Origin of the sequence: Allobosea sp. (genome assembly GCF_017308015.1) — a bacterium.
Classification (GTDB): domain Bacteria; phylum Pseudomonadota; class Alphaproteobacteria; order Rhizobiales; family Beijerinckiaceae; genus Allobosea.
In genome coordinates this window covers 1-110538 of record NZ_JAFKFW010000010.1, presented here as the reverse complement: position 1 = coordinate 110538, position 110538 = coordinate 1, and the positions used below count along the sequence as shown (strand labels likewise).

General features: G+C 66.4%; 116 protein-coding genes (1 of these 116 only partly in view). 57 read left to right on the top strand and 59 right to left on the bottom strand.

The window, feature by feature from the left end:
* From ruvA to J0I42_RS10935, 4 genes are all read left to right on the top strand, one after another.
* On the top strand, window positions 1-139 hold the final stretch of the coding sequence (gene ruvA, locus J0I42_RS10950) for a Holliday junction branch migration protein RuvA (protein WP_291654855.1). Its footprint begins 479 nt before the window's first position; 139 of the gene's 618 nt are visible here — the last part of the coding sequence; its start codon lies off the left edge, out of view; its stop codon occupies window positions 137-139.
* Complete coding sequence (locus J0I42_RS10945; protein WP_291654854.1) at window positions 136-627, top strand: GNAT family N-acetyltransferase; 492 nt, start codon at window positions 136-138, stop codon at window positions 625-627. Before ruvA ends, J0I42_RS10945 begins: the two co-directional genes overlap by 4 nt.
* 23 nt (window positions 628-650) lie before the next feature.
* The gene (ruvB, locus tag J0I42_RS10940; RefSeq protein ID WP_291654894.1) at window positions 651-1676 is read left to right on the top strand and encodes a Holliday junction branch migration DNA helicase RuvB; all 1026 of its coding nucleotides are present in this window, start codon (window positions 651-653) and stop codon (window positions 1674-1676) included.
* A gap of 96 nt (window positions 1677-1772) precedes the next feature.
* Window positions 1773-2285 carry a DUF3828 domain-containing protein gene (locus tag J0I42_RS10935; protein WP_291654853.1) on the top strand — a complete coding sequence of 171 codons (513 nt, stop codon included), beginning with the start codon at window positions 1773-1775 and terminating at the stop codon, window positions 2283-2285.
* Window positions 2286-2309: 24 nt separating this feature from the next.
* On the opposite strand, the gene J0I42_RS10930 is transcribed toward J0I42_RS10935, so the two are convergent.
* The gene (locus J0I42_RS10930; protein WP_291654852.1) at window positions 2310-2822 is read right to left on the bottom strand and encodes a hypothetical protein; all 513 of its coding nucleotides are present in this window, start codon (window positions 2820-2822) and stop codon (window positions 2310-2312) included.
* Window positions 2823-2949: 127 nt separating this feature from the next.
* Here J0I42_RS10930 and ybgC point away from each other — a divergent pair, with 127 nt between their 5' ends.
* From ybgC to J0I42_RS10915, 3 genes are all read left to right on the top strand, one after another.
* Window positions 2950-3354 carry a tol-pal system-associated acyl-CoA thioesterase gene (gene ybgC, locus J0I42_RS10925; RefSeq protein ID WP_291654851.1) on the top strand — a complete coding sequence of 135 codons (405 nt, stop codon included), beginning with the start codon at window positions 2950-2952 and terminating at the stop codon, window positions 3352-3354.
* A gap of 39 nt (window positions 3355-3393) precedes the next feature.
* Window positions 3394-4050 carry a TetR/AcrR family transcriptional regulator gene (locus J0I42_RS10920; protein ID WP_291654850.1) on the top strand — a complete coding sequence of 219 codons (657 nt, stop codon included), beginning with the start codon at window positions 3394-3396 and terminating at the stop codon, window positions 4048-4050.
* Between the two features lie 93 nt (window positions 4051-4143).
* Window positions 4144-4602, top strand: coding sequence for a DUF2852 domain-containing protein (locus J0I42_RS10915; protein WP_291654849.1), 459 nt, complete (start codon window positions 4144-4146; stop codon window positions 4600-4602).
* Window positions 4603-4734: 132 nt separating this feature from the next.
* Here J0I42_RS10915 and J0I42_RS10910 read toward each other — a convergent pair whose 3' ends face one another.
* Window positions 4735-5316, bottom strand: a complete 582-nt coding sequence (locus J0I42_RS10910; protein ID WP_291654848.1) for a hypothetical protein — start codon at window positions 5314-5316, stop codon at window positions 4735-4737.
* A 272-nt stretch (window positions 5317-5588) separates the two neighbouring features.
* Entirely contained in the window at window positions 5589-6125 is a 537-nt protein-coding gene (locus J0I42_RS10905; RefSeq protein WP_291654893.1) for an AAA family ATPase, read from the bottom strand.
* Between the two features lie 337 nt (window positions 6126-6462).
* Between J0I42_RS10905 and tolQ the strand changes: the two genes are divergently transcribed.
* From tolQ to tolB, 4 genes are read left to right on the top strand one after another with little or no spacing between them, the layout of a single operon-like run.
* Window positions 6463-7173: a protein TolQ gene (gene tolQ / locus J0I42_RS10900; protein ID WP_291654847.1), complete on the top strand. Its 711-nt coding sequence runs from the start codon at window positions 6463-6465 to the stop codon at window positions 7171-7173.
* 17 nt (window positions 7174-7190) lie between these two features.
* Entirely contained in the window at window positions 7191-7637 is a 447-nt protein-coding gene (locus J0I42_RS10895; RefSeq protein ID WP_465247675.1) for an ExbD/TolR family protein, read from the top strand.
* Between the two features lie 28 nt (window positions 7638-7665).
* Complete coding sequence (tolA, locus tag J0I42_RS10890; RefSeq protein ID WP_291654845.1) at window positions 7666-8868, top strand: cell envelope integrity protein TolA; 1203 nt, start codon at window positions 7666-7668, stop codon at window positions 8866-8868.
* 5 nt (window positions 8869-8873) lie between these two features.
* The gene (tolB, locus tag J0I42_RS10885; protein ID WP_291654844.1) at window positions 8874-10211 is read left to right on the top strand and encodes a Tol-Pal system beta propeller repeat protein TolB; all 1338 of its coding nucleotides are present in this window, start codon (window positions 8874-8876) and stop codon (window positions 10209-10211) included.
* Between the two features lie 78 nt (window positions 10212-10289).
* On the opposite strand, the gene J0I42_RS10880 is transcribed toward tolB, so the two are convergent.
* The 4 genes from J0I42_RS10880 to J0I42_RS10865 all read right to left on the bottom strand — a co-directional run bounded on the left by J0I42_RS10880 (window position 10290) and on the right by J0I42_RS10865 (window position 12238).
* Complete coding sequence (locus J0I42_RS10880) at window positions 10290-11090, bottom strand: aldolase (protein WP_291654843.1); 801 nt, start codon at window positions 11088-11090, stop codon at window positions 10290-10292.
* Between the two features lie 126 nt (window positions 11091-11216).
* Window positions 11217-11456 (bottom strand): hypothetical protein, encoded by a 240-nt coding sequence (locus tag J0I42_RS10875; RefSeq protein ID WP_291654842.1) that lies wholly within the window; start codon window positions 11454-11456, stop codon window positions 11217-11219.
* Between the two features lie 42 nt (window positions 11457-11498).
* Window positions 11499-11918: an SRPBCC family protein gene (locus J0I42_RS10870; RefSeq protein WP_291654841.1), complete on the bottom strand. Its 420-nt coding sequence runs from the start codon at window positions 11916-11918 to the stop codon at window positions 11499-11501.
* Window positions 11915-12238, bottom strand: coding sequence for an ArsR/SmtB family transcription factor (locus J0I42_RS10865; protein WP_291654840.1), 324 nt, complete (start codon window positions 12236-12238; stop codon window positions 11915-11917). The genes J0I42_RS10870 and J0I42_RS10865 overlap by 4 nt, the downstream gene beginning before the upstream one ends.
* Window positions 12239-12589: 351 nt before the next feature.
* Between J0I42_RS10865 and pal the strand changes: the two genes are divergently transcribed.
* Window positions 12590-13105, top strand: a complete 516-nt coding sequence (gene pal / locus J0I42_RS10860) for a peptidoglycan-associated lipoprotein Pal (protein ID WP_291654839.1) — start codon at window positions 12590-12592, stop codon at window positions 13103-13105.
* An 87-nt stretch (window positions 13106-13192) separates the two neighbouring features.
* Here pal and J0I42_RS10855 read toward each other — a convergent pair whose 3' ends face one another.
* Genes J0I42_RS10855 through J0I42_RS10845 form a run of 3 tightly spaced genes read right to left on the bottom strand, consistent with a single transcriptional unit; the run spans window position 13193 to window position 14406 of the window.
* Window positions 13193-13690: an AAA family ATPase gene (locus J0I42_RS10855; RefSeq protein WP_291654838.1), complete on the bottom strand. Its 498-nt coding sequence runs from the start codon at window positions 13688-13690 to the stop codon at window positions 13193-13195.
* 17 nt (window positions 13691-13707) lie between these two features.
* Window positions 13708-14076, bottom strand: a complete 369-nt coding sequence (locus J0I42_RS10850; RefSeq protein ID WP_291654837.1) for a cell division protein ZapA — start codon at window positions 14074-14076, stop codon at window positions 13708-13710.
* 18 nt (window positions 14077-14094) lie between these two features.
* Window positions 14095-14406: a DUF4164 family protein gene (locus J0I42_RS10845; protein ID WP_366509827.1), complete on the bottom strand. Its 312-nt coding sequence runs from the start codon at window positions 14404-14406 to the stop codon at window positions 14095-14097.
* A gap of 345 nt (window positions 14407-14751) precedes the next feature.
* On the opposite strand from J0I42_RS10845, the gene tkt reads away from it, so the two are divergent.
* From tkt to fba, 6 genes are all read left to right on the top strand, one after another.
* A complete protein-coding gene (tkt, locus tag J0I42_RS10840; RefSeq protein WP_291654836.1) occupies window positions 14752-16749 on the top strand; it encodes a transketolase in 1998 nt (665 codons plus the stop codon).
* Between the two features lie 126 nt (window positions 16750-16875).
* Complete coding sequence (gene gap, locus J0I42_RS10835) at window positions 16876-17886, top strand: type I glyceraldehyde-3-phosphate dehydrogenase (protein WP_291654835.1); 1011 nt, start codon at window positions 16876-16878, stop codon at window positions 17884-17886.
* Window positions 17887-18043: 157 nt separating this feature from the next.
* On the top strand, window positions 18044-18499 hold the full coding sequence (locus tag J0I42_RS10830) for a hypothetical protein (RefSeq protein WP_291654834.1): 456 nt from the start codon (window positions 18044-18046) through the stop codon (window positions 18497-18499).
* Window positions 18496-19689 carry a phosphoglycerate kinase gene (locus J0I42_RS10825; RefSeq protein ID WP_291654833.1) on the top strand — a complete coding sequence of 398 codons (1194 nt, stop codon included), beginning with the start codon at window positions 18496-18498 and terminating at the stop codon, window positions 19687-19689. The genes J0I42_RS10830 and J0I42_RS10825 overlap by 4 nt, the downstream gene beginning before the upstream one ends.
* Window positions 19690-19744: 55 nt before the next feature.
* Entirely contained in the window at window positions 19745-19990 is a 246-nt protein-coding gene (locus J0I42_RS10820; protein ID WP_291654832.1) for a hypothetical protein, read from the top strand.
* 91 nt (window positions 19991-20081) lie between these two features.
* A complete protein-coding gene (fba, locus tag J0I42_RS10815; RefSeq protein WP_265055983.1) occupies window positions 20082-21164 on the top strand; it encodes a class II fructose-bisphosphate aldolase in 1083 nt (360 codons plus the stop codon).
* Window positions 21165-21242: 78 nt separating this feature from the next.
* Here fba and J0I42_RS10810 read toward each other — a convergent pair whose 3' ends face one another.
* On the bottom strand, window positions 21243-23243 hold the full coding sequence (locus J0I42_RS10810; protein WP_465247674.1) for a PhoX family protein: 2001 nt from the start codon (window positions 23241-23243) through the stop codon (window positions 21243-21245).
* Between the two features lie 200 nt (window positions 23244-23443).
* On the opposite strand from J0I42_RS10810, the gene J0I42_RS10805 reads away from it, so the two are divergent.
* The 7 genes from J0I42_RS10805 (at window position 23444) to J0I42_RS10775 (ending at window position 29534) form a co-directional block, all read left to right on the top strand.
* Window positions 23444-24598, top strand: coding sequence for a benzoate/H(+) symporter BenE family transporter (locus tag J0I42_RS10805; protein WP_291654831.1), 1155 nt, complete (start codon window positions 23444-23446; stop codon window positions 24596-24598).
* The gene (locus tag J0I42_RS10800) at window positions 24595-25248 is read left to right on the top strand and encodes a thiamine phosphate synthase (RefSeq protein WP_291654830.1); all 654 of its coding nucleotides are present in this window, start codon (window positions 24595-24597) and stop codon (window positions 25246-25248) included. The genes J0I42_RS10805 and J0I42_RS10800 overlap by 4 nt, the downstream gene beginning before the upstream one ends.
* The gene (locus J0I42_RS10795; protein WP_291654829.1) at window positions 25245-26165 is read left to right on the top strand and encodes a tetratricopeptide repeat protein; all 921 of its coding nucleotides are present in this window, start codon (window positions 25245-25247) and stop codon (window positions 26163-26165) included. The genes J0I42_RS10800 and J0I42_RS10795 overlap by 4 nt, the downstream gene beginning before the upstream one ends.
* Window positions 26166-26258: 93 nt before the next feature.
* A complete protein-coding gene (locus tag J0I42_RS10790) occupies window positions 26259-27050 on the top strand; it encodes an inositol monophosphatase family protein (protein WP_291654828.1) in 792 nt (263 codons plus the stop codon).
* A 97-nt stretch (window positions 27051-27147) separates the two neighbouring features.
* Window positions 27148-28158 (top strand): flagellar motor protein MotA, encoded by a 1011-nt coding sequence (locus tag J0I42_RS10785; protein WP_291654827.1) that lies wholly within the window; start codon window positions 27148-27150, stop codon window positions 28156-28158.
* Window positions 28159-28187: 29 nt separating this feature from the next.
* Window positions 28188-29207 carry a peptidoglycan -binding protein gene (locus J0I42_RS10780; protein ID WP_291654826.1) on the top strand — a complete coding sequence of 340 codons (1020 nt, stop codon included), beginning with the start codon at window positions 28188-28190 and terminating at the stop codon, window positions 29205-29207.
* Window positions 29208-29210: 3 nt separating this feature from the next.
* Entirely contained in the window at window positions 29211-29534 is a 324-nt protein-coding gene (locus tag J0I42_RS10775) for a c-type cytochrome (RefSeq protein ID WP_291654825.1), read from the top strand.
* A gap of 6 nt (window positions 29535-29540) precedes the next feature.
* Here J0I42_RS10775 and J0I42_RS10770 read toward each other — a convergent pair whose 3' ends face one another.
* A complete protein-coding gene (locus J0I42_RS10770) occupies window positions 29541-31337 on the bottom strand; it encodes an ABC transporter transmembrane domain-containing protein (protein WP_465247673.1) in 1797 nt (598 codons plus the stop codon).
* A gap of 250 nt (window positions 31338-31587) precedes the next feature.
* Between J0I42_RS10770 and rpmE the strand changes: the two genes are divergently transcribed.
* Window positions 31588-31824, top strand: coding sequence for a 50S ribosomal protein L31 (rpmE, locus tag J0I42_RS10765; RefSeq protein ID WP_291654823.1), 237 nt, complete (start codon window positions 31588-31590; stop codon window positions 31822-31824).
* Between the two features lie 220 nt (window positions 31825-32044).
* Here rpmE and rcdA read toward each other — a convergent pair whose 3' ends face one another.
* A complete protein-coding gene (gene rcdA / locus J0I42_RS10760; protein ID WP_291654822.1) occupies window positions 32045-32575 on the bottom strand; it encodes a protease adaptor protein RcdA in 531 nt (176 codons plus the stop codon).
* 359 nt (window positions 32576-32934) lie between these two features.
* Window positions 32935-33135 (bottom strand): DUF1192 domain-containing protein, encoded by a 201-nt coding sequence (locus J0I42_RS10755; RefSeq protein ID WP_291654821.1) that lies wholly within the window; start codon window positions 33133-33135, stop codon window positions 32935-32937.
* Between the two features lie 90 nt (window positions 33136-33225).
* Between J0I42_RS10755 and J0I42_RS10750 the strand changes: the two genes are divergently transcribed.
* The 4 genes from J0I42_RS10750 (at window position 33226) to J0I42_RS10735 (ending at window position 36775) form a co-directional block, all read left to right on the top strand.
* The gene (locus J0I42_RS10750; protein WP_291654820.1) at window positions 33226-34224 is read left to right on the top strand and encodes an NAD(P)H-quinone oxidoreductase; all 999 of its coding nucleotides are present in this window, start codon (window positions 33226-33228) and stop codon (window positions 34222-34224) included.
* 196 nt (window positions 34225-34420) lie between these two features.
* Window positions 34421-34936, top strand: a complete 516-nt coding sequence (locus tag J0I42_RS10745; RefSeq protein WP_291654819.1) for a hypothetical protein — start codon at window positions 34421-34423, stop codon at window positions 34934-34936.
* 194 nt (window positions 34937-35130) lie between these two features.
* Window positions 35131-35859, top strand: a complete 729-nt coding sequence (locus tag J0I42_RS10740) for a DUF1013 domain-containing protein (protein WP_291654818.1) — start codon at window positions 35131-35133, stop codon at window positions 35857-35859.
* A 25-nt stretch (window positions 35860-35884) separates the two neighbouring features.
* Window positions 35885-36775, top strand: coding sequence for an MBL fold metallo-hydrolase (locus J0I42_RS10735; RefSeq protein WP_291654817.1), 891 nt, complete (start codon window positions 35885-35887; stop codon window positions 36773-36775).
* A 21-nt stretch (window positions 36776-36796) separates the two neighbouring features.
* On the opposite strand, the gene J0I42_RS10730 is transcribed toward J0I42_RS10735, so the two are convergent.
* Window positions 36797-38728: a propionyl-CoA synthetase gene (locus J0I42_RS10730; RefSeq protein WP_291654816.1), complete on the bottom strand. Its 1932-nt coding sequence runs from the start codon at window positions 38726-38728 to the stop codon at window positions 36797-36799.
* Between the two features lie 173 nt (window positions 38729-38901).
* Between J0I42_RS10730 and J0I42_RS10725 the strand changes: the two genes are divergently transcribed.
* Both J0I42_RS10725 and J0I42_RS10720 read left to right on the top strand, forming a co-directional pair.
* A complete protein-coding gene (locus J0I42_RS10725) occupies window positions 38902-39666 on the top strand; it encodes a sulfite exporter TauE/SafE family protein (protein WP_291654815.1) in 765 nt (254 codons plus the stop codon).
* 98 nt (window positions 39667-39764) lie between these two features.
* Window positions 39765-41393 carry an acyl-CoA synthetase gene (locus tag J0I42_RS10720; RefSeq protein WP_291654814.1) on the top strand — a complete coding sequence of 543 codons (1629 nt, stop codon included), beginning with the start codon at window positions 39765-39767 and terminating at the stop codon, window positions 41391-41393.
* A 141-nt stretch (window positions 41394-41534) separates the two neighbouring features.
* Here the strand turns inward: J0I42_RS10720 and J0I42_RS10715 are convergent, their stop codons facing one another.
* From J0I42_RS10715 to J0I42_RS10705, 3 genes are all read right to left on the bottom strand, one after another.
* Window positions 41535-42041 carry a YidB family protein gene (locus J0I42_RS10715; protein WP_291654813.1) on the bottom strand — a complete coding sequence of 169 codons (507 nt, stop codon included), beginning with the start codon at window positions 42039-42041 and terminating at the stop codon, window positions 41535-41537.
* A 34-nt stretch (window positions 42042-42075) separates the two neighbouring features.
* Window positions 42076-42336 (bottom strand): GlsB/YeaQ/YmgE family stress response membrane protein, encoded by a 261-nt coding sequence (locus J0I42_RS10710; protein ID WP_291654812.1) that lies wholly within the window; start codon window positions 42334-42336, stop codon window positions 42076-42078.
* A 179-nt stretch (window positions 42337-42515) separates the two neighbouring features.
* Window positions 42516-42704, bottom strand: a complete 189-nt coding sequence (locus J0I42_RS10705; protein WP_199091974.1) for a YdcH family protein — start codon at window positions 42702-42704, stop codon at window positions 42516-42518.
* A 228-nt stretch (window positions 42705-42932) separates the two neighbouring features.
* Here J0I42_RS10705 and J0I42_RS10700 point away from each other — a divergent pair, with 228 nt between their 5' ends.
* From J0I42_RS10700 to J0I42_RS10680, 5 genes are all read left to right on the top strand, one after another.
* Window positions 42933-43151 carry a YdcH family protein gene (locus J0I42_RS10700; RefSeq protein ID WP_047580734.1) on the top strand — a complete coding sequence of 73 codons (219 nt, stop codon included), beginning with the start codon at window positions 42933-42935 and terminating at the stop codon, window positions 43149-43151.
* A gap of 242 nt (window positions 43152-43393) precedes the next feature.
* Window positions 43394-43894, top strand: a complete 501-nt coding sequence (gene purE / locus J0I42_RS10695; RefSeq protein ID WP_291654811.1) for a 5-(carboxyamino)imidazole ribonucleotide mutase — start codon at window positions 43394-43396, stop codon at window positions 43892-43894.
* On the top strand, window positions 43891-44997 hold the full coding sequence (locus tag J0I42_RS10690; RefSeq protein ID WP_291654810.1) for a 5-(carboxyamino)imidazole ribonucleotide synthase: 1107 nt from the start codon (window positions 43891-43893) through the stop codon (window positions 44995-44997). The genes purE and J0I42_RS10690 overlap by 4 nt, the downstream gene beginning before the upstream one ends.
* Window positions 44998-45167: 170 nt before the next feature.
* Window positions 45168-45401 carry a 30S ribosomal protein S21 gene (gene rpsU, locus J0I42_RS10685; protein WP_047579559.1) on the top strand — a complete coding sequence of 78 codons (234 nt, stop codon included), beginning with the start codon at window positions 45168-45170 and terminating at the stop codon, window positions 45399-45401.
* A 243-nt stretch (window positions 45402-45644) separates the two neighbouring features.
* Window positions 45645-46493, top strand: coding sequence for a tetratricopeptide repeat protein (locus J0I42_RS10680; RefSeq protein ID WP_291654809.1), 849 nt, complete (start codon window positions 45645-45647; stop codon window positions 46491-46493).
* Between the two features lie 20 nt (window positions 46494-46513).
* On the opposite strand, the gene J0I42_RS10675 is transcribed toward J0I42_RS10680, so the two are convergent.
* The 5 genes from J0I42_RS10675 to J0I42_RS10655 form a co-directional block, all read right to left on the bottom strand.
* Complete coding sequence (locus tag J0I42_RS10675; protein WP_291654808.1) at window positions 46514-47383, bottom strand: alpha/beta hydrolase; 870 nt, start codon at window positions 47381-47383, stop codon at window positions 46514-46516.
* A gap of 82 nt (window positions 47384-47465) precedes the next feature.
* Window positions 47466-48872, bottom strand: coding sequence for an NAD(P)(+) transhydrogenase (Re/Si-specific) subunit beta (locus J0I42_RS10670; protein WP_291654807.1), 1407 nt, complete (start codon window positions 48870-48872; stop codon window positions 47466-47468).
* 5 nt (window positions 48873-48877) lie between these two features.
* Window positions 48878-49312 carry an NAD(P) transhydrogenase subunit alpha part 2 gene (locus J0I42_RS10665; RefSeq protein WP_291654806.1) on the bottom strand — a complete coding sequence of 145 codons (435 nt, stop codon included), beginning with the start codon at window positions 49310-49312 and terminating at the stop codon, window positions 48878-48880.
* Window positions 49313-49330: 18 nt separating this feature from the next.
* A complete protein-coding gene (locus tag J0I42_RS10660) occupies window positions 49331-50470 on the bottom strand; it encodes a Re/Si-specific NAD(P)(+) transhydrogenase subunit alpha (protein ID WP_291654805.1) in 1140 nt (379 codons plus the stop codon).
* A 37-nt stretch (window positions 50471-50507) separates the two neighbouring features.
* Entirely contained in the window at window positions 50508-50792 is a 285-nt protein-coding gene (locus tag J0I42_RS10655; protein WP_291654804.1) for an aa3-type cytochrome c oxidase subunit IV, read from the bottom strand.
* A 187-nt stretch (window positions 50793-50979) separates the two neighbouring features.
* Here J0I42_RS10655 and J0I42_RS10650 point away from each other — a divergent pair, with 187 nt between their 5' ends.
* Window positions 50980-51387: a hypothetical protein gene (locus J0I42_RS10650; protein ID WP_291654803.1), complete on the top strand. Its 408-nt coding sequence runs from the start codon at window positions 50980-50982 to the stop codon at window positions 51385-51387.
* Between the two features lie 28 nt (window positions 51388-51415).
* The gene (locus tag J0I42_RS10645) at window positions 51416-52057 is read left to right on the top strand and encodes a hypothetical protein (RefSeq protein ID WP_291654802.1); all 642 of its coding nucleotides are present in this window, start codon (window positions 51416-51418) and stop codon (window positions 52055-52057) included.
* A gap of 55 nt (window positions 52058-52112) precedes the next feature.
* Here J0I42_RS10645 and J0I42_RS10640 read toward each other — a convergent pair whose 3' ends face one another.
* The 3 genes from J0I42_RS10640 to J0I42_RS10630 form a co-directional block, all read right to left on the bottom strand.
* Window positions 52113-53477: an ABC1 kinase family protein gene (locus J0I42_RS10640; protein ID WP_291654801.1), complete on the bottom strand. Its 1365-nt coding sequence runs from the start codon at window positions 53475-53477 to the stop codon at window positions 52113-52115.
* Window positions 53478-53552: 75 nt separating this feature from the next.
* Window positions 53553-54782: a peptidase T gene (pepT, locus tag J0I42_RS10635; RefSeq protein WP_291654800.1), complete on the bottom strand. Its 1230-nt coding sequence runs from the start codon at window positions 54780-54782 to the stop codon at window positions 53553-53555.
* Window positions 54782-55675 carry a beta-keto acid cleavage family enzyme gene (locus J0I42_RS10630; protein ID WP_291654799.1) on the bottom strand — a complete coding sequence of 298 codons (894 nt, stop codon included), beginning with the start codon at window positions 55673-55675 and terminating at the stop codon, window positions 54782-54784. The genes pepT and J0I42_RS10630 overlap by 1 nt, the downstream gene beginning before the upstream one ends.
* 119 nt (window positions 55676-55794) lie before the next feature.
* On the opposite strand from J0I42_RS10630, the gene J0I42_RS10625 reads away from it, so the two are divergent.
* Window positions 55795-57420, top strand: coding sequence for an acyl-CoA synthetase (locus J0I42_RS10625; protein WP_291654798.1), 1626 nt, complete (start codon window positions 55795-55797; stop codon window positions 57418-57420).
* A gap of 12 nt (window positions 57421-57432) precedes the next feature.
* Here J0I42_RS10625 and J0I42_RS10620 read toward each other — a convergent pair whose 3' ends face one another.
* From J0I42_RS10620 to J0I42_RS10610, 3 genes are read right to left on the bottom strand one after another with little or no spacing between them, the layout of a single operon-like run.
* On the bottom strand, window positions 57433-58284 hold the full coding sequence (locus J0I42_RS10620; RefSeq protein WP_291654797.1) for a PCC domain-containing protein: 852 nt from the start codon (window positions 58282-58284) through the stop codon (window positions 57433-57435).
* The gene (locus tag J0I42_RS10615) at window positions 58281-59915 is read right to left on the bottom strand and encodes an acyl-CoA synthetase (protein ID WP_291654796.1); all 1635 of its coding nucleotides are present in this window, start codon (window positions 59913-59915) and stop codon (window positions 58281-58283) included. Before J0I42_RS10615 ends, J0I42_RS10620 begins: the two co-directional genes overlap by 4 nt.
* A complete protein-coding gene (locus J0I42_RS10610) occupies window positions 59912-60778 on the bottom strand; it encodes an IclR family transcriptional regulator (protein ID WP_291654795.1) in 867 nt (288 codons plus the stop codon). Before J0I42_RS10610 ends, J0I42_RS10615 begins: the two co-directional genes overlap by 4 nt.
* Window positions 60779-61033: 255 nt before the next feature.
* On the opposite strand from J0I42_RS10610, the gene J0I42_RS10605 reads away from it, so the two are divergent.
* From J0I42_RS10605 to iolB, 8 genes are all read left to right on the top strand, one after another.
* The gene (locus tag J0I42_RS10605; RefSeq protein WP_291654794.1) at window positions 61034-62902 is read left to right on the top strand and encodes a TRAP transporter large permease; all 1869 of its coding nucleotides are present in this window, start codon (window positions 61034-61036) and stop codon (window positions 62900-62902) included.
* Window positions 62903-62945: 43 nt separating this feature from the next.
* Entirely contained in the window at window positions 62946-63965 is a 1020-nt protein-coding gene (locus tag J0I42_RS10600) for a TRAP transporter substrate-binding protein (protein WP_291654793.1), read from the top strand.
* 104 nt (window positions 63966-64069) lie between these two features.
* Window positions 64070-64873: an SDR family NAD(P)-dependent oxidoreductase gene (locus tag J0I42_RS10595; RefSeq protein WP_291654792.1), complete on the top strand. Its 804-nt coding sequence runs from the start codon at window positions 64070-64072 to the stop codon at window positions 64871-64873.
* Window positions 64874-64970: 97 nt separating this feature from the next.
* Window positions 64971-65840, top strand: coding sequence for a MurR/RpiR family transcriptional regulator (locus J0I42_RS10590; RefSeq protein WP_291654791.1), 870 nt, complete (start codon window positions 64971-64973; stop codon window positions 65838-65840).
* Window positions 65841-65946: 106 nt separating this feature from the next.
* Window positions 65947-67881 carry a bifunctional 5-dehydro-2-deoxygluconokinase/5-dehydro-2-deoxyphosphogluconate aldolase gene (locus tag J0I42_RS10585; protein ID WP_291654790.1) on the top strand — a complete coding sequence of 645 codons (1935 nt, stop codon included), beginning with the start codon at window positions 65947-65949 and terminating at the stop codon, window positions 67879-67881.
* Between the two features lie 21 nt (window positions 67882-67902).
* The gene (iolD, locus tag J0I42_RS10580) at window positions 67903-69753 is read left to right on the top strand and encodes a 3D-(3,5/4)-trihydroxycyclohexane-1,2-dione acylhydrolase (decyclizing) (protein ID WP_291654789.1); all 1851 of its coding nucleotides are present in this window, start codon (window positions 67903-67905) and stop codon (window positions 69751-69753) included.
* A 31-nt stretch (window positions 69754-69784) separates the two neighbouring features.
* The gene (iolE, locus tag J0I42_RS10575) at window positions 69785-70669 is read left to right on the top strand and encodes a myo-inosose-2 dehydratase (RefSeq protein ID WP_291654788.1); all 885 of its coding nucleotides are present in this window, start codon (window positions 69785-69787) and stop codon (window positions 70667-70669) included.
* A gap of 73 nt (window positions 70670-70742) precedes the next feature.
* The gene (iolB, locus tag J0I42_RS10570) at window positions 70743-71540 is read left to right on the top strand and encodes a 5-deoxy-glucuronate isomerase (protein WP_291654787.1); all 798 of its coding nucleotides are present in this window, start codon (window positions 70743-70745) and stop codon (window positions 71538-71540) included.
* A 20-nt stretch (window positions 71541-71560) separates the two neighbouring features.
* Here iolB and J0I42_RS10565 read toward each other — a convergent pair whose 3' ends face one another.
* Window positions 71561-71869 carry a hypothetical protein gene (locus tag J0I42_RS10565; RefSeq protein WP_291654786.1) on the bottom strand — a complete coding sequence of 103 codons (309 nt, stop codon included), beginning with the start codon at window positions 71867-71869 and terminating at the stop codon, window positions 71561-71563.
* Window positions 71870-72125: 256 nt separating this feature from the next.
* On the opposite strand from J0I42_RS10565, the gene J0I42_RS10560 reads away from it, so the two are divergent.
* Window positions 72126-72422, top strand: a complete 297-nt coding sequence (locus J0I42_RS10560; RefSeq protein WP_291654785.1) for a hypothetical protein — start codon at window positions 72126-72128, stop codon at window positions 72420-72422.
* 119 nt (window positions 72423-72541) lie between these two features.
* Here J0I42_RS10560 and J0I42_RS10555 read toward each other — a convergent pair whose 3' ends face one another.
* Window positions 72542-73204 (bottom strand): hypothetical protein, encoded by a 663-nt coding sequence (locus J0I42_RS10555; protein WP_291654784.1) that lies wholly within the window; start codon window positions 73202-73204, stop codon window positions 72542-72544.
* A gap of 174 nt (window positions 73205-73378) precedes the next feature.
* Here J0I42_RS10555 and J0I42_RS10550 point away from each other — a divergent pair, with 174 nt between their 5' ends.
* Window positions 73379-73588, top strand: a complete 210-nt coding sequence (locus tag J0I42_RS10550) for a hypothetical protein (protein ID WP_291654783.1) — start codon at window positions 73379-73381, stop codon at window positions 73586-73588.
* 87 nt (window positions 73589-73675) lie between these two features.
* On the opposite strand, the gene J0I42_RS10545 is transcribed toward J0I42_RS10550, so the two are convergent.
* The gene (locus tag J0I42_RS10545) at window positions 73676-74005 is read right to left on the bottom strand and encodes a YkvA family protein (RefSeq protein ID WP_291654890.1); all 330 of its coding nucleotides are present in this window, start codon (window positions 74003-74005) and stop codon (window positions 73676-73678) included.
* Between the two features lie 188 nt (window positions 74006-74193).
* On the opposite strand from J0I42_RS10545, the gene J0I42_RS10540 reads away from it, so the two are divergent.
* Complete coding sequence (locus J0I42_RS10540) at window positions 74194-74514, top strand: polyhydroxyalkanoic acid system family protein (protein WP_291654782.1); 321 nt, start codon at window positions 74194-74196, stop codon at window positions 74512-74514.
* 101 nt (window positions 74515-74615) lie between these two features.
* Here J0I42_RS10540 and J0I42_RS10535 read toward each other — a convergent pair whose 3' ends face one another.
* The 3 genes from J0I42_RS10535 to J0I42_RS10525 form a co-directional block, all read right to left on the bottom strand.
* Complete coding sequence (locus J0I42_RS10535) at window positions 74616-75032, bottom strand: DUF3830 family protein (protein WP_291654781.1); 417 nt, start codon at window positions 75030-75032, stop codon at window positions 74616-74618.
* Between the two features lie 124 nt (window positions 75033-75156).
* Window positions 75157-76230, bottom strand: a complete 1074-nt coding sequence (locus J0I42_RS10530; RefSeq protein ID WP_291654780.1) for a patatin-like phospholipase family protein — start codon at window positions 76228-76230, stop codon at window positions 75157-75159.
* The gene (locus J0I42_RS10525; RefSeq protein WP_291654779.1) at window positions 76227-77012 is read right to left on the bottom strand and encodes a 3-hydroxybutyrate dehydrogenase; all 786 of its coding nucleotides are present in this window, start codon (window positions 77010-77012) and stop codon (window positions 76227-76229) included. Before J0I42_RS10525 ends, J0I42_RS10530 begins: the two co-directional genes overlap by 4 nt.
* 111 nt (window positions 77013-77123) lie before the next feature.
* Between J0I42_RS10525 and J0I42_RS10520 the strand changes: the two genes are divergently transcribed.
* The 3 genes from J0I42_RS10520 to J0I42_RS10510 all read left to right on the top strand — a co-directional run bounded on the left by J0I42_RS10520 (window position 77124) and on the right by J0I42_RS10510 (window position 81003).
* On the top strand, window positions 77124-77672 hold the full coding sequence (locus J0I42_RS10520) for a Fur family transcriptional regulator (protein WP_291654778.1): 549 nt from the start codon (window positions 77124-77126) through the stop codon (window positions 77670-77672).
* A gap of 13 nt (window positions 77673-77685) precedes the next feature.
* Window positions 77686-78960, top strand: a complete 1275-nt coding sequence (gene ispG, locus J0I42_RS10515; protein ID WP_291654777.1) for a flavodoxin-dependent (E)-4-hydroxy-3-methylbut-2-enyl-diphosphate synthase — start codon at window positions 77686-77688, stop codon at window positions 78958-78960.
* A gap of 78 nt (window positions 78961-79038) precedes the next feature.
* A complete protein-coding gene (locus tag J0I42_RS10510) occupies window positions 79039-81003 on the top strand; it encodes a potassium transporter Kup (RefSeq protein ID WP_291654776.1) in 1965 nt (654 codons plus the stop codon).
* A gap of 358 nt (window positions 81004-81361) precedes the next feature.
* Here the strand turns inward: J0I42_RS10510 and J0I42_RS10505 are convergent, their stop codons facing one another.
* The 5 genes from J0I42_RS10505 to J0I42_RS10485 all read right to left on the bottom strand — a co-directional run bounded on the left by J0I42_RS10505 (window position 81362) and on the right by J0I42_RS10485 (window position 86297).
* Window positions 81362-82285, bottom strand: a complete 924-nt coding sequence (locus J0I42_RS10505; RefSeq protein ID WP_291654775.1) for a DMT family transporter — start codon at window positions 82283-82285, stop codon at window positions 81362-81364.
* Between the two features lie 93 nt (window positions 82286-82378).
* Window positions 82379-82861, bottom strand: a complete 483-nt coding sequence (locus tag J0I42_RS10500) for a MarR family winged helix-turn-helix transcriptional regulator (protein ID WP_291654774.1) — start codon at window positions 82859-82861, stop codon at window positions 82379-82381.
* 102 nt (window positions 82862-82963) lie between these two features.
* The gene (locus tag J0I42_RS10495) at window positions 82964-83545 is read right to left on the bottom strand and encodes an NAD(P)H-dependent oxidoreductase (protein ID WP_291654773.1); all 582 of its coding nucleotides are present in this window, start codon (window positions 83543-83545) and stop codon (window positions 82964-82966) included.
* Window positions 83546-83550: 5 nt separating this feature from the next.
* Window positions 83551-84975, bottom strand: a complete 1425-nt coding sequence (locus J0I42_RS10490; protein ID WP_291654772.1) for an FAD-binding oxidoreductase — start codon at window positions 84973-84975, stop codon at window positions 83551-83553.
* Complete coding sequence (locus tag J0I42_RS10485) at window positions 84972-86297, bottom strand: cytosine deaminase (protein WP_291654771.1); 1326 nt, start codon at window positions 86295-86297, stop codon at window positions 84972-84974. The genes J0I42_RS10490 and J0I42_RS10485 overlap by 4 nt, the downstream gene beginning before the upstream one ends.
* 189 nt (window positions 86298-86486) lie before the next feature.
* On the opposite strand from J0I42_RS10485, the gene folD reads away from it, so the two are divergent.
* Complete coding sequence (gene folD / locus J0I42_RS10480; protein ID WP_291654770.1) at window positions 86487-87347, top strand: bifunctional methylenetetrahydrofolate dehydrogenase/methenyltetrahydrofolate cyclohydrolase FolD; 861 nt, start codon at window positions 86487-86489, stop codon at window positions 87345-87347.
* Window positions 87348-87488: 141 nt separating this feature from the next.
* Here the strand turns inward: folD and lpdA are convergent, their stop codons facing one another.
* From lpdA to J0I42_RS10430, 10 genes are all read right to left on the bottom strand, one after another.
* Window positions 87489-88895, bottom strand: coding sequence for a dihydrolipoyl dehydrogenase (lpdA, locus tag J0I42_RS10475; RefSeq protein ID WP_291654769.1), 1407 nt, complete (start codon window positions 88893-88895; stop codon window positions 87489-87491).
* A 37-nt stretch (window positions 88896-88932) separates the two neighbouring features.
* Entirely contained in the window at window positions 88933-89676 is a 744-nt protein-coding gene (locus J0I42_RS10470; protein WP_291654768.1) for an SDR family oxidoreductase, read from the bottom strand.
* Between the two features lie 16 nt (window positions 89677-89692).
* Window positions 89693-90916 (bottom strand): 2-oxoglutarate dehydrogenase complex dihydrolipoyllysine-residue succinyltransferase, encoded by a 1224-nt coding sequence (odhB, locus tag J0I42_RS10465; RefSeq protein ID WP_291654767.1) that lies wholly within the window; start codon window positions 90914-90916, stop codon window positions 89693-89695.
* Window positions 90917-91057: 141 nt separating this feature from the next.
* A complete protein-coding gene (locus tag J0I42_RS10460; protein WP_291654766.1) occupies window positions 91058-94015 on the bottom strand; it encodes a 2-oxoglutarate dehydrogenase E1 component in 2958 nt (985 codons plus the stop codon).
* Between the two features lie 155 nt (window positions 94016-94170).
* Window positions 94171-95055, bottom strand: a complete 885-nt coding sequence (gene sucD / locus J0I42_RS10455) for a succinate--CoA ligase subunit alpha (RefSeq protein ID WP_291654765.1) — start codon at window positions 95053-95055, stop codon at window positions 94171-94173.
* A gap of 9 nt (window positions 95056-95064) precedes the next feature.
* Window positions 95065-96261, bottom strand: coding sequence for an ADP-forming succinate--CoA ligase subunit beta (sucC, locus tag J0I42_RS10450; RefSeq protein WP_291654764.1), 1197 nt, complete (start codon window positions 96259-96261; stop codon window positions 95065-95067).
* An 80-nt stretch (window positions 96262-96341) separates the two neighbouring features.
* Window positions 96342-97304: a malate dehydrogenase gene (gene mdh / locus J0I42_RS10445; protein WP_291654763.1), complete on the bottom strand. Its 963-nt coding sequence runs from the start codon at window positions 97302-97304 to the stop codon at window positions 96342-96344.
* A gap of 312 nt (window positions 97305-97616) precedes the next feature.
* Window positions 97617-98216 carry a TetR/AcrR family transcriptional regulator gene (locus J0I42_RS10440; RefSeq protein WP_047577026.1) on the bottom strand — a complete coding sequence of 200 codons (600 nt, stop codon included), beginning with the start codon at window positions 98214-98216 and terminating at the stop codon, window positions 97617-97619.
* 2 nt (window positions 98217-98218) lie between these two features.
* Window positions 98219-99397: a cell division protein ZapE gene (zapE, locus tag J0I42_RS10435; protein ID WP_291654762.1), complete on the bottom strand. Its 1179-nt coding sequence runs from the start codon at window positions 99395-99397 to the stop codon at window positions 98219-98221.
* Window positions 99398-99491: 94 nt separating this feature from the next.
* Window positions 99492-100244, bottom strand: coding sequence for an amino acid ABC transporter ATP-binding protein (locus tag J0I42_RS10430; RefSeq protein ID WP_291654761.1), 753 nt, complete (start codon window positions 100242-100244; stop codon window positions 99492-99494).
* A 131-nt stretch (window positions 100245-100375) separates the two neighbouring features.
* Here J0I42_RS10430 and J0I42_RS10425 point away from each other — a divergent pair, with 131 nt between their 5' ends.
* Window positions 100376-100762: a SpoIIAA family protein gene (locus tag J0I42_RS10425; protein ID WP_291654760.1), complete on the top strand. Its 387-nt coding sequence runs from the start codon at window positions 100376-100378 to the stop codon at window positions 100760-100762.
* A gap of 3 nt (window positions 100763-100765) precedes the next feature.
* On the opposite strand, the gene phoB is transcribed toward J0I42_RS10425, so the two are convergent.
* The 7 genes from phoB to J0I42_RS10390 form a co-directional block, all read right to left on the bottom strand.
* The gene (gene phoB / locus J0I42_RS10420) at window positions 100766-101473 is read right to left on the bottom strand and encodes a phosphate regulon transcriptional regulator PhoB (protein ID WP_291654759.1); all 708 of its coding nucleotides are present in this window, start codon (window positions 101471-101473) and stop codon (window positions 100766-100768) included.
* Window positions 101474-101621: 148 nt separating this feature from the next.
* Window positions 101622-102341 carry a phosphate signaling complex protein PhoU gene (gene phoU / locus J0I42_RS10415; protein WP_291654758.1) on the bottom strand — a complete coding sequence of 240 codons (720 nt, stop codon included), beginning with the start codon at window positions 102339-102341 and terminating at the stop codon, window positions 101622-101624.
* A 26-nt stretch (window positions 102342-102367) separates the two neighbouring features.
* Window positions 102368-103174: a phosphate ABC transporter ATP-binding protein PstB gene (gene pstB, locus J0I42_RS10410; RefSeq protein ID WP_291654757.1), complete on the bottom strand. Its 807-nt coding sequence runs from the start codon at window positions 103172-103174 to the stop codon at window positions 102368-102370.
* A 41-nt stretch (window positions 103175-103215) separates the two neighbouring features.
* Window positions 103216-104100 (bottom strand): phosphate ABC transporter permease PstA, encoded by an 885-nt coding sequence (pstA, locus tag J0I42_RS10405; protein ID WP_291654756.1) that lies wholly within the window; start codon window positions 104098-104100, stop codon window positions 103216-103218.
* Between the two features lie 10 nt (window positions 104101-104110).
* Window positions 104111-105085 carry a phosphate ABC transporter permease subunit PstC gene (gene pstC / locus J0I42_RS10400; RefSeq protein ID WP_465247672.1) on the bottom strand — a complete coding sequence of 325 codons (975 nt, stop codon included), beginning with the start codon at window positions 105083-105085 and terminating at the stop codon, window positions 104111-104113.
* Window positions 105086-105252: 167 nt separating this feature from the next.
* The gene (pstS, locus tag J0I42_RS10395; RefSeq protein ID WP_291654755.1) at window positions 105253-106278 is read right to left on the bottom strand and encodes a phosphate ABC transporter substrate-binding protein PstS; all 1026 of its coding nucleotides are present in this window, start codon (window positions 106276-106278) and stop codon (window positions 105253-105255) included.
* Between the two features lie 114 nt (window positions 106279-106392).
* Complete coding sequence (locus J0I42_RS10390) at window positions 106393-107451, bottom strand: ATP-binding protein (protein ID WP_291654754.1); 1059 nt, start codon at window positions 107449-107451, stop codon at window positions 106393-106395.
* A 221-nt stretch (window positions 107452-107672) separates the two neighbouring features.
* On the opposite strand from J0I42_RS10390, the gene ppk2 reads away from it, so the two are divergent.
* The gene (ppk2, locus tag J0I42_RS10385; RefSeq protein WP_291654753.1) at window positions 107673-108626 is read left to right on the top strand and encodes a polyphosphate kinase 2; all 954 of its coding nucleotides are present in this window, start codon (window positions 107673-107675) and stop codon (window positions 108624-108626) included.
* A gap of 157 nt (window positions 108627-108783) precedes the next feature.
* Here ppk2 and J0I42_RS10380 read toward each other — a convergent pair whose 3' ends face one another.
* Together J0I42_RS10380 and J0I42_RS10375 are read right to left on the bottom strand one after the other, a co-directional pair.
* On the bottom strand, window positions 108784-109479 hold the full coding sequence (locus J0I42_RS10380; protein WP_465247671.1) for a GntR family transcriptional regulator: 696 nt from the start codon (window positions 109477-109479) through the stop codon (window positions 108784-108786).
* Between the two features lie 5 nt (window positions 109480-109484).
* Complete coding sequence (locus J0I42_RS10375; protein ID WP_291654751.1) at window positions 109485-110381, bottom strand: dihydrodipicolinate synthase family protein; 897 nt, start codon at window positions 110379-110381, stop codon at window positions 109485-109487.
* Between the last annotated feature and the right edge of the window lie 157 nt (window positions 110382-110538).

Here is a 110538-nt window from a genome sequence, read left to right as displayed (position 1 = left end):
CGCCGTGTCCGCGCTCGCCAATCTCGGCTATCCTCAGGCGCAGGCCGTGGCCGCGGTAGCGGCTGCCTCCAAGGCCGCCGGCGATGGTGCCGGCACAGCCCAGCTCATCAGGCTGGGCTTGAAGGAACTGGCGAAGTGAGCGAGCCGCCCGACGAGCTTGAACTGCGCATCGTCACCGACAAGACCGAGCTCTGCCGCATCATGCTGGCGAACTGGGGCTCGCACAGCATGATGATCGACCTTCACGTCTACGACATCGCTGAAATCGACGCGCTTGGCCTCTACGAACCGTCCGGAGCCACCGCCGCGCTCGCGAGCTGGACGCTCCGGGGCGACATTGCCTATCTCTGCGCACTCCATTCGCTGAAGCCCGGCGAAGGCGTCGCGGTCCGGATGCTCGATGCCGTGATGAACACCGCCCGGGCGGCAGGCGCGACGAAGCTCAAGGCGATGCTGACCAACGACAACATGCCCGGCATGACCTTCTACCAGCGCTGCGGCTTTCGCCTTTCGGGGCTTTATCTCGAGGCCATCGATGCCTATCGCTCGGTCGTGCCGGGCATCATCAAGACAGGGTACAAGGACATTCCGATCCACGACGCCATCGAGCTGGAGATCGCGCTGTGAGCGAACCCAAACGCTCCGGCCTGATGACGGCCGACAAGCGCGACGACGACAGCGAAACCTCGCTGCGGCCGCTCTCGCTCGCCGATTTCACCGGGCAGGCGGCGGCGCGCGCCAATCTCCAGGTCTTCATCAACGCTGCCAAAAGCCGAGGCGACGCGCTCGACCATGTCCTCTTCGTCGGCCCGCCCGGTCTCGGCAAGACGACGCTCGCGCAGATCGTGGCACGCGAACTCGGCGTCAATTTCCGCTCGACCTCCGGCCCGGTCATCGCGAAAGCCGGTGATCTCGCCGCCCAGCTCACCAATCTCGAAGAACGCGACGTGCTCTTCATCGACGAGATCCACCGCCTTAATCCGGCGGTCGAGGAAATCCTCTATCCCGCGATGGAGGACTACCAGCTCGACCTGATCATCGGCGAAGGCCCGGCCGCCCGCTCGGTCAAGATCGACCTGCCCAAGTTCACGCTCGTCGGCGCCACCACCCGTGCCGGCCTCCTGACCACGCCGCTGCGTGATCGCTTCGGCATCCCCGTCCGCCTGCAGTTCTACACGGTCGAGGAATTGCAGGGCATCGTCGCACGTGGCGCGCGCGTGCTCGGCGTGCCGATGTCCGACGACGGCGCCAACGAGATCGCCAGGCGCTCGCGCGGAACGCCGCGCATCGCCGGGCGCCTGCTGCGCCGCGTGCGCGACTTCGCCATCGTCGACGGCGATCCGATCGTCACCCGCAAGGTCGCCGACAAGGCGCTCTCCCTGCTCGACGTCGATGCCATCGGCCTCGACCAGATGGACCGACGCTACCTCACCACCGTCGCGGTCAATTTCGGCGGCGGCCCGGTCGGGATCGAGACCATCGCCGCATCGCTCTCCGAGCCGCGCGACGCGATCGAGGAGATCATCGAGCCCTTCCTGCTCCAGCAGGGCTTCATCCAGCGCACCCCGCGCGGACGCCTTCTCACGCCCCACGCCTTCCGCCACCTCGGCATGCCCGAGCCGTCGCGGGAGAGCGGGCAGTTCGGGCTGTTCGGAGATGGGGAGGACGGCGAATAGCGCGGCAAGCCGTCCCGCATATGAAGGATGCGCGCCTGCCCACCGCGCTTCATCGGTCGGGTATCGCCCTGGAGTTCGCCCATGCCGGCAAGTCGCATGATTTTATCAAGTGTTGTGGCCTTCGGCCTGATGGCAGCCGGCACCGGCCTCGCCGACGACAGTGTCCCTGCAGGCCCCGTTAAGGAGGCCTATGCCATCACGATGAGGACGCTTGCCGGCCGCGGCGAGCCACCCTGGCGCCCGCCGCATCGCGACAAGCTGATGAGCAGGAGCCTGGCCGCTCTCTTTGCCCGCGACGACCTTTATCAGGACGAGGCCGGCGAGACGGGGCATGTCGACGCCGATCCCTTCATCAACGGTCAGGACGGCGAGGTGAAGAAGCTGAACCTCGATACGCTCCCCGCCGCGGCTGGCAAGGCGACGGTACTGGCGAACTTCCGCAGCTTCGGTAAACCGGTCGTCGTCGAGTTCAGGATGCTGCGGGAAAGTGGCGGCTGGCGCATCGACGACATCGTCAACAGCTTCGAAGGCAAGGCTTATTCGATCCGGGACGCCCTGTCGCAGCCCTATGACTGCGGCTCCTTCATGGACAAGCCCTGCAAGCGCTGAGCGCCCGCAGGACTGTGTGTTGCATTAGGATTGACGCGCGACCTTCGAGCGCATCAGCGCAGGACGCGCACCCGCATCGTTCAGCGCCCCGGACTTCGCCCCCTTCGGATTCTCGACCGCCCGCATGCCTTTGCCCGCCGTGCGACTGGCAGGCCGTTCCGCGGCGCGCTGGCGCTGCCTGAGAGCGAGTGCTTTGCGCGCGAGGCTGCGCTGGCTCGGCAGCTTCGCTTTCTCTTCCCGCCGGGTGCGCTCGGCGCCGACGCGCTTCAGCGCAGCCGTCAGCGCATCGGCCTTGGCTTTGGTGCCGGTGTTGTCGGTTGCAGGTCTGGCGCCCTTCGGCTCCGCCTTGCCGCGCATTTCACGCCTCTGGCGCCGGGCGCCATCGCGCGCCTTGTCACGGCGCTCGCGCAGCTTGGCCGCGAGATCACGCAATTCATCATCCGGGAGAGCCCCGATCGCGCCGCGCCGGCTGCGGGCTACGAGATCGGCCTCGGCCTTGTCGAGCAGCCGCGCGGTCGCCTTGCTGGATTGCGCCATGAAAGATTCTCCCTTGCTGTGATCACGCCATCGGGAACGCATCTCCGGCGGCACGGTTCCGGCCTTTCCGAAGCTGCATCTGTTGGTCTATGGCAACAGCTACCGTTCGATACCGCTCCGGAGCGCCATGAGCAGGGTCCATCGCCTCGAAGTCCGCGTCTACTACGAGGACACCGATTTTTCCGGCGTCGTCTACCACGCCTCCTATCTGCGTTTCATGGAGCGCGGCCGCACGGAACTGATCCGCGCGCTCGGCATCGAGCAGCGCGAGCTCTTCGACGGCGAGACGGCGCTCGGCTTCGCCGTGCGCAAGATGACGATCGACTTCCTGCGGCCCGCCGTGATGGACGACCTGCTGACGGTCGAGACCGCTTGCATCGAGGCGCGCGGCGCCACCATGGACCTCGAACAGCGCGTGCTGCGCGGCGGGGAGGCCCTGATCACCGCCGCCGTCAGGGTCGCCTGTGTCGGCGGTGGCCGCGCCCGGCGCATCCCCGACGGCCTGCGCAAGCGGTTGATGCTGGAGGACTGACAGTCGACGCGGCCCTGCCCGCATGTTAGCGCTCCTTACATGAGCTGGAAGCGCGACCGCCCCGAGACACCCCGCGGCTATCACCATGGCAACCTCAAGGAGGAACTGGTTCGGGCTGCGCTCGGACTGATCGGGGAGAAGGGACCGAACGGCTTCACCTTCGCCGAAGCGGCGCGCATGGCCGGCGTCAGCCCCGCCGCGCCTTACCGCCATTTCCGCGACCGCGACGACCTCCTGGCCGATGTCGCCGCCCGCGGCTTTCAGGCCTTCGAGGCGGCGCTGTCCCGCGCCTGGGATCAGGGCCAGCCCGATCCCGAGACCGCCTTCCACCGGCTCGGTCGCGCCTATCTCGCCTTCGCCCATGACGAGCCGGCCTATTACTCCGCAATGTTCGAGGCCGGCGTGCCGCTCGATGCCAGCCCGGATTTGCGTGCCTCCGCCGACCGCGCTTTCGCCGGCCTGCGTCAGGCTTCCGAAGCCCTGATCGCGCAGCTCCCGCAAGGCAAACGCCCACCGGCCCTGATGATGGCCCTGCATGTCTGGGCAATGTCGCATGGCGTCGCCGCCCTGTTCGGCCGCGCCGATGGCGGACGTCGCCCGCTGCCCATGTCCGCCGCCGAGCTGCTGGAAGCCGGCATGCTGATCTATCTCCAGGGGCTCGGCATCGGCCGCAACGGCCCCTCCACGCCCGGCTGATTCTTTTCCGCAGGCCGCCTTCTTGACAAGCCGCAGGGTCGAGCGCATCTATGTAAATGTGATTTACATTCACGCTGGCCCAGTGAGGGAGCAATGCCGATCGTCGAGAAGCTGGACGAATATGGAAAGGGTGCCTGGATCGCCTTCGCGGTTCTCGGCTTCATCTTGTTCTGGCCGCTGGGTCTGGCGACCCTGGCCTTTATTTTCTGGAGTGGACGCATGGGTTGTGGATATGCCGGAGACCGGTACGAGCACCGGATGAGCCGTCTGCAGGGCAAGATGGACCGCCTGCGCGAGCGCATGGCCGGCCGCGAAGGCGGCTTTGGCGGGGGCTTCGGCGGCTGGGGCCGCGGCGGCCCCTCCAGCGGCAACCGCGCCTTCGACGAATATCGCGCGGAGACGCTGCGCCGGCTCGAGGATGAGCAGCGCGAATTCCACGATTTCCTGGGTCGCCTGCGCATGGCCCGCGACAAGGCCGAGTTCGATCAGTTCATGACCGAGCGCCGCAACAACCCGCCGGCCAATCCTCCGGCCCAGCCCGACGCGGCCTGACGCACCGGCTGCCGCCCGGCTTGGATCTAGCCCGCCCCGCAACCGCCGGGGCGGGCTTTCCGTTTCGGCTGCTGTCTGCGCGGGTCACCCTGGCCGCCCGCGAGCCGGGTTGCCAGGGTTCCGGTGATGCCCTTACCGCAGGGCGATATAGAAGGCCTCTTCGAAGGTGAGGTCGACCATGTCCCCGCGTTTGAACCGCCTCAACCGTTCCTTCACAGCCGGGTCGGCGACGGTAAGCGTGCGGGGCCCCAGCGGTCCCACATAGCTGACAGTGCTGTTGGCCGCATCGAAACGCTCGAAGCGCGCGGTCAGCGTCAGGGATCGCGTGACGAACCGCTCCGGAACGCCCTGGAAGGCTGGCGTGCTCGCCGCTTCGGTGTAGGTGATTCCGGGCCGGGAGCCACGCCGGCTCGGCCGAACCTCGACGACGACGCCTTCGACGCGGCTGATATCGACCATGTCGCCTTCGCGGACATTTTCGAGGTTGCCGAAGACAGGCGGAACATCGACGAGCCAAGTATGGCCGCGCTGCTCGACGATGACGGACCGATTGGGCCGGTCGACCGAGACGACCCGGACATTGAGGCGTTCGATATCGACGGGGCCGACCCCGGCGACGATCACGGTTTGGGTGGTGATCTCGGGGGTGGTGGCGCAACCCGCCACGCCTGCCGCGATTGAAATGGCGACGATCAGACCGATACGCTTCGACATGGGAAACCTCTCCGTTCAGAAAGCAACCCGTTTCACTTCTGCATCTTGATGCGGATGCTGGCCGCAACAGCAGTCGTAGAGCTTTTCGGAGAAGGTTTCAGCCAGTTTTTCGTCAGGAGAAGCCCCCGCCCGAACCATTGGTTCGATCAGCCAGGCCCGCCCCGGCCCCGGGCGGGCTTCTTCCGGTCCGGCCGCCGCTACGTGGCGCCGCAGCCCTAACGACGAGCGGATATCGCACCGCGCCGAACAGAGGCGTCTGTCGCCCGAGCTTGTCAACGCGACAGGTGGAAATCTCCGCTGCGGACGGCCTTGGCCACTGCGTCGAGAGTATCCTTACGGCTCTGCGCGGCGACCGGCAGGATGTGGCGCTCGAGGAGGCCGAGTGACGAGAACTGTCTGTGGAGTTCCGTGATCGTGCCGGGATCGGTCAGCGTGTCCCCGCCACGGTCGCGGCAGCGCCGGATGGCTTCGTCGAGAGCGGGACGGAGAACGACATAATGGATGGTCGCCTGGATGCGCCTGAAGGCGGCCAGGAACCACGGCCCTATGATGCCGTCGACAATGACGAAGTACCCGCCGCTTGCATAACCGGCGGCGGCCTGCGCCAGCACGTCGACGACGACAGCGTTCTGATCGTGCGCTTCCGGCAGATAGGGAGCGATCGCTCCGTTTTTGATGACGTGCCAGAAATCGTCGGAATGGAGATGCACCTTCGGGGAACCCGGTTCGCGGGCCAGCGCCTGAGCCGCGGTCGTTTTCCCGGAGCCTGGCGGTCCGGTCAGGATAAGGATCTCGCCCGTGAGGTTCATTGCACGCCACCCTCGCTCCGAACCGGCGCGAAACGGACGCCAGCATGACTTTGCCTGTCTGCGACTCGTTTCCGGAATGTCGCGGTCGCCCACGTATACCCGACATTAACCTTGCCGGATGCTTAACTCGGTCTGGAGCATGCGTTCCGTGGGAAACCCCGTTTCGGCCCATCTTTCGCCGGATTCACGCGCGATTGGAGGGATACGGCATTTCCCCGGATCGCGGATCGGGCGGCGGCGTGGGTCTCCCGCGACGCGAGCGGCGGGGTTTGGGCCGGGGCTGGCGCCTCGAAGCGTCCAGCATCGGCCGTACCGCCTGGGTGAGAAGGATGACAGGATGAACCCCGCCGACGTCGCGCAGGCCGCGCCGCAGATCGACATGTCGTTCTGGACGCTGTTCTGGCACGCCCATATCGTCGTCAAGCTGGTCATGATGGGCCTGCTCGGTGCCTCGGTCTGGTGCTGGTCGATCATCATCGACAAGACCCTGCTCTATCGGCGCACGCGCAAGGACATGGACGCCTTTGAGGAGGTGTTCTGGTCCGGCCGCTCGCTCGAGGAACTCTATCGCGACCTCGCCAGCAAGCCGGTCAATGACATGGCCGCCGTCTTCGTCGCGGCGATGCGCGAATGGAAGCGCTCCTTCGAGAATGGCGGCCGCTCCGTCGCCAGCCTGTCGCAGCGCATCGACAAGGTGCTCGACGTCACCATCCAGCGCGAAACCGAGCGGCTCGAATCGAAGCTTCTCGTACTCTCGACTATCGCCTCGGCCGCCCCCTTCATCGGCCTGTTCGGCACGGTCTGGGGCATCATGACCTCGTTCACCGCGATCGCGGTCTCCAAGAATTCCTCGCTCGCGGTCGTCGCGCCCGGCATCGCCGAGGCGCTCTTCGCCACGGCGATCGGCCTCTTCGCCGCGATCCCCGCGCTGATGGCCTACAACAAGCTCCAGGCCGAGGTCGCCAAGGCGCAGGGCCGGCTCGAGGCCTTCGCCGACGAGTTCTCCGCGATCCTGTCGCGGCAGATCGACGAACGCATGGCGGCGTGAGGGCCTGAGCGATGGGTATGTCAGCCGCTTCAGGCGCAAAGGGCGGTTCCGGCCGCCGGGGCCGGCGCGGGCGCCGTCACGGCGCCATCGCCGAGATCAACATGACGCCGTTCATCGACGTCATGCTGGTGTTGCTCATCATCTTCATGGTCGCCGCGCCGCTGATCGCGACCGGCGTCCCGCTCGACCTGCCGCAGACCGGCGCCAAGCCGATCAATGTCGACCAGAAGCCCTTGACCATCGCCATCGACAGCAAAGGCCAGATCTTCCTGCAGGACGAGCCGACGCTCGAGCCCGACCTCGTCGCCAGGCTCCAGGGCCTGGCGAAGCAGGGCTTCGACGAGCGCATCTATGTTCGCGGCGACAGGCAGGTGGATTACGGCCGCGTCGCCTCGGTGATGTCGACCATCACCGCCGCCGGCTTCAAGCGGGTCGCGCTCGTCACCGAGCCGGCGAGCCGCTGAGGATCGTGAGAGTAAGGACGTTAAGGGCGTGAAGCTTTCGACCTCCGAACCTGGCATGCTGGTGTCGGCGCTCGGCCACGTGACGTTCCTCGTCGCGGGGCTGCTGGCGTTCTCGTCGCCTGCGCCGCTGCCGGAGAACGAGGAGGCGATCGCCGTCGAGGTAGTCGATCCCAGCGCGTTGAACCAGGTGACGCGTGGCGAGCGCAGCGCCGAGAAGGTTCAGGCGCAGCCGACCCCGCGCGCCGAGCGTCAGTCCGAGATGGTCGAGCGCAAGGAGGCCGGCGAGGCCAAGGCCGATGCGCCGGCCCCGCCCTCGCGTCCGCCCGAGTTGAAGACTGCCGAGAACAACGCGACGACGCCCCCGCCGCCGGCCCGCCCGGTCGAGCAGCCGAAGCCCGAGGCCAAGCCGCCCGAGCCGGCCAAGCAGACCCCGCAGAAGAGCGAGGCCGCAGCCGCCCGCGAGGCCGAGCAGAAGCGCGAGGAACAGGCCAGGCTCGCCGAGGAGGCCGAACTCGCCTCCAAGGCGAAGAAGGCGGAGGAAGAAGCGAAGGCCGCAGCCAAGGCCAAGGCGGAAGCCGACGCCCAGGCCGCCAAGCGCGCCGCCGACGCGAAGGCCAAGGCCGAGGCGCTCGCCAAGGCAGAAGCCGAGAAGGCCGCGAAGGAAAAGGCCGAAGCTGCCGCCAAGGCGAAGGCCGAGCAGAAGGTGAAGCTCGCCGCCGAGGCCAAGGCCAAGCAGGAAGCCGAGGCCAAGGCGAAGAAGGAGGCGGAGGTCGCCAAGAACTTCAACGCGAACGACATCGCCAAGCTGCTGCAGTCCAAGGAGAAGGCGCAGTCGTCCGGCTCCTCGGCACCGCAGGTGAACCGCACCGCCTCGCTCGGCACCGAACGCGGCACCTCGCAGAAGCTCAGTCCTTCGCTGAGGTCTCAGCTCATCGGCATCATCCAGGAGCAACTCCTGAAGTGCTGGAACGTGCCGATCGCGCTCGCCAACGCCCATGGCAGCAGCAATGTCGTGCCGTCCGTGCGGATGAAGCTGAACACCGACGGCTCGCTCATCGGCCAGCCCGGCGTGATCAACTCCTCCGCGGATCCGCTCTTCCGGGTCGCTGCCGATTCGGCGCTGACCGCCACCCGCCGCTGCGCACCCTTGCGCATCCCGGCTCAATTCGCCTCCTATTACGACGACTGGCGCGATGTCGTCGTCAATTTCGACGCCAGGGACGTCATGTGACCCCGATGATCGACAACAGCCCCCTCACCTTCCTCGCGGCCACACCAACGCGCCGCCGGCTCCTCACGACCGCGGGCGCGGCGCTGCTCGTGCCCGCTGCCGCCAAGGCCGAGCTCGTCATCAACCTGACCGGCGGCGCCTTCCAGCCGATGCCGATCGCCATCGCCGATTTCGGTGGGGAAGGCGGGGTGCTCGTCTCCGGCGTCATCGCCAACAACCTGAAGCGCTGTGGCTACTTCACGCCGATCGACAAGGCCCGGCACCCCGAGAAGAACCCGCCCTTCGATGCCGCACCTCAGTTCCAGGCCTGGCAGGCGGCTGGCGTGCAGGCCCTCGTCACCGGCCGCGTCTCGCGCGAAGCCGGACGCATCCGGGCTGAGTTCCGGCTCTGGGACGTCGCGACCGGCACCCAGACGGACGGCCAGCAATATTTCACCGACCCCAGCAACAACCGCCGCGTCGGCCACATCATCTCGGATGCGATCTTCTCGAAGATCACCGGGCTCGGCGGCTTCTTCGACACACGCGTCGTCTTCGTGGATGAATCCGGCCCGAAGGAAACGCGCCGCAAGCGTCTCGCCATCATGGACCAGGACGGCGCCAACGTGCGCTACCTCACCAATGGCGATGTCTCGGTGGTGACGCCGCGCTATTCGCCTGTCTCGCAGGATGTCACCTTCATGACCCAGCGCCAGGGCGAGCAGCCGCGCGTACAGGTGCTGAACATCGAGACCGGCCAGCGCCAGATCGTCGGCAACTTCCCGGACATGAGCTCGAGCCCGCGCTTCGCGCCGAACGGCCAGCGCGTGGTGCTCTCTCTCCAGCAAGGCGGCAACGCCAATCTCTACGCCATCGACATCGGCTCGCGCTCGACCACGCGCCTGACCTCGACGGCCGCGATCGACACCTCGCCCTCCTATGCGCCCGACGGCTCGCGCATCGTCTTCGAGAGCGACCGCGGCGGTCAGCAGCAGCTTTACGTGATGCCCGCCGGCGGCGGCGAGGGCCAGCGCATCTCCTTCGGCCAGGGCCGCTATTCGCAGCCCTCATGGTCGCCGCGTGGGGACCTCATCGCCTTCACCCGCCAGGGCGGCGGCGGCTTCGCCATCGGCGTGATGCGGCCGGACGGCTCGGGCGAGCGCATCCTGACCGAGGGCTTCCACAACGAGGCCCCGAACTGGGCGCCGAACGGCCAGTACATCATGTTCTTTCGCGATCCCGGCGGCCAGTCCGGTGGCAAGCTCTACATGGTCGACATCACCGGCCGCGTCGAAGTGCCTGTGCCGACCCCGGCCTTCGCCTCCGACCCCACATGGTCGCCCTTGCTCAGCGGCCAGCGCTGAAGCGCGAGGCGTCGTCAGCAGACCTTTCAGGAAGCCGCCCGGCAATGTCGGGCGGCTTCCTGGCTTTTGCGCGCCCGCTCAATCGCGATAGACTGGCTCCTCCGTATCGAGCTGCCGACGAATCGAGGCCAGGTGCAGGCGCGCCGATTCCGGATCGCCCTCGCGCATCTGGCGATAGGCCGCTTCCGCGATCTCCGGCTTGACCGGCTTGACCTCTCGCCCCGTCGCGAGCGCCAGCGCCTGCACCTCGCAGGCCCGCTCCAGATAGTAGAGATCGTCCCAGGCCTCGGCGATATTCGGTCCGAGCACCATCACGCCGTGATGCTTCATGAAGACGATATCGGCATCGCCGATCGCGGCGGCGATCCGGTCGCCCTCGCGCTCGTCCAGTGCCAGCCCGTTATAGTCGCTGTCGACTGCTGTGCGACCATAGAACTTGAGTGCCGTCTGCCCGGCGAAGACCAGCGGCGCGCCCTCCGTCATCGAGAGCGCGGTCGCGTAGGGCATATGCGTGTGGAAGGCGACCTTGGCACGCGGGATGTTCTTGTGAATCCGGGCATGGATGTAGAAGGCGGTCGCCTCCGGCTGCCCCTCACCCGAGACGACATTGCCGTGGAAGTCGCAGATCAGGAGCTTCGAGGCCGTCAGCTCGCGGAAGGCCCAGCCATAGGGATTGACGATGAACAGGTCGTCATAGCCCGGCACCAGCGCCGAGAAGTGATTGCAGATACCCTCCTCGAAACCGTAGCGCGCCGCCATCCGGAACGTCGCGGCGAGATCGCGGCGCGCTTCCCAGACGATATCGGAATCGAGAGCGGGCTGGTTCGGGCCGCGAAGGGGCGTCACGCTCGCAGCGCCGGATTTGAGGGAATGGGCCATCGCGATCTCCGCTCGGGACAGGAAGGCAAACCGACGCAGGCATCGGATCGCAAGCCCACACGGTAGACCGGCGCGCGCGAAAGTTGCGCTGCAATTCCACGCCCCGTTTGCGCAATTCTTTCGCGCTCAGCCGGAAAGCTGGACGTTCGCTTCCGCCTGTCGCCGGGCGCGCCGCTTGGCGGCATAGGGCAACGCGAACAGATAGAGCCCGCTGAACAGCAGCAGGAAAAGCGGCAGCAAGGGCGAATAGACGATCCAGGCCGGCGGTTCGCCACGCGCCATCGCGATGAAGTTCGCGAGGACTGTCGCCGTGAAGATGATCGACAGCCAGCGATGGCCCTGTCGGATTGCGGTATTCCAGGTCAAGGAAAGCTCCTTTGATCACGGGGCAGGAGAAGAGGCGCCGCCTCAATCGGCACGCGCCGCAACCTCTTCCAGCTTGGCGAAGAACTGCTGCCAGCCGGCCTTGGCGCCACCGAAGGCCTGCTTCTGCTCCGGCCGGAAGCCGACCTGCTCCATGCGCAGATGCGTACCCTTCGCCGAAGGCGTGAGCGTGAAGGTCACCACGCTCTTCAGGGCATAGGCCGGATCGTCATGCGCGAAGTCCCAGCTATAGGAGAGCGACCTGTTCGGCTCGACCGCCAGCACCTCGCAATCGAGCACGCCGCCCCAGTCGCCGCGCAGGTTGAAGCGGTGGCCGACCGCCGGCACGAAGTCGTTCTTCATCAGCCATTCCGCGATCAGGTGAGATTGCGTCAGCGCCCGCCAGAGCTTTTCCGGCGGATGCGGCATCTCGCGCTCGACGATGACGGAGCGTGTTTCGGTCATTGGTCCATCCTCTTGAGCAGATCTTCGAGATCGTCGAACCGGTTTTCCCAGTATCCGGCCATGCGGTTCGTCCAGTCAGCCAAAGGCGCCAGCGCAGCGAGCTGCGCGCTGTAGTGCGTCTGGCGGCCCTGATGGCGGTCCCGCACCAGCCCGGCCTGCTTCAGCACGGCCAGATGCTTGGAGACGGCCGGTTGCGACACGCCAGCCTGCGCCGTCAGCGCCGCGACCGTCTGCTCGCCCTGGCTGCACAGGCGCTCGAAAATGCCCCGCCGGGTCGGATCGGCGAGCGTCTTGAAGAGCTGATCATGCGTATCGGACATCAAAAACCCATAACCGAATGGCTATGAATTATTCAATAACCACTCAGCTATGATTTCGTCAACCCGAGAGGCCGTATCTGTTGGCCGGGAAGCATGAGCGCCTTGATCGCCGGCGCCCGAGACCGCCGGCGGGGAGCATTTCCGTCAAGGCACCGGCTATCGCTGTGCCCGCGAAGCAACAGACGAGGCTGGAAGCGCTTTTTGCCATACTTGGTTAACCATAAGCCGCAATGCCGCCACTTCGCCCTGATTTGGCAAGGTCTCGTTTAGGTTGACGGTTCATTGATGAGGTATCGCGACGCCTCGTCGAAGCGCGCCGCCACATGAATTCGATTGCCCCGGAGTCCAGCCATGTTGACCACTCTCGTTCCCGGCAGCCGTGCCGTCCGTTTCGCCGCCGCCATCGCCGCCACGCTCGCGCTCGGCGCTTGCGCCAAGGACCAGAACGCGGATGCCTCGGGCTTCGGCGCCGGCGGTGCCGCGACGCCAGGCAGCGCACAGGACTTCGTCGTCAACGTGGGCGACCGCGTCTTCTTCGAGACCGACTCGACTGACCTGACCTCGACCGCCGTCGCGACCCTCGACAAGCAGGCCGGCTGGCTGCAGCGCTATCCGCGCTATACCTTCACCGTCGAAGGCCATGCCGACGAGCGCGGCACCCGCGAGTACAACTATTCGCTCGGCGCCCGCCGCGGCCAGACCGTGCGCGACTATCTGGCCTCGCGCGGCATCGCTGCCAACCGCATGCGCACCATCTCCTACGGCAAGGAGCGCCCGGTCGCGGTCTGCAACGACATCTCCTGCTGGTCGCAGAACCGCCGCTCGGTCACGGTGCTGGACGGCGCCGGCGGCGCCCCCGGCGTCTGATCTGATCGCAGAGATAAAAAGAAAGAGGCCCCGGATGACGACATCCGGGGCCTTTTTCATTCCGGCAAGCCACCTGGAGAGGATCGCTCAGGTCGTCATGAAGCTGCTGAGCCCGGTCTCCAGTTCGTCGAGCGTTCCTGCGAAGGAGCCGCGATCGCTATCGACAATCAGATCGCTGAAGCTGCGTTCGCCATAGCCTTCCGCCAGCATCACGCGGATGCGGTCATGCTCCTCGGTATCGAACACCCGCCCTCGGCCGGCATCGACAATGCGTTCATAGGAAGCACGAAGGCTGACGAAAATCGGCCGCACACCGGCATCGCCGAAATGGCGCCGGAAGAAGATCCAGTCACTGCAGCGGAGCGGGTAGGCCACGACCAGATTGGGGCGCTCGGCCAGCAGCGAGAAGCCCTCCCGTACGATCGACCGGCTGGTGCGCAGGATGGAACCGTACCAGGGCAAACCCGGGTCGGCATGGTCGTCGCCATCGATAAAGCTGCCGCCGATCCGCGCAGCCAGAGCCCGCCCCAGCGTCGTCTTGCCGGCGCCGATCGGTCCGCTCAGGAAAATCGCGTAACGTTGCACCGGCGGCCCGCCGGCACTCAGCCCACCGCGGTCGGGATCAGGCTGCGCGCCACGCCCTCGATCCGCTCGGCCGCCGCGACCAACGCTTCCGCCGCCCGGTCCTCGACCTCGCTGAGCCGCTCATCGGCGGCGCCGGCATTGCCCTGCGTCGCCGCGAGGTCGGCCTCCAGCTTCGCCAGCCGCTGCTTCAGTTCATGGACCTCGTCGGCCACCATCAGCGCCGCCATGACATGCAGGCGCATGTCGCCGATCTCGCCGAAGGCCTGCCGCATCTCGCCGATCTTCTCGTCATAGAACCGGGCGAGCCCTTCGAGATGGCCCTCCTCGCCCTCCCCGCAGGCCATGCGATAGGCCTTCCCGGAAATCATGACGTTGACTTGCGGCATTCGGTCTCCAGTTCCGCTTTAGCTTTCGCTTGCCTCGGGCTCCGACGGCTGCTGCGCCTCGACCCGCGCGATCACCGCGCCGACGACGTTCATCGCCCGCTCCAGCCGCTGGTCGACATCAGCCGCAGCCGTTTCGACCTGGCCGAGGCGTGCCATCGCGCCGTCGAGCTCGGCCGCCAGCCGCGCCCGGTCGTCCTGCATCAGGGCGAGTTCGGTTTCGAGATTGCCACGCCCACGCTCAGCCTCGACCCGCCGCCGCGCCGCCGCCTCCAACTGCCCCAGCGCCGTATCCAGTCGCGCCAGCGCATTGTCCAGCATCAGGCTCGCCACCGTCGCTCTCCTTTCAGATCGAAGCCGGCTCACACGATTCGTGTCTCAATTTACAGCAAAGCACCGGAAAACAGGAATCGCTCTCTCGGCCTGTAAACATGTCCTTGCAACGGCTTGCCGGGCGGGGCTGAGGCGCCATCTGCGGAAAACCAACCAAAAGCCGTGCCTGCGACCCCGAAAGCAGGGTTTCGCGAATTGACTCGCAGGGAGGGCCGGGCCTAATCCACCCCGTCCTTTCCGAGCCTGCCGCAAGCGGCGGCAACACTGCCTTCCCCCTCGCCGGCCCGCTGTCGCGCAGGCCGGCCCGGTCCTCCCGCCCGCCTGACGGAGCCCTGTGAGATCATCATGACCACCATCGATCGCGCCCAGCACGACAAGCTCGCCAATGCCATCCGCGGTCTGGCGATGGACGGCGTCGAGAAGGCCAAGTCCGGCCATCCCGGCCTGCCGATGGGCGCCGCCGACATCGCCGCCGTGCTGTTTACCCGCGTGATGAAGTATGACGCCGCCGATCCGCGCTGGCCGGACCGCGATCGCTTCGTGCTCTCCGCCGGCCATGGCTCGATGCTGCTCTACGCCCTGCTCTATCTCACCGGCGCGCCCGGCATGCAGCTCGACGACCTCAAGGCCTTCCGCCAGCTCGAATCGAAGACCCCCGGCCACCCCGAGAACTTCATGACCGCCGGCGTCGAGACCACCACCGGCCCGCTCGGCCAGGGGCTCGCCACCGCCGTTGGCATGGCGATGGCCGAGCGCATGCTCGCCGCCGAGTTCGGCAAGAAGGTCGTCGATCACCATACCTATGTGCTGGCTTCCGACGGCGACCTGATGGAGGGCATCAGCCAGGAGGCGATCGCGCTCGCCGGCCACCAGAAGCTCAACAAGCTGATCGTGCTCTGGGACGATAACGACATCTCGATCGACGGGCCGCTCTCGATCACCGACAATGTCGACCAGGTCGCGCGCTTCAAGGCCTGCGGTTGGCGCTCCGAGCGCGTCGACGGCCATGATCCCGAGGCGATCGAGGCCGCGATCAATCGCGCCCGGAAGTCGAACAAGCCCACCATGATCGCCTGCAAGACCGTGATCGGCTTCGGCGCGCCGAAGAAGGCCGGCACGTCCAAGGCCCATGGCGAGCCGCTCGGCGCCGAGGAGCTCGCCGCCGCCAAGAAGGCGCTGGGCATTACCGGCGGTCCCTTCGAGGTCCCTGCCGACGTGCTCAAGGCCTGGCGCGGCTTCGGCTCTGCCGGCGCCGCCGCCCACAAAGACTGGAACGAGCGCTTCGCCACCCTCTCCGAGCGCAAGCGCGGCGAGTTCGACCGCCGCCTCGCCCACACCGTTCCGGCCAAGCTCGACAAGGCGATCCTCGCCCACAAGAAGGCACTGATCGCCGCGCCGCAGGCCGTCGCGACCCGCAAGGCTTCGGAAATGGCGCTCGAAGCCATCACCCCGATCATGCCGGAGCTGGTGATGGGGTCGGCCGACCTGACTCCGTCCAACAACACCCGCACCAAGGCCGCCGAGGACTTCACCCCGAAGACCCCGAAGGGCCGCTATGTCCGCTACGGCATCCGCGAGCACGGCATGGCCGCCGCGATGAACGGCATCACGCTGCATGGCGGCTTCCGCACCGGCGGCGGTACCTTCCTGGTCTTCGCCGACTATGCCCGCCCCTCGATGCGGCTTGCCGCCCTGATGGGCCTGCCGGTCGTCTATGTCATGACCCATGACTCGATCGGCCTCGGCGAGGATGGTCCGACCCACCAGCCGGTCGAGCAGGTCGCCAGCTTGCGTGCCATGCCGAACATGCGCGTCTTCCGCCCCGCCGACACGATCGAGACCGCCGAGGCCTGGCAGGCCGCTCTGGAACGCACCGACGGCCCGACTGTCCTCGCGCTCTCCCGCCAGAACCTGCCACAGCTCCGCACCGACGCCTCGGCCCGGAACCGCTCGGCCACCGGCGCCTACGAACTGCTCGCGGCCGAGGGCGGCAAGGCCCAGATCTCGCTCTTCGCCTCGGGCTCCGAGGTCGAGCTCGCCGTCGCCGCGCGCAAGCTTCTCGCCGAGAAGGGCGTCCGCGCCCGCGTCGTTTCGGTGCCTTCGCTTGAGCTTCTGCTGCAGCAGGACGAGGCCACCCAGACGGCGATCATCGGCTCGGCTCCGGTCAAGATTGCGGTCGAAGCCGGCGTGCGCTTCGGCTGGGATGCCGTGATCGGCCATGACGGCGTCTTCATCGGCATGAACTCCTTCGGTGCCAGCGGCCCCTACAAGGAGGTCTACAAGCATTTCGGCATCACTGCGGAGGCGATCGTCGACGCCGCGATGAAGAAGCACAACGCCTGACGGTCTAATTGCCGCAGGCAGGGCTGATTTTCCCGAAAGACATCTTGCGTTCGGCCATTCTTTGGCCGAATTGCCCGCGTGGATAGCGACGGCATCGCCGGTTCGCTCGGCGAAGGAGAGGAAGACATGACGGTCAAGGTGGCGATCAACGGTTTCGGCCGCATCGGGCGCAACGTTCTGCGCGCGATCATCGAGTCGAAGCGCAAGGACATCGAGGTCGTGGCGATCAACGATCTCGGCCCGGTCGAGACCAATGCCCATCTCTTCCGCTTCGACTCCGTCCATGGCCGCTTCCCCGGCACGGTGACCGTCTCCGGCGACACGATCGATGTCGGCCGCGGCCCGATCAAGGTCACCGCGATCCGCGATCCCAAGGACCTGCCGCATAAGGCGCTCGGCGTCGACATCGCCTTCGAATGCACCGGCATCTTCACCACCCGCGACAAGGCCGCCGCTCATCTCGCGGCCGGCGCCAAGCGCGTGCTGGTCTCGGCTCCCTGCGACGGTGCGGACCTCACCGTCGTGTTCGGCGTCAACCATCACGAGCTGACCAGGGACCACGTCGTCGTCTCGAACGCCTCCTGCACCACGAACTGCCTCGCGCCGGTTGTGCGCGTGCTCCATGACAGCGTGGGCATCGACAAGGGCTTCATGACCACGATCCATGCGTACACCGGCGACCAGCCGACGCTGGACACGATGCACAAGGATCTCTACCGCGGCCGCGCCGCCGCGCTCTCGATGATCCCGACCTCGACCGGCGCCGCCAAGGCGATCGGTCTCGTCATTCCCGATCTGAAGGGCCGCCTCGACGGCACCTCGATCCGCGTTCCCACCCCGAACGTCTCGGTCGTCGACTTCAAGTTCATCTCGAAGCGCAAGACCACGGTCGAGAAGGTCAACGAGGCCATCGTCAAGGCGTCGAAGCGCGGCCCGCTCAAGGGCATCCTCGCCGTCACCGACCAGCCGAACGTCTCGATCGACTTCAACCACGATCCGGCGTCCTCGACCTTCGCCCTCGACCAGACCAAGGTCATGGACGACAAGTTCGTGCGCGTGCTGTCCTGGTACGACAACGAATGGGGCTTCTCGAACCGCATGAGCGACACCGCCGTCGCCATGGGCGCCCTGCTCTGATCCTTCGTATCGGACCGGAAAGTGGGCGCCATTTTTCGGGATAATCCGATGCGGTAACGAAGTGCTTCCTGTCCTCTCGCGAGGGCATGGCGCCTGACTGCGAGGCCGCGCTGCCAAGGCCCGGCCTCGTCCCACTTCTCCCAGCTACGGAGCGCCCATGGCCAAGATCGAGCCGACCGTCGTGACCCCGACGAATACCGAGCCGCCCGTCGCGTCGCCGCCCCCCGCATCCGGCCCGACCCTCGTGGCGGCGACGCCGGCCGCCGAGACCGTCGCTCCGGTCACCGAGCCGCGCAAGCTGGACCAGCTCTCCCGCATCGAGGAGAAGGCGGCCCGCATCGAGGAGAAATTTGCCCGCTACGAGGCCGTTCTGACGCGCGCCGAGGCCTCGCTGGAGCGCAGCGCGCACAAGGTCGACGCCGCGGCCGGCACGATGGATTTCGCCTCGATCCGCGGCGAGATCACCGCGCTTCGCAACCGCGTCGATGCGACGCCCCGCGCCGGCACGCTGTTCATCACAGCGATCGTCACCGCCGTCCTGACCGTGCTCCTGACCATCCTCGTGCTGAAATTCGGCGTGCCCGGCCTGTTCGGAGGCCTGCTGCCCCGATGACTGCCTTCCGTACCCTCGACGACGCCGCTGTCTCGGGCAAGCGCGTCCTTGTCCGCGTCGACCTCAACGTGCCCATGGAAGACGGCAAGGTCAGCGACACCACCCGCATCGACCGCATCCTGCCGACGATCCGCGAAATCGCCGACAAGGGCGGCAAGGTCGTGCTGCTCGCGCATTTCGGCCGTCCGAAGGGCCGGGACGACAAGAACAGCCTGCGGCAGGTCGTGCCGGCGCTGACCGAGGCGCTCGGCCGCCCGGTCACCTTCGTCGACGACTGCATTGGCGATGATGTCGCGAAGGCGCTCGTCGCCGCGAAGAACGGCGACGTTCTGCTGCTGGAGAACACCCGCTTCCACGCCGGCGACGAGAAGAACGACGCCGACTTCGTCAGGGCGCTCGCCGCCAATGGCGATCTCTATGTCAACGACGCCTTCTCTGCCGCCCACCGCGCCCACGCCTCGACTGAAGGCCTCGCCCATGTCCTGCCGGCCTATGCCGGTCGTACCATGCAGGCGGAGCTCGAAGCCCTCTCGGCCGGCCTCGACAATCCCGCCCGCCCGGTGATGGCGATCGTCGGCGGCGCCAAGGTCTCGACCAAGCTAGAATTGCTCGGCAACCTTGTGAAAAAGGTCGACGTCCTCGCCATCGGCGGCGGCATGGCCAACACCTTCCTCGCCGCGCGCGGGGTGAACATCGGCAAGTCGCTTTGCGAACATGACCTCGTCGGCACCGCCCGCGAGATCGAGGAGAAGGCCAGGGCCGCCGGCTGTGAGATTTTGCTGCCCGTCGATGCGCTGGTCGCCCGTGAGTTCAAGGCCCATCCCAGCTACCGGGTCGTGCCGGTCGACGGTGTCGAAGCCGACGAGATGATCCTCGATGCCGGCCCGCTCAGCATCGCAGAAGTCGTGCTGCGGCTGGAAAAGGTCAAGACGCTGGTCTGGAACGGCCCCTTCGGCGCCTTCGAACTGCCGCCCTTCGACACCGCGACGGTCGCTGTCGCCAAGGCCGCGGCCAGACGCGTCGAGGCGGGTGAACTCGTTGCGGTCGCCGGCGGCGGCGACACCGTCGCGGCCATGAACCATGCCGACGTCGCCGACGATCTCTCCTATGTCTCGACGGCGGGCGGCGCCTTCCTCGAATGGATGGAAGGCAAGGCCCTGCCGGGCGTCGAGGCGCTTCGGAAGGCCTGATCCAGCCGATATGAGCTGCCCTTGCGGCAGCTCATGTTTTTGCTATGTTCTCTTGATGAGCGAGAATGTGCAGAGCGCGATGTTCGAGATCCTGAAGAAGATTCAGGCCAAGCTCTCGGAGCACGACAAGCGTTTCAACGCGGTCGAGAAGCGCTTTGACATGCTGGGTGACCTTGTCCGCAAGCAGCGCCGCGACACCGCCGGCCTGCTCGTCATGGCGAAATCGGTCACCGGCAATTTCGCCGGGGAACTCGCCGCGATCGAAGAGCGCGGCGCCGCTCCCGAAGCCCGCGGGCGCTGATCTTAAGCGCGAATTCCGCTTTCGCTTTACCTTCGTCGCTTTTCGCCGCTAAACCCGGCTTCTGTCTGTTTGTCCAAAGGGGAGTGCCATCGTGGCCCGTATCACGCTTCGCCAGTTGCTCGATCATGCCGCCGAGAACGACTACGGCGTGCCCGCCTTCAACATCAACAACATGGAGCAGGCGCTGGCGATCATGGCGGCGGCGGATGCGACCGACGCGCCCGTCATCATCCAGGCCTCGCGTGGCGCCCGGTCCTACGCCAACGACATCATGCTCAAGCACATGATGGACGCCGTCACCGAGATCTATCCGCATATCCCGGTCTGCGTGCATCTCGACCACGGCAACGAGCCGGCGACCTGCATGACCGCGATCCAGGCCGGCTTCACCTCGGTGATGATGGACGGCTCGCTCAAGGCCGACGGCAAGACGCCCGGCGACTGGGACTACAATGTCGGCGTCACCAAGACCGTCACCGACATGGCTCATCTCGGCGGCATCTCGGTCGAGGGCGAGCTCGGCGTGCTCGGCTCGCTCGAATCCGGCGAGGGCGAGAAGGAGGACGGCCACGGCTTCGAAGGCAAGCTCTCCCACGACCAGCTCCTGACCAACCCCGACGAGGCCGTGAAGTTCGTCGCCGAGACCAAGGTCGACGCGCTCGCCATCGCCATGGGCACCTCGCACGGCGCCTACAAGTTCACCCGCAAGCCCGACGGCGCGATCCTCGCGATGCATGTCATCGAGGCGATCCACAAGCTGCTGCCGAACACGCATCTCGTCATGCACGGCTCGTCCAGCGTTCCGCAGGACCTTCAGGACGTCATCAACCAGTACGGCGGCAAGATGCCCCAGACCTGGGGCGTGCCGGTCGAGGAGATCCAGCGCGGCATCAAGCACGGCGTGCGCAAGATCAACATCGACACCGACAACCGCATGGCGATGACCGGCCAGATCCGCAAGATCCTGTCGGAGAACCCCGGCGAGTTCGATCCCCGCAAGTATCTGAAGCCCGCCATGGAAGCGATGACCAAGCTCTGCAAGCAGCGCCTGGAAGAGTTCAACACCGCCGGCCAGGCCTCGAAGATCAAGCGCGTCATCACGCTGGCCGACATGGCCAAGCGCTATGCCAAGGGCGAGCTCGACCCGACCTTCGGCGCCAAGAAGGCGGCCTGAGCAGGCACGCACACGATCCGGAAGAAAAGAGCCGCCGGAGCGATCCGGCGGCTCTTCTTTTTCGTGAATGGTGGCGCCTCAAACCCCGATCTTGCCGCCACCCTTCTTGGTGATCGCCACCACGGAGGGTCGCACCGGCATGTCCGGTTTGAAATCCGGCCAGCGGGTGGAGAGGTCCTCGTAATAGGAGCGGCGGCCGAATTCCGGCCAGTCCGGGCCGTCATCGCCGGGATGCTGCACGGCGACGAAGGCGGTGGTGTCGTCCGGCGTGAAGCAGGGGCCGCACATCTCCGCGCCATGCGGCACGCGATAGAACAGTTTCGAGGTCCGCCGCGCGCCACCCTCTGTATCGACCGCCCAGAGCCCGTCGGTGCGCCCGGTCACGTCGATGCCGTTGCCGTCGGTCGCGACCCAGAGCCGTCCCGCGGAATCGACCACGGCATTATCGGGCATGCCGAACCAGCCGTTCTTCGTCGTATCGGTCGAGAAGCTGGCGCCTACCGCCGCGACGCTGGGATCGCCGCATTTCAGCAAGATCTCCCAGCGCCCCTTGGTTGCCGTGTGGTCGCCATCGGCCTCGGCGATCTCGATGATATGGCCGAAGGCGTTCTTGGCGCGCGGATTGGCAGCGTCGACTTGCTCGTCCTTGCGGCTCGTATTGTTGGTGAGCATCACGTAGACACGCCCCGTCACCGGGTTCGGCGTGATGTCCTCCGGCCGGTCCATCTTGGTCGCGCCGAGCAGGTCGCCGGCACGCCGCGCCTCGATCAGCACGTCGGCCTGGTTCTGGAAGCCGTTGGCGGCCGTGAGCGGTCCCTGCCCGAAGACCAGCGGCAGCCATTCATGCGTGCCGTCCGCCGCGAACTTGGCGACATAGAGCGTGCCGGCATCGAGCAGGTCGAGATTGCTGGCGCGGTTGTTCGGGTCGAACCGGCCGGCGGTGACGAACTTGTAGACATAGTCGAAGCGCTCGTCGTCGCCGAGATAGACCGCCACGCGCCCGTCCCTGGCGACGATCATGTCGGCGCCCTCGTGCTTGAAGCGACCGAGCGCGGTACGCTTCTTCGGCACCGAGTTCGGATCGAACGGATCGACCTCGATCACCCAGCCGAAGCGATTGGCCTCGTTCGGCTCCTTGGCAAGATCGAAACGCTCCTCGAAGCGGCCCCAGGCGTAGGGCGAGGACGGCACGGCGAGGCGCTTGTAGTTGGCTTCCTCGCGATGGCCCTCCGGCAGCTTGCCGGAGAAATAGCCGTGGAAGTTCTCCTCGCCCGAGACGAAGGTCCCCCAGGGCGTCAGCGCGCCCGAGCAGTTGTTGAGCGTGCCCAGCACCTTGCGGCCGCTGGCATCGGCCTTGGTCTGTACGCGTTCATGGCCGGCGACCGGCCCCGAAAGCTCCATCTGCGTCGCGACGGTGATGCGGCGATTGTATTTGGAATCCTTGACCAGCGCCCATTGGCTGCCGGTCTTGCGGATTTCCGCGACCGTCGCGCCATGGGCCATCGCCTCGATCGCGAAACGTTCCGGCGTCGCGTTCTTCATCACAGGCTTGCCGTCCTTCATCTCGACGACGCCCGGAAACATCAGATGCGGGTTGGTGTACTCGTGATTGACGAAGAGCAGCCCATGCGCGGACGGGTCGGCAGCGCCCGTCATCGGCACATAGCCGACGAAGTCGTTATTGTAGCCGAACTGCTTGCTCTGGGCCTCGGCGCTCTGCTTGGCCGGATCGAAAGCCGGCGCATCGGCCGTCAGCGGGTCGCCCCAGCGCAGCAGCACCTGCGCCTCGTAGCCATCGGCGACATGGTGGTCGGCATCGACGCCGACCTCGACTTCCTTGAAGGAGAAGGCGGACTTGGCACCCTGCGCCTGCGCTTCGGCGGCGCTCTCCAGCGCCAACGTTCCGACCGTCGCCGAGATCGCCGAGACCGCGAGCGCACCCTTCAGCAAACCGCGCCGCGAGAAGCGCTGCGAGATCAGCTCGCCCATGGTCGGGTTTTCGGTAGGATTCCGCGGTTCCGCGTCCTCATGCTCCAGCATGCTGGCGCCGAAAGTGGATTCATATTCGTCGTCGCGCATGGCCGTCCCCACCACTTCGGATTGGAATAATGCGCAGCTAGACCCGGCCATTGACACCCGCATGACAGGCTCTTCCAACCGCAGCCCATCTCCGGGCAAGCCCCGCGCGTAGGACTGGCCTTGCGCCCGCCGCCCTTTCCGTGTCCCGCATTTTCTGGTTCAACGCTGGCTTGCTTTCGTTCCAGCCGGCTTTCCGTACCATGTCGATCGTCTTTTCTGCCCTGGTCGCGGTCTTCGTCGGCTTCACAGCTTCCGTCGCCGTCATCCTGCAGGCCGCGCAGGCGCTGGGCGCGACGCCCGGCCAGACCATCTCCTGGATCGCGGCCCTCTGCCTCGCGACCGGTGCCTCCAGCCTCTTTCTGTCCTGGCGGTACCGCATGCCGATGATCTGCGCCTGGTCGACGCCGGGCGCGGCCCTGATCGCAGCCGTCACCGGCTTCGACATGGCTTCCGCCGTCGGCGCCTTCCTGGTCGCGGCCGTCCTGATGATGCTGACCGCCGCCTTCCGGCCGCTCGGCAGGCTGATCGAGCGCATCCCGATGCCGGTTGCGGCAGCAATGCTCGCCGGTGTCATCTTCCGCTTCGTCGTCGCGGTCTTCGACGAGATGCGGCTCTCGCCCGGCCTCGTCCTGCCGCTGCTCGCCGTCTTCCTCGTAGCGCGGCTCATCAATCCCTTTCTCGGCGTCATCGCCGCGCTCGCAACCGGCATCGTAATCAGCTTCCTCGGCGGGCTCAGCGCCTGGCCTGCCGGCGCAATGACGCTGAGCGGCCTCGAATTCGTCACGCCGCGCTTCGATATTCCCGCCATGCTCGGCATCGGCGTCCCGCTCTATCTCGTCACCATGGCCGCCCAGAACCTGCCGGGCTTCGCCGTGCTGCGCGCCTCCGGCTACAATCCGCCGACCGCACCCTCGCTGTTCGTCACCGGCCTGACCTCGCTGCTGACCGCCCCGTTCGGGGCGCATATGACGAACATGGCCGCGATATCGGCCTCGATCTGCACCGGCGGCGACACTCATCCCGATCCGGCCCAGCGCTGGAAGGCCGGCGTGCTCTATGGCTTGTTCTATTTCGTCGTCGCCGCTTCCACCGGCCTGCTGATCGCCCTGCTGCTCGCGTTGCCGAAAGCCTTGATCGTCGCCGTCGCCGGCCTCGGCCTGATCGGCTCGCTGACGGGCGCGCTCGGGCAGGCCATGTCCTCCGACAAGGAGCGCTTCGCAGCCGTCGTCACCTTCGCGATCGCGGCCTCCAGCCTTTCGCTCTTCGGCATCGGCTCGGCCTTCTGGAGTCTGGTTGCCGGGCTTGCGGTCTTGACATTGGACTTCGCTACGGGCCGTTTGCGCAGCCGATCATGACCACACAATCCCCCCCCACTCGCCTGATGCTCGTCACCCCTCCCGTCACGGATGCGGAGGCCATGGCCTTTCGTCTGATGCAGGCCATGGCCGGCGGCGACATCGCCGCCATACTGCTGCGCCTCGCCCCCGGCGACGACCGCAGCAGGATCGAGCGCGTCAAGCGCCTCGCCGGTCCGGTCCAGGCCAACAATGTCGCGCTCGTCGTCGAGGATAACGCACTCGTCGCCACGCGCGGCGGCGCTGATGGCGTTCATCTCACCGGCGGCCCGGCTGCAGTTGCCGAGGCCCGCTCCAGCCTCAAGAGCGAGCGCATCATCGGCATCGGCGGCCTGCGCGCTCGCCATGACGCCATGGATGCCGGCGAGGCCGGCGTCGACTACGTGATGTTCGGAGAACCCCGCCCGGACGGCTCGCTGCCTCCGCTGGCAGCCGTGGTCGAGCGCGCCGGCTGGTGGGCCGAAATCTTCGAGACGCCCTGCGTCGCCTATGCCCCCGATGCCGAATCCATCCCGGCACTGGTCGAGACCGGCGCGGAATTCGTCGCGCTAGGCGCCTGGGCCTTCGAGGAGGGACAGGATATCCGCGCGCTGGTCGAGCAGGCCAACCAGGCGACGGCCGCCTGTGCTGCACGGAAAGCAGCGCAATGAAGCTGTTTGCCGGGCTGCTCGTCCTGCTCTCCGGCGCCCTCCTCGCAGCCCCTGCCGAGGCGGCGCCGGTGCCGGATATGGCCTATGGCGCCTATCAGGCCGGCCACTACCGGCGCGCGCTGGCCGAAGCGCTCATACGCATCGAGGCCGACAGCTCCGATGCCGCGGCAATGACCTTGGTCGGCGAGCTCTATCGTCAGGGGCTGGGCGTCGCACCGGATCCGAAAATCGCGACAGAGTGGTACGAGCGCGCCGAGACACGAGGCGACATCAACGCTACCTTTGCGCTCGCGACGCAGCTTCTGGACGAGAAGAGCGGCAAGCGCGACGCTGCCCGCGCCGGGGCCCTGCTGGAAAAGGCGGCAGCCGCAGGCCACCCCGCCGCCAACTACAACCTCGCCATCGCTTTGCTCGCGGCAAACCGGCAGGAAGACGACAAGCGCGCCGTCGCCTGCCTCGAAATCGCGGCGAAGGCCCAGGTCGGCGACGCCATGTATGCGCTCGGCGTTCTGGCCAAGCAGGGCCGCGGCATGCCTGCGAGCGAGGAGGTCGCCGCCCGCTGGATGAAGCAGGCATCGGCGGCCGGCAACGTGCCGGGGGAGGTCGAATACGCCATCATGCTGTTCAACGGCACCGGCGTGGAGAAGGACGAGGCCGCTGCCGCGAGCCTGTTCCGGCGCGCTGCCTGGCAGGGCAACCCGATCGCCCAGAACCGCCTCGCCAAGCTCTATCAGTTCGGGCTCGGCATCGCGCCCGACACGATCGAGGCGGCTGCCTGGCACCTTGCGGCCAGATCACAGGGCCTCAAGGACGACGCGCTGGACGACCTGTTCGAGCGCCTCAAGCCCGAGCAGCAGGCCCGCGCCGCCCGCATGGCTGCCAGCCGGATCAGCAGCGCCGTCTTGACGGCGCCCTGAGACCCGCGCAAGTGACGGCTCACTAAATTCTTGCCGGGCGCGAGGCTTGCGCCGCTGGCTCACCGCGCCGTTGTGGCGCGCAAGAGGTTTCCGATGATCCGCTCCCCCCTGATGACCGTGATGACCGACGCCGTGATGAAGGCGTCCCGCTCGCTGAAGCGCGACTTCGGCGAGGTCGAGAACCTGCAGGTGCTCGCCAAGGGTCCGGGCGACTTCGTCTCGAAGGCCGATCACAAGGCCGAGGAGATCCTGCGCGAATCGCTGGAGAAAGCCCGCCCCGGCTACGGCTTCGTCATGGAGGAGAGCGGCGTCGTCCACGGCACCGACGAGAGCAACCGCTGGCATATCGATCCGCTCGACGGCACCCACAACTTCCTGCGCGGCATCCCGCACTGGAATATCTCGGTCGCGCTGGAGCGCGACAACCAGTTCATCGCCGGCGTGATCTATGATGCTGCCAAGGACGAGATGTTCATGGCCGAGAAGGGCAAGGGCGCCTTCGTCAACAACCGCCGCCTGCGCGTCTCCGGCCGCAACGAGCCGGCCGACATGCTGATCGGCACCGGCATCCCGCATATCGGCAAGGGCGGCCACGGCCAGTTTCTGCGCGAGCTCGCCGCCGTGATGCCGCGCTTCGCCAATGTCCGCCGCATGGGCTCGGCCGCGCTCGACATCGCCTATGTCGCCGCCGGCCGCATGGACGCCTATTGGGAACGCGGCCTCAACACCTGGGATTTCGCGGCCGGCGCCGTGCTGATCCGCGAGGCCGGCGGCACCTTCGGCACGCTCGACGGCAAGCCGATGACCAGCGCGAAGGACATCATCTGCGGCAACGAGGCCGGCGAGCGCGCGCTCAGCCAGGCGCTCAAGACCGCGGCCGCCTGAGGCCCACAGCCTCAAAACTGTTGCTCTTTCGTGCTTGATCCCGGCGGCGTGGGAGGCGACAGTCCTCCCGCACTCCGAGGCGAACGGAAGACGACGCATGGCGATTGAGGATTTCGCGGCCAGACCGGCAACGGCCGCGCCGATGCGGACGCAGGTCCGCTTCTCCAGGCCGCTGCGCTATGTCGTCCGCGCGGTCCTCTTCCTCGCCCTGATCGGCTTCCTCGGCTACATCCTCCAGGCCGGGCTGGTCCAGGCCTTCATGACCAATCCGGGGCTGAACGGCCTCATCCTGGGTGCCCTCTTCGTCGGCTGCCTGATCGCGCTGCGCGAGCTCTGGCGGCTCTACAGCGAGGCGCGCGCCGCGACCAGCCTCGCCGTCGATCCGGCATCGGCAGAAGTCCGCCGCGGCCAGGTCATCGCTCCGATGGGCTCCGTCCTGCCGGCGCTGGAGCGGGGTACGCTGGCTCCGGCCCAGGCCGTATCGGTGCTCGAATCGATCGCCGTGAGGCTGGACGATGGACGCGAGGTACTGCGTTATCTCAGCGGCCTGCTCGTCTTCCTCGGCCTGCTCGGCACCTTCTGGGGCCTGCTCGACACGGTCGGCTCGGTGGGTACCGTCATCAAGTCGCTGCGCACCGGTGCCGAGGCCGGCGTGCTCTTCGACGAATTGAAGGCGGGGCTTTCCGCCCCGCTCGCCGGCATGGGTCTATCCTTCTCGTCCTCGCTCTTCGGCATCGCCGGCTCCCTGATCCTCGGCTTCCTCGACCTTCAGGTCGGGCAGGCCCAGCGCCGCTTCCGCAACGAGGTCGAGAGCTGGCTCGGCAGCCGCACCGGCACGCCCGAGGCGCCCGCTACACTGCTGGCAACCGGCAACCCGCTCGCCGACCGTTTCGAGCAGCTCAGCGCCGCCATGGCCGACGGCGCCTCCAACAACCGCGCCGCGACCCAGGCTCTCTCGAATCTCGCCGAGGGCATCCAGGGCCTCGTCCAGCACATGCGCTCCGAACAGCAGATGATCCGCGACTGGGTCGAGGCCCAGGCCGCCCGCGAGAAGGACCTGAAGCGCCTGATCGACCGCCTTACTGCCGACCAGGTCACCGAGCCATGATCCCGCTCGGCACCATAGGAACCTGACGGATGGCCCTCTCCCGCGCCCATCGCCGCGAGGACGTCAATTTCTGGCCCGGCTTCGTCGACGCGCTCTCGACGATGCTGATCGGCATCGTCTTCCTGCTCACCGTCTTCGTGCTCGGCCAGTTCTTCCTGTCGCAGGAACTGACCGGCAAGGACACGGCGCTGGAGCGCCTGAACAAGCAGATTTCGGAGCTGACCGACCTGCTCGCTCTGGAGCGCTCCTCCAACCGGCAGGCGCAGGAGAACCTCCAGCTCATGCAGTCGACGCTTGCCCAGACGCAGGGCGAACGCACCCGCCTGCAAGGCCTCATCGACACGCAAGCCGGCAGCAGCGCGAACGCCCAGCTTGCAGAATCGCAGAAGGCGCTCGACGCCGAGAAGCAGCTTTCGGCCCGCGCCCAGGCGACCGTCGACCTCGTCAACCAGCAGATCCAGGCGATGCGCCGCCAGCTCGCCGCGCTGGAAGAGGCGTTGGCCGCCTCCGAGGCCAAGGACAAGGATTCGCAGGCCCGCATCTCAGAGCTCGGCTCGCGCCTCAACGTCGCTCTCGCCCAGCGCGTGCAGGAACTCGCCCGCTACCGTTCGGACTTCTTCGGGCGGCTGCGGCAGGTGCTCGGCACGCGGCCTGACATCCGCGTCGTCGGCGACCGCTTCGTCTTCCAGTCCGAGGTCTTCTTCGACGCCGGCCAGGCCGTGCTGAAGCCCGAGGGCAAGGGCGAGCTCGACAAGCTCGCGACCATCCTGCTCGATCTCGGCAACGAGATGCCGCCGGACCTGCCCTGGATCCTGCGCGTCGACGGCCACACCGATAACCGTCCGATCAAGTCGGCCCAGTTCCCCTCGAACTGGTATCTGTCCTCGGCCCGCGCCATCGCCGTGGTCGAGTACCTGATCTCGCGCGGCCTGCCGACGGACCGCGTCGCGGCGACCGGCTTCGGCGAATACCAGCCCCTCGACGTCGCCAACACGGACGAGGCGCACCGCCGCAACCGCCGCATCGAATTCAAGATCACGGAACGCTGACGCATGCCCCGCAGGCCCCTTCCCCGGCTCTCGATGGGCGCGCCGCTGCTCGCTATCGGTGCGTTGCTTGCGACCAGCCCCGCCTCGGCCGAGCCGCGAACGTCCACGATTGAGGAATGCGCCGCCTGCCATGGCGTCGACGGCATCGCCCGCGACACCGAAGTGCCGCATCTGGCGGGGCAGAACGAGCGGTATCTCTACAATCAGATGATGGCGTTCCGCTCGGGCAAGCGCCAGCACAAGGAGATGCGCTACATGGCGCGCCTGATGTCAGCGCAGGAGATCGCCGCGCTCGCAGCCTACTATGCTGCCCTGCCGCCGCGCTGAGACGGCTCAGGCCGTCTCCAGCCCGAACTGCAGCGCCGCCAGCCGGGCATAGAGACCGCCCTGCGCCTTGAGCTCCGCATGGCTGCCTTCCTCGACGATGCGCCCGTCTTCCATGACGAGGATGCGGTCGGCCGAGAGGATGGTCGCCAGCCGATGCGCCACCACCAGCGTGGTCCGGCCCTGCATCAGGCGATCGAGTGCATCCTGCACGGCCCGCTCGCTTTCGGAATCGAGAGCCGAGGTGGCTTCGTCGAGCAGCAGGATCGGCGCATCCTTCAGGATCGCTCGCGCGATGACGAGACGCTGGCGCTGCCCGCCCGAAAGCGTCACGCCGCGCTCGCCCACGACGGTCTCGTAGCCATTAGGCAGGGCGCGAATGAACTCGTCCGCCGCCGCGAGTTTCGCCGCAGCCTCGACCTCCTCTTGCGAGGCGCCGGGGCGGCCATAGGCGATGTTGTCGCGCACCGAGACGCCGAACACCGTCGGCTCCTGCGGTACCAGCGCGAAGCGCTCGCGCCACGTTTCCGGATCGGCCTCCGGTCCCGCGACCCCGTCGACGACGACGCGCCCGTCCTGTGGATCGTAGAAGCGCAGCGCCAGTTGCAGCACCGTGCTCTTGCCGGCGCCTGAAGGCCCGACCAGCGCGATCCGCTCGCCGGGCCGGACCGCGAAGCTGAGGTCCGACAACGCCGGCCCGACGCGACCGGGATAGCTGAAGGAGACGTTTTCGAAAGCGAGTTCGCCGAGCGAGGGCGCCGGCATCGATTTCGGATGCGGCGGCGCGACGATGGCGGGCTTCAGCGCCAGGATCTCGCCGAGCCGGCTCGAAGCGCCCGCGGCAGCACTGATATCGCCATAGACTTCGGAGAGCTGCCCGAGCGAGCTTGCCGCCAGCACCGCATAGAGGATGAACTGCGAGAGTCGCCCGCCGCTCATCCGTCCGTCGAAGACCTCGGTCGCTCCCGTCCAGAGGACGCAGACCACGCTGGCACTGACCAGGAAGATCGCGACGCCCGAAAGCAACGCACGCGAGGCTGTCGCCTCCCGCGACGCGGCATAGGCGTCGTCGGAGGCCGCCTCGAATCGCGCCGAGGTCTGGCGCGCGGCGCCGAAGGACTGCATCGTACGGATGGCACCGACAGCCTCGGCCGCGAAGGCCGAGGCGTCGGCGAGCCGGTCTTGCGCTGCCCGCGAGCGCCGCCTGACGGAACGGCCGGACAGGACCAGCGGAATCACGATCAGCGGAATGACGCCGATGACGATCGCGGAGAGCCGCGGACTCGTCGCCACCATCATCGCGAGCGCCCCCAGCGTCATGATGGCATTGCGCAGTGCGATCGAGGCGGTCGAGGCGAAGGTCGACTTGATCTGCGTGGTATCGGCGGTCAACCGCGAGACGAGATCGCCCGCCCGGCTCGAATCGAAGAAGGCCGGCTCCAGCCGGGTGAGGTGGCGGAAGACGTCGGCGCGGAGCGACGCGACGATGCGTTCGCCAACCGTCATGACGAGATAGAAACGCGCCGAACTCGCCAGCGCCAGCACGGCGACGACGCCGATCAGCAGGATGAAATAGCTGTTGGCGAGCTGACGCTCGCCGCCGGCGAAACCGACATCGATGACGCGGCGCACCGCCAGCGGCAGCGCCAATGTCGCCAGCGAGGCGACCACGAGCGCCACCAGAGCGAGTGCGATCCGACGCTTCTGCGCCCGCGCATAAGGCCAAAAGGCCGCGAGCGAGCGGAAATCGGGCCGCGCCTTCTTGTCGTTCTTCTCAGCTTCGGCCACGCGCCGGGCCTCCTGCATCTCGCGCGCGCGTCACGCGCACTCTTTGGAACATTGTCAAATCTGCCCCCGTGAAGCCGATCGGGGCGAGCTTGGCAAACGACGCAACGCCGCAGGGCAGGCCCCGAAAGGCGCGTTGCGCTTGCGCTAGGGCGCCGGCTGCGATATGTGCACGCGACTTCACGACAGGCTCATCCGAATTCTTTCGACGGGCCGGGCAGGCTCGCCTGCTTGTCGATGCGCCCGTTTTTGTAGCTCCGAGGATTTCGTCATGGCCAAGGCTGGCATCCATCCCGACTATCACACCATCAAGGTCGTCATGACCGATGGCACCGAATATGCCACCCGTTCGACCTACGGCAAGGAAGGCGACACGCTGAACCTTGACATCGACCCCAAGACCCACCCGGCCTGGACCGGCGGCACCCAGCAACTGATGGACCGCGGCGGCCGCGTCTCGCGCTTCAACTCGCGCTTCAGCAGCATCGGCGCCCTCGGCAAGAAGTGATGTTGCGGCGCTCGGGCGCCGCCGTCATTGATCTCCTACAAGAAACCCGGCCTCGCGGCCGGGTTTTTCGTTTTGGGCTTTCTTGCTGGTTTGACATTCTTGCCGTCATGCCCGGGCCTTGACCCGGGCAGCTCGCAAACCAGCGCCCTCTCGCCATGAGATTCTCGGGCCTTCGCCGGGCTTCGCCCGGGCATGACGGCTGTCTTTTCGAGAAGGCCGCTTACCGCCCGAAACCCAGCCGTGCTTCCAGACTGGCGAGCTGGTTCAACACGGGGTTTACGCTCGCGCGGACAGGCGCAGCACCGGACATCTGGCCCTCGAGATGGCGGATGCGCTCCTGCAGGCGGAAGGAATGCGCCATCAGGTCGCGCAGCCGCTCGGGCAGTTGCGCCACGACATGTGCGGCCGGGGCCGGCATCGGGTCGCCCATCTTGACCTTGTTGTGCTCGGTGCGGGCCTGCTCGGCGGTGAGTTCGCCTTCGGCGACGGCTCGCTGGACCAGCAGCCAGGAGGCGATCTGCATCAGGCGCGTCGTCAGGCGCATGCTTTCGGTGGCATAGGTCAGCGAGGCATCACGCGGCAGCGCGGCGGCATCCTTGCGCCCGTCGCCATCGAGATAGCCGGCCGTCTGCTCGACCAGTCCCATTCCCTCGCGAAACAGCAGCATGAAGGCCTCGGAGCGCACGAAGCCCCGTGCAAAGGAAATCGCGCCCTCTTCCGTCTGCGGATCGAGCAACTGGGCGTCGTTCATTGGTGTCTCCCATCGGCACAAACCCGTGCGCCTCTGGAACGCGGCACGGATATGCTCGCCGATGTCGCAAGGATAGCGCCGATCATGGTTTCCAGCGCCGGTAAGGTGCTGTTAACCTTAACGAGGCTAAACCGCTGTGGCGACAACAAGGCAGGCGGCTCCACAAGATTGAGCCGACCGGCCGACGCAAGGGAACGGCGCAGACAAAAAAAGAGCCGCCAAGGGCGGCTCGAAGGTCAACAGGGAGGCGTCAAACAGAGTGGGCAGGAGCCACTCGACATCCAGACAAACTGGATGATGCGATTCATACTTTGGAATCATTAACGCCCGGTAAACGGGCGTTTCTTTTTGACGCTTTTTCAGGCCGGCTTGCGGAAGAACGCATCCGCCGCCGAGCGCGAGGCATCCTTGCGCGCCCGCGTCTCGATCAGGCGTTCGATCTCGGCCTTGAGCGCCGCGATGCGCTCGTCGATCTCGGCCAGCGACAGCATCGAAAGATCCTGCCCGATCTCATGCACGCTCTTCGGCTTGGGGCGATCGTCCTCCGGGAATATCGACATGGCGGCCTCGCATCTGCTCAAACTGCGCGCGGCACGCTACCCAAGTTTCGAACGCAGTCACGCTGCGACGCACCAATCGAGGAGGAAACCATGACGACCATTCCCGAGACGATGACGGCGATCGGCATGGCGGCACCCGGCGGCCCGGAAGTCCTCAGGCCGGAGACACGTCCGGTACCGAAGCCCGGCCCCGGCCAGATCCTCGTCGCCATCGCGGCAGCCGGCGTCAATCGTCCCGACGTCCTGCAGCGTCAGGGCGGCTACAATCCGCCGCCCGGCGCCTCCGACATACCCGGCCTCGAATTCGCCGGCACGGTGGTGGCGCAGGGTGAAGGCGCCAGTCGCTTTCCGGTGGGCGCGGCCGTCTGTGCCCTCGTCGCCGGCGGCGGCTATGCCGAGTATGCGGTCGTCGACGAGAGCAATGCCCTACCCGCCCCCAAGGGCCTGACGCTCACCGAGGCCGGGGCGATCCCCGAGACCTTCTTCACCGTCTGGACCAATGTCTTCCAGCGCGGCCGCCTTCAGGAGGGGGAGAGCTTCCTCGTCCATGGCGGCTCGTCGGGCATCGGCACCACGGCGATCCAGCTCGCCAAGGCATTCGGCGCCACCGTCATCGCCACCGCCGGCTCCGACGAGAAATGCGCCGCCTGCCTCGAGCTCGGCGCCGACCACGCCATCAACTACCGCACCGAGGATTTCGTCACGGCGGGCAAGGCCATGACCGGCGGGCGCGGCACCGACCTGATCCTCGACATGGTCGGCGGCGACTATATCGACCGCAATTACGAACTGGCTGCCGATCAGGGCCGCATCGTCCAGATCGCCTTCCTCAACGGCCCCAAGGCCACGGTCAATTTCAGCCGTCTCATATTTAAGCGCCTGATCCATACCGGCTCGACCTTGCGCCCGCGTACCGTGCCCGAGAAGGCCGCCATCGCCGCGGAGCTGCACGCCAAGGTCTGGCCGCTGCTGGAGGCCGGGCGCTGCAAGCCACTGATCCACTCGACCTTCCCGCTGGTGCAGGCGGCGCAGGCCCATCGTCTGATGGAATCCAGCGCCCATATCGGCAAGATCGTACTGACGGTGTGAACAACCATCTTCTCTCGGCGAAGCAGAAGCCATCCAAGGCTTGACGGGCTGCGTCGCAACCGTGGCATCCGGCGGTCCGCCGGCAATCGTGAAACGCCCTTTCTCTCGAAGGGCCGCTCGTCTCTCCATCATTTCGAGGACGCGTCCGACCAGGCATCTGTCAGGCTGCCCCTAGCCTCGCAGATGGAGAGAACTCATGGTCTACGACATGGTACGGCTTCCCAATCTTGAGCGGTTAACGCCCAACCACGTGCCGGGAAAAGGCCTAAGGGAAAAAGTCGGCGGAGACTTCGCAAAGTTCATGGCGGGGCGTGAAACATGCGCATCCCAACTCTGCTACGCGATGAACAGAGGTGGCGCCCAGATTCAGGACGTGGAGAGGTATTCGAACCCCAAGATGATCAAGGGTGGTGTTCCGCGCACACTGCAAGGCGGCGATGGGTTCCTGTATATATTCTCGACCATCGACATGGTCGTTTACTTGACCGGAAGGCATGGATCGCCATCGGTTATCCCCGCCCATAAGGCCAATGAAAAACTGAACGGCGTAGAGGGTATCGTAGCCTACGGGTACAGGCACATCGACATCTGGGCCAAGTGGAAAAAATACGATCCCTATTTCGGGCCTAACTACTACAACTGCGCGAATGACCCGAGCGCCAGAAAGTGGGGGGTCTTCTTCTGGCCCTTGTTCAGAGCTTCATCCCAATAGCGGCAGCGGTGCATCACGCTGCTTTTCATGGACACTGGCCCCGCCCTCGCCTATAAGGCGCGCCATCCTGCTCATCGTCGATGATTTGGATGGCCGGCCGGGGAGGCCGGTCGGCGCATGAGAGCTATTGTCCGCGACCCTGCCTTTGAGAGCCCCTGCGAGCGGCGGCGCGAAGGCGAACAGGAGACCATCCCGTGTCACAAACCCCGCTGATGCCCAAGGCCACCGCGGTCTGGCTGGTCGAGAACACTTCGCTGACGTTCGAGCAGATCGCCGAGTTCTGCAAGCTGCACCCGCTGGAGGTGCGCGGCATCGCGGACGGTGAAGTCGCCGCCGGCATCAAGGGCCTAGACCCGATCACCTCCGGCCAGCTCACCCGCGAGGAGCTGGAGCGCGCCGCCAAGAACCCGAACCACCATCTCAAGCTCGCCGAGCGCAAGGTGAAGGTACCGGAGATCAAGCGCACCAAGGGTCCGCGCTACACCCCGGTCTCGAAGCGCCAGGACCGTCCGAACGCCATCCTCTGGCTGCTGCGCAACCATCCCGAACTCAAGGACGCGCAGATCATCCGCCTGATCGGCACGACCAAGTCCACCATCGCGCAGATCCGCGACCGCACCCACTGGAACGCCCAGTCGCTGACCCCGATCGACCCGGTCAGCCTCGGCCTGTGCTCGCAGATCGATCTCGATTTCGAAGTCGGCCGCGCCGCCAAGGACCGCCCGGCCGCGCTGGCCGAGGCCGGCTCGACCCTGCTCACGGTGGAAGAGGCGATCGCTCCGGAGCCCGCGCGCAGCGAGAGCCAGCCCTTCGCCGACATGAGCCGGCCGAAGCGCGAGGAGGAAGCCGCGATCGACGTCGATTCCGTCTTCGCCAAGCTGAAGCAGATGAAGCGTCCGGCCGACGAAGAAGACGACGAGTAAGAGCCCCTCGATACGGACGCTGCGGATGTCGAGCTTGGACGGCCTCGCCTTCACCTTCCTCGGCACCGGTGCTCCGCCCGTCAGCCTGCGCCGCGCCGGCCCCTCGCATCTCGTCGAGGCGGCCGGCCGCAAGCTGCTGATCGATTGCGGCTCGGGTGTCAGCCAGCGCCTCGTCGCGGCCGGCACGCGCGGCGCCGATATCGACGCCCTGATCGTCACGCACGAGCATTCCGACCATCTGGTCGATTTCTACCAGCTCGTGATCTCCTCCTGGCACCAGGGTCGCGCCAGGCCCTGGCGCGTCCTCGCCCCGGCGCCCGCACTCTCCAATCTCCGCGCGCAATATGCCGCCTTCGAGCGCGAACGCTCCCTGCGCATCGCCTTCGAGAAGCGGCCCGATGCGACCGGGTTGGAAGTCGTCTTCGAGGAATTGCGCGAAGGCCCGGTCTCGGGCCTCGGCGGTCTCTCGGTCGAAGCCTTCCTCGTCGATCACCGCCCGGTCGAGCCCGCTTTCGGCCTGGCCCTGTCGTATGGCGGTGCCCGCATCGTCTTTTCGGGCGACACCCGCCTTACCCCTTCGCTGGAGACGCAGGCCCTCGGATGCGACCTCCTGATCTGCGAGGTCTTCATCGCCAGCCAGATGCCCGTCGTCGCCGGCGTTCGCTCGGCCGCGACCGTCGCGGCAGTCGAGAGCTACCACATGACACCCGCTGTCGTGGCAGGCCTAGCCATGCGGACCCGAGCCCAGGCGCTGGCGCTGACCCATCTGGTGCCGCCCAATGCCGACACCGCCGCGCTCGCCCGCGAAGTCCGGGCTGCGGGCTATGCCGGCGCCTTGCTGATCGGCGAGGACCTGATGCGCCTCGACGTGCCGGAGCGCCTGCTGAGCTGGAACGGCGCGGCAATCGCGTACTAGCCTCTCCCGAACAGCCGGCCGCTACCCGATCCCCCTGCCCTTCAACGCCGTGCCGATCTCGCCGAGCACGGCAGTGTCCTCGATCGTCGCCGGCACGGCGTAATCCTCGCCATCGGCGATCTTCTTCATCGTCGCCCGCAGGATCTTCCCGGAGCGCGTCTTCGGCAACCGGGCGACCGTCAGTGCCAGCTTGAACGCCGCCACCGGCCCGATGCGCTCGCGCACCAGCGCGACCAGCTCCTTCTCGACCTGCTCGGGCGTGACCGTCGCGCCGGCCTTCAGCACCACGAAGCCGCAGGGCTGCTCACCCTTGAGCGCGTCGCGAATGCCGACGACCGCGCATTCCGCCACCGCCGGATGCGCCGCCAGAACCTCCTCCATGCCGCCGGTCGAAAGCCGGTGCCCGGCGACATTGATGATGTCGTCGGTGCGGCCCATGATGAAGACATAGCCGTCCGCATCGATGAACCCGGCATCCGAGGTATTGTAGAAGCCCGGATAGGTCGCGAGATACGCTTCCTTGAAACGCGCATCGTCGTTCCAGAGCGTCGGCAGCGCGCCGGGCGGCAAAGGCAGCTTCAGTACGATCGCGCCCATCTTGCCGGCCTCGACCGGCCGCCCGCCTTCGTCCAGGCACTGCACGTCCCAGCCCGGCAGCGGCACCGTCGGCGAACCGTGCTTCACCGGCAGGAGCCCGAGCCCCAGCGGATCGCCGACGATCGGCGAGCCGCTCTCGGTCTGCCACCAATGATCGATGACGGGCACCTTGAGCATCGCCTCCGCCCATTTCAGGGTCTCGGGATCAGCCCGCTCGCCGGCGAGGAACAGCGCCTTGAAGCGCGAGAGATCGTGCCCGGCGAGATAGTTGCCCTCCGGGTCCTCCTTGCGGATGGCGCGGAAGGCGGTCGGCGCCGTGAACAGCACCTTGGCGCCATGCTCGGCGATCACCCGCCAGAAGGCGCCGGGATCGGGCGTGCCGACCGGCTTGCCCTCGTAGAGCACGCTGGTCGCGCCCTGAATCAAGGGCGCATAGACGATATAGCCGTGACCGACGACCCAGCCGACATCGGAAGCGCAGAACATCACCTCACCCGGCCCGACATCGAAGAGCTGGTCCATCGTCGCCTTGAGCACGACCATGTGCCCGCCATTGTCGCGGACCACGCCCTTGGGCCGGCCGGTCGTGCCGGAGGTGTAGAGAATGTAGAGCGGATCGGTCGCCGCGACCTCGACGCATTCCGCCTTGCGCCCGGCCGCCTTGGCGGCGGCAACCAGCGTGCGCCAGTTCCTGTCGCGGGTCACATGCATGGAGGCGTCGGCCTGCGGCCGCTGCAGCACGACGCAGGCCTGCGGCTTGTGCCGGGCCATCTCGATCGCGCCGTCGAGCAAGGGCTTGTACTCGACCACGCGCGTCGGCTCGATGCCGCAGGTCGCGGTCAGGATCACCTTGGGCTCGGCATCGTCGATGCGCGTCGCCAGTTCCTTGGCCGCGAAACCGCCGAACACCACCGAATGTACGGCGCCGATCCGGGCGCAGGCCAGCATGGCGAAGGCCGCTTCCGGCACCATCGGCATGTAGATGATGACGCGGTCACCCTTGCCGACGCCGAGATCCTGCAGGACGGCGGCGAGCGTCGCCACCTCCTCCAGCATCTCAGCATAGGTATAGGTCGCCTTGGTCGCGGTGACCGGGCTGTCATAGATCAGCGCCGCCTGCTCGCCACGGCCGTCTCGCACATGCCGGTCGAGCGCGTTGAAGCAGGTGTTGCAGGTCGCATCCGGGAACCAGCGCCCATAGATGCCGGCGGCCGGATCGAAGGCCTTCTCGGGCGGCTTGATCCAGTCGATGGCCCGCGCGATGTCGAGCCAGTAGTCATCCGGATCAGCCCGCCAGCGGGCATAGGTCTCATGATAGCCTTCTGAGCGGGCGGGCGCCGCATGGGAGCCATTCATCGCAAGCGTTCCTCTGCGCCGGGTTTCAGCCTAAAGCCCCGTGGCGAGCCGGCAATGGCGGGGCTGGTTTTGCGCAGAATCCTGCGCTCTTCCCCACGCCCGGCGCAAGCGCTCTGCCTTAAGACTTTCGCCGACCCCGACCTGCATTTCCCGGCCCTGCGACGCAGTACCACATGCCCTTTGACCTGCTCTTCTTCGCCGCCATGGTGCCGGCCGTCGTCATGACCGGCCTCGCCAAGGGCGGCTTCTCCGGGCTCGGCCTGCTTTCCCTGCCCTTGATGGCGCTGGTGGTCTCGCCGGTGACGGCGGCTGCGATCATGCTGCCCCTCCTCATCGCACAGGATGTCGTCTCGGTCTGGTCCTATCGCCGCGATTTCGACCGCCGTAATCTCGCGACGCTGGCGCCCGGCGCCCTGCTTGGCATTCTCATGGGCTACCTTCTGGCCGCGAAGGTCTCGGACGCCGCCGTCGTGCTCGCGGTCGGGCTGATCTCGGTCGGCTTCGCCCTGCGCCGCATGCTGAGCGACGGCAGGAAGCCTGCAGTCGCCACGCAAGCGAACTGGAGCGGCGGCAGCCTCTGGGGTTTCGTCTGCGGCTTCACCAGCATGGTCGCCCATGCCGGCGGCCCGCCCTTCCAGATCTACGTCATGCCGCAGAGGCTGAAGCCCGCCGTCTTCGTCGGCACGGGCGCGGTTTTCTTCGCCGCGATGAATCTGGTGAAGCTCGTGCCCTATCTCGCGCTCGGCCAGCTCAACGGCCAGAACCTGCTCGCCTCCGCAGCGCTGCTCCCCTTTGCGGTCGCGGCGACCTTCGCCGGGGTCTGGCTGATCCGGCGCGTGCCCGCGGAGCGCTTTTACGGCATCGTCTACTGGCTCCTGCTGCTGGTGGGCACGAAGCTCGTCTATGACGGTGCGCGCGAGCTGCATCTTCTCGGCTGAGCCCCGCCCGCGCGATTGCGCCGCATCGGAAAAAGGGATGGATTACCTGGGAGCGCGCCAGCCGCTAAGGCTTTCGGCGCTTGCGAGGAAGGCTCCCGATGACCCGTTCGGCCTATGACACCGATCTCGACCGCAATCCGGCGAACTACCAGCCGCTGACGCCGCTCGCCTTCCTCGAGCGGGCCGCCTCGGTCTTTCCCGACCGTACCGCGATCATCCACGGGCCGCTGCGCCGCTCCTATGCCGCGTTCTATGCCCGCTCCCGCCGCCTCGCTTCGGCGCTGACGAAGCACGGCATCGGCAAGAACGACACGGTGGCCGCGATGCTGCCGAACACGCCGGCCATGCTCGAATGTCATTACGGTGTGCCGATGGCCGGCGCCGTGCTGAACACGCTGAACACGCGGCTCGACGCGGCGATCATCGCCTTCTCGCTCGATCATGGCGGCGCGAAGGTGCTGATCACCGACCGCGAGTTCTCCAAGACGATCAGGGAGGCGCTGGCGCTCTGCAAGACGAAGCCCATCGTCATCGACTATGACGACCCCGTCTATGACGGCCCCGGCGAACGATTGGGCCAGATCGAGTACGAGGCTTTCGTCGCATCGGGCGATCCGGATTTCGACTGGCTGATGCCCACCGACGAATGGGACGCCATCGCGCTGAACTACACCTCCGGCACCACCGGCGATCCCAAGGGCGTCGTCTACCACCATCGCGGCGCCAATCTGCTGGCGACCTCCAACGTCATCACCGGCAATATGGGCCGGCATCCGGTCTATCTCTGGACGCTGCCGATGTTCCACTGCAACGGCTGGTGCTTCCCCTGGACGATCTCGATCGTTGCCGGCACCCATGTCTGCCTGCGCCAGGTCCGCGCCAAGGCGATGTATGACGCGCTGGCCGACCATGGCGTCACCCATCTCTGCGGTGCGCCGATCGTGATGTCGGCGCTGCTCAACGCCACGCCCGGGGAGCGCCGCGATTTCCCGCAGAAAGTGTCCTTCTTCACAGCGGCGGCCCCACCGCCCGAGGCCGTGCTCGCCGGCATGAAGCAGGCCGGGTTCGAGGTGACGCATCTCTATGGCCTGACCGAGTGCTACGGGCCCTCCGTCGTCAACGACTGGAACGACGACTGGAACGCCCTCTCTCCGGCCGAGCAGGCGGCCAAGAAGGCCCGCCAGGGGGTGCGCTACCCGGCGCTCGAAGGCCTCGACGTGCTCGATCCCGAGACGATGCAGCCCGTCCCGCGCGACGGCCAGACGCTCGGCGAGGTGATGATGCGCGGCAATGTCGTGATGAAGGGTTATCTCGGCAATCGGAAATCGACCGAGACTGCATTTGCCGGCGGCTGGTTCCATACCGGCGATCTCGGCGTGCGCTATCCCGACGGCTATATCCAGCTCAAGGACCGCTCGAAGGACATCATCATCTCCGGCGGCGAGAACATCTCGTCCATCGAGGTCGAGGACGCGCTCTACAAACACCCGGCCGTGCAGGCCGCCGCCGTGGTCGCCCGCCCCGACGATAAATGGGGCGAGACCCCTTGCGCCTTCATCGAACTGAGGCCCGGCAAGACCGCGACCGAGGCCGAGATCATCGCCTGGTGCCGCGATCATCTCGCATCGTTCAAATGCCCGCGCACGATCGTCTTCGCCGAGGTACCGAAGACGTCGACCGGCAAGATCCAGAAATTCCGGCTGCGCGAGATGGCGCGAGCACTTTAGGTTCAGCTGGCCCGGCCGCAGCGCCCCGCAGTGGTCATGCTCGCCCGTGTGGCGAGCATCCGCGTCTTCAACAAGACCTTCGGCCGGCGGAAGACATGAAAGGTCGGGACAAGCCCGGCCATGACCTGGAGGGCCGCGTCCTCATGCCCCGGCGCGATCGATCCGTCCGTTCGGCGTGAAGCGGTCGACGGCCTCCGGCAGCACCTGCGACAGCCGGTCCAGCAAATCTTCCCGCGACAGCCCCGTCCGGCGCGTGATCGCATCGATGACCTGCGGCCCGAGCGCCTGCTCGAGATCGTTGGGCGCCACGTCCCGGTTCGGGCCTTGCTGCACCCAGGAATCGACCTTGTCGCCCTGCCCGGCCTGCCTGAACCGGTCGGAGAGCTCGCCGAGCCCGCCATTCAGCACGCCACCGATGCCGCCGGCCCCGAGCAATCCGCCGAGACTTCCAAGGAGCCCGCCGTCATCGCCTTGCGGCGCAGACCCGGCCTGACCCGGCTGCGGCGCTGCGACCTGTCCCGGTTCGGGCTGGCCGCGCCCGCCAAGCCATTCCGCGATCTTGTCGCGGTTCTGGTAGCCCGCGACGGCGAGGAGCCCGAGAAGGGCGGTCAGGGACGGGAAACCACTGCTGCTGTTGTCATCGCTCATGGCAATCGCTCCATGTCGGAAAGGAAGGTTGTCTTCAGACCGCGCGGCTGCGGCCACTGATCGCGGCCCAGACCGCGAGCACGATGATGGCGCCGACAATGGCTCCGATCAGTCCGGCACCTTCACCCGGCGCATACCAGCCCAGCGACTGCCCGAGCCAGGTCGCGACGAAGGCGCCGATGATGCCGAGGATGGTCGTGAGAATGAACCCGGCCGGCTCGTTCGAACCCGGCATGATGAACTTGGCGATGACGCCGGCGACAAATCCGATGATGATGGTCCAGACGATGCCCATGGCAGCCTCCCCTCGCGATGCGTGCCGCGATCAACCGGTCATCGCGGCAGAAGTTCCCGGCGATCTGCACTGCCCCACGGGACGAGCCTGTCTGCGCCTGGCATCAACGAAAAACCGGCCCTTTCGGGCCGGTTCATCCACATCGTCATCGCATTCGACGGGCCACTCGGCCCGTCGGCTCAATGCAAGGTTCGCTCCGGAATGGTCATCCGTACGCGTTCGATCTCATCCTTCAGTTGCAATTTCTTCCGCTTCAGCTCCGCGAGGCTGAGGTCACTCGAAGACGGGCTCGCCACTGCCTGGGCGATGGCGTCCTCGAGTTGACGGTGCTTGCGCTCGAGTTCCGCAAGACGGGTCTGCAACGACATCTGGATCCTCCTGATGAGCGGTTGACGTCCCAATCTGGCATAGAGCCGGCTTCACGTCTTCCCTGTGCCGTCACACGGCATTCATGAGATTCTGTGATCGTCACCGGTCCGTTTCCGGAAAGCCGTGAATAGATGGCTTCCCTGTGCCTGCGCCGCCTCGCCCGCACTTGCGGGACGCCGGGCGGCACGCGCATAGTCGCCCCCGATCAAGGCGATGATGAGATGCCCATGGGATTCGAGCTCAGCCCGGAAGAGGTCGAGACCTTCACCTCGGAACTCGCGCGGCTGCGCGAGGAGCACCGTGATCTCGACAGTGCCATCGACGCGCTGGAGCGCGTGGGTTCGATCAATCAGGTCCAGGTCCAGCGCCTGAAGAAGCGCAAGCTCTACCTCAAGGACCGGATCTCCCAGATCGAGGATGCACTGACACCGGACATCATCGCCTGACGCAGGCGCATTTGCCCTGGAATCCTCATCCTGACGAGCCGTGCAGCGGCGTCTCGAAGGATGCTTCAGACGCTCCCGAGCAGCCTGGAATATCGTTCGGGACGCGAACCTGCGGCCCGCTCCTCGGGATGGGGGCTCGAAAACCGGATGCGATTGCCCTGGCCGGCGCCGATTCGCCCTTGCTTCCGCGGCATCGACCGGTCTAGATCGCGCGCTTCCGGAGCCGAGCCCGAGCGCATTCCATGGCAGCCAGCAGCCCCCCCGTCGCGATCATCATGGGCAGTCAGTCCGACTGGGCGACGATGCGTCATGCCGCCGAGGCACTCGACGCGCTCGCCGTCCCCTATGATGCCCGCATCGTTTCCGCCCATCGCACCCCGGAGCGGCTCTTCGACTTCGCCAGGGGGGCGAAGGCCGAAGGCTTCAAGGTGGTCATCGCGGGTGCCGGTGGCGCGGCGCATCTGCCGGGCATGGCGGCCTCGCTCACGCCGCTGCCTGTCTTCGGCGTCCCCGTCGAATCCAAGGCGCTGTCCGGACAGGACAGCCTGCTCTCGATCGTCCAGATGCCGGCCGGCATCCCGGTCGGCACGCTCGCCATCGGCCGGGCCGGCGCCGTCAACGCCGCCCTCCTCGCCGCCGCCGTGCTCGCCCTCTCCGATCCCGCCCTGGCCGAACGCCTCGACGCCTATCGCGCCCGCCAGAGCGCCGGCATCGCCGAGCGTCCCAACCGGGACGACGTATGAACCCGCCCGTCCCCACCGGCCTCGCGCCCGGCGCCATGCTTGGCATCCTCGGCGGCGGCCAGCTCGCCCGCATGATGGCCCTCGCAGCTGCCGATCTCGGCATCCGTTGCCACATCTTCGCACCCGAGGCCGACAGCCCCGCCTTCGACGTCGCGGCGCGCCACACCGTCGCGGAATACGAGGATGAGGAGGCACTCGCCCGTTTCGCCGGCGCCGTCGATGTCGTGACCTACGAATTCGAAAACGTCCCGGCCGCAACCGCGGCCTTCCTCGCCGCGCGCGTGCCGCTTCATCCCGGCGCCCGCGCTCTGGCGGTGACGCAGGACCGGCTCAGCGAGAAGCGCTTCGTCTCCGGGCTCGGCCTCGCCGTCGCGCCCTTCCGCGCCGTCGATACCCTGGCCGACCTTGAAACGGCCGCCACCGAACTCGGCCGCCCCTCGGTCCTGAAGACCCGTCGCTTCGGCTATGACGGCAAGGGCCAGGTCAAGATCGCGCCGGGCAGCGACCTCGCCGAGGCCCACGAGGCGATCGGCCGCTTTCCCGCGATCCTCGAGGGCTTCGTCTCCTTCGTGCGCGAAGTCTCGGTCATCGCAGCGCGCGGGCTCGACGGCTCCTTCGCCGCCTTCGATGTCTGCGAGAACGAGCATCGCGACCACATCCTGGCCTACACCCGCGTGCCGGCCAGCCTCTCGGAAGGCGCCTCGCTGCAGGCGATCGACGCGGCCCGCCGCATCGGCGAGGCGCTCGGTTATATCGGCGTCTTCGCCGTGGAGCTGTTCGTGCTGGAGGCCGAGGGCGACCTCGCCGAGCGCGTGGTCGTCAACGAGATCGCCCCGCGCGTCCATAATTCCGGACATTGGACCAGCGAGGGCGCTGACACCTCACAGTTCCATCAGCATGTCCGCGCCGTCTGCGGCTTCCCGCTCGGCTCCACCGCCCGGCGCGGCCGCGTCGAGATGGAGAATCTGATCGGCGCGAGTGCATTGCGCTGGCGCGAATTGCTGGCCGAGCCCGGCGCGCACCTCCATCTCTACGGCAAGCGCGACGCCCGTCCGGGCCGCAAGATGGGCCATGTCACCCGCGTCACGGACGAGCGGACCTGACCGCTCGTCCGACATCCATTACCCAACTGCATGCGGCCCCGCATTTTCAAGGGATCGCAGCGTGGACAGCCGAAATGAATTCTGCTATCGGCACCCATCTTCGCGCGGTGGGCTTTGCTTACCGCCGGCCTCCAATTCCTGGATCAACCCGCTAAGGACGGACGTTTCACGTGCAGGTTCTCGTTCGCGACAACAATGTCGATCAGGCGCTCCGCGCCCTCAAGAAGAAGATGCAGCGCGAGGGCATCTTCCGTGAGATGAAGCTTCGTGGTCATTACGAGAAGCCTTCCGAGAAGCGCGCTCGCGAGTCGGCTGAGGCCGTCCGCCGCGCCCGCAAGCTCCAGCGCAAGAAGCTCCAGCGCGAAGGCCTCCTGCCCGCGCCGGTGAAGCCCAAGCGCCCCTGAGATCCTCTTGGCGATCCCCGTGGGATCGTCATGGCAGGGCCTATAGCGAATCGCGCCTGGAGCCATCTCCGGGCGCGTTGCCATTTCGGCGGCGTTAACCAAGTTTTGGCGGGTTTAGGGCGTTTTCTCCGATCGGGCGCTGTCGGCTGGGAGCGCGATCACGCCGCGGCGGCCGAGAGGTCGATTATCTCCGGGAACCGGGGGCATCGCGGCAGGCGAAGCACCGAACCGATGAGGCAGAGCATGATCCGAGGCAGTAACTGGTTGGCCGCAGCCGGCATGGCGATGGCGCTCGCGGGTTGCGACACCGTTTCCAATCTCGGCTCGCAGCCGGCCGTTGCCGAGCTCGACACGCGCGACAGCGCCGATGCCAGCGTCAATATCGGCTCGCTGAGCGACGTCATCTCGCGCAATCCGAACGATCCCGGCGCCTACAACACCCGCGGAGCGGCCTATGCCCGCGTCGGCCGCTTCTCGGATGCGATCGGGGATTTCACCAAGGCGGTCCAGCTCGATCCGAACCTCGCCTCCGCCTACACGAATCGCGGTCTCGCGCTGCGCCAGAGCGGCCGTGCCGATTCGGCGCTCGCCGATTTCAACCGCGCCACCACGGCCAACCCGAACTATGCGCCGGCCTATATCGCCCGCGCCAACCTGCTGCGCCAGCAGGGCAACAGCCAGCAGGCGCTGGCCGACCTCAATACCGCGATCCGGCTCAACCCCGAATCGGCGGAAGCCTTCCATGCCCGCGGCCTCGTCTACCAGAAGGAAGGCCAGCACCAGCATGCCGTCACCGATTTCGACTCGGTGATCGACCGCAACCCCTACACCGCCCCGCCCTATATCGCGCGCGGCCAGAGCCTGAATGCGCTCGGCAAATACGATTCGGCGCAGGAAGATTTCACCGCAGCTCTCAATGTCGACAACCGCAATGCCGATGCCTGGGCCGGTCGCGGCTTCGCCTTCGAGAAGCTGGGCAAGAAGGCGGAAGCCTCCGAAGCCTATCAGCGCGCGCTCTCGATCGACGGGAACAACGCCCAGGCCCGCGCCGGCTCCTCGCGCCTCGGCGGCGGCGGCTTCTTCCGGAGCTGACCAGGCACCGGGAGCACCTGTCAGGGCCGCGAAGCGGCGCCCTCCCCGATCGTCCGGCTCTCCGCCGCGGCGATGCCACCTTCGGCTGCATCGGCCAGAAAGCGCGTGATCTCGCCGACCGATCCGTAGCGCGGCAGGTCGGAATGCCGTCCTGCCGGAAAGCGCAGAAAGCGCTTGGGTGCATTCGCGAGCTCATAGAGCTGCCTGCCCTGCGCGAAGGGGATGACTTCATCGAGCTCGCCATGCAGGACGAGCAGCGGTGCCCGAAGCCGGCCGATCACCTCGTCGGAACGGAACTGGTCCTTCATCACCAGGGCGAGCGGCAGATAGGGATAGAGCCCCTGTGCCACCGCCAGGGCCGAGCGATAAGGCGCTTCCAGAACCACGGCCTGGAACGGCACCTCCGCTGCCAGCTTGAGCACGACGCCGGTACCCAGCGACTCGCCATACCCCACCAGCCTGCCTGCCCCGAAACGTGCCGCAGCCGCGCCATAGGCCGCCCGCGCATCCTGCAGCAGCCCCTCCTCGCTCGGCGCGCCCGTGGAGCCGCCATAGCCGCGATAGCTGACGGCGAAGATCCCCAGGCCGTCCCTGGCCAGCCCCCGGAAACGCTCGATCCGCCCGGTCGCCCCGAGATTGCCGGCATTGCCGTGGAAATAGAGCACCACGGGCTTGCCGGCGCGTGGCGGCACGACCCAGGCGACCAGCCGCTCGCCATCGGCCGTGGTCACGCTGGCCTCCTCGGCAGCGGCCAGACCGGCTGATGCAATCTCGGCTCTTGCGGGATCGCGTGGAAAGACGAGTTCACGCTGGCGGATATAGAGCGTGCCGAGCATCGCCAGATAGACCGCCAGGCCCAGCAGCAGCAGTTTCAGCAGACGCGGGCTCATCGCGCGGCACGGGTTCCGAAAACGAAAGGGCCGGCGATCAAGCCGGCCCTTTGCAGCAATCCGATGACGGCGCGGTGGCCGTTCAGTGAGCCATCGCCTTGACGATTTCGTCGGTGACCTTCTTGGCGTCGCCGAAGAGCATCATGGTATTGGGGCGGAAGAACAGCTCGTTCTCGACACCGGCATAGCCTGCCGCCATGCCGCGCTTGATGAAGAGCACGGTCTTGGCCTTCTCGACGTCGAGGATCGGCATGCCATAGATCGGCGAGGACTTGTCGGTCTTGGCGGCCGGGTTGGTGACGTCGTTGGCGCCGATGACGAAGGCGACGTCGGCCTGGCCGAATTCCGAGTTGATGTCCTCGAGCTCGAAGACCTCGTCATAGGGCACGTTAGCCTCGGCCAGCAGCACGTTCATATGGCCGGGCATGCGGCCCGCGACCGGATGGATGGCGTATTTGACCTCGACGCCTTCCTTCTTGAGCAGATCGGCCATCTCGCGCAGCGTGTGCTGCGCCTGTGCCACCGCCATGCCGTAGCCCGGCACGATGATGACCTTGCCGGCATTCTTCATGATGTAGGCGGCATCGTCCGGCGAACCCTGCTTGACCGGGCGCGCCTCGACCGCGCCCCCCGCGCCGGCTGCGGCGTCATCGCCGCCGAAGCCGCCGAGGATGACCGAGACGAAGCTCCGGTTCATCGCCTTGCACATGATGTAGGACAGGATCGCGCCCGACGACCCCACCAGCGCGCCGGTGATGATCAGCGCCATGTTGCCGAGCGTGAAGCCGATGCCGGCGGCAGCCCAGCCGGAATAGGAGTTCAGCATCGAGACGACGACGGGCATGTCGGCGCCGCCGATGGGGATGATCAGCAGGACGCCGAGCACCAGCGAGACAGCGACGATCAGCCAGAAGACGGTATGGCTCTCGCTCTTGATGAACACCGCGAGCAACACCACAAGCGCGATGCCGAGCCCGATATTGATGCCATGGCGCTGCGGCAGCATGATCGGCTTGCCGCTCATCCGCCCGTCGAGCTTGAGAAAGGCGATGATCGAGCCGGTGAAGGTGACCGCGCCGATGGCGACGCCGAGTGCCATCTCGAACAGGCTGGCGCCCTTGATGGAGCCGACGCGGCCGATGCTGAAGGCCTCGGGGGCATAGAGCGCGGCAGCCGCCACCAGCACCGCGGCGAGGCCGACCAGCGAGTGGAAGAAGGCGACGAGCTGCGGCATCTGCGTCATCTGCACGCGCTTGGCCATCACGGCGCCGATGCCACCGCCGATCACGATGCCGAGAAGCACGAGCAGCCAGCCCGAGAAGCCCGACGGCGGATAGAACACGACGGTCGTGACGATGGCGATCGCCATGCCGATCATGCCGTAACGGTTGCCCTGTCGCGAGGTCGTGGGATGCGACAGGCCGCGCAGGGCCATGATGAAGAGAACGCCGGAGACGATGTAGAGCAGGGCTGAGAGATTCGCGGCCATGGCGATCAGCCCTTCTTCTTGTACATCGCGAGCATCCGCTCGGTGACGAGGAAGCCCCCGAAAATATTCACCGAGGCGAGGATCAGTGCGAGGAAACCGAAGACCTTGGCCCAGATCGGCCCGTCACCGAGCGCGGGCAGCGCCTCGACACCGACCGCCAGCAGCGCACCGACGACGATGACGGAGGAGATCGCGTTGGTGACCGACATCAGCGGCGTGTGCAGCGCCGGTGTGACCGACCAGACGACGTAATAGCCGACAAAGACGGCGAGTACGAAGATGGCGAGGCGGTAGACCGTCGGGTCGACGCCGCCGGTCGCGATGCTGGCCGCGGCCGCGGCCTGGTCGGCATAGCGCTCGGCGAGTTCCGCCGCCTGTCTGGCCAGCGTCGCCGCGTTGCGGGCCTGTTCGAGAGCCTGCTCGGTGGAGGGAGTTGCCATGGTCGGAATTCCTTACGCTCAGGCCTTCGGCGCGAAATTCGGATGGATGACGGCACCGTCCTTCGTCAGGGCGGTCGCCTTGACCAGTTCGTCGTCCCAGTTCACCGCCAGCTTCTTCTCGGCCTTGTCGATCAGCGTCTCGACGAAGGCGAAGAGGTTCTTGGCGTAGAGCGAGGAAGAGGTCGCCGCGAGACGGCCGGGCACGTTGAGATGGCCGACGATCTTGACTCCGTTATCGGTCGTCACGACCTCGCCCGCCTTGGCGAGCTCGCAATTGCCGCCGCGCTCGACCGCGAGGTCGACGATCACGGAACCCGGCTTCATGCTCTCGACCATCGCCGCCGAGATCAGCTTCGGCGCCGGGCGGCCCGGGATCAGCGCGGTGGTGATGACGATGTCCTGCTTGGCGATATGGCTGGCGGTCAATTCCGCCTGCTTCGCCTGGTATTCCTTGGACATCTCCTTGGCGTAGCCGCCGGCGGTCTGCGCCTGCTTGAACTCCTCGTCCTCGACGGCGAGGAACTTGGCGCCGAGCGATTCGACCTGCTCCTTGGTGGCGGGGCGCACGTCGGTCGCGGTCACGATGGCGCCGAGACGGCGCGCGGTCGCGATCGCCTGCAGCCCGGCGACACCGACGCCCATGATGAAGATGCGCGCGGCCGGAACGGTTCCCGCCGCCGTCATCATCATCGGCAGCGCCCTGCCGTATTCGGCGGCGCCGTCGATCACGGCGCGATAGCCGGCGAGATTGGCCTGCGAGGACAGCACGTCCATCACCTGCGCGCGGGTGATGCGCGGCATGAACTCCATGGCGAAGGCGGCGACATTCGCCTTGGCCAGGGCCTCGACCTGCGGTTCGTTGCCGTAAGGGTCCATCGTCGCGACGACGAGCGCACCGGCCGGCAGGCCGGCGATCTCGCCCTCGGACGGACGGCGCACCTTCAACACGATGGCAGCGCCCTTGAGCGCCTCCTTGGCCGTCTTGGCGATCGTCGCCCCTGCCGCCTCGTACTCCGCATCGAGGATGCCGGAGGCTTTGCCCGCCCCCGCCTCGACCACGACCTCGGCACCGAGGCCCTTGAACTTGCGGACGGTCTCCGGCGTCGCTGCGACGCGGGTTTCCGCCCCTTGCGTTTCGGCTGGGACAGCAATGCGCATGGCGGGGGCAGGCCTTTCCGGCGTTATGGGGAGACGGTCAGAGCAGGAGCAGCGCGAGCAGCATCAGCACCAGCGAGACGAGGGGCGCGCGCCAGGAGATCGACGGGGCGGCAATGCCGACGCCGGTGCCGATCACCGCAAGCAGCGTGCCGATCAGCGCCGTGCCCCAGGCATGCTTGGTGCCGCCGACGGCGAGCGCCGCGACGATGGCGAGCGAGGCGACGGTCGCGACCTCGGCGAAATGCACGAAGCCGGTATAGGTCCGCTCATGCTCGGGATAGTCCATCGCGGGGGTGTCGGCGTGATGGGCGTGGTCGGCCATGGTCTCGATCCTGAAAAAGACACAGTCTCCCTAAGCCTGTAGCGCACCCGCGAAGCACGGGCAACGCCGTGCGCCCGGCAGGCCGCCCCATGTTTCGGATAACCCGGATGGGTGAAGACCCGGCGCAGGGGCCCGGTCATCTGCCCGGATCGGCCACGGCCTTTCCCAGCTTCACCTCGAGAGAATCATGATCGCTTTCATTCGCCTGTCCCTGTCGGCATTCGCGCTTATCGGCGCAGCCACTGTTGCAGACCGCGCCGCCGCGCAAACCGCCGATCGCAACGGCTGCTACACGCCCCCGCGTCAATGCGTCCGGGGTGAGGTTCTCTGGCTCGAGGGCGGCAGGCTGCTGACGGCGCGGATGACCAACAACTGCCCGGGGCGCATCTACATCAAGTTCTGCAATCTGCGCCGGAACGGCACGCAGGATTGCGGCGCCGACGGGCTGGCGCCCGGCCGGACCAAAGCCTGGAGCACATACAACGCCGTCCGGCCGGCGCGATCGGGCTACCGCTATACCGGCTCCCTCCGGGGCGGCAGCGACTGGGTCTGCGCCGGCAGGGTACCGGGCTGGAACAACGACCTGCGGCTTTGACCTGGCGTCCGACAGGGAGGGCTCGCCGATGACAGGCATCATTCGCATACTGGTGATGGCCTGCGGCCTAGCCGCCTGCGCGCTGCCGGCACAGGCGGAGGAAACGGTTTTCGGGATTCTTCTGGGCGATCCGAACCTGTCCCTGACGATGCCGGATCGGCGCCGGAACCGCGCGTTGATGTCCCATTGGACCCCGTCGATACGCGACCATGTCCGCTTCGTACGGGTCAGCGAGCCGCTGCCACCCCTGAAGTACTATATGGGACGCCGCGCCGTGAAAATGGGAAAGGTCTGCTATCTCATGGCCTTCTCGGATCCGTTCCCTGCCGAGCAGTCGGCGAAGCTACTGAAGCCAATCCTCCTGTCCGTGACCAATCATTTCGAGGAAATCCATGGACGTTACCGCAACAGAATCGAAGAGCCCGGTAGTGCGAGGCTGCGGCTGCGCGACTGGGATGCCATCGTCTCGCGGATCGAGGAGGAGGGCGCACGCTATCAGGTGATAGCGCAGTGGCCGACAGATCCTTCCAACGATGCGAAGTTGAACGACGGAATCAAATGGCTGGGTATCGGGATCTACGTCGATCCCGACCGCAGGCTCCGCGCGGGCGTGGAAGCGCTCGTCGGCGATCCCGACCGCTGCAACTACTGGGACGACGGCGAAAAGTGACCGGCTGAGGCAGGAAATATGACGCCGATCGTCCGCCTGCGGTACTGTCGGCCCGTCACGCTATGGAAAGTCCAGCTTTCGCCAGCGCCTCAGCCTGCCGCCTGGCGACATGCTCCACCGAAAACCCTTCGATCTCCACCTCGAACAGCCGGTGGAAGTTCAGTTCGGCGTCGAGATGGAGGAAGACGCCACCGAGCCCGATCGCGGCGCGGTCCATGAAGACGAACTCGCGCGGCACGGTCACCGGCCCGCGCGCCTTCAGCGCCTGATGCACCTGGAAAGCCTGCTTGCGGCCGTACTCGGCCGGGCTGACATCCTCGGCGATGCGCCTCACCCGGTCTTCCAGCAGCGGCCCGTAGATGAATCGCGCCCAGATGTTCAGGGTGTCGACGAGGTCCTTGGTCAGGTCCTTGAAGCCCCAGGTCTCATAGGCATGCACGACGCGTGCCGCGTCGCCGTCGCGCAGGCCTTTGTAGAGATCGACGACGCCGCCGACGAAGCTCTCCGGGAAGATGCGGATGCAGCCATAGTCGAGCAGGTTGATGCCCTGTGGCTCGCCGCCTTCCGAGAACACCGTGTAGTTCCCGAGATGCGGATCGCCATGGATGACGCCGTGATGGCTGAACGGGCGCCACCACGCCTTGAACATCGCGGTCGAGATCCGGTCGCGCACTGCCTGCCCGTCCTGCTTGTGCGAGAGGATCGGGCTGCCGTCGAGCCAATGCATCGTCAGGAGCCGCCGTGTCGACAGTGCCGGCTCCAGAGCCGGCACGCGCACCTCCGGCGTATCCGACAGGATCGCCTGATAGAGCGCCGCATGCTTCGCTTCGCGGCGATAGTCGAGCTCCTCGCGGACGCGGGCACCGATCTCCTTGGCGATCTCGGTGGTGTCGATCACCGCGCCCATGCGCCGATGCAGTGAGAACAGCACCTCGAGCTGCGCGATATCGGCTTCGACGGCCGATTCCATGTCGGGATATTGCAGCTTGCAGGCGAGCGCCGCGCCATCCAGCGCCGTGGCGCGATGGACCTGCCCCAATGAGGCCGCCGCCGCCGGCTTCAGGTCGAACTCGCCGAAGCGCTCGCGCCAGTTTGCGCCGAGCTCGACCATCATCCGGCGCTTGACGAAGGCCGCACCCATCGGCGGCGCCTGCGACTGCAGCTTCTGCAACTCGGCGGCGTATTCCGGCGGCACGACATCGGGAATGGTGGCGACGAGCTGCGCCACCTTCATGATCGGGCCCTTCAGCCCGCCCAGCGCCTTGGCCAGGGCCTCGGCATTGGTGGCGTCGCGCCCCTCGACGCCGAAGAGCCTTGCACCCGCGATCCGCGCCGCGACCCCACCGACATTGGCGCCGACGCGGGCATAGCGTGCCGCGCGGGCGGAGAATCGGTTGGCTTCGGCGTCGCGTTCGGACATGCGGATAGTGCTTTCGCTGTTCCTGCCCACCTCATGTAGGCGCGGACTACGCCATCGCCAATGCGACAAGCCGTGCTAGGCGCCCTGTCCCGCCAGCAGGCAGATATGCCGCGCGACCTCATAGGAGGTCTCGAAGGCCGACAGCGGCAGGAACTCGAAGCGCGAGTGGAAATTATGCGCGCCGGTGAAGAAATTCGGCGTCGGCAGCCCGCGCGCCGAGAGCGCCGCCCCGTCCGTACCGCCCCGCATCGGAATCCGCTTCGGCGCGATCTGCAGTTCGGACAGCGCCGCCATCAGCAGCTCGACCGAGCGCCGATCATCCCCCAGGCTGTCGGCGATGTTGCCGTAGACATCGCTCACGTCCGAAGTGACGCGCCCGGTCGGATAGCGCTTGGCGATCTCCGTCGCGACCTCGCCGATCCGGCGCTTGCGGGCTTCGAAGGACGCCCTGTCGAAATCGCGGATATTGGCCCGCAGCACCGCCTCGGCCGAGTTGGCGACGATCTCGACGAACCAGGTATAGCCCTCGCGGCCAGCCGTATTCTCCGGCGTCTGCGCCCGGTCAAAGGCGGCCATGTAATCCTGCGCCATCAGGATCGGGTTCACCAGCACGCCCTTCGCCGACATCGGATGGGCGGTTACGCCGGTGAAGACGATCTCGGCCATGGCGGCGTTGAAATTCTCCCAGACGACCTCGCCGATCTCGCAGCTATCGATCGTGTAGGCGAAATCGCAGGGGAACCGGGCGAGGTCGAGCGCCTTGGCACCGCGCAAGCCGATCTCCTCGTCCGGCACGAAAGCGACGAGGATGTCGCCATGCTCATCCTCGGGACGAAGCTCCGCCAGCAGCGTCATTACGATCGCGACCGCCGCCTTGTTGTCGGCGCCGAGGACGCTGGTGCCGTCGCTGAAGACGATCTCGCTGCCCTTGTAGGGGGCGATCTCGGGATGCTCGGCGACGCGCAGCCAGATGTCCTTCTCCGCATTGAGGCAGAGATCCTCGCCCTCGAAGCGCAGCACCTGCGGCTTGATCACCGGCGACAGGCCGACATCGACGGTATCGACATGAGCGATGAAGCCGATGCGCGGCGCACCGGGCTTCGTGCCGCGCTTCAGCGCCGTCACCGTGGCGTGGTCGTCGATGACGACGTTCTCCAGCCCGAGCGCGCGCAGCTCGCCGGCGAGCAGTTCCGCCAGAACCTGCTGGCCCGGCGTGCTCGGCAGGCTCGTCGCCTTCATGTCGCTCTGGCTCTCGATCGCGACATAGCGCAGGAACCGTTCGAGCAATTTATCGCGCAAGCTCACTATGCCTCTCCCTTGGCCTGTCGCGACAACCAGTCCCGCACCTCGGCCGCGCTCGCGGGTCTTCCGCCCGCAGCCTCGACCAGTCGGACGGTGTCCGCGATCAATTCACGATTCGTCTTCTCGCAGCCGAACGGCGCATCCTCCAGCCCGCCGCGGACATGGACGCCCCGCGCCACGGCCGGGCCGATGAGGTCGCGGAGATCGACGCCGAGCCCGGCGATCATCACCGGTGCCTCCGGCGCATCCTCGGCCAGCAGCCTAAGATGCGCCTCCAGCGCCCATTCGCGCGGCGGAAAGCCCCAGGCGAAAGCGTCGGAGAACATCAAACGGTAGATCGGCATCGGCATGCCCGGATAGGCCTTGGCCAAGGCCGCGCCGAGTCGGGTGAAGCCGGGCTCGTAGATCGCATAGCTCGGATGGACCTTGTGGCGCTGCGCCACCTCCATCCCCTCGCGGATATGCTCGCCGGGGTTCTGGTAGATGAAGCCGGCCTCGCCTTCGGGGATACCCGCGAAGGTCGTCCAGTTGCAGGAACCGGGATCGAGCACGCCCCATTCGGCCAGGCCGCGCTTCGCCAGCTCCTCGAGATGGGTGTAGCGACCGGAGCCGATCATGTCGTCGGCATAGCCCGAGCCGAGGATCGGGATCGTCGGATAGACGATGGCGTCGACCTTGGCCCGGATGCCTTCGATCGCCTGCGCATAAAGCTGCCAGTCGTCCCGCTGGCGGCCGGTGGCCATGTCGTAGACATGCAGATGCACGATGGCCGCGCCCGCCTCGACGGCAGCGATGCCGTCGGCAACGATATCGGGAATGCTGATCGGAATGCCCGGCTGGCGCTCCTTGCCCCAGGGGCCGTTGATGGCGGCCTCGACCCAGATCGGCTTGGTCACCGGCATTTCCTTCCGTCCCGCAATTTTGCGCAAACCGTAAGCTGTGTCGCTCGGGCTTGTCAGCCCACAGGTCGGCTGGGCAGGATCGGCGCAAACGCATGCGAAGATCGGAGCCGATCATGCTCGAACGCCGCGCAACCTATCGCGAGACGCTGGACGCCTTCGCCTGGCGCATTCCGGAGCGCTTCAACATCGGCACCGCCTGCTCGGATGCCCATGCCGACGGCACCGGCAAACCGGCCCTGATCTTCGAGGAGGACGGCGGAAAACTCGCAACGCTCTCCTTCGACGAGCTGTCCCGCGCCTCGAACCGCTTCGCCAATCTGCTCAGCGCTCACGGCATCGGGCCGGGCGAACGCGTCGGCATCCTCCTGCCGCAATCGCCGCAGACCGCGATCGCCCATCTCGGCGCCTACAAGCTCGGCGCCATCGCGCTGCCGCTCTTCATCCTGTTCGGGCCGGAGGCCCTGGAGCACCGCCTCGGCCATAGCGGCGCCAGCGTGCTCGTCACCGACGCCGAAAATATCGGCAAGGTCGAGGCGATCCGCGACGCCCTGCCGAACCTGCGCAAGATCTTCGTCGTCGGCGGCGCCGGCCATCTCGATTTCGAGGCGGAGATGGCGAAAGCCTCCGATCGCTTCACGCCCGCCGATACGCGCGCCGACGATCCCGCCGTGATCATCTACACCTCCGGCACGACAGGTAAGCCGAAAGGTGCGCTGCATGCCCATCGCGTCCTGCTCGGCCATCTGCCGGGCGTTCAGATGCCGCAGGAATTCTTCCCGCAGGCGCATGACCTGTTCTGGACCCCGGCGGACTGGGCCTGGATCGGCGGGCTGCTCGACGTGCTCCTGCCCAGCCTCTATTGCGGCGTGCCGGTCCTGGCGACCCGCGCCCGCAAGTTCGATCCCGAGGCCGCCTTCGCGCTGATGGCGCGCCACAAGGTGCGCAATGCCTTCCTGCCGCCGACCGCGCTGAAGCTGATGCGGCAGGTCAAAAATCCCCAGCGCTTCGGCTACGCCATGCGCTCGATCGGTACGGGCGGCGAAACGCTCGGCGCCGACATGCTCGACTGGAGCCGCGAGACCTTCGGTTTCCCGGTCAACGAGTTCTACGGCCAGACCGAAGCGAACCTGCTCGTCTCCAACTGTGCAAGCCTCTATCCCGTGAAGCCCGGCTCGATGGGCCGTGTGGTGCCCGGTCACCGTGTCGCGGTGATCTCACCGGAAGGGCGCGAACTGCCTGATGGCGAGCAGGGGCTGATCGCGGTGGCGCGCCCCGATCCGGTGATGATGCTGGAATACTGGAACCAGCCCGAGGCGACGGCCGCGAAGTTCATCGGCGACTGGCTCGTCACCGGCGATAGCGGTGCACGCGACGATGACGGCTATTTCTGGTTCCAGGGCCGCGACGACGACATCATCTCGTCCGGCTCCTATCGCATCGGCCCCGGCGATATCGAGGATTGCATCATCCGTCATCCCGCCGTGCTGATGGTCGCGGTGGTCGGCGTGCCCGATCCCGTCCGCACCGAGATCGTGAAGGCCTTCGTGCTGCCGAAGCCCGATGTGGTACCGACGGCGGAACTGGCCACCGAGATCCAGGCCTTCGTGCGCGACCGGCTGGCGGCCTATCAATATCCGCGCGAGGTCGAGTTCGTGACGGAGCTGCCGTTGACCGCGACCGGCAAGATCATGCGCAAGGACCTGCGCAATCGGGAAATCGCAAAGCAGCAAGGTGGTTGACGCTTCACGGCGTCAGCGCGCCTCCAGCACCAGTTCGAAGGTCATCAGAACGGGATTGTCGCCGCGCTTCAACCGCCCGCTAGCCAGCGCACCGCTATAGTCGACCAGCGCGACATCGATCGCCGCTTCGAAGCCGCCATCACCGCGGGCGATCCGCCCTTCCGTGATCGCAACCTCCGTCGCGAAATTCTCGATCACGCTGCCATCCGTGAACCGCGCGCCGATGGTCGATCCGACGCCGCCATGGATCGCCGCCTCGCGAATCCCGCGTTCGGCGCAGAACGCTTCCAGCGCTCCGCAGAAATCGACATTCGGCTTCACGCGCAGTGCGAAGAAGCGCCCTACCCCGGCGCTACCGGGCGCAGCCGCCACCGGCCCGAACAGCTTGAAATGCGTCTCGCTATCCGGCTCGGCAGTGAAAACCGCCCCGTCGAGCCCGATCGCCTGCAGCGTGATCGACTCGGCCGCGGTCGTCTCGTCGGGCAGGATATGCCCGCCGCTGCGCTTGCCATCGCCCTCCATCCAGAGCGCATGGGCATGGAAGAACGGCGCCCCGTCGCGCTGGCCGAAGGTCATCGCGCCGACTTCGATCCGCGCCCCGCCGTCAGGCCGATACGTATCGCTGTAGAAGGCCGCATGTTCCGGTGTCTTCGACAGGGCCGGCATCACATACGCGAAAGGCGCAAGCTTCAGCCCGTCGAGCTTCACCACGCCCGAGGCGAACCCCTCGGCCGCGAAGCCGCTCCTCACCGCCTCCAGGAGCGGCACGCCGGCCGGCAGCGTCAGCGAAAACGCGCGCCCACCGCATTCCACCCACTGGATGCGCTCGGGCGTGCCCGTGCCGGGCTGCTCGATCCGCCTCACGACGACTTCCCCTTCAGGAAATCGAGCTCGCCGCGCTTCTCCAGCTCGTCCTTGACGAGACGCTTCGGCACCTTGCCATAGCCCGATTTCGGCAGGGCCTCCCAGAACAGGAAGCGCTTCGGCATCTTGTAGCGGGCGATCCTCGGCCCGAGGAAATCGGCGATCTCGGCTTCCGTCGCGTTCTGGCCCGGCCGGTTGACGCAAACGGCGATGCCGATCTCGCCCCAGACCGGATCGGGCACCCCGAGCACCGCAACCTCCGCGATCGCCGGATGGGTCAGGATCTTCTCCTCGATCTCGCGCGGATAGATGTTCGAGCCACCGGAAATGTACATGTCCGAAGCGCGGCCGGTGATGTAGACGAAGCCCTGTTCGTCCATATGGCCGAGATCGCCGGTGCGGAACCAGCCGTTTCGGAAGGATTTCGCATTGGCTTCCGGGTTGTCGTAATAGCCCGCGAAGACGGCCGGCCCGATCACGCAGATCTCGCCCTGCACGCCCGGCTCGACCTCTTTCCCGTCCTCGCCCTGAATCTGGACCTGCATACCCGTGCGCTCGAAGCCGCAGGTGCCGATACGGGCGTTGGGCCCGTCCTCGGCCTCGTGCAGGGCGGGCGGCAGCACCGTGATGTTGCCGGTGACCTCGCCCAGCCCGAAATACTGCACGATGACCTTGCCGAGTTTTTTCAGCGCCGCCTTCTGGTCCTCGCGATACATCGGCGCGCCCGCATAGATGATGTAGCGCAGGCTGGAGTGATCGTGCTGGTCGGCGGCGGGGTGCTCGACCAGCATCTTCAGGATCGTCGGCACGGTGAAGATGTTGCTGACGCGGTGCTTCGCGATCAGTCGGTAGGCCTCGTCGATGTCGAAACGCTCGGTCGGCAGCAGGATCGAGGTCGCCCCGCGCGCCGAGATCATGAGCTGATGCACGCCCGCGCCATGCGAGAGCGGCGCCACGACCAGCGAGGCATCCTTCTCGGTCGAGCCGGGCACGAGGTCGCACAGATGGTTGGTGATGACGAAGCCCATCTGGCCATGGGTCAGCACGGCCGCCTTGGAACGCCCGGTCGTGCCGGAGGTGAAGAAGAACCAGCAGGGATCGTCATGCTCGACCGCCGCGTTCTCGACCCTCTCGCCGCGATGGCTCGCAATCACGGCACCGACCTCGTCCGCGCCGAACGTCCCCTCGCCGATCCGCCAGATGAATTCCGGCGCCGGGCTCGCAGCCGCGACGGCCGCCGCGTGCTCGGGGAAATCGCCATGGCAGAGGAAGGCCTTGGCGCCAGAGGCGGTCGCGAGATAAGCAACCTCGTCCGGCAGCAGACGGAAATTCGTCGGCACCCAGACGGCGCCGAGCCGGAAGGTCGCGAACATCGACACGAACATCGCGTCGCAGTTCTTGGAATGGACGAGCACGCGATCGCCCTTGCCGATGCCGCGAGCGCGCAATCCCGCCGCGAGCGCCGAAACCTGTGCGTCGATCTCGGCCCAGTCCAGCACCGTCTCACCCCAGATGAAGGCGGGCTGCGCGGGCAGGCGCCGCGCGTTCTGCGTCGCGATATGGGCGAGGTTCATCACGCGCCGCGTCATCGGCACGACGCCCCCGGTCGGAGCGCCGGTTGTTGAGTTCATCGTGCGGCTCTCCCTGTCTCGATGGGTCGCAAGGCAGTCGAGATGGTCGGCCGCGAGCCCCGCTTGGATACGAACATCTGCTTGAGAAGCGCTTCCAGCCGCTCGGCCTCGCGCGCCAGCAGGAGCGACAGCTCCGCCTGCCGGGGCGGCAGCATCCGGCTATCGATCGCGGCGATCGAGAGGGCGCCAGCGATACGCCCGTCAGGGTAGCGGAAGGCCCGGCCGACACCCCACGAACTGGCGACGAGCCGTCCGGGATTGAGCGAGCCCCCCCGCGCGCGCGTCGCTGCGATATCGGCGCGCAGAGCCTCCGGCGCGAAGCCGGGATAGCGTGCCATCAACACGGCTTCATTGGCCGCGATGACCCGGTCCACATCGTCGTCCGGCAGCGCCGCCAGCATCGCGAGCGAGCCGGCACCGACACCGAGCGGATGCTGGTCGCCGGCCTGCAGAGCATGGGTGCGCACCGGATAGGTCCCCTCCTCCCGATGCAGACAGATCGCGTAATTCTCCCGCCGAACGGTCAGGAAGCTCGTGTCCTGCGTCTCGGCCGAAAGCCGCCTCAGGCCGTCCATCGCGATCTCGAGCAGGCCATGGCGCCGCGCCGCCAGCACGCCGAGCACGAAAGCCTGCTCGCCGAGGCAATAGCGCCGCGTCTGCGGTTCCTGCTCGACCAGTCCCGCCCGCATCAATGCCAGCAGCAAGCGCCGGGCCGTCGGTTTGTTGAGGCCGCTGCCGGAGACGATCTCGCCAAGCGGCAGGCCGTCGGCCGGCTCCCGCCCGATCAGCGAAAGCAGTCCCAGAGCGCGATCGACGCTCTGGGAGCCGGACAAGCCGGCTTGCGGCACGGAATTCTGCGGCAAACGCTCCTCCAATTGATCCATAGTATGGACCTTATTCTTATCTTCCAACCGTAGATGGGCGCTTTGCGGATTGCAATGCCGCTTCCCTCGTGTAATCTGCCGTCCGTCCCACTGCCCGGCTATTCACAGTGTGGACCACAATCGACGCCGACGGCATCACAAGATCGGCGCGGAGGGAGGAACGGAACGATGGCCACCGAGGCATTCTGCGTAGCGGGCGGATTGCGCCCGGCGATTGGCGCCTGAGGCCGCCGCATGGTCGATGTCGTCGATACGCTGACCTTGCCGGAAAACCTGAGCGAGAACGAGGACGCCCGCCCGGGCTCGGCGATCATGCGCCCGGTCGAGTTCGTCGCCGCCGCGCTCGTCGCCTTCATCGTCTGCGTGCTGCTGCTCGGCGTGACCTCGCGCTACGTCTTCTCGCTGCCCTTTGTCTGGGTCGACGAGGTCGCCTCGATCTCCTTCATCTGGCTCGCCATGCTCGGCTCGGCCATCGCCATCGACCGCAACGAGCATCTGCGGCTGACGCTCTTCGTCAACATGATGCCGGAGCGGCTGCGCGGCTTCGTCGAGACCTTCGCGCTGCTGGCCGCTGCGGCGTTCCTCGCCGCCATGGTCTATCCGGCGATCGATTATGCGATCGAGGAAAGCTACGTCACCTCGGCGGCGCTCAACATCCCCAATAGCTGGCGCGTCTCGGCCATCGCCACCGGCGTCATCCTGATGCTGCTGCTGGCGCTGCGCTACGCGGTGAAGACCGCCCGCCCGCGCGATCTCGTACTGACTGCCCTGCTGGTCGCGGGGCTCGGCCTGCTGTTCTGGCTGGGCACGCCGACCTTCAAGAAGCTCGGCTATCTCAACATCCTCATCTTCCTGATCGGCGTCGTCGCGCTCTGCCTCGTCGCTGGCGTGCCGATCGCCTTCTGCTTCGGGTTAGGCACGCTCTGCTTCCTGACGTTCTCGACCAGCGTCCCCACGGTCGTGATGATCGGGCGCATGGACGAGGGCATGTCGAGCATCATCCTGCTCTCGGTGCCGATCTTCGTCCTGCTCGGCTGCATTCTCGACGCCACCGGCATGGGCAAGGCGATCGTCGATTTCCTCGCCTCCATGCTCGGCCATGTCCGTGCCGGCATGTCCTATGTGCTGCTCGGCTCGCTCTTCCTGGTGTCGGGCATCTCGGGCTCGAAGGTTTCGGACATGGCCACGGTCGCGCCGGCCCTGTTCCCCGAGATGAAGCGGCGCGGCTACAAGCCCAAGGACCTCATCGCACTGCTTTCGACCGGCGCGGCGATGGCCGACACCGTACCGCCCTCGATCGTGCTGATCGTGCTCGGCTCCGTCGCCGGCGTCTCGATCGCGGGGCTGTTCAATGCCGGCTTCGTCATCGCCGGCGTGCTGCTGGTCGCGCTCGCGGGCCTCGCCCGCTGGAAGGCGATGGCCGAGGACATGAAAGGCGTACGCCGGGCGCCCTTCTCCGTCATCGGCAAGGCGGCGCTGATCGCAGCTCCCGCGCTCGTCCTGCCCTTCATCATCCGCGCGGCCGTCGGCGGCGGCGTCGCCACCGCGACCGAGGTCTCGACCATCGCGGTGCTCTACGCGCTGATCATCGGCATCTTGCTCTATGGCGGCATCCGCCTCGGCAAGTTCTACCAGATGCTGGTCGAGACAGCGGCGCTTTCCGGCGCGATCCTGATGATCCTCGGCACCGCGCTCGCCATGGCCTGGGCACTGACCCAGACCGGTTTCGCCCGAGACCTCGCCAGCTTCATGGCGAACCTCCCGGGCGGCTGGCTGACCTTCATGGCGGTGACAATCGTCGTCTTCATGATCCTCGGCTGCATCCTCGAGGGCCTGCCGGCGATCGTGCTGATGGCACCATTGATGTTCCCGATCGCCAAGAATCTCGGCATCAACGACGTGCATTATTCGATGGTCGTGGTCACCGCGATGAATATCGGCCTGATGACGCCACCGATCGGCATCGGCTTCTACATTGCCTGCAAGATCGGCAACGTCTCGCCGGACGAGGCGATGGGCGCGATCTGGCCCTATCTCGTCGCCCTGCTGGTCGGTCTCGTCGTCATCGCCCTCGTACCCGGGCTCTCGACCTGGGTGCTGTGAAGCTCACAACAAGAAACCAGACAATCCCAGAGGAGAAACGCCCATGACCATCTCGCGCCGCACGCTGCTCCGGGCGACAGCCGCCGCCTCCGCCATCGGCACCTTCCATATCGGCCGCGCCAATGCCCAGGCCGCCGAGTTCACTTACAAATACGCCAACAACCTGCCGGTCGCGCACCCGATGAACGCGCGCGCCAACGAGGCGGTGGCCAAGATCAAGGAAGAGACCAAGGGCCGCGTCGACATCCAGATCTTCCCGAACAACCAGCTCGGCTCCGATACCGACATGCTGAGCCAGGTCCGCTCGGGCGGTGTCGAGTTCTTCACGCTTTCGCCGCTGATCCTGTCGACGCTGGTCGCCAACGCCTCGCTGTCCGGCATCGGCTTCGCGTTCCCGAACTACGATGCCGTCTGGAAGGCGATGGACGGCGAGCTCGGCGCCTATGTCCGCGGCCAGATCAACAAGGCCAATCTCGTCGTCATGGACAAGATCTGGGACAACGGCTTCCGCCAGATCACCTCGTCCAAGGGCCCGGTCAACTCACCGGATGACCTGAAGGGCTTCAAGATCCGCGTGCCGGTCTCGCCCCTCTGGACCTCGATGTTCACCGCCTTCCAGTCGGCCCCCGCCTCGATCAACTTCGCCGAGGTCTACACCGCGCTCCAGACCAAGATCGTCGACGGTCAGGAGAACCCGCTCGCCATCATCGCGACGGCCAAGCTCTTCGAGGTGCAGAAATATCTCTCGCTGACCAATCACATGTGGGACGGCTTCTGGTTCCTGGCCAACCGCCGCGCCTGGGAGAAGCTGCCCGAAGACCTGCGCGCCATCGTCGCCAGGAACATCGACGCCGCCGCGCTGCTCGAGCGCGCGGACGTCGCCAAGCTCAATGCCGGCCTGCAGGGCGAACTGCAATCGAAGGGCATGGTCGTCAACGAGACCAAGGCCGACGCTTTCCGCGACGCGCTGCGCAAGGCCGGCTTCTACGCCGAATGGAAGAAGAAGTATGGCGACGAAGCCTGGGGCATCCTGGAGAAGGCCGTCGGCAGCTCGCTGAGCTGATCTACTCGGACACCGGACGCGACTATAAAAGCGCGGGATCCCCTCTCCTTACAGGAGAGGGGATCCCGCGAATGTCTATCCCTATCGCGAAGAAAGAACTCCGCATGGCCGATCGGCTGAAGGGCAAGATCGCCATCGTCTTCGGCGCCGGCTCCTCCGGCCCCGGCTGGGGCAATGGCAAGGCCGCGGCCGTCGCCTACGCCCGTGAGGGCGCCGGCGTCGCTTGCATCGACCTCAACCGCGACGCCGCCGAGGAAACCGCTGCGATCATCGCCGGCGAAGGCGGCAAGGCGCTGGCGCTCGCCGCCAACGTCACCGATCTCGCCTCGGTCGAGGCCTGCGTCGCCGCGGTGGCGAAGCATTTCGGCCGCATCGACATCCTCCACAACAATGTCGGCGTCACCCATATGGGCGGCCCGGTCGAATTGTCGGAGGAGCAGTTCGAGGCCTCGCTCCAGCTCAATCTCGGCTCGGTCTATCGCTGCGCCAAGGCCGTGATTCCCGAAATGCTGAAGGGTGGCGGCGGCGCCATCGTCAACATCTCCTCGCTCGCCGCCATCCGCTGGACCGGCTATCCGTACTTTGCCTATTACGCGACGAAGGCGGCGGTGAACCAGGCGACGATCGCGCTCGCGATGCAGTACGCAAAGCAGGGCATCCGGGCGAACTGCATCATGCCCGGCCTGATCGACACGCCGCTGATCTACAAGCAGATCTCCTCGCAATATACCTCGGTCGCGGAGATGGTCGCCGCCCGCGACGCGCAGGTGCCGATGGGCAAGATGGGCACCGCCTGGGACATCGCCAACGCCTCCGTGTTTCTCGCCTCCGACGAGGCGAAGTTCATCACGGGGGTCTGCCTGCCGGTCGATGGCGGTCAGAGCTGCACCGCCGGCCTGCCGGGCTGAGCCGACGTCGAGCGTTCATTCCTCCTCTGGAACGCTTGCTCCATTTCGGCTTCGCTGCCAGAACTGTCGACAACAGGGACGGCAACGGGAACCCAGGATGAGCGAAACCGCCGTTGCGGAGCTGCCGCGCGATTTCGACGAATTGCGCGCATCGATCCTCGCCCAGCGTGAGAGCCTGCCCAAGCGGATCGCCCAGATCGCGGCCTATGCCCTCGACAACCCGGACGAGATCGCCTTCGGCACCGCCGCCAGCATCGCGGTCTCCGCCGGCGTCCAGCCCTCCACATTGATCCGCTTCGCCCAGCATCTCGGCTTTGACGGCTTCACCAGCCTGCAAGGCGTCTTCCGTGCGCGGCTGCGCGAGCGCAACTCCAGCTATGAGGAGCGCCTCAACACGCTGCGCGTCGGCAACGGCGCGGCAGCCGGCAATCACCGCATCCTCGACGGCTTCCTGACCGCCTCGCGCAAATCGCTCGACGTGATGAGCCGCACCATCGACGAAGCGACGCTCGACCGCGCGATCGACGTGCTCGCCCGCGCCGAGACGATCTATATCCTCGCCCGGCGCCGCTCCTATCCGGTCGCAAGCTACCTTGCCTATGCGCTCGGCAAACTCGAAGTGCGCAACCAGATGATCGAATCCGCCGCCGGGCTCGATCCGGAGATGATCTCCTTCGCCACGCCGAAGGATGCGGTGATCGTTATCAGCTTCTCGCCCTACGCGCCCGCCACCATCGAGGATGCGCGCGGCCTCTCCGAACGCGGCGTGCCGCTCGTCGCCATCACCGACAGCGCCTTCTCGCCTCTCGCGAGCTTCGCGAAGCTCTGGTTCGAGGTCGCCGAGGCGGATTTCGGCGGATTCCGCACGCTGGCCTCGACCATGGCCCTATCGATGGCGCTCGCGGTCGGAATCGGCGAAGCGCGCCGGACCGGACGCGGCAAGGGCAGGCGTGGCGGAGCCATCTAAAATTTCAGGAACAGACATTCCGCATTGACGAAATACTGGAATTATTATTTCATTCCGGCATCTGGAGCCGTCCGGCTTCGATGACCATCGCTGCCGGGAGGAAGACATGGCGGGACCGCTCGGCGGATCGGCGCAGGCGCTCGACGTCATCACCATAGGCCGCGCCTCGGTCGATCTCTATGGCCAGCAGATCGGATCGCGGCTGGAGGATGTCACCTCCTTCGCCAAATCGGTCGGCGGCTGCCCGGCCAATATCGCCATCGGCACGGCGCGGCTCGGCCTGCGCTCGGCCCTGCTCACCCGCGTCGGCAACGAGCAGTTCGGCCGTTTCCTGCGCGAGCAGCTTGCGCGCGAGGGCGTGAATCTCGACGGCCTCAAGACCGATCCGGAACGCCTCACAGCACTCGCCATTCTTTCGGTCGAGAGCGACAAATCCTTCCCGCTGCTGTTCTACCGCGAGAACTGCGCCGACATGGCGCTGGAGGAGAGCGACATTGATCCCGCCTTCATCGCGAAGGCTCGCGCAGTCGTCGTCACCGGCACGCATTTCGCGCGTCCCGGCCCGGAGGCCGCCCAGCGCAAGGCGATGAAGCTGATGCGCGGCAATGGCGGCAAGGTCGTGCTCGACATCGACTATCGCCCGAATCTCTGGGGCCTTGCCGGACATGACGCCGGCGACAACCGCTATATCGCCTCGCAGGCCGTCTCCGAGCGGATGAAGACGGTCCTGCCCGGCTGCGACCTCATCATCGGCACCGAGGAAGAGGTGCTGATCGCCTCCGGCGAGAGCGAACTCCTGCCCGCACTGAAGACGATCCGTTCGCTCACGCCGGCGACCATCGTGCTGAAGCGCGGCCCGATGGGCTGCATCGTCTATGAGGGCGCGATCCCCGACGACCTCGAGGATGGCATCGTCGGCAAGGGTTTCCCGATCGAGGTCTACAACGTGCTCGGCGCCGGCGACGCCTTCATGTCCGGCTTCCTGCGCGGCTGGCTCGGTGGCGAAAGCCTCGCCACGGCCGCGACCTGGGCCAATGCCTGCGGCGCCTTCGCCGTCTCGCGCCTGCTCTGCTCGCCGGAAAGCCCGACCTTCGAGGAATTGCAGTACTTCCTCAGGAACGGCAGCCCGCACCGCGCCCTGCGCAAGGACGCCGACATCAACCACATCCACTGGGCGACGACGCGCCGCCGCGACATTCCCTCGCTGATGGCGCTCGCCTGCGACCATCGCTCGCAGCTCGAAGACCTCGCCGCGAAACTCGGCGCCGACCCCGCCCGCATCCGCGACTTCAAGGTGCTGGCGGTCAAGGCTGCCGGCCGCGTCGCCGATGGTCGCCCGGGTTATGGCATGCTGCTCGACGAGAAGCATGGTCGCGAGGCGATGTTCGAATTCGCCCGCCACCCCTTCGCCTGGCTCGGCCGCCCGGTCGAACTGCCGGGCTCGCGCCCGCTGCGTTTCGAGACCAGCCAGGATATCGGCTCGCTCCTGCCGGAATGGCCGGTCGATCATTGCATCAAGGCGCTCTGCTTCTACCACCCCGACGACCCGGCGGAATTGAAGCGCGAGCAGCAGGAGAAGCTGCGCGGTCTGTTCGAGGCTGCGCGCAAGGTCGGCCGCGAATTGCTGATCGAGATCATCGCCAGCAAGAATGGCCCGCTCGGCCCCGACACGATTTCGCGTGCGCTCGAAGAGATCTACGCGCTCGGCATCAAGCCCGACTGGTGGAAGCTGGAGCCGCAATCCTCGTCAGCCGCCTGGGCCGCGATCGAGAAGACCATCGCCAGGCATGATCCCTGGTGCCGCGGCGTGCTGCTGCTCGGTCTCGATGCCCCCGCCGAGGAGCTGGAGGCCGGCTTCGCTGCGACAGCCAGCACGCCGATCGTCAAGGGCTTCGCCGTTGGCCGCACCATCTTCATGAACGCGGCCGAGGGCTGGCTTGCCGGCAAGCTCGACGACGAAGCCGCGATTGCCGACATGGCGGGGCGTTTCGAAGCGCTGACCGGACTCTGGCTTGCCACGCGCGGCCGGAAGGCAGCATAGTTTTCCGGCCTGGAGACCATCATGACCCGCACGATCCGCCTCACCATGGCGCAGGCGCTGACGCGCTTCCTTAGCCGCCAGATGACCGAGATCGACGGAGAGCGCCTGCCGATTTTCGGCGGCGTCTGGGCGATCTTCGGCCATGGCAATGTCGCAGGGCTCGGCGAGGCGCTCTGGCACGAGCGCGAGCGCCTGCCGACCTTCCGCGCCCATAACGAGCAGGCGATGGCCCATGCCGCCATCGCCTATGCCAAGGCCAATATGCGCCGCCGCTTCATGGCCGCGACGACCTCGATCGGCCCTGGCGCTACCAATCTCGTCACCGCCGCGGCGCTCGCCCATGTCAACCGCCTGCCGGTGCTGCTGCTGCCGGGCGACGTCTTCGCCAACCGCATCCCTGACCCGGTCCTCCAGCAGGTCGAGGCTTTCGGCGACGGCACCGTCTCGGCCAATGACTGCTTTAAGCCTGTCTCGCGCTATTTCGACCGCATCACCCGGCCCGAGCAGATCATCCCGGCGCTGACCCGCGCCATGCAGGTGCTGACCGATCCGGCCGAATGCGGCCCGGTTACGCTCGCGCTCTGCCAGGACGTGCAGGCCGAGGCCTATGACTATCCCGAGAGCTTCTTTGCAGAGCGCCTCTGGATACCGCGCCGCCCTCGTGCCGATCGCGACGAGCTGAAGGCCGCGACCGAAGCATTGAAGGCTGCAAAGAAGCCGCTGATCGTCGCCGGCGGTGGCGTGCTCTATTCCGGCGCCAGCAACGAACTCGCCCGCTTCTCGGCCGCGACCGGCATCCCCGTCTGCGAGACGCAAGGCGGCAAATCCGCCCTGCCCGATGACGATGCCCTCAACATGGCCGCCGTCGGCGTCACCGGCACGGGAGCCGCCAACCGCCTCGCGGCAGAGGCGGACCTCGTTCTCGCGGTGGGCACGCGCCTGCAGGATTTCACCACCGGCTCCTGGGCTCTGTTCGGCGCCTCCGAGAAGACGATCATCGGCCTCAACGTCCAGGCCTTCGACGCCGGCAAGCATCGGGCCCTGCCCCTCGTCGCCGACGCCCGCGAGGGCCTGACCGAACTAGCCGAAGCCATCGACGGCTGGAAGGCGCCGGAAAGCTGGACCAGCAATGCCAAAGCCGGCAAGGCCGACTGGCAGAAGGAGGCAGGAAAGGCCACCGCCGCCAGCAACGCGGTCTTGCCTTCGGACGCGCAGGTCATCGGCGCAGTCCAGCGCACGCTCGGCTCCGACATCGTCCTGCTCCACGCCGCGGGCGGACTGCCCGGCGAGTTGCACAAGCTCTGGCAGGCCGGCGCGCCCGGCTCCTACCATGCCGAATACGGCTTCTCCTGCATGGGCTACGAGATCGCCGGGGGGCTCGGCGCCAAGATGGCCCGGCCCGACAAGGAGGTCGTCGTCATGGTCGGCGACGGCTCCTATCTGATGCTCAATTCCGAGATCGCGACCTCGGTGATGCTCGGCCTGAAGCTCACCATCGTCCTGCTCGACAATCGCGGCTTCGGCTGCATCAACCGCCTCCAGAACGCCACCGGCGGCCAGAGCTTCAACAACCTGCTCAAGGACAGCCGGCACGAAACGCTGCCGGAGATCGACTTCGTCCAGCATGCCGCCAGCATGGGCGCGATCGCCGTAAAGGCAGCCTCGATTTCGGAACTGGAAACAGCGCTGGCTGAGGCGAAGGCCAACACCCGCACCACCGTCATCGTCATCGACACCGACCCGCTGATCTCGACCGGCGCAGGCGGCGCCTGGTGGGATGTCGCGGTGCCCGAGGTCAGCGAGCGCGTTGAGGTTCGCACGGCGCGCGCGAATTACGACGAACGACGCAAGCGTCAGACCATCGGCAACTAAGCCGTTCCCATAGGCGAGAAAGACCCGACACATGATCCGCATCGGCGCGAACCCCATCGGCTGGTCGAATGACGACATGCTGGAGATCGGCGGCGACATCCCGCTCGAAACCTGCCTGGCCGAAGCCCGCACCGCCGGCTTCACCGGCATGGAGCTCGGCAACAAGTTCCCGCGCGAGGCCGGCACGCTGAAGCCGATCCTCGACGCGCACGGCCACGCGCTGGTCTCGGGCTGGTACTCGACCGAACTGCTCGTCCGCGACGTCGCAGCCGAGATGATCGCCGTGAAGGCCCATGCGACGCTGCTCCGCGACATGGGCTGCTCGGTCCTGATCGCGGCCGAGACCTCGAACGCGATCCATTCCGACATCACCAGACCGCTCTCGGCCCGCCCGGTCCTGCCGAAGAACCGCTGGGACGATTTCGGCGCGCGCTACACCAATTTCGCCGAAGCCCTGAAGGCCGAATACGGGCTCCAGCTCGTCTATCATCATCATATGGGCACGGTGGTGCAGACCGAGGCCGAGATCGACCGGTTCATGGGCGTCACCAGCCCGGCGGTCGGCCTGTTGCTCGATACCGGCCATGCCACCTGGGGCGGCGGCGACCCGGCCCGCATCGCCCGCCACTGGAAGGCGCGCATCCACCATGTCCATTGCAAGGACATCCGCGAGGCCGTGATGTGGCGCTCGAACCGCGAGGACTGGTCCTTCCTCGAATCCGTGCTCGCCGGCGTCTACACCGTGCCGGGCGACGGCCTGATCGACTATGTCCGCGTGCTGCGCGAGCTGCAGGGCTATTCCGGCTGGATCGTCGTCGAGGCCGAGCAGGACCCGAAGAAGGCGGAGCCCGCGACCTATGCGAAGCTCGGCCACGCCAATCTCCGCCGCTTCGTCGAGGAAGCCGGTCTGGCTTGAATACAGCCGTCATTCTCGGGCGTAGCGTAGCCCGGACCCGAGCATGACGAGCGCAACGGATAGGAAACCGTCGATGTCCCATCTCAAGGTCCGCCCCGCCGGCACGCAGGGCCGCGTCACCCATGTCACGCCGGAAAGCGCCGGCTGGACCCATGTCGGCTTCGACCTCCATCGCCTGAAGCCAGGCGAGACCGTCTCGGCGCAGACCGGGACCCGCGAAACCTGCCTCGTCTTCGTCACCGGCAAGGGCAAGGTGACGGCCGGCGGCGAGGCGCTCGGCGAACTTGGCCAGCGTATGAGCCCCTTCGAGGGCAAGCCCTGGTCGGTCTATCTCCCGGAAGGATCGGACTGGTCGGTCACCGCCACCACCGATCTCGAACTCGCGGTCTGCACGGCGCCCGGCCTCAAGGGTGGCCTGCCCGTCCGCGTCATCAGCCCGAACGATCTCGGCCAGGAAATCCGCGGCAAGGGCTCCAACACCCGCCACGTCACCAATATCCTGCCCGAGAACGAGCCGGCCGATTCACTGCTCGTCGTCGAGGTCATCACGCCCGCCGGCAATACGTCGAGCTATCCTCCGCACAAGCACGACCGGGACGACCTGCCGCGCGAATCCCATCTCGAAGAGACCTATTACCACCGCCTCAACCCGCCACAGGGCTTCGGCTTCCAGCGCGTCTATACTGACGACCGTAGCCTGGACGAGGCGATGGCGATCGAGGATGGCGATGTCGTGTTGGTGCCGAAGGGTTATCACCCCTGCGCCACCTGCCACGGCTACGATCTCTATTATCTCAACGTCATGGCTGGCCCGAAGCGGACGTGGAAATTCCACAACGCCGCGGAGCATGAATGGCTGTTGAAGGCCTGAGGAAACCGGCTAGCCGCGCCTCACGGCTTGCACTTGTAGACGGTGCCCTTGGTGTCCGGCCCCTTCCACTTGATGTCGGCTGCGGTGGCGTGGACATGCGTCCCGCCCTTCTCCGCCGCTGCGATCTTCAGGCGCGCGACCACCGAATCGCGCGTCTTGTCGAGCGGCATGATCGCCTGCGAGCCGTCCTGCCCATCGATTTCGCCGAGGCTTGCGCAGTTCTCCACAACGCCCTTCGCATCGGTCACGACGACGATGCTGCTGCGCGACGTGTGATAGGTGCAGGCGCCGAGCAGCAGGGCCGGCAGGAGGATGGAAAAGCGGGGCATCGTCACGTCCGGACTGGGCTGATCGGGTCTGTCCGCATGTTCCGCCGCTTCGGCACAAATGCAAGCCCGAGCCCGCATTAAACCGCCATGCCGCGCCGGCCGCATCTGGCAACCTGGCGAGTTCGTCACATTTACCGCGAAATTGTCGCAATTTGACCCTGCGAACTTTAACGCAAAGCCTGCATCATTCTTGACCTGCCGACGCTGCTGCCCTTAAGTCCGTTCAGGCCAATGGGAGGCTGAAAAGGGATAAAATATGCGTAGCATTCTGATCGTTGGCGCCATGGCCGCTCTTCTCGCCGGTTGTCAGACCGCGCAGGAGTCGATGGCCGACGCCGAAGTGACCTGTGAGTCCCAGGGCTTCCGCCCCGGCACCCGTGCTTACCAGCAGTGCCGTTCGGCGAATTATGTCGAGAACCGTCGCGCCTCGAACGAAGCCGGCTCGGCCGTCGCTGCCGGCGTTGCCGCCGGTGTCGTTGGTGGCGCCATCGCTGCCGGCGCCAGCCGCCACTACTATGGCGGCTACTACGGCCCGCGCCGCTACTGGTGGTAAGATTGCGGGGCCACGTCTCGGAAGGCCCCTGCTAAGATCGAGCCCTGCAGCGCTCCGCGCCGCAGGGCTTTTTCATGGAGTAACCGGTCAAACGCCTGCGGCCTGACCTGCAAAGCGCATCATCGCCGGGTCGCGCGCTTGCGGGCCGGCGCGGCCGGGCGCTCGCTGGCCGACGCCGAGGACAGCAGCGAGCCGATCAAATAGGCCGCGAGTCCCAGCCCGACCACGACGGCCATCGGCTCCCGCTCGGCGCGCTTCGCCAGCATGCGTCCGCCCCTGTCGGCATAGTCGCGGGCGATCGCCGCATAGTCGCCGGCGCGGTCGGCATAATCATCCGCCACATCGCGATGCGAGCGCAGCCAGCCTGCTCCCGACTTCAGAGCGCGGTTTCCGGCATCCGCGGCCTCGGAACCGTAATCCTGCAGCCAGCCGCGCCAGCGGCCGTAGTCGGGCTGGTAGCGCTCCCAGCCGGATGAGGGCTGACTGCGCAACGTTGCCCAGGCGACCAAGCCGATGCCGAGCACGCCGAGCCCCAGCGCCGCGAGCGGATGACGCTCGACGGTCTGCACCACCGCCTGTCCGCTGCTGCGGGCGGCTTCGAGGGGCTCCGCCTCATCCCAGGCCTCCTTGGCCCGGCCGTAACCATCCTTGACGGTCTCGCTGGCCTTGCCCGCGAACTCCGCCGCCTTGTCGCGCAGGCTGCTCACGCTTGCGCTCACGGTTTCGCCGGCCTCCTCGGCGGCCTTCGGAACGTCGGGCGGGAAGCTGTTGCTGATCGCCATGGCTGTCTCTCCGTTTCTGAAAGGGGCATGGCCAGAGAACGAAGCCGGCGCGGCCGGGTTCCAGCCCGCGACAAAACAACTGGGTCACATTTCTTCACCTGTTCGGCCATGACGACGTCATGATTGAATGCGACCTACCGAAGAACAGGGGCCATCAACGAGAAGGAGACGCGCATGCATGTTCAGCACCTCCAGATCGCTCACCCGTTCGTTCTCTCCGATCCCGAGTGGATCGCGCTGGAGAGCATCGAGGAGGAAACCCGCCACTTCATCTTCGACGAAACGATGCTGCATGCCCTGCAGGATCGTGGTCTCGTCGAGTCGGACGGCACCATCTGGCGGGTCACCCAGACCGGCCAGAAGCGCCTGAACGACCGCGACTGAGGCGGACGAAAGCCGGGCATCCGGCGAAAGCGACGGATCATCAGGCCCGCCTGTTCGGCGGGCTTTTCCATGTCCGGGGCTGACGGCTCAGCGCGTTCCTCCAGGCCATGCAGACCAGAGCAGCGCGGCTGCAATTGCGATCCAGATCGCCAGGATCGCGATCATACCGCCATAACTCGTCTGTCTGGCCTGTTCTGCCGCCATCGCCCTGTACTCGGCCATCAACGGCTCAGGAATGAGCTTGACCACGAGGAGGATGCCGATCGGCACGATGATCAGGTCATCGAGATAGCCGAGAATCGGGATGAAATCCGGGATGAGGTCGATCGGACTGAGGGCATAGGCTGCGACCAGACCGGCGACCAGTTTCGCATGCCAGGGTGTCCGGCTGTCGCGGGCGGCGATCCACAGCGCCATCACATCGCGCTTCAGCAGGCGCGCCCAGCGCTTCGCTCGCTCCAGCAACGTGACAGCCCTTCTGGAATTTGGTCGCGCACCGTCTCGGTTAGCAGATATCTCCCGCGAGGTCGCCCTGCCCGGCAACGCTGGAAAAATGCCGCCGCCACTGCCATGTAGAGTGCTCCCTCCCCTTCCGATGAGCTGTCATGGGCAAACCCGTTTCCATTACCATCTCGCATGATCTCGGCCGGGACACCGCGTTGGCGCGGCTGCGTGGCGGCGTCGACAAGATCCGCGACCGGCTCGGCATGGTGCGGATGCAGTTGGTCGAGGAGCGCTGGGAGGGCGACGCACTGCATTTCGGCGTCGGCGCGCTCGGCCACACGGTCCATGGCCGCGTCGAGGTCGAGGACAGGCTGATCCGCGTCGAGGTAACGCTGCCCTGGATGCTCGCGATCTTCGCAGAGAAGCTCAAGATTGGTGTCGAGAAGCAGGGCCAGATCCTGCTGGAGAAGCCGAAGGCCTGAAGCCCTTCCCCGGAACGGTCGAAACTCCGCCAGCCATGACATGAAAAAGGGCGGGACGCACCGCGCCCTGCCCTTGTTCCGTATCCGATCGCCGAGCGCGCTCAGTCGATGAGGTCGAAGCGGACGTCCTGCACGCCTTCGTAGAGCGTCTTGCGCCCGAGCGTGTAGAGGTTCTCCAGCCCCGAGGTCAGGGTAATGAAGTGGTTGCCGGAGAGCACGCCGGCCTTGCTGGCGAACTGCACGCCGCCATAAGCGAGCAGGATCTCGGTCTCGCTGACGCCGCCCGGATACAGGATGATGTGGCCCGGCGCCGGATAGGCGGTGTTGTTCTCGTAGCCGACGCCGAAATCGAGATCGCCGAGCGGCATCCAGACGCCCTCGCCGCTCCAGCGCACATGCACCATCTTGCTGATGAACGGCATCTGCTTCCTGAAGGCGGCGCAGGTCTTCGGCGCAGCTTCGAGCTCGAACCTCGCGTCGAACTTGAACGGCCCGGCGGTGACGATCAGCTTGCTCATGAAATCCCCCGTCTTCTTGGAAAATCTGCGAGCCTGCTGAATGGCACTACGTCTCGGCCCCAGCAAGAGGCACTGCCGGAACAACTGCGACGCCGTAACGTGAAGGATACCGGCGGCGCCCCGCTCAGCCGATCGCTTCGCGAAGATCAAGCGTACCGGCCTTGCCGATCGCCTCGTAATTGCGCTTCAGCCAGCGTTTGCCGGCGGTGCGGCCCATGTCGCGCAGCTTGAGCAGGAAGGACCATTCCGCGTTCATCCGCGACGAGGACGTCAGCTCGGCCAAAGGCGGCCCACCGTCGATGCGGTGCATCAGGACGCGCTTGTATTCCTCGCGAGGCAGCTTGCCGGCATCGATCAGCCGGTTGACGAAGTCGATCGCCCTGAGTTCGCGCAGAAGCGAGGCGTTGAAGGTGATCTCGTTCAGCCGGTCCTGGATCTCGCGCGCCTTGGTCGGCAGCTCACGCCGCTGGATCGGGTTGATCTGGACGAGCAGGATATCGTCGCAATGCGCCTGGTAGAACAGCGGGAACAGGGCCGGGTTCCCCATGTAACCGCCATCCCAATAGGCTTCTCCACCGATCTCGACAGCCTGGAACACCATCGGCAGGCAGGCCGAGGCCATCACATGGTCCGGGGTCAGGTCCTTGCCGTCGAACACCGTGATCTTGCCGGTGCGGACATTCGTCGCCGCGATGAACAGCTTCACCGCGTCGCAGGCCCTGACCTTCTCGAAATCGATGAGATCGGCGACGACGCCGCGCAGCGGGTTGATGTTCAGCGGGTTGACGTCATAGGGGCTCGCCACCTTCGAGAACATCTCGAAGAAGAGCATGCCCGGCGGCGTGCCGTTGGTGTTGCCCCAGGCGCCCAGCATGGTGTCGAGCAGGGAACGCTCCGAGCCACCATATTTGCCGTCGACGCTGATCGCCCGCCAGAACGCCTCGAGCTTGGCGCGCGCGCCGTCGATGCCGCCATCGATCCAGCCTTCGGCCAGCACGACGGCATTCATCGCCCCCGCGCTGGTGCCGGTCAGCGCCTCGATACCAAGGCGCCCGTCTTCCAGGACGGCGTCGAGCACGCCCCAGGTGAAGGCGCCATGCGCGCCTCCGCCCTGCAGCGCCAGCGAGACCGTCTTCTCCGCCTTCGGGCCGGCGAGCCTCTTGACAGGCTCGGCCTTGCGGGAGGGGCGACCGCTCACGCAGCGGTCCAGCCGCCATCGATCGGCAACGTCGTCCCGGTGATCGACTTGGCCGAATCCGTACACAGGAACACCGCCAGCGCCGCCACCTGCTCGACCGTGACGAATTCCTTGGTCGGCTGCCCGGCGAGCATCACGTCGTTGATGACCTGCTCCTTGGTGAGCCCGCGCACCTTCATCGTGTCCGGAATCTGCTTCTCGACCAGCGGCGTCCAGACATAGCCGGGGGCGATGGCGTTGACGGTGATGCCCTGGGTCGCGACTTCCAGCGCCACCGTCTTGGTCAGGCCGGCGATGCCGTGCTTGGCCGCGACATAGGCCGACTTGAAGGGCGAGGCGACCAGCGCATGCGCCGAGGCCGTGTTGATGATGCGGCCCCAGCCCTTCTCCTTCATCTTCGGCAGGGCGGCGCGGATCGTATGGAAGGCCGAGGACAGGTTGATCGCGATGATCTGGTCCCATTTTTCGATCGGAAACTCGTCGATCGGCGAGACGAACTGGATGCCGGCGTTGTTGATCAGGATATCGATGGCGCCGAAGACCTTCTCGCCCTCGGCGATGAAACCGGCGATCTCGGCCGGCTTGGTCATGTCCGCCCCCGAAAACACCACTTTGATGCCGAATTCCTGCTCCAGATCGGTGCGCAGCTTCTCGGCATCGGCCGGGGCCATGATGCCGTTGATGACGAGGTTGGCGCCCTCGGCCGCCAGCGCGCGGGCATAGGCCAGTCCGATACCGGAGGTCGAGCCGGTGATCGCAGCGGTACGGTCTTTGAGGAACATGAGCGTCAAGGCTCCTGACAATCGGGGAGAAAATGCTTAGGTTCGGGGTCGAACAGGCATACGCCGACAGGATATCGTCGCAGGTTGCCCGATGAGTCTTTGCAACGCAACATGACGAAAATGCAGCCGAACGCGCATCATCACGGCGACCATGACCATGTGTCGCACGCCCATGGCGAAGGCCCTTGCCGCCATGCCGAGGATCACCGCCGCCACGCGGCGGAAGCCCTCGCCCGGGCCGAACGGATCTGCCGCGAACGGGGCCTGCGCCTGACGCCGATCCGGCGGCAGGCGCTGGAGGCGCTCCATGCCGACCACCGGCCGATCGGCGCCTATGATCTCGCCGACCGCATCTCGCCGGCCGGCGGGCGGCGCCTGGCTCCGATCTCGATCTACCGCGCGCTTGATTTCCTGGTGGATCAGGGTTTCGTGCACCGGCTCTCGTCGAAGAACGCCTATGTCGCCTGCCTGCACGGACATGGCGCGAACGAGGTCGTCGCCTTCCTGATCTGCGAATCCTGTGGCGGGGTCGACGAGGATTCCTCGCCCGCGATGAAGAAAGCGGTGGCGGCCATCGCCGAAAACCGGCAATTCTCACCCTCGCACCAGATGGTCGAGATCGTCGGACGGTGCGAGCATTGCCGGAATGCCGGTTCGTGATAGAGCAGCCCGCATGAACGAGCGCGCCTTTTCCTATCTGACGCCGGAACGCGCCGGGCCGCTCGCCCGTCAGCTCACCGTCCCCGTCAAGGTCGGCCATGTCACCGTCGGCGGCGGCGCGCCGATCGTCGTGCAGTCGATGACCAACACCGACACCGCGGATATCGCGGCGACCGTAGCGCAGGTCGCGGCGCTCGCCCGCCAGGGCTCGGAACTCGTCCGCATCACCGTCGACCGCGACGAGGCGGCGGCAGCGGTCCCCAAGATCAGGGAAAGGCTCGACCGCATCGGCGTCGACGTGCCGCTGGTCGGCGACTTCCATTATATCGGCCACAAGCTGCTCGCCGATCATCCGGCCTGCGCCGAGGCACTGGCGAAATACCGGATCAATCCCGGCAATGTCGGCTTCAAGGACAAGAAGGACAAGCAGTTCGGGCAGATCATCGAGCTCGCTGCCAAATACAGGAAGCCGGTACGCATCGGCGCCAACTGGGGCTCGCTCGACCAGGAACTGTTGACGGCGCTGATGGACGAGAACGCGCGTGCCGTCCGCCCGCTCGATGCCCGCGCCATCATGCGCGAAGCGATGGTGCAATCGGCCCTGCTCTCGGCCGAGCGCGCCGAGGAGCTCGGCCTCGCCCGCGAATACATCATCCTTTCCGCCAAGGTCTCCGGCGTGCAGGACCTGATCACGGTCTACCGCATGCTGGCGAGCCGGGCGAACTACGCCATCCATCTCGGTCTGACCGAGGCCGGCATGGGCTCGAAGGGCATCGTCGCCTCCTCGGCCGCGCTTGGCATCCTCCTGCAGGAAGGCATCGGCGACACCATCCGTTATTCACTGACGCCCGAGCCGGGCGGCGACCGCACGCTCGAGGTCAGGACGGCGCAGGAATTGCTCCAGACCATGGGGTTCCGTGCCTTCGTGCCGCTGGTGGCCGCCTGCCCCGGCTGCGGGCGCACCACCTCGACCGTTTTCCAGGAACTGGCCCAGGATATCCAGAACTGGATTTCGAGTTCCATGCCGGAATGGAAGACGCGCTATCCGGGCGTCGAGAACCTCAACGTCGCGGTGATGGGCTGCATCGTCAACGGCCCGGGCGAGTCCAAGCATGCCGATATCGGCATCTCGCTGCCCGGCACCGGCGAGGCGCCGACGGCTCCGGTCTTCGTCGACGGCAAGAAGGTCGCCACCCTGCGCGGCGCCGGCATCGCAGCCGAGTTCAAGACCATGGTCGCCAGCTATGTCGAGCGGCGCTTCGGCGCCGGCCTCGGCGTCACCGGCTGATCACGCCTTTGCGCGCCGCCCGCAACGTGCTAGAGGCCCCGGCCTTTCGCTGCACCGCAGCATGTGCGGAGATCCCTGATGGGGCATGAGAACCCGAATCCTGCGACCGTCCGGCCGGAGGATTCACGCTTCGGCCTCGATGCCGGGCACGGCCAGAACGATGGCCCCGGGCATGGCAAGCAGGGCTTCGCTGCGCTGGCGCTGGGCGCGCTCGGCGTCGTCTACGGCGATATCGGCACCAGCCCGCTCTATGCGCTGCGCGAGACCCTGCTGGCCGCGACCGGCGGCGAACAGGGCGCGGTCATCGCTCCCACGGTCGTCATCGGCGTGCTCTCGCTGATCCTCTGGTCACTCGTCATCGTGGTGACCTTGAAATATGTCGTGCTGCTGATGCGCGCCGACAACAACGGCGAAGGCGGCATCCTCACCCTCGTCGCGCTGGCGCAGCGCAGCCTCGGCCGCGCCCGCAGCCATGTCGCCCTGCTGCTCGGCATGATCGGCGCCGGCCTCTTCTACGGCGACACCGTCATCACCCCGGCAATCTCGGTGCTCTCCGCCATCGAGGGCGTGAAGCTGATCACGCCGGCGCTCGACGAATACATCCTCTGGATCGCCTCGGTGATCCTGATCGGTCTTTTCGTGATGCAGAGCCACGGCACGCATCGCGTCGCGACCTTCTTCGGCCCGGTCATGCTGGTCTGGTTCCTGACGCTGGCCGGGCTCGGCATCTACCATATCGCCGACGATCTCAGTGTCTTCCGCTCGATCAATCCGTACTACGCGCTGCTCTTCTTCCGCGATCACGCCGGCGTCGCGCTGGCCGTGCTCGGCTCGGTCTGTCTGGCGGTGACGGGTGCCGAGGCGCTCTACGCCGATATGGGCCATTTCGGCCGCGGCCCGATCCGCGGCGCCTGGCTCTATGTCGTCTTCCCGGCGCTGTGGCTCAACTATCTCGGCCAGGGCGCGCTGATCCTCTCCGACCCCAGCGCCATCGACAATCCGTTCTACCGGCTCGCGCCGCAGGGGCTGCTTTTGCCCTTCGTGATCATGGCGACGGTCGCGACCATCATCGCCAGCCAGTCAGTGATCACGGGCGCCTTCTCGCTGACCCGGCAGGCGATCCAGCTCGGCCTCCTGCCGCGCATGGAGATCCGCCACACGTCCGAGCAGACCTCCGGCCAGATCTACGTGCCGCGCGTCAACCTGCTGCTGCTCGTCGTCGTGCTGATCCTGGTCTGGTCGTTCCGGACGTCGTCCAGCCTGTCGCATGCCTATGGCATCTCGGTCTTCGGCACGATGGTGGTCTCGTCCACACTCGCCGCCATCGTCATCCGCCGTCACTGGGGCTGGAGCCTGCCGGCAACTGCCGCACTCATCCTTCCCTTCTTCCTGGTCGACGTCTCCTTCTTCTCCGCCAACATGCTGAAGCTGTTCCATGGCGGCTATGTGCCGGTGCTCCTCGCCATGGGTCTGACCCTGGTGATGTGGACCTGGATGCGCGGCACCAAGATCCTCTTCGACAAGACCCGCAAGACCGACGTGCCGCTGCTCGAACTCGTCACCATGCTCTCGAAGAGCCCGCCGGCCCGCGTGAAGGGCATGGCGGTCTTCCTGACCAGCGACCCCGAAACCGCGCCGGCCTCGCTTCTGCATAACCTCAAGCACAACAAGGTGCTGCACGAGCGCAACGTCGTGCTGACCGTGCGCTCGGCCGATACACCGCGCGTCGCGGAGGAGGAGCGCGTGCGCCTTGCCCGCATCACCGACGATTTCTGGCGGGTCGAGATGGTGTACGGCTACATGGAGAGCCCGAACGTGCCGAAGGGCCTGGCCACGCTGCGCAAGCAGGGCTTCAAGTTCGACATCATGTCGACCTCGTTCTTCCTGTCCCGCCGCTCGATCAAGCCTTCGCCGCAATCGGGCATGCCGATCTGGCAGGACAACCTCTTCATCGGCCTGACCAAGAGCGCGACCGACGCCACGGACTTCTTCCAGATTCCGACCGGCCGCGTCGTCGAGGTCGGCACGCAGGTCACGGTCTGACCGGGCGCAGACGCCTTCCAAGGAAGGCGTCATGCTCGGGCTTGACCGGAGCATCTCATGACCAGAGGAACACTAGAACCACAGGAAACCCCTATCCTGTATCGACGTCGGCTGCTGCAGACTTAGACATTTCAAGCGCTGATCTCGGGCAAGCCCGGGATCAACGGAGGGGCAAGGGTGAGGTGTAGGCCCCTGAACCAGCGAGGCGAGGCCTCACCGCTGCGCAGCGACCACCTCGTGGAAAATTCGGTAAGCGGCCTACCCCTCACCCTGCCTCTTCCTACAGGAGAGCGTTCCCCGCGCATTTCCTTCTAGCGCTGCTCGGGTCAAGCCCGCATATGACGCGCCTTCTGCAGCCTCAATCCAGTCGTGCCGAGGCCGCCTCCTTCGGCACATGCCGCACCCGCTCGCGATAAAGCAGGTAGAGCCCGGACGAGATCACGATGCCGGCGCCGACGAAGGTCCAGCGGTCCGGCAGCTGGTCGAAGACCAGCCAGCCGAGCAGCAGCATCCAGATGATCTGGGAATAGATGAAGGGTGCCAGCACGGTCGCGGGCGCCAGCCGATGCGCCAGGATCAGGAGCCAGTGGCCGAAGCCCCCGAACGCGCCGACCGCGAACATCAGGAGCCAGGGCAGGAGCGTCTGCGGCGTTTCCCAGACCCAGGGCAGCAGCGGGATGGTCGCCAGCGTCCCCGCCGCGCCCGAATAGATCATCGTCGTTTCCGACGAATCATGGCCGGAGAGCATCCGGGTCGACAATGAGTAGAAGGTGTAGCACAGGCAGCCCAGCACGATCAGCAGCGCCGCCGGATGCATGCCCCCGATTCCCGGCCGCGTCACCACCAGCACGCCGATGAAGCCCACGCCGATCGCAGCGAGCCGGCGCGGCCCCGGCCATTCCCCGAGCAGCGGCCCCGATGCCAGCGCCACCAGGAGCGGCGTCGCGAACATGATCGAGATCGTTTCGGCGAGCTGGAGATAGCGCAGCGCGACGAAGTTGAGCGCGGTCGAGCCGAGCAGCAGGAACGAGCGGCCCCATTGCAGCCACGGCCGTTTGGTCCGCAGCACGCCGGGCCGGGTCCACGGATTGATCACCGCCAGCACCAGGATCATGCTGCCGGCATAGCGCGCGAACACCACCTGCAGCGGGTTCATCGACTGGCCCAGCCATTTCGCGCTGGTATCGAGCAGAGAGAACAGCAGAACGGCCGCGCACATCAGGCCGATCGCAACCATGCGCGCACGGCCCGTCTCGGAAGGCGCCTCTGAAGGGGAAGACACGGGCCTCGCCATGCTCTGAAGGAATGACGAAGGCAGATTGAACCGATTTAAGCCTCATCGCCAGCACGCCGAAGCATGCGGTCCATGCAGAAATCAGGCGTCGCTATCGGCCTCGTCGAGATCGGTATCGGGATCGTCATGCTCGGCGCCGGCCTTGGACAGGCCCTTGGCCGCCTTGCGCAGGAGCTTGCGCAACTGCTTGCGCTCCTTGCCGTCGAGCTTGTCGAGAAGCTCTTCTTCGACCTCGTTCCAGACCGCGTCGAGCTCGGCTGCGGTGCTCTGCCCGGCCTCGGTCAACGCGACCTGCACGAGCCGGCCGTCGCGGTTGCCGCCTTCGCGGGTGACCAGCCCCTGCAGCGAGAGGCGCCCGATCGTCTTCGACACGGTCGGCGGCTTGACGCGCAGCAGGGCCGCGAGTTCCCCCATCGTCATCGGGGCCGGCTGCAGCGCCTTCAGCGCCTGCTCCTGCCCCGGAAACAGGCCCAGCCCGTTCAGCCTCTCGCCCATCCGCGAACGGTGCAGCCGCGCGGTGACGAGCAGGGCACGGCCGACACTCTTCTCGATTGCCTTGGTCATGGGTCGATCCTTCGGGCCGATCCTTGGACAGGTAAGCAGACGCTTCGCCGGCTGCGTATTCGCGCGCGAACATGACAGACGGATGACAATCGGATGTCAGAGCTAAGAGAGCGCGAGTTTCGCCGCGACTTTTTTCAGGAATGCCGCCCGGCTGGCCGGAGTCGAGAGATTCATTTCATGATGCGCGAGATAGGTCGTGCGCGCCAGCGGATGGCAGACCGCCCGCAGCGCCCGGCAGACCGCCTTGCGCGGCGGGTCGCCCATCAGGAAGGCGCGCCAGCGCGAGCCACCATAGCTGGTCACTGCCACGAGCCGGCGAATATTGTGCAGAGCCGGCTGTGCCTTGCCATCGACCATCCTGAACGAGACGCCGGGCAGGAAGACGCGATCGAGGAAGCCCTTGAGGATCGCGGGATAGCCGAAATTCCAGACCGGGAAGCACAGCACCAGCGCCTCGGCCCGCTTCACGCGCTCGACATAACCGGCAACCGGCAATGTGTTGCTGGCCGTGTCGTGGTAGCCGCGCCGCTCCCCCCGGCTCAGCACCGGGTCGAACTGCTCGGCATAGAGATCGCAATCGTCGACCTCGTGCCCCGCCGCCTTCAGGCTTGCGACCACCGTCTCGTGGATGGCGGCCCCGAAGCTCTCGGGCACAGGATGGGCATAGAGGACGAGGACGCGCATGATCCTTAGCCGACCCCGGCCTCGGTCAGACTGCGGAACAGGAAGGTCTTGCCCGAGCGGTAGTCGTAGGACGGGTCTTCCCAGGCGATCATCTTGCCGGGATTGAGCAGGCCCCGTGGATCGGCCTCGCGCTTGAAGGCGAGCTGCGCCTCGTCGGTCTGCTTCATGCCGCCCTCCTCCAGCGTGTAGCGATGCGGATTGAAGATCGGGGCGCCCATCTCCTCATGGATCGCCATGATCTCCTCCAGCCGTTCCTCGGAGGTGAAGCGCACCAGCGGCAGGCCGAAGCAGGTGATCTTGCCGTCGAAGCGCACGAATTCGAGATGGCAGATCACCTCGTCGCCGAAGCGGGCATGGATCCTGTCGACCAGCTCGACCTGGTTCGGATAGGGATAGAGCACCTGCAGATAGGTGATCGTCGGATCGACGCGCAGTGCCCGCAGCGTCGTGTGGTTCCAGCCGAGTTCATAGGCCGGCGGCAGGCCCTTGGCATCCTCCGGCGAGAGCTTGTCGGAGCGCAGCAGCAGCTCCGCGCCCTTGAAGCGCTGCGCATAGGCGCAAAGCGCATCGACCGCGAAATCGGCCGCCATGACGATGACGAGATGGCTGTCGCGCGGCAGGAACCTGCGGTGACGCAGGAAATAGTCGTGCGGCGCGGGCGCCGCGACAACGCAGAGGTTCTTCAGCGCAAGCCCGTCCTGCTCGCCGACCGCATTGGCGAACTCGGTGGCAGCTCGCAGGTCCTCGAAGCCGACGATGACATCGGCCCAGTTGTAAGCCGGCCCGAGCGGCATCTCGACTTCGGTGATGATGCCGTTCGTGCCATAGGCATGGGCGACCTTGTGCAGGTCCTCGCCGGAGAATTCGAGGATGCGCGGGCTTGCCTCCATCGTCGCGACCTTCAGGCGGATGATGTTGCCCCAGTCGCGCAGGCCGCCCCATTTGATCGAGCCGACGCCGCCCGAACCGCCGGCGATGAAGCCGCCGATCGAGGCCGTCTGGTAGGTGGACGGGTGCAGGCGCAGTTCCTGCCGCGAATGCGTGCGCGTCTCGTCGTCGATGCGGGCCATGATCGCGCCGGGCTCGGCGACATAGCGGCCGGCGGCGATCTCCTTGACCTTGTTGAAGCCGGAGAGATCGAGCAGCACACCGCCGGAGAGCGGCATCGCCTGCCCGTAATTGCCGGTGCCGGTGCCGCGCGGCGTCACGGGAATGCCGAGTTCGTGGCAGGCGGCGAGCACCTGCATCACCTCGGCCTCGCTCGTCGGAGAGACCACGATATCGGCGACGACATGGTCGAGCTGACGTTTCAGGATCGGCGAGTACCAGAAGAAATCGCGGCTCTTCTGCTTCACCAGCGCCGGGTTTTCTTCGGTGCGGATGCCTCCGAGGCGAGTCTTCAGCGTGGCGATGTCGTAGCGTGCGGTCATGATGCTCTGCCCATCAGATGGTCGAGTTCGCGGTAGTCCGGCAGCGTCCGGTCGATCGCCTTGCCGGAAACCAGCACGGTGCGATCGGCCTGCGGCCGGGAGAAGAGTTCGGTCCAGTCGCGCGCCCGCGTCAGGATGAGATCGGCCGGCGCACCGGCCGCGATGACGCCGCCATCGACGCCCAGCACCTCGGCCGGCGTGCGCGCCACCGCCTTGGCCCAGTCCGGGCCGGAATGATCGAGCTGGAGGATGCGCGTGCCCTCGCGGAGCACCTCGACGAGATCGAGATCGCCATAGGCGTAGAACGGGTCACGCGTATTGTCGGAGGCGATCATCACCGGCACGCCGGCGGCCTTGAGTTCATGCAGCGCCGTGACGCCACGCCAGCGTGGGGTGCGGCCGGTCTGGCGGTCCTGCAGATACATGTTGCACAGCGGCAGCGAGACCACCGCGATGCCGGCTTCACGCACCTTGGCGATGATCCGCGCCTCGTCTTCCGGCGCCTGAAGGGCGAGCGAACAGCAGTGTCCGCACAGGATCTTGCCCTCGAAGCGGTGGCGCAGAGCCGCGTCGGCAATGTACTCCAGCGATCGGGCAGCCGGATCATTGGTCTCGTCGACATGGAAATCGAGATCGAAGCCGTTCTCGATCGCCGCCCGGAACAGGATGTCGAGCGCTTGGTCGAGCTCCGGGATCATATAGGTGACGCAGCCGAGCAGCCTGTCGCCATGGGCCTTCACGGCGGCGATCACCGCCTGCATATGCGCGGGATCGAGCGCCTCCGTCGCGCCGAAGAGCGGCGAGGCCTGGAGCGCGATGCGCCCGATCCATTCTGCTCGCAGCTCCGCATAGACCGGCCAGGAGATGCCGATCTGCTCGCCCAGCGAATCGAGATGCGTCCGCATCGCGGCCGTGCCATGCGCGAAGGCAGTCCGTAGCGAGAAATCCATGCGCGCCCGCACGTCCTGTGCCGACCAGTTCGCCTCGCGATCGGCGCCGACGGTGTTCAACGCCCCCGGAAAAGTCCCATCCGGGTTGGGGCTGCGCGGCCAGATATGGCCCTTGTCGAGATGGGTGTGACAGTCGACCAGTCGTGGCAAAGCGATACCGCCATCGAGACTGGCGGCAGGCACCGCCCCGGCGGAGGCCGCGCCGGCAGGCTCTATCGCGGTGATGCGACCATCCGCAATCGCGAGATCGACGCGCGCCAGCCCATTGCCATCGGCCGGCATATCATCGCCCTCGAGCAGGCAGAGGGGAACGCGCAGGTCGGTCAGGCGGAAAGCGGGTGCGTCGGGCAGGCGGGCGAAACCGGTCGTCACGTTGTCTCGCCTCTCCTGCCTCTCAAGCTCCGGTTCGGAGATACCGGGCCGATGGAACAGCCGCAAGCCGCGCCGGCCTCTCCTCCCCCGCCGATGACGTCGCAGCCGGAAAAGCCTTGCATTCGGGCTTGTTCATGCCGGCCGGATCGCGCATGAGGGCGGCATCATCAGCAAGCATGAGGTCGGACCATGACCGGCGAAGCCCGCATCATCGACGGCAAGGCCACCGCGGCCGCGCTCAGGGCCGAGATCGGCCGCGAGGTCGCGGCGATCAAGGCCGCGCGCGGGATCGTGCCCGGCCTCCATGTCGTCCTCGTCGGCGAGGACCCGGCCAGCAAGGTCTATGTCGCCTCGAAGGAGAAGCTCGCGGTCGAGGTCGGCATGAACTCGGTCGCCCACCGGCTGCCGGCCGACACGACGCAAGCGCAGCTCCTCGCCAAGCTCGCCGAGCTCAACGCGGATGACAACGTCGACGGCATCCTCGTCCAGCTCCCGCTGCCGAAGCATATCGACACCGGCCGGATCATCGACGCCATCGACCCGGCCAAGGATGTCGACGGCCTGCACCCGATCAATGCCGGTCTGCTCGCCGGCGGCAAGAACGGCCTCGTGCCCTGCACGCCGCTCGGCTCCATGCTCCTGCTGAAACAGGCGCTGCCCTCTCTCTCCGGGCTCGACGCCGTCGTGATCGGCCGCTCCGAACTGGTCGGCCGCCCGGTCGCCCAGCTCCTGCTTCAGGCCGATTGCACCGTCACCATCGCCCATTCGCGCACGCGCGACCTGGCCGCCGTGGTAAAGCGCGCCGATATCGTCATCGCGGCGGTCGGCCGGCCGCGCATGGTCAAGGGCGACTGGATCAAGCCCGGCGCGACCGTGATCGATGTCGGCATCAACCGCCTGCCCGACGGCAAGCTCACCGGCGACGTCGATTTCGCGGAAGCCGTGAAGGTCGCGGGCGCGATCACCCCGGTTCCTGGCGGCGTCGGCCCGATGACCATCGCCTGCCTGCTCAAGAACACGCTGACGGCTTTCCACGCCCGGCGGGGGTGAACCCAGCAGCCGGCGCCGCCAGAGGTGGCCCGGTTTTTCCTCAGTTGGCCCTCGAACGAAAAAGGAGCTGCAAGCGTGCAGCTCCTTCGAAACCTCGCTCTTGCAGCAGGGCCGCGCCAGAGGCACGGCCCGGCAACCCGATCACATGTGAATCGGGCGCTTGTCGACCGCGAGGGCCGCTTCCTTCACGGCCTCGGCCAGCGTCGGGTGCGCGTGGCAGGTACGGGCGAGGTCCTCGGCCGAGCCGCCGAACTCCATCAGAACGGTCACTTCCGCGATCAGGTCGCCGGCATGCGGGCCGATGATGTGGCAACCGAGCACGCGGTCGGTCGCCGCATCGGCCAGCACCTTCACGAAACCGTCCGTGTGGCGCATGGCGCGCGCGCGGCCGTTCGCCGTGAACGGGAACTTGCCGATCTTGTAGGCGACGCCGGCAGCCTTCAGCTCTTCCTCGGTCTTGCCGATCGCCGCGACTTCCGGCGCCGTGTAGACGATGCCGGGAATGGCGTCGTAGTTTACATGGCCGTGCTTGCCGGCGATGATCTCCGCGACGGCGACGCCCTCATCCTCGGCCTTGTGCGCCAGCATCGGCCCGCGCACCACGTCGCCGATCGCGTAGATGCCGGCGACATTGGTCTTGAAATGATCGTCGATGACGACGCGGCCCTTCTCGGTGGCGACGCCCGCCTTGTCGAGACCGAGGCCCTCGGTGTTCGGACGCCGGCCGATCGCGACCAGCACGATATCGGCATTGAGCGTTGTCGCCGTGCCCCCGGCGGCGGGTTCGACGGTGACGGTCGCGCCCCCCTTCTTGCCCGTTTCGACCTTGGTGACCTTGGAGCCGAGCTGGAAGGTGAAGCCCTGCTTCTGCAGGATGCGCTGGAACTGCTTGGCGACTTCGCCGTCCATGCCGGGCAGGATGCGGTCGAGATATTCGACGACGGTGACCTTGGCGCCGAGGCGCGCCCAGACCGAGCCGATCTCGAGGCCGATCACGCCGGCGCCGACCACGACGAGCTCCTTCGGCACAGCGCCGATCTCGAGCGCACCGGTCGAGGTCACGACGGTCTTCTCGTCGATGGTCACGCCCGGCAGCGGCGCCGATTCCGAACCCGTCGCGATGACGATGTTCTTGGTCTCGATTTCCTGCGTCTTGCCGTCCTCGGCAGTGACGACGACCTTGCCGGCAGCGGGGATCGAGGCCGTGCCGTGGAAGGCGTCGATCTTGTTCTTCTTCAGCAGGAAGCCGACGCCGGTGACATTGGCGTCGATCGTCTCCTGCTTGTGGGCCATCATCGCCTTGAGGTCGAGCTTCGGCTTGCCGACGACGATGCCCAGCTTCTCGAAGGTGTGGCCGGCCTCCTCGAACATCTCGGAAGCGTGCAGCAGCGCCTTGGAAGGGATGCAGCCGACGTTCAGGCAGGTGCCGCCATGGGTCTTGCGCTTCTCGACCACAGCGACCTTGAGGCCGAGCTGGGCGGCGCGGATGGCGCAGACATAGCCGCCGGGGCCGGTTCCGATGACGACGAGATCGTAGGCCGCAGCCATGGTGACTTCCTTTCCTGTGTTCGAATGCGGCGGCGCCTCAGCGCCCGCCGGTCACGTTCAAGACGGTTCCGTTGGTGTAGGAGGCCTCGTCCGAGAGCAGCCAGGCGATCGCCTGCGCCACCTCGCGCGCCGTGCCCTCGCGCTTCATCGGAAGCTGGTCGCGCAGCAGCGCAACCCGGTCAGGCATGCCGCCGCTGGCATGGATCTCCGTATCGATGATGCCGGGCCTGACGGCATTGACCCGGATACCCTCAGCCGCAACCTCGCGGGCGAGGCCAAGGGTGAAGATGTCGATGCCGGCCTTTGTTGCGGCATAGTCGAGATATTGCCCGGCGCCGGCCAGAATCGCTGCGGCGGAGGACAGATTGACGATGCCGCCACCCTGCCCGCCATGGCGGGTCGACATCCGCTTCACCGCTTCGCGGGCGCAGAGGAAGCTGCCGGTCAGGTTGATCCGGAACATCCGGTCAAGACGAGCGAGGTCCATCTCGTCGAGGCGCTGCGGGGCATCGATGACGCCGGCATTGTTGACCAGTGCCGTGAGTCGCCCGAGCTGGTCGGCCGCCGCGAAGATCGCGGCGACATCGGCTTCATCGCCGACATCGCCCTTGATCGCGACCGCCTGCCGGCCTTTGCCGTTGACGGCCGCGACTGTCTCGGCCGCAGCTTCGGCATTGGACTGGTAGTTGACGACGAGATCGTAGCCGCGCTCCGCGAGCAGGATCGCGGTCGCCCGGCCGATTCCCCGGCTGCCGCCGGTGACGATCGCAACGCCCGACACGTCCCGTCCCGCGCGCTCAAAGATCGAGCACGAGGCGCGCCGGATCCTCCAGGCCTTCCTTGATGCGGACGAGGAAGGTCACGGCCTCCTTGCCGTCGATGATACGGTGGTCGTAGCTGACCGCGAGATACATCATGGGACGGATCTCGATCTTGCCGTTCACGACGACCGGACGCTCCTGGATCTTGTGCATGCCCAGGATCGCGGACTGCGGCGCGTTCAGGATCGGGGTCGACATCAGCGAACCGTAGACGCCGCCGTTCGAGATGGTGAAGGTGCCGCCCTGCATCTCCTCGATCGAGAGCTTGCCGTCGCGGGCCTTGCGGCCGAACTCGCCGATCTTCTTCTCGACGCCGGCGATGGAGAGTTCGTCCGCATCGCGTACGACCGGAACCACCAGGCCCTTCTCGGTGCCGACGGCAACGCCGATATGGTAGTAGTTCTTGTAGATGATGTCGGTGCCGTCGATCTCGGCATTGACCGCGGGGATCTCCTTCAGCGCCTGCACGCAGGCCTTCACGAAGAAGCCCATGAAGCCGAGCTTCACGCCGTGCTTCTTCTCGAACACGTCCTTGTACTGGTTGCGCAGCGCCATCACGCCGGACATGTCGACCTCGTTGAAGGTCGTCAGCATCGCCGCGTTGGACTGGGCTTCCTTGAGGCGGCGCGCAATCGTCTGGCGCAGCTTGGTCATCTTGACGCGCTCTTCGCGGGCGCCGTCATCCGGCGCCGAAGGCGCGCGGACGGCAACCGGAGCCGGCGCGGCGGCCGGAGCCGCAGCGCCGCCGGTCGCGATCGCGGCGAGCATGTCGCCCTTGGTCACGCGGCCATCCTTGCCCGAGGCAGCGACCTTGGACGGGTCGACGCCGCTCTCGGCGGCGAGGCGCGAGACGGCCGGGCCGGAATCGGCGGCCTTGGTCGCGGCGGCCTTGGGAGCCTCCGCTGCCGGAGCAGCCGCAACGGGCTTCGCCTCGGCCTTAGGCGCGGGAGCGGCAGCAGCGCCGCCTTCAGCGATCGTGCCGAGCAGCGCGCTGACGCCGACGGTCTCGCCTTCCTTGGCGACGATCTCGCCGAGGACGCCGGCGGCCGGCGCGTTCACTTCCAGCGTCACCTTGTCGGTCTCGAGCTCGACCAGGGGCTCGTCGGCCTTCACCGCCTCGCCCGGCTTCTTGAACCACTTGCCGATGGTGGCCTCGGAAACGGATTCGCCGAGGGTGGGTACGCGGATTTCGGTCGCCATGTCAGGCCTCTTCTTATTCGAATCTTGTGGAGGTCGTCCCGGGCTCAAGCGAAGCGCAGACCCGGGACCCATTCCGGAACGGTTCAGGCATGGATCCCGGACCGGTGCCGCTCACGCGGCTTGTCCGGGACGACACCAAGTCTAAGCGGCAAAGGCCTCGTCGAGGAAGGCGTTGAGCTGGGCGAGATGCTTGGACATCAGGCCGGTCGCGGTCGCGGCCGAAGCCGGGCGGCCGACATAGCGCGGACGCTTAGACTTCGAGCCGGCATGGCCCAGCACCCATTCCAGATAGGGCTCGACAAAGGTCCAGGAACCCATGTTCTTCGGCTCCTCCTGGCACCAGACCACGTCAGCGCCCTTGAAGCGCGCCAGCTCCTGCGCCAGCGTCTTCAGCGGGAACGGATAGAGCTGCTCGACGCGCATCAGGTAGACATCGTCGATGCCGCGCTTCTCGCGCTCCTCCAGCAGGTCGAAATAGACCTTGCCCGAGCAGAGCACGACGCGGCGAATCTTCGAGTCCTTGACCAGCTTGGTGGTCGACTTGCCGCGCTCGGCATCGTCGGCCAGCACGCGGTGGAAGGTCGAGCCCTCGGCCAGCTCGCTGAGGTCGGAGATGCAGCGCTTGTGGCGCAGCAGCGACTTCGGCGTCATCAGGATCAGCGGCTTGCGGAAGTCGCGCTTCAGCTGGCGGCGCAGGATGTGGAAATAGCTCGCCGGCGTCGAGCAGTTCGCCACCTGCATGTTGTCTTCCGCGCACATCTGCAGGAAGCGCTCCAGGCGGGCGGAGGAGTGCTCCGGACCCTGGCCCTCATAGCCGTGCGGCAGCAGGCAGACGAGGCCCGACATGCGCAGCCACTTGCGCTCGCCCGACGAGATGAACTGGTCGAACACGACCTGCGCACCGTTGGCGAAGTCGCCGAACTGCGCTTCCCACATCGTCAGCGCGTTAGGCTCCGACAGGGTGTAGCCGTATTCGAAGCCGAGCACCGCCTCTTCCGAGAGCATCGAATTGATGACCTCGTAGCGGGACTGGCCCTCGCGGATATGGTTCAGCGAGGTGTGGCGGGCCTCCGTCTCCTGGTCGATCAGCACCGAATGGCGCTGTGAGAAGGTGCCGCGCTCGCAATCCTGGCCGGAAAGGCGCACGGGGTGGCCGTCGAGCAGCAGCGAGCCGAAGGCGAGTGCTTCGGCGGTCGCCCAGTCGATGCCCTCACCGGCCTCGACCGCCTTCTTGCGGTTGTCGAGGAAGCGCTGGATCGTCTTGTGGACGTTGAAACCGGCCGGAACCGCCGTGATCTTCTCGGTGATCTCCTTCAGCGTCGCCGCCGGCACGCCGGTGGCGCCGCGGCGCGGATCGTCCTCGTCGGCGCGGATCGCCTTCATGCCGGCCCAGCGGCCGTCGAGCCAGTCGGCCTTGTTCGGCTTGAAGGACTGGCCGGCGTCGAACTCGACCTCCAGCCTGGCCTTCCAGGCGGCGCGCATGGCGTCGAGCTCGCCGGCCTCGATCACGCCCTCGGCCGCCAGCTTCTCGCCATAGAGCTCCAGCGTCGACTTGTGGCCGCGGATCTTGCGGTACATCAGCGGCTGGGTGAAGCCCGGCTCGTCGCCCTCGTTATGGCCGAAGCGGCGATAGCAGAACATGTCGATCACGACCGGCTTGTGGAACTTCTGCCGGAACTCGATCGCGACCTTGGCGGCGAAGACGACCGCCTCCGGATCGTCGCCGTTCACATGGAAGACCGGAGCCTCGACCATCTTCGCCACGTCGGACGGATAGGGCGAGGAGCGCGAATAACGCGGATAGGTGGTGAAGCCGATCTGGTTGTTGATGATGAAATGCAGCGAGCCGCCGGTGCGGTGGCCCTTCAGCCCGGACAGGCCGAGGCATTCCGCCACGACGCCCTGGCCGGCGAAAGCCGCGTCACCGTGAATCAGCAGCGGGAGCACCTTCGAGCGCTCGACGATATCGCCGAACTGGTCCTGCTTGGCGCGCACCTTGCCGAGCACGACGGGGTCGACGATCTCCAGATGCGACGGGTTGGCGGTCAGCGAGATATGGACATTGTTGCCGTCGAACTCGCGATCGCTGGAGGCACCGAGATGGTACTTCACGTCGCCCGAGCCCTCGACGTCGTCAGGGTGGAACGAACCGCCCTTGAATTCGTGGAACAGCGCACGATGCGGCTTGCCCAGAACCTGGGTCAGCACGTTGAGGCGGCCGCGATGGGCCATGCCGAAGACGATGTCGCGCACGCCGAGCGCGCCGCCGCGCTTGATGATCTGCTCCAGCGCCGGGACCAGCGCCTCGCCGCCATCGAGGCCGAAGCGCTTCGTGCCGGTGAACTTGAGATCGAGGAACTTCTCGAAGCCCTCGGCCTCGACGAGCTTGTTCAGGATCGCCTTCTTGCCTTCCTTGGTGAAGGCGATCTCCTTGTCCGGCCCCTCGATGCGCTCCTGCAGCCAGGCCTTCTGCTCGGGGTCGGAGATATGCATGAACTCGATGCCGACCGTGCCGCAATAGGTCCGCTGCAGGATCGCGACCATCTCGCGGATGGTGGCGAACTCCATGCCGAGCACGTTGTCGATGAAGATCTTGCGGTCGAGGTCGGCTTCGGTGAAGCCGAAGGCGGCCGGCGACAATTCCTCATGATCGGTGCGGCTCTCGATGCCCAGCGGATCGAGCTTGGCATGGAGATGGCCACGCATGCGATAGGCGCGGATCAGCATGATCGCGCGCACGGAATCACGGGTTGCCTGCTGCACGTCCGCCGCGGAGAGCGCCGTGCCGGCGGCCTTCGCCTTGGCGCCCAGCTTGTCGGAGATCACCTTCTCGACGACGGCCCAGTTTCCGTCCAGCGCCGAAACCAGCTCGCCGCTGGCGGCGACCGGCCAGTTCGGCTTCTTCCAGGACGCACCCTTGGCGTTCTGCAGGACGGCTTCCTTGTCGTCCTTCAGCGCGCCGAAGAAGCCCTGCCACTGCTCGTCGACCGACTTCGGGTCGGCTTCATACCGGGCATAGAGATCCTCGATATAGGCCGCATTGCCGCCATAGAGGAAGCCGGTCTGCGCGAGAGCCTCGTTGATATCCTGGCGAGCCATGGTGCTCCTGCTTTCCTTCGCCGCTTGAGTCATGTCCGAACCCTTGCCCGGACATCTTTCAGGTTCCGTGATGCCCGGGCTCCGCCTGGACATCACGCTGGATTTGGCGGCGCGTCATGGCGGGCTCAAGCCCGGTCACGACGCGCCAAAACGCCTCAGCCCTTCAACACTTCGACCAAGGTCTTTCCAAGGCGCGCCGGCGAGGGCGAGACCCGGATGCCGGCGGCTTCCATCGCCGCGATCTTGTCCTCGGCGCCGCCCTTGCCGCCCGAGATGATCGCGCCGGCATGGCCCATGCGGCGGCCGGGAGGAGCCGTGCGGCCGGCGATGAAGCCGACCATCGGCTTCTTGCGGCCACGCCTGGCCTCGTCCTTGATGAACTGCGCCGCGTCCTCTTCGGCCGAACCGCCGATCTCGCCGATCATGACGATCGACTCGGTCTTGTCGTCGGCCAGGAACATCTCGAGCATGTCGATGAACTCGGTGCCCTTGACCGGATCGCCGCCGATGCCGACGGCCGTGGTCTGGCCGAGGCCCTCGCGGGTGGTCTGGAACACCGCCTCATAGGTCAGCGTGCCCGAACGCGAGACGATGCCGACCGAGCCCGGCTTGAAGATGTTCGCCGGCATGATGCCGATCTTCGACTGGCCGGCGGTGACGACGCCGGGGCAGTTCGGGCCGATCAGGCGCGATTTCGAGCCCGAGAGCGAGCGCTTCACGCGGACCATGTCGAGCACCGGGATGCCCTCGGTGATGCAGATGATGAGCGGGATCTCGGCGTCGATCGCCTCGCAGATCGCGTCCGCGGCGCCCGGAGGCGGCACGTAGACGACCGAGGCGGTTGCGCCGGTCTTCTGCTTGGCCTCGGCGACCGTGTCGAAGACAGGCAGGCCGAGATGCAGCGAACCGCCCTTCCCCGGCGAGGTGCCACCGACCATCTGCGTGCCGTAGGCAATCGCCTGCTCGGAGTGGAAGGTCCCGTTCTTGCCGGTGAAGCCCTGGGTGATGACCTTGGTGTTCTTGTCGATCAGGATGGACATGTCTGCTCCTCAGGCCTTCTTGACCGCAGCGACGATCTTCTGCGCGGCGTCGTCGAGGTCGTCGGCGGGGATGACGTTGAGGCCGGACTCGCGGATGATCTGCTTGCCTTCCTCGACATTGGTGCCTTCGAGGCGCACGACCAGCGGAACCTGAAGGCCGACAGCCTTCACCGCGGCGATCACGCCGCGCGCGATGACGTCGCACTTCATGATGCCGCCGAAGATGTTGACGAGGATGCCCTTCACCTTCGGATCGGCGGTGATGATCTTGAACGCCGCCGTCACCTTCTCTTCGGAAGCGCCGCCGCCGACGTCGAGGAAGTTCGCCGGGCTTTCGCCGTAGAGCTGGATGATGTCGAGCGTCGCCATCGCGAGGCCGGCGCCGTTGACCATGCAGCCGATCGTGCCGTCGAGCGCGATATAGGCGAGGTCGTACTTCGAGGCCTCGATCTCCTTCTCGTCCTCTTCCGTTGTGTCGCGGAGCGCGACCACATCGGGGTGACGATAGAGCGAGTTCGAGTCGAACGAGACCTTGGCGTCCAGGCACTTGAGCTGGCCCTGGGTGGTCACGATCAGCGGGTTGATCTCCAGCATGTCCATGTCCTTGGCCACGAACGCGTTGTAGATCTGGCCGAGCACGGTGCCGGCCTGCTTGGCGAGGTCACCCTTCAGTCCGAGGATGCGCGCCATGGCGCGGCCGTGGTGCGGCATGATGCCGGTCGCCGGGTCGACCGAGAAGGTCTCGATCTTCTCGGGCGTGTCATGGGCGACGGCCTCGATATCCATGCCGCCCTCGGTCGAGATGACGAAGGCGATGCGCGAGGTCTCGCGGTCGACCAGCGCCGAGAGGTAGAACTCCTTCTCGATGTCCGAGCCATCCTCGATATAGAGGCGGTTGACCTGCTTGCCGGTCTCGCCGGTCTGGATCGTGACCAGCGTGTTGCCGAGCATCTCCTTGGCGTGGGCCTCCACTTCCGCAACCGACTTGGCGAGGCGAACACCGCCCTTGGCGTCGGGGCCCAGTTCCTTGAACTTGCCCTTGCCGCGCCCGCCGGCATGGATCTGCGACTTCACGACGTAGAGCGGCCCCGGCAGCTTCTTGGCGGCCTCGACCGCCTCCGCAACCGTCAGCGCCGGGAAACCGGCCGAAACGGGCGCGCCGAATTCCTTGAGGATGGCTTTGCCCTGGTATTCGTGGATGTTCATGTGCTCGGTTTCCCTGACAGCGACCGAAAATTGACGAAAGGGCGGCAGCGCGAATCCGCACCGCCGCCCCTGAGCTTGGATCAGGCGAGTGACGGATCGACGGTCTTGCAGGCGTCGATCAGGTTCTGGACCGATGCCACCGACTTCGACAGCATCTCCTTCTCGGCCCCGTTGAGGCGGATCTTGACGACGCGTTCGACACCCTTGGCGCCGATCACGACGGGAACGCCGACGAACATGTCCCGGACGCCGTACTGGCCCTTCAGCGCAGCCGCCGCCGGCAGAACGCGCTTCTGGTCCTTGAGATAGCTCTCGGCCATCGCGATCGCCGAAGCCGCCGGAGCATAGAAGGCCGAGCCGGTCTTGAGCAGGTTGACGATCTCGCCGCCGCCCTTGCGGGTACGCTCGACGATGGCATCCAGCTTCTCCTGCGTGGTCCACTTCATTTTGACGAGGTCCGGCAGCGGGATGCCGGCGACGCCCGAGTAGCGGACCAGCGGCACCATGTCGTCGCCATGGCCGCCGAGCACGAAGGCCGAGACGTCCTTGACCGAAACCTGGAACTCCTCGGCGAGGAAGTGGCGGAAGCGGGCGCTATCGAGCACGCCGGCCATGCCGCAGATCATGTTGGGCTTCACGCCCGAGAACTTCTGGAGCGCCCAGACCATCGCGTCGAGCGGATTGGTGATGCAGATCACGAAGGCCTTGGGAGCGTATTGCTTGATGCCTTCGCCGACAGCCTTCATCACCTTGAGGTTGATGCCGATCAGGTCGTCGCGGCTCATGCCGGGCTTGCGCGGCACGCCGGCGGTGACGATGATCACGTCGGCGCCCTTGATGTCCTCATAGGAGTTCGTGCCCTTGTAGCCGGCGTCGAAGCCGTCGACCGGCGCGGACTCGGCGATGTCCAGGCCCTTGCCCTGCGGAATGCCCTCGGCGATGTCGAACAGGACGACGTCGCCCAGCTCCTTGAGGCCGGCGAGGTGGGCGAGGGTGCCGCCGATCTGGCCGGAGCCGATGAGGGCGATCTTCTTACGGGCCATTGCCTAGTCCTTTTGTTTCTGGCGCTACCATCGATCCGGTCACGTCCGGTTTCGACATTCAAAATGCCTTGGCGCTGCGACAGGCCGGGAACCCGGCCAAACCGTGCGTTCCTTTGGCCCAAACCGGCCTTTTGCCGCAACCCTCGCCGCAAAAGCGGCTTTTCTCGGGCATCGGGCACCTCGCGCGTCATCGCGTGAGGGCGGCTTATATTTTTCAATAGCTTAGAAGAAGCACACAGTCACATCAGGCTCGATGAGCAACGAAATCCGGCAATTACAATTTACAAATACTGTAATTGGTAACCGGATTATTCACACGATCCCGCTGCCGAGCACCCGCAGGATCACGCGGATCAGGGTCGAGAGCCGGGTATCGACCGAGGCCTGCGGCACGTCCGCTTCCAGCGCCAGCGAGGCCGGGTGGATGAAGCGGTTGGTGGCGTCGATGACGAAGGCGATCGCCCGGTCCCGGTCGCGCGGCTCGAACACGCCGGTCGCGATGCCCTCATCGACCACGCGCTCGAACAGGGCGCGCACGCGGGTGCGGTTGCGCCGGCTGATCGCGTGCCGCTTGGCAACCGCCAGCGACAAGGCGGCGAAGAGATGCGGCTCCTCGGTCAGGAGATCGCGATTGGCCTTGGCGAGCGCTAGGATCAGCCGTTCCAGCTTGTCGTCGGCGGGGTCTGGGCCATCGGCGACATCGGCGAGTCGTCGCTCCGTCGCCTTCAGCCAGACGTCGACGACGGCATCGATCAGCGCGCCCTTGGAAGGGAAGTAGCGATAGACATTGGCATGGGTCATGCCTGCCTCTTCCGCCACGGCGACGACGGTGAAGCGCTTCAGCCCGAACTTGCGCAGGTGCTCGCCGGCGACCGTGAGGATGCGGGTCTCGCTCGGCTCGCGTTGCGGCATGGTCAGGTCTCCACGAGCCCGGTCGTATCCCCGCTCGCCGCCGAATCCGGCCGGCCATGCGGCATCGCGAGATACTCTTCGGAGCGCATCTCGATCAGTCGCGAGACCGTGCGGTCGAACTCGAAGGCCTCGCGCCCCTTGTTCGCACGATAGAGCTCATGCGGCTCGGCGGCCGCCGAGGCGACGAGCTTCACATGATGCTCATAGAGCGTGTCGATCAGGATGATGAAGCGCTTGGCTTCGTTGCGCCGGTCGAAATCGAGGACCGGGATGTCGTCGAGCACCAGCGTATGGAAGCGCTGCGCCAGCGCGATATAGTCCGAGGCGCCGTAAGCCTGGGCGCAAAGATCGGCAAAACCCGCCCGCGCCACGCTGCCGGCCGCCTCCGGCAGGACAAGATCATGGCCCTGGACATCGAGCACGGTGCGCTGCCCATGCGCCCTGCCCGACAGCGCCTTGAAGGCGGCATCGAGCGCAGCCCTCGCCTTCTCGTCCGCAGGCACATGATAGACCGGCGCACCACCGAGCTTCTCCAGCCGGAAATCGGTACGCGCATCGAGCTTGAGTACCTCGACCCTGGTCTGCAGCAACGCGATGAAGGGGAGGAACAGCGCCCGGTTGAGCCCCCCCTCATAGAGCCGCGACGGCTCGACATTCGAAGTCGCGACCACGACGACGCCGGCCGCGAACAGCGCCGTGAAAAGCCGTCCGAGGATCATTGCGTCCGCGATATCGGTGACCGTGAACTCGTCGAAGCAGAGCAGATAGGCCTCGTCCGCGAGATCCGCCGCAACCGGCGCGATCGGGTCGGCATCCTTGACTTCGCCGCTCTTGATCTTCTGGCGATAGGCGTTGATCCGGCTGTGGACATCGGCCAGGAACTCGTGGAAATGCACGCGGCGCTTGCGCTTCACCGGCGCGGCCTCGAAGAACATGTCCATCAGCATGGTCTTGCCGCGGCCGACCGAACCCCAGACATAGAGCCCCTTCGGCGCCGCGGCCGTGTCCGGCTTCTTGCCGAAGAGCCAGCCGAGCGCACTGCCCTTGCGGGCGAGCCGGCGGGCGGCGAGCGTCTCGGTCAGCGCCTGAAGCTTCCTCACCACCGCGACCTGCGCGGGATCGCGCTCGATGGCGCCCGCCTCGACCAGGGCGGCATAACGGTCGGTGATCGAGGCTGACATGACGGCGGGCGCTGGCGATCCGGAGAAGACCCGACCCGGTTACGGCAGCCCCGTCCTCATCGCAAGCCCGCCCTGGCGTTTCAGGCGAGCGTCGTCAGGCCGGGTGGGCTGCGAGGAAGTCGCGTATACGCGCCTGTCCCGGCGCAACGAGGATGCTCTGCGGCGGCCCCCGCTCGGCGATCTCGCCCTTGTCCATGAAGGCGACATCGTCGCCGACCTCCCGGATGAAGCCGAATTCATGCGTCGCCACGATCATGGTCGGGCCCGATGCGGAGAGGCTGCGCATCACGGCAAGCACCTCGCCTGCAGCCTCCGTCTCGAGACCCGCCGTCGGTTCGTCCAACAGGAGGAGACGCGGGCCCGCCGCCAGCTCCCGTGCGATGGCAAGGCGCTGCCGTTGCCCGCCCGAAAGCTCGCTCGGATAGGAATCGCGCCTCTCGGCCAGCCCGACCCGTTCCAGCGTCGCCATCGCCTCCGCGACGGCTTCCCGGCGCGACAGCTTCAGCGAGGCGAGCGGCCCCTCGATGACATGCTGGAGGGCGGTCATATGGTCGAACAGCTCAGGACGCTGCGGGACCATGCCGATGGCGAGGTGTCGACCTCCCCGCCCCGGTTCGATCAACTCGCCGTCGATATGGATCGTGCCCTGGTCGATCGTCTCGCTCTGCGCGATACAGCGCAGCAGGGTCGACTTGCCAGCGCCCGGCGGCCCGATGATGCACTGGACCGCGCCGGACGCGATCGCGAGCGATACATCGTCCAGCGCCGTCGACACACCGAAGCGCTTGCCGAGATGGGCGATGGTGACAGTCGCGCCTTCCAACGTCTTGGTCTGCGCCGCGCTCACGCCCCGTCCTTTCACCTGCCCTTCCCGTTCGTGAGGAGGGGCATTCGAGGCCATATCCTCCGATCCGCCGCAAAGCCAGCCCGGCGAAACCTCGCCCGCGCCCGCGCGTTGTCTGAAGAGGAGGACGAGCCATGTTGACCATTCTGCCTGCCCCTGACCATGTCGCCGCCTATCGTCTGTCGCAGACGCTCACGGGCGAGGATCTCGACGTGATCATGGCCGATATCGAAGCCCGGCTCGCTCGCCACGAGAAGCTCGGCATCCTCGCCGACATGACCGATTTCACCGACATGACGCTCGCCGCCGCCTGGAAGGACGCGCGCTACAGCCTCGGCAAGCTCTGGGAGCTCCGGCGCTTCCCGAAGGAGGCTGTAGTCACCGACAAGGGCTGGCTCGCCGGCTTCGTCGATCTGCTCGACCCCGCGATCCCCTTCGTCAAGGTCCGCGCCTTCAAGCCCGAGGACTACGAGAAGGCGCTGAGCTGGGTGGGTGACATCGAGGGCGGACCGGACGCCTGAGGCTTACGCGCTCCCGCTGCGCGCAAACGTCTCGTCGAAGGCGTATCCGGCGCCACGCACCGTCCGCAGCGGGTCCTTGGCGTCACCCGGCGTGATCGCCTTCCGCAGCCGTCCGACATGGACGTCGACAGTGCGCTCGTCGATATAGACGTCGCGGCCCCAGACCGCGTCGAGAAGCTGGGCGCGCGAATAGACCCGGCCCGGCGCCTGCATCAGGAACTCGAGCAGGCGAAATTCGGTCGGCCCGAGATGCAGTTCGCTGCCCGCGCGGCGAACACGGCGCGTCGTGCGATCGAGCTCGAGATCGCCGGCCGCGAGCAGTCCCGCGACGTGACCTGGCTTCGCCCTGCGAAGAAGCGCCTGGATGCGCGCGATCAGTTCAGGCAGCGAGAACGGCTTCACGACATAGTCGTCGGCACCGGTAGCGAGCCCGCGCACGCGCTCGGTCTCCTCGCCGCGCGCCGTCAGCATGATGATCGGCACGCGCTCGGTGTCGCGCCGCGAGCGCAGGCGGCGGCAGAGTTCGATGCCGGAGAGGCCCGGCAGCATCCAGTCGAGCAGGACGAGATCGGGCGTGTGATCGCGCAGATGCAGCTCCGCATCGTCCCCGCGCGCGACGCTGTCGACCTCGAAACCCTCCGCTTCGAGGTTGTAGCGCAGCAGCAGGGTGAGCGGCTCCTCGTCCTCGACGATCAGGATACGTGCGGCCATGCTTCTTTTCCGTCCGTCTTTCGAGCTCACCGTCATGCTCGCCCTTGTGGCGGGCATCCATGTCTCGGGCGGCACTTGCCGGGGCGAGGACGTGGATGGTCGGGACAAGCCCGACCATGACGGAGAGGCTACGGCACTTCGTATTCGTTCAATTTCCCGTCACCGCTTCGACCTCGATATTGGTCGTGTCGAGCTTGGGGCGGTTCACGTCGAGGGAATCACCGGTGACGAGGTAATGGATGGTCTCGGCGATATTGGTGGTGTGGTCGCCGATGCGCTCGATGTTCTTGGCGCAGAACAGGAGATGCGTGCAGAAGGTGATATTGCGCGGGTCTTCCATCATATAGGTCAGGAGTTCGCGGAACAGCGAGGTGTAGAGCGCGTCGATCTCGTCGTCGCGCTTCCAGACCTCGAGCGCCTTCTGCTCGTTGGTCGCGGCATAGGCGTCGAGCACGTCCTTGAGCTGCGCCTGCACCAGGCGGCTGATATGCTCGAGGCCGACCACCGCACGATGCGGCGGCTGGAACTGCCCGGCGATGGCGACGGCGCGCTTGGCGATGTTCTTGGCGAGATCGCCGACGCGCTCGATGTCGGAGGCGAGGCGGATCGCCGAGATCAGCTCGCGCAGGTCCTGCGCCAGCGGCTGGCGCCGCGCGATGGTGAGCACGGCCTTTTCCTCGACCTCGCGCTGGAGATTGTCGAGACGCTGGTCGGCCGAGATGATCTTCTGGGCGAGCGCAGTGTCGCGGCGAACGAGGGCCACCGTGGAATCACCCAGCATGCGCTCAGCCATGCCGCCCATTTCGGCGAGGCTGCGGCGGATGCCTTCGAGATCGGCGTCATAGGAGCGGACGATATGTTCGGTCATGGCGTATTCCTCTGCCCCGTCGCCGCTCAGCCGAAACGGCCGGTGACGTAGTCCTGGGTCTGCTTCTTGGCAGGGTTCATGAAAATCGTGTTGGTCGGCGCGAATTCGATGACCTCACCGAGATACATGAACGCCGTGTACTGCGAGATGCGCGCCGCCTGCTGCATGTTGTGCGTGACGATGGCGATGGTGAAGTCGCTCTTGAGCTGCTCCAGCAGGTCCTCGATCTTGCCGGTCGAGATCGGGTCGAGCGCCGAGGTCGGCTCGTCGAACAGGATCACTTCCGGCTTCTGCGCGATGGTGCGCGCGATGCACAGGCGCTGCTGCTGGCCGCCGGAGAGGCCCATGCCGGAGCTCTTCAGCTTGTCCTTGACCTCATCCCAGAGCGCGGCGCGGCGCAGCGCGCCTTCGACGCGGTCGTCGAGCTCCGACTTCGGCGGCTTCTCATAGAGGCGGATGCCGAAGGCGACATTGTCGTAGATCGACATCGGGAAGGGCGTCGGCTTCTGGAAGACCATGCCGACGCGCGAGCGCAATTCGTTCACATCGACGTCGTTGGAGATGATGTTGCGGCCGTCGAGCATGATCTGCCCTTCCGCGCGCTGCTCCGGATAGAGCGAGTAGATGCGGTTGAAGATGCGCAGCAGGGTCGACTTGCCGCAGCCGGACGGGCCGATCAGCGCCGTGACGTGCCGGTCACGGAAGTCGAGATTGATGTTCTTCAGCGCCTTGTGCTCGCCGTAGTAGAAATCGAGGTTCTTCACCGCGATCCGGACGGGCGCCTCGGCATCGAGCGACTGGGGGGAGAGATCAAGGGTCGAAAGCATCGACATTAAGTCCTCAAGGTCGGTCGCGACCGGGTTGGTTTCAAGCCCTACTTGCCGCCGGCGACGATGCGCCGGGCAACGAGCGAGAGCACGAGGATCGAGACGGTGATGATGAGCGAACCGGCCCAGGCGAGCTGCTGCCAGTTCTCGTAAGGCGCGGAAGCGAACTGGTAGATCGTCACGGGCAGGTTCGAGACGCCGCCGACGAGCGAGGGCGAGAACCAGAAATTGTTGTTCAGCGCGGTGAAGAGCAGCGGCGCGGTCTCGCCGGCGATACGGGCGAGCGCCAGGAGGATGCCGGTCACCATGCCGGCCTTGGCCGCGCGCCAGGTGACCGAGGTGATCACGACGGAGGGCGGGGCACCGAGCGCCGCTCCCGCCTCGCGCAGCGGGCCGGGCACGAGGTTCAGCATGTCCTCGGTGGTGCGCACGATGACCGGGATCGCGATGATGCCGAGCGCGACACCGCCCGCCCAGCCGGAATAGCCGCGGAACGGCTCGACCAGGATGACATAGACGAACAGGCCGATCAGAATCGACGGTGCCGAGAGCAGGATGTCGTTGATGAAGCGGATGATGTTCGCGAGCTTGGAGCCGCGGCCATATTCCGCGAGCCAGGTTCCGGCCAGCACGCCGATCGGCGTGGCAATGGCGATGCCGAGGAAGGTCAGCACGAAGGAGCCGACGATGGCGTTGGCGAGGCCGCCGCCTTCCGTGCCGGGGCCGGGCGTGACCGCGGTGAAGGTCGCGAGCGAAAGGCCGCCGATGCCCTTCACCACGAGCATGCCGAGGATCCAGAACAGCACGAAGATGGCGATGAAGGTGAAGCCGGCGGCAGTGATCTTCATCATCCGGTCGGCAGTGCGGCGCGACTGGCGCACGCGCCCCCAGGGGGCATGCGGGAGTTCGCGGGGCGTGGTCGTCATGGTCATGGAGGCAGCCTCAGTAGCGCTTGACGCGGGCGACCAGTAGCCGCGCGATGACGAGGACGACGAAGGTGACGAAGAACAGGATGCAGCCCAGCGCGATCAGCGCGTTGAGCTGGAGGCCCAGCGCCTCGTTGAATTCGTTGGCGATGCGCGAGGCGATGGTCGAGCCGGGGTCGAGGATCGAGGCCGAAAGCCGGTTGGCATTGCCGACGACGAAGGTCACGGCCATCGTCTCGCCGAGCGCACGGCCGAGACCCAGCATGATCGCACCGATGATCGAGACACCGGCCTGCGGCACCAGTACATGGCGGACGACCTCCCAGGTCGTCGCGCCGATCCCATAGGCGCTCTCGCGCAGCACCGAAGGAATCTGCTCCAGCATGTCGCGGGTGATCGAGGCGATGAACGGCACGATCATGAAGGCGAGGATGATGCCGGCGGTGAAGATGCCCAGCCCGGAGGGCGAGCGGGAGTAGAGCACCGTGCCGACGATCGGCATGCCCTCGACGATGTTCGAGAGCGGGATCTGCACATAGGCGGCGAACAGCGGTACGAAGACGAACAGGCCCCACATGCCGTAGATGATCGACGGCACGGCGGCGAGCAGCTCGATCGCGGTCGCGACCGGCTTCTTGAACCAGGCCGGCGCAAGCTGGGTCAGGTAGACCGCGATGCCCAGCGAGAGCGGGACGCCGATCACCAGCGCGATCAAAGCGGTCGAGAGCGTGCCGACGATCGCCGGCCAGGCGCCGTATTGCTCGTTCTGGGTGTCCCAGACGCTGGAGGTGATGAAGCCGAGCCCGAATTCGCGGAAGGCCGGCCAGCCGCCGATGACCATCGAGGCCATGATCGCGGCGAGCAGCACCAGCACCAGCAACGCGGCAGCGAAGCTGGCATTTCGGAAAACGAGATCGAAGGTCGCCTTCGGCGTCTTCCGCGCGATCGGCTTCGCGCCGGGAATGCTCGTCATGTCGGTTGCTGCGGTCATCCGCGAAGGCTCCGGTGGCGTGGCAGAGGCTGTCTGCTGCCGGTCGCCCGGCCCGTCAACCTCAGCCCTCATCCCGAAGAGCTCCCGAAAAGCGCTCCTCGGGATGAGGGCTCGAAGAATGCGACGAGGCGGGTAGAAACCCGCCTCGTCCTTGTCGGCGGCTGCGATCAGAAGATCGGCTTGCCGGAATTGTCGGTCACGCCCTTCCAGGCGTTGCGGACCTGGTCCTTCACGTTCGACGGCAGAGCGACATAGTCGAGGTCGCTCGCCAGCTTGTCGCCGCTCTTGTAGGCCCAGTCGAAGAACTTCAGCGCGGCCTGCACCTCTTCCGGCTTCTCCGGCTTGGCATGGACCAGGATGAAGGTCGCCGAGGTGATCGGCCAGGCGTCCGCGCCCTTCTGGTTGTTGAGCGAGATGCCGAAGCCGGGCTGCTCCTGCCAGTTGGCGTTGGCGGCGGCGGCCTGGAAGGCCTTCTCTTCCGGCGCCGGGAAATTGCCGTCGGCGTTCTTCACCAGGGCGTGCGAGAGCTTGTTCTGCTTGGCATAGGCGTACTCGACATAGCCGATCGAATTGGCGACCTGCTTGACCGAGGCGGAGACGCCCTCATTGCCCTTGCCGCCGATGCCGACCGGCCACTGCACGGCGGTATTGGTGCCGAGCTTCGACTTCCAGTCGGCCGAGACCTTGGAGAGATAATCGGTGAACACGAAGGTCGTGCCCGAGCCGTCAGAACGGTAGACCGGGTTGATGTTGGCGTCAGGCAGGGTGACGCCGGCATTGAGCGCGACGATCTTCGGATCGTTCCACTTCTTGATGTCGCCCATGTAGATCTGGGCGATGATCTCGCCCGAGAGCTTGAGCTTGCCCGGCTCGACGCCGGCGATGTTCACGGCCGGCACGACGCCGCCCATCACGGTCGGGAACTGGATCAGGCCGTCCTTGGTCAGGTCCTCGCCCTTCAGCGGGGCGTCGGTGGCGCCGAAGGCGACGGTCTTGGCCTTGATCTGGCGGATGCCGCCACCCGAGCCGATCGACTGGTAGTTCAGGCCGGTACCCGTCTCCTTCTTGTAGGCTTCGGCCCACTTTGCATAGATCGGGAAAGGGAAGGTCGCGCCGGCACCGGTGATGTCGGCAGCCTGGGCGGAACCGGCGATCCCGGCGGCAACAGCCGCGAGAACGAGAATCTTGCGCATGTGAGATGTCCTCATCTGGTCGCTATATGCAGCGGCCCTGTCAGAACACCTTCTGTATGACAGCCAAATGACAGTTCGTCATGAAAGCTGTCACGAATGTCCTGCGTGCCCGGACTAGCCGGCGGCCCGCCCTGCCTCGAAACGCGGCAGGATCGCCCTGAAGGTCGCGCCCTCGCCCGTCTTGCTCTCGATCGTGAGCCGTCCGCGATGGCGCAGCACGATATGCTTGACGATGGCCAGCCCCAGCCCCGTGCCCCCGGTCTCCCGGCTCGCCGCCGTGTCGATCCGGTAGAAGCGCTCGGTGAGGCGCGGCAGATGCTCCGGCGCGATACCCGGCCCGTCGTCACGTACGCTGAAGCTCGCCTCGCTCTCGCCGGCATCGACGGTGATCGCGACCTCGCCTCCCGGCTTGCCGTATTTGATCGCGTTCTCGACGAGATTCTCCATCAGCCGCAGCAATTCGTCGCGGTCGCCCGGTACCCGCAGCGCCTCGCGCGGCGTCTTCAGCGCCAGCGTGACGTTACGTTCGCGGGCCATCAGCGTCAGCGAATCCACGATTTCACGGGCGATGCCGGCGAGATCGACCGGCGTATCCGGCGCGACATGGGCGCGCTGTTCGATCCGCGACAGCGAGAGCAGGTCGTCGACCAGCCGTGCCATCCGCAGGCCCTGCTCGCGCATGATGCCGAGGAAGCGCTCGCGCGCGCGCTCGTCATTCCGTGCCGGACCCTGCAGGGTCTCGACGAAGCCGAGCAGCGAGGCCAAAGGCGTGCGCAGTTCATGGCTGGCATTGGCGACGAAATCGACGCGCATGCGCTCGATCACGCGCTGCTCGCTCAGGTCCTGGAAGGTCAGCAGCGTCGCGTGGCGCAGGCCGCTGTCGCGGAGCGCGGCGATATGGATGCGGAAGGTTCGCTCGACCGGCACGCGCTCGACGAGTTCAATCGTCTTGGCGCCGCCCTCGATCGCCACCTGCTCGATCGCATCGTTGAGATCGGGATCGCGCAGCACCAGCGCCAGGAGCTTGCCGGCCGCCAGTCCCGGAATCAGCGCGTGCATGGCCGGGCTCAGCGCCTGCGCCACCCCCTGCCCGTCGAGCAGTACCGCGGGCGCACCGATCGCCTCGATCACATCCCGCACGAGCGCGGCGTTGGAAGGGGCAAGATAGACCATGGAAAGCCCGGAGACAGACGGCGGATGCCGACGGGCCTCTTCCTGAGCGGAAGCGCGGCGGGCGTCAATTCCCTTCCGTGGCCCGGAGCATGTTCGAGCGGAGCGGACACCGGTTCGCATGAAGAAAATGCGACAAAACAGAGAGCTAGGGCATGTCCGTGATTCTGAGAATTGCGAAAATGCTCTAGCCGGCTAGGCTGCCCGCGAAAGGGAACCTGCCGATGACGAAGAAATCCTCGGGTGCGAACGTGAAGGAAACAATTGTCGTGCAGTCGGAAGATCACGCCAAGCCGACCAAAGCCCGCACCAAATCCGGCAAGCCGAAAGGCTTCGACATCGAGGCCGACAGCCTGCCGGAAGCGATCATCGACGCCGCCTATCACAGCGGGAACTACCCCTATGGCAAGCGGATGAAGCGGAAGCGCTACAACCGCGAGATGGAGCCGCTGCAGATCGAACTGCAGAAGCTGGCGCGTTGGACCGCAAAGCATGGCGAACGCATCGTCATCGTTTTCGAAGGTCGCGACGGCGCCGGCAAGGGCGGCACGATCGCCCGCTTCACCCAGCATCTCAATCCGCGCCAGGCCCGCATCGTCGCCCTGTCGAAGCCATCCGACACCGAGAAGGGCCAGTGGTATCTGCAGCGCTACGCAGCGGAGATGCCGGCTGCCGGCGAGATCGTGTTCTTCGATCGCTCCTGGTACAACCGCGCCGGCGTCGAGCGCGTCATGGGCTTCTGCACCCCCGAGCAGACCGAGCATTTCCTGCATGAGGCGCCTGCCTTCGAGGGTATGCTCGCCCGCGACGGCATCCGCCTGATCAAGCTCTTTCTGACCATCGGGCGCGAGATGCAGATGACTCGCCTGCACGCCCGCTGGCACGATCCCCTCAAGCGCTGGAAACTCTCGCCGATCGATTTCGAAGCGATTCCGCGCTTCGACGATTACTCGCGCGCCTTCGACGAGATGCTGGCGCGCACCTCCGCCGAGGACGCACCCTGGTACATCGTGCGCAGCAACGACAAGCTCCGCGCCCGGCTCAACGCCATCCGCCATGTCCTGCGCGCGATTCCCTACAAGGACAGGGACGAGGCGGCGATCGGCACGCTGGACGGGGAGATCGTCATACCGGTGAGCCGCTATCTCGATGATGGCGGCGAGCCCGAAGGCGGGTAGCGCCCCGATCACCACACCCGTCACGTCGATCGGCGGCCAGGTCGCCAAGCAGACGGCGTTCATTGGCTCTGGCTGAGAATGAAGCCGCGAAGGCGGCGTTTCCAAACTCCCGGGCTGGTCAGCACGCCCCTTCCGCTGCCCGTGACGATCGCAATCGTCAGTACTGCATCGCCCGCGCGCGGGCGTTCCCGATATGAATGCTCATTTCGTCCGCGGCGCGCTCCGGGTCGCGGCTCTCGATCGCGGCGATGATCTTGAGGTGGTCCTGCATCACCGGCACCAGGATGTGGTTCTGGATGCGCGTCTCGTATTGCCGGATCAGCCTGATCTTCAGCCAGGTCACGCGAAACGCCTGGCTGACGATGTCGTTGTCGAGATGGTCGATGATCGCCTCGTGCATCAGGCGGTCGGTATCCTCGGCATCCTCGATCAGGCGCTCGTCGCCCCCGGCCTCGGCCCGCGCGATGATCGCCTCGTGGCGGGCACGCTGCTCGGCGATCTCGTCGTCCGTCGCGTTCCGCGTGTAGAGCGCCGTCGCCTCCTTCTCCAGGAAGAGCCGGAACTGGAAGGCGTTGCGGATCAGGTTGAGATCGACATGGGCGACCTGCATGCCGCGCTGCGGCACGGTCTTGATCAACCCCTCCGCCTCCAGTCGCGGAATCAGTTCGCGGATGGCGCCGAGCGGAAAGCCGGTCATCGCCACAAGTTCGCGCTGGGTCACGAACTGCCCGGGCTTGATCTCGCGCGCCAGCAGTCGTTCGGTGAAGGAGGCATAGGCGCGCTCCCTCAGCTTCAGCGGTTCGCCCTCGCGCGGTTCCTGCTCCGGCTCGCTCACGATCCCTCCTTCCGGCATTCCTCTCAGGCAGCCTTGGCCTGCTTGATCGAATCGAAGATCGCAAAGAGCCGCTTGCGGGTGGCCGCGTCCAGGGCTTCCAGCGGCGGCCGCATCGCGCCATAGCCGGCATCGCCGTGAATGTGCCCGACCAGCGCTTTCACCGCCGCCAGCACCGGATGCGAGCAGATCTCGTCGACCAGCGCGTTCACGACCGGGCTGTCCTTGCCCTCATAGACCATGGGGCGCAGCAGGCCCGGCACGAGATTGGCGAGACCGCAGATCGTGCCTTGCGCGCCGTTGCGCACCGCCTTGGCGAGCTGGCGCTCGTCGCCGACGAGGATGGCGAGCTCGCCATGCGCCTTCAGCAGCGCCTCGGTATTGGCGTAGCTGCCCGAGGAATCCTTGACGCCAATGACGAGACCCGGGAACGCGGTCTTCAATCGCTGCACCAGCCCGACGCTGATTTCGACGGCCGTCACCGAGGGGATATGGTAGACGACGACATTGCGGGCCGAGGCGCCGAGCTTCTCGAAAAACTGCGAAAACCAGACATAGAGCCCCTCGTCGCTGACGCCCTTGAAGTAGAAGGGCGGCGCGACCAGCAACCCCTTTGCCCCGGCATCGAGCGCGATGCGCGCCTGCTCCACCGCCTCATGCATCGAGGCGGCCGCGATGCCGGCATAGATCTGCGTGGCGGGATCGACGCCCGCCCCGATCAGCGCTCCCATCATCGCGGTACGCGCCGGCAGCCCCAGCGCCGCGCCCTCGCCCGTCGTGCCGAACAGCGTGACGGAATCGCAGCCCTCCGCCAGCACATGCTGGGCGTGGTGGACGAGGCGCGGCAGGTCGACGCTTCCACCCTCCCGCATCGGGGTGGTGATCGCGCAGGAGAGGCCGAAGCGGGTCTTTTCGATGGCCATGGACAGGACTTTCGGAGCTGAGTCGTGACTGACATGTTGGCTTGAAGACAGAACCGCCCTTCGGACGGCTCTCTAGGCTTTCGCTAGCCGTCCTTGAGGCCTCCGGCGGACAAGCCGGCGACGATCTGGCGCTGGGCGATGACGGTGACGAGAAGCA

Coding starts and splice junctions, on each gene's coding strand:
- ruvB (WP_291654894.1), top strand. CDS start 651: ATGACGGCCGACAAGCGCGACGACGACAGCGAAACCTCGCTGCGGCCG.
- J0I42_RS10935 (WP_291654853.1), top strand. CDS start 1,773: ATGATTTTATCAAGTGTTGTGGCCTTCGGCCTGATGGCAGCCGGCACC.
- J0I42_RS10930 (WP_291654852.1), bottom strand. CDS start 2,822: ATGGCGCAATCCAGCAAGGCGACCGCGCGGCTGCTCGACAAGGCCGAG.
- ybgC (WP_291654851.1), top strand. CDS start 2,950: ATGAGCAGGGTCCATCGCCTCGAAGTCCGCGTCTACTACGAGGACACC.
- J0I42_RS10920 (WP_291654850.1), top strand. CDS start 3,394: ATGAGCTGGAAGCGCGACCGCCCCGAGACACCCCGCGGCTATCACCAT.
- J0I42_RS10915 (WP_291654849.1), top strand. CDS start 4,144: ATGCCGATCGTCGAGAAGCTGGACGAATATGGAAAGGGTGCCTGGATC.
- J0I42_RS10910 (WP_291654848.1), bottom strand. CDS start 5,316: ATGTCGAAGCGTATCGGTCTGATCGTCGCCATTTCAATCGCGGCAGGC.
- J0I42_RS10905 (WP_291654893.1), bottom strand. CDS start 6,125: ATGAACCTCACGGGCGAGATCCTTATCCTGACCGGACCGCCAGGCTCC.
- tolQ (WP_291654847.1), top strand. CDS start 6,463: ATGAACCCCGCCGACGTCGCGCAGGCCGCGCCGCAGATCGACATGTCG.
- J0I42_RS10895 (WP_465247675.1), top strand. CDS start 7,191: ATGTCAGCCGCTTCAGGCGCAAAGGGCGGTTCCGGCCGCCGGGGCCGG.
- tolB (WP_291654844.1), top strand. CDS start 8,874: ATGATCGACAACAGCCCCCTCACCTTCCTCGCGGCCACACCAACGCGC.
- J0I42_RS10880 (WP_291654843.1), bottom strand. CDS start 11,090: ATGGCCCATTCCCTCAAATCCGGCGCTGCGAGCGTGACGCCCCTTCGC.
- J0I42_RS10870 (WP_291654841.1), bottom strand. CDS start 11,918: ATGACCGAAACACGCTCCGTCATCGTCGAGCGCGAGATGCCGCATCCG.
- J0I42_RS10865 (WP_291654840.1), bottom strand. CDS start 12,238: ATGTCCGATACGCATGATCAGCTCTTCAAGACGCTCGCCGATCCGACC.
- pal (WP_291654839.1), top strand. CDS start 12,590: ATGTTGACCACTCTCGTTCCCGGCAGCCGTGCCGTCCGTTTCGCCGCC.
- J0I42_RS10850 (WP_291654837.1), bottom strand. CDS start 14,076: ATGCCGCAAGTCAACGTCATGATTTCCGGGAAGGCCTATCGCATGGCC.
- tkt (WP_291654836.1), top strand. CDS start 14,752: ATGACCACCATCGATCGCGCCCAGCACGACAAGCTCGCCAATGCCATC.
- gap (WP_291654835.1), top strand. CDS start 16,876: ATGACGGTCAAGGTGGCGATCAACGGTTTCGGCCGCATCGGGCGCAAC.
- J0I42_RS10830 (WP_291654834.1), top strand. CDS start 18,044: ATGGCCAAGATCGAGCCGACCGTCGTGACCCCGACGAATACCGAGCCG.
- J0I42_RS10825 (WP_291654833.1), top strand. CDS start 18,496: ATGACTGCCTTCCGTACCCTCGACGACGCCGCTGTCTCGGGCAAGCGC.
- J0I42_RS10820 (WP_291654832.1), top strand. CDS start 19,745: ATGAGCGAGAATGTGCAGAGCGCGATGTTCGAGATCCTGAAGAAGATT.
- J0I42_RS10810 (WP_465247674.1), bottom strand. CDS start 23,243: ATGCGCGACGACGAATATGAATCCACTTTCGGCGCCAGCATGCTGGAG.
- J0I42_RS10805 (WP_291654831.1), top strand. CDS start 23,444: ATGTCGATCGTCTTTTCTGCCCTGGTCGCGGTCTTCGTCGGCTTCACA.
- J0I42_RS10800 (WP_291654830.1), top strand. CDS start 24,595: ATGACCACACAATCCCCCCCCACTCGCCTGATGCTCGTCACCCCTCCC.
- J0I42_RS10795 (WP_291654829.1), top strand. CDS start 25,245: ATGAAGCTGTTTGCCGGGCTGCTCGTCCTGCTCTCCGGCGCCCTCCTC.
- J0I42_RS10790 (WP_291654828.1), top strand. CDS start 26,259: ATGATCCGCTCCCCCCTGATGACCGTGATGACCGACGCCGTGATGAAG.
- J0I42_RS10785 (WP_291654827.1), top strand. CDS start 27,148: ATGGCGATTGAGGATTTCGCGGCCAGACCGGCAACGGCCGCGCCGATG.
- J0I42_RS10780 (WP_291654826.1), top strand. CDS start 28,188: ATGGCCCTCTCCCGCGCCCATCGCCGCGAGGACGTCAATTTCTGGCCC.
- J0I42_RS10775 (WP_291654825.1), top strand. CDS start 29,211: ATGCCCCGCAGGCCCCTTCCCCGGCTCTCGATGGGCGCGCCGCTGCTC.
- J0I42_RS10770 (WP_465247673.1), bottom strand. CDS start 31,337: ATGCAGGAGGCCCGGCGCGTGGCCGAAGCTGAGAAGAACGACAAGAAG.
- rpmE (WP_291654823.1), top strand. CDS start 31,588: ATGGCCAAGGCTGGCATCCATCCCGACTATCACACCATCAAGGTCGTC.
- rcdA (WP_291654822.1), bottom strand. CDS start 32,575: ATGAACGACGCCCAGTTGCTCGATCCGCAGACGGAAGAGGGCGCGATT.
- J0I42_RS10755 (WP_291654821.1), bottom strand. CDS start 33,135: ATGTCGATATTCCCGGAGGACGATCGCCCCAAGCCGAAGAGCGTGCAT.
- J0I42_RS10750 (WP_291654820.1), top strand. CDS start 33,226: ATGACGACCATTCCCGAGACGATGACGGCGATCGGCATGGCGGCACCC.
- J0I42_RS10745 (WP_291654819.1), top strand. CDS start 34,421: ATGGTCTACGACATGGTACGGCTTCCCAATCTTGAGCGGTTAACGCCC.
- J0I42_RS10735 (WP_291654817.1), top strand. CDS start 35,885: ATGTCGAGCTTGGACGGCCTCGCCTTCACCTTCCTCGGCACCGGTGCT.
- J0I42_RS10730 (WP_291654816.1), bottom strand. CDS start 38,728: ATGAATGGCTCCCATGCGGCGCCCGCCCGCTCAGAAGGCTATCATGAG.
- J0I42_RS10725 (WP_291654815.1), top strand. CDS start 38,902: ATGCCCTTTGACCTGCTCTTCTTCGCCGCCATGGTGCCGGCCGTCGTC.
- J0I42_RS10720 (WP_291654814.1), top strand. CDS start 39,765: ATGACCCGTTCGGCCTATGACACCGATCTCGACCGCAATCCGGCGAAC.
- J0I42_RS10715 (WP_291654813.1), bottom strand. CDS start 42,041: ATGAGCGATGACAACAGCAGCAGTGGTTTCCCGTCCCTGACCGCCCTT.
- J0I42_RS10710 (WP_291654812.1), bottom strand. CDS start 42,336: ATGGGCATCGTCTGGACCATCATCATCGGATTTGTCGCCGGCGTCATC.
- J0I42_RS10705 (WP_199091974.1), bottom strand. CDS start 42,704: ATGTCGTTGCAGACCCGTCTTGCGGAACTCGAGCGCAAGCACCGTCAA.
- J0I42_RS10700 (WP_047580734.1), top strand. CDS start 42,933: ATGGGATTCGAGCTCAGCCCGGAAGAGGTCGAGACCTTCACCTCGGAA.
- purE (WP_291654811.1), top strand. CDS start 43,394: ATGGCAGCCAGCAGCCCCCCCGTCGCGATCATCATGGGCAGTCAGTCC.
- J0I42_RS10690 (WP_291654810.1), top strand. CDS start 43,891: ATGAACCCGCCCGTCCCCACCGGCCTCGCGCCCGGCGCCATGCTTGGC.
- J0I42_RS10680 (WP_291654809.1), top strand. CDS start 45,645: ATGATCCGAGGCAGTAACTGGTTGGCCGCAGCCGGCATGGCGATGGCG.
- J0I42_RS10675 (WP_291654808.1), bottom strand. CDS start 47,383: ATGAGCCCGCGTCTGCTGAAACTGCTGCTGCTGGGCCTGGCGGTCTAT.
- J0I42_RS10670 (WP_291654807.1), bottom strand. CDS start 48,872: ATGGCCGCGAATCTCTCAGCCCTGCTCTACATCGTCTCCGGCGTTCTC.
- J0I42_RS10665 (WP_291654806.1), bottom strand. CDS start 49,312: ATGGCAACTCCCTCCACCGAGCAGGCTCTCGAACAGGCCCGCAACGCG.
- J0I42_RS10660 (WP_291654805.1), bottom strand. CDS start 50,470: ATGCGCATTGCTGTCCCAGCCGAAACGCAAGGGGCGGAAACCCGCGTC.
- J0I42_RS10655 (WP_291654804.1), bottom strand. CDS start 50,792: ATGGCCGACCACGCCCATCACGCCGACACCCCCGCGATGGACTATCCC.
- J0I42_RS10650 (WP_291654803.1), top strand. CDS start 50,980: ATGATCGCTTTCATTCGCCTGTCCCTGTCGGCATTCGCGCTTATCGGC.
- J0I42_RS10645 (WP_291654802.1), top strand. CDS start 51,416: ATGACAGGCATCATTCGCATACTGGTGATGGCCTGCGGCCTAGCCGCC.
- J0I42_RS10640 (WP_291654801.1), bottom strand. CDS start 53,477: ATGTCCGAACGCGACGCCGAAGCCAACCGATTCTCCGCCCGCGCGGCA.
- J0I42_RS10625 (WP_291654798.1), top strand. CDS start 55,795: ATGCTCGAACGCCGCGCAACCTATCGCGAGACGCTGGACGCCTTCGCC.
- J0I42_RS10615 (WP_291654796.1), bottom strand. CDS start 59,915: ATGAACTCAACAACCGGCGCTCCGACCGGGGGCGTCGTGCCGATGACG.
- J0I42_RS10605 (WP_291654794.1), top strand. CDS start 61,034: ATGGTCGATGTCGTCGATACGCTGACCTTGCCGGAAAACCTGAGCGAG.
- J0I42_RS10600 (WP_291654793.1), top strand. CDS start 62,946: ATGACCATCTCGCGCCGCACGCTGCTCCGGGCGACAGCCGCCGCCTCC.
- J0I42_RS10595 (WP_291654792.1), top strand. CDS start 64,070: ATGGCCGATCGGCTGAAGGGCAAGATCGCCATCGTCTTCGGCGCCGGC.
- J0I42_RS10590 (WP_291654791.1), top strand. CDS start 64,971: ATGAGCGAAACCGCCGTTGCGGAGCTGCCGCGCGATTTCGACGAATTG.
- J0I42_RS10585 (WP_291654790.1), top strand. CDS start 65,947: ATGGCGGGACCGCTCGGCGGATCGGCGCAGGCGCTCGACGTCATCACC.
- iolD (WP_291654789.1), top strand. CDS start 67,903: ATGACCCGCACGATCCGCCTCACCATGGCGCAGGCGCTGACGCGCTTC.
- iolE (WP_291654788.1), top strand. CDS start 69,785: ATGATCCGCATCGGCGCGAACCCCATCGGCTGGTCGAATGACGACATG.
- iolB (WP_291654787.1), top strand. CDS start 70,743: ATGTCCCATCTCAAGGTCCGCCCCGCCGGCACGCAGGGCCGCGTCACC.
- J0I42_RS10565 (WP_291654786.1), bottom strand. CDS start 71,869: ATGCCCCGCTTTTCCATCCTCCTGCCGGCCCTGCTGCTCGGCGCCTGC.
- J0I42_RS10560 (WP_291654785.1), top strand. CDS start 72,126: ATGCGTAGCATTCTGATCGTTGGCGCCATGGCCGCTCTTCTCGCCGGT.
- J0I42_RS10555 (WP_291654784.1), bottom strand. CDS start 73,204: ATGGCGATCAGCAACAGCTTCCCGCCCGACGTTCCGAAGGCCGCCGAG.
- J0I42_RS10550 (WP_291654783.1), top strand. CDS start 73,379: ATGCATGTTCAGCACCTCCAGATCGCTCACCCGTTCGTTCTCTCCGAT.
- J0I42_RS10545 (WP_291654890.1), bottom strand. CDS start 74,005: ATGGCGCTGTGGATCGCCGCCCGCGACAGCCGGACACCCTGGCATGCG.
- J0I42_RS10540 (WP_291654782.1), top strand. CDS start 74,194: ATGGGCAAACCCGTTTCCATTACCATCTCGCATGATCTCGGCCGGGAC.
- J0I42_RS10535 (WP_291654781.1), bottom strand. CDS start 75,032: ATGAGCAAGCTGATCGTCACCGCCGGGCCGTTCAAGTTCGACGCGAGG.
- J0I42_RS10525 (WP_291654779.1), bottom strand. CDS start 77,012: ATGTTCCTCAAAGACCGTACCGCTGCGATCACCGGCTCGACCTCCGGT.
- J0I42_RS10520 (WP_291654778.1), top strand. CDS start 77,124: ATGACGAAAATGCAGCCGAACGCGCATCATCACGGCGACCATGACCAT.
- ispG (WP_291654777.1), top strand. CDS start 77,686: ATGAACGAGCGCGCCTTTTCCTATCTGACGCCGGAACGCGCCGGGCCG.
- J0I42_RS10510 (WP_291654776.1), top strand. CDS start 79,039: ATGGGGCATGAGAACCCGAATCCTGCGACCGTCCGGCCGGAGGATTCA.
- J0I42_RS10500 (WP_291654774.1), bottom strand. CDS start 82,861: ATGACCAAGGCAATCGAGAAGAGTGTCGGCCGTGCCCTGCTCGTCACC.
- J0I42_RS10495 (WP_291654773.1), bottom strand. CDS start 83,545: ATGCGCGTCCTCGTCCTCTATGCCCATCCTGTGCCCGAGAGCTTCGGG.
- J0I42_RS10490 (WP_291654772.1), bottom strand. CDS start 84,975: ATGACCGCACGCTACGACATCGCCACGCTGAAGACTCGCCTCGGAGGC.
- folD (WP_291654770.1), top strand. CDS start 86,487: ATGACCGGCGAAGCCCGCATCATCGACGGCAAGGCCACCGCGGCCGCG.
- lpdA (WP_291654769.1), bottom strand. CDS start 88,895: ATGGCTGCGGCCTACGATCTCGTCGTCATCGGAACCGGCCCCGGCGGC.
- odhB (WP_291654767.1), bottom strand. CDS start 90,916: ATGGCGACCGAAATCCGCGTACCCACCCTCGGCGAATCCGTTTCCGAG.
- J0I42_RS10460 (WP_291654766.1), bottom strand. CDS start 94,015: ATGGCTCGCCAGGATATCAACGAGGCTCTCGCGCAGACCGGCTTCCTC.
- sucD (WP_291654765.1), bottom strand. CDS start 95,055: ATGTCCATCCTGATCGACAAGAACACCAAGGTCATCACCCAGGGCTTC.
- sucC (WP_291654764.1), bottom strand. CDS start 96,261: ATGAACATCCACGAATACCAGGGCAAAGCCATCCTCAAGGAATTCGGC.
- mdh (WP_291654763.1), bottom strand. CDS start 97,304: ATGGCCCGTAAGAAGATCGCCCTCATCGGCTCCGGCCAGATCGGCGGC.
- J0I42_RS10440 (WP_047577026.1), bottom strand. CDS start 98,216: ATGCCGCAACGCGAGCCGAGCGAGACCCGCATCCTCACGGTCGCCGGC.
- zapE (WP_291654762.1), bottom strand. CDS start 99,397: ATGTCAGCCTCGATCACCGACCGTTATGCCGCCCTGGTCGAGGCGGGC.
- J0I42_RS10425 (WP_291654760.1), top strand. CDS start 100,376: ATGTTGACCATTCTGCCTGCCCCTGACCATGTCGCCGCCTATCGTCTG.
- phoB (WP_291654759.1), bottom strand. CDS start 101,473: ATGGCCGCACGTATCCTGATCGTCGAGGACGAGGAGCCGCTCACCCTG.
- phoU (WP_291654758.1), bottom strand. CDS start 102,341: ATGACCGAACATATCGTCCGCTCCTATGACGCCGATCTCGAAGGCATC.
- pstB (WP_291654757.1), bottom strand. CDS start 103,174: ATGTCGATGCTTTCGACCCTTGATCTCTCCCCCCAGTCGCTCGATGCC.
- pstA (WP_291654756.1), bottom strand. CDS start 104,100: ATGACCATGACGACCACGCCCCGCGAACTCCCGCATGCCCCCTGGGGG.
- pstC (WP_465247672.1), bottom strand. CDS start 105,085: ATGACCGCAGCAACCGACATGACGAGCATTCCCGGCGCGAAGCCGATC.
- pstS (WP_291654755.1), bottom strand. CDS start 106,278: ATGCGCAAGATTCTCGTTCTCGCGGCTGTTGCCGCCGGGATCGCCGGT.
- J0I42_RS10390 (WP_291654754.1), bottom strand. CDS start 107,451: ATGGTCTATCTTGCCCCTTCCAACGCCGCGCTCGTGCGGGATGTGATC.
- ppk2 (WP_291654753.1), top strand. CDS start 107,673: ATGACGAAGAAATCCTCGGGTGCGAACGTGAAGGAAACAATTGTCGTG.
- J0I42_RS10380 (WP_465247671.1), bottom strand. CDS start 109,479: ATGCCGGAAGGAGGGATCGTGAGCGAGCCGGAGCAGGAACCGCGCGAG.
- J0I42_RS10375 (WP_291654751.1), bottom strand. CDS start 110,381: ATGGCCATCGAAAAGACCCGCTTCGGCCTCTCCTGCGCGATCACCACC.